The organism is Mesorhizobium sp. ISC11 (genome assembly GCF_037162595.1).
GTDB lineage: Bacteria > Pseudomonadota > Alphaproteobacteria > Rhizobiales > Rhizobiaceae > Mesorhizobium > Mesorhizobium ciceri.
Genome location: NZ_JAVSPW010000001.1, coordinates 1911886 through 2026023 on the forward strand (window position 1 = coordinate 1911886; position 114138 = coordinate 2026023).

101 protein-coding genes and 1 pseudogene (2 of these 102 cut by a window edge) are annotated in these 114138 nt (G+C 62.6%); 45 read left to right on the plus strand and 57 right to left on the minus strand.

What is annotated here, in order from left to right; all coding sequences use genetic code 11:
* The 6 genes from RPF88_RS09590 to RPF88_RS09615 form a co-directional block, all read left to right on the plus strand.
* Nucleotides 1–415 carry the 3' portion of an ATP-dependent Clp protease proteolytic subunit gene (locus RPF88_RS09590; protein WP_013531838.1) on the plus strand. The gene continues 191 nt to the left of window position 1, outside the view, so only the last 415 of its 606 coding nucleotides appear in the window; its start codon lies beyond the left edge, outside the window; the stop codon is at nucleotides 413–415.
* Between the two features lie 88 nt (nucleotides 416–503).
* The gene (locus RPF88_RS09595; protein WP_024503514.1) at nucleotides 504–800 is read left to right on the plus strand and encodes a hypothetical protein; all 297 of its coding nucleotides are present in this window, start codon (nucleotides 504–506) and stop codon (nucleotides 798–800) included.
* Between the two features lie 691 nt (nucleotides 801–1491).
* Complete coding sequence (gene uvrA, locus RPF88_RS09600; protein ID WP_064995833.1) at nucleotides 1492–4413, plus strand: excinuclease ABC subunit UvrA; 2922 nt, start codon at nucleotides 1492–1494, stop codon at nucleotides 4411–4413.
* Between the two features lie 40 nt (nucleotides 4414–4453).
* Nucleotides 4454–4924: a GNAT family N-acetyltransferase gene (locus tag RPF88_RS09605; protein ID WP_224672857.1), complete on the plus strand. Its 471-nt coding sequence runs from the start codon at nucleotides 4454–4456 to the stop codon at nucleotides 4922–4924.
* A gap of 26 nt (nucleotides 4925–4950) precedes the next feature.
* A complete protein-coding gene (locus tag RPF88_RS09610) occupies nucleotides 4951–5772 on the plus strand; it encodes a DUF72 domain-containing protein (protein WP_127385406.1) in 822 nt (273 codons plus the stop codon).
* A gap of 115 nt (nucleotides 5773–5887) precedes the next feature.
* Nucleotides 5888–7039 carry a GGDEF domain-containing protein gene (locus tag RPF88_RS09615; protein WP_275953102.1) on the plus strand — a complete coding sequence of 384 codons (1152 nt, stop codon included), beginning with the start codon at nucleotides 5888–5890 and terminating at the stop codon, nucleotides 7037–7039.
* 44 nt (nucleotides 7040–7083) lie between these two features.
* Here RPF88_RS09615 and RPF88_RS09620 read toward each other — a convergent pair whose 3' ends face one another.
* The 6 genes from RPF88_RS09620 to urtA all read right to left on the minus strand — a co-directional run bounded on the left by RPF88_RS09620 (nucleotide 7084) and on the right by urtA (nucleotide 13298).
* Complete coding sequence (locus RPF88_RS09620) at nucleotides 7084–7260, minus strand: hypothetical protein (protein WP_013531844.1); 177 nt, start codon at nucleotides 7258–7260, stop codon at nucleotides 7084–7086.
* 269 nt (nucleotides 7261–7529) lie between these two features.
* Complete coding sequence (urtE, locus tag RPF88_RS09625; protein ID WP_013531845.1) at nucleotides 7530–8225, minus strand: urea ABC transporter ATP-binding subunit UrtE; 696 nt, start codon at nucleotides 8223–8225, stop codon at nucleotides 7530–7532.
* 69 nt (nucleotides 8226–8294) lie between these two features.
* The gene (gene urtD / locus RPF88_RS09630; RefSeq protein WP_013531846.1) at nucleotides 8295–9041 is read right to left on the minus strand and encodes an urea ABC transporter ATP-binding protein UrtD; all 747 of its coding nucleotides are present in this window, start codon (nucleotides 9039–9041) and stop codon (nucleotides 8295–8297) included.
* A 6-nt stretch (nucleotides 9042–9047) separates the two neighbouring features.
* On the minus strand, nucleotides 9048–10280 hold the full coding sequence (urtC, locus tag RPF88_RS09635; protein WP_027161511.1) for an urea ABC transporter permease subunit UrtC: 1233 nt from the start codon (nucleotides 10278–10280) through the stop codon (nucleotides 9048–9050).
* Nucleotides 10277–11890, minus strand: coding sequence for an urea ABC transporter permease subunit UrtB (gene urtB / locus RPF88_RS09640; protein ID WP_337122260.1), 1614 nt, complete (start codon nucleotides 11888–11890; stop codon nucleotides 10277–10279). Before urtB ends, urtC begins: the two co-directional genes overlap by 4 nt.
* A 97-nt stretch (nucleotides 11891–11987) precedes the next feature.
* Entirely contained in the window at nucleotides 11988–13298 is a 1311-nt protein-coding gene (gene urtA, locus RPF88_RS09645) for an urea ABC transporter substrate-binding protein (protein ID WP_013531849.1), read from the minus strand.
* 311 nt (nucleotides 13299–13609) lie between these two features.
* Here urtA and RPF88_RS09650 point away from each other — a divergent pair, with 311 nt between their 5' ends.
* Entirely contained in the window at nucleotides 13610–14023 is a 414-nt protein-coding gene (locus tag RPF88_RS09650) for a hypothetical protein (RefSeq protein ID WP_337122261.1), read from the plus strand.
* 64 nt (nucleotides 14024–14087) lie between these two features.
* Here RPF88_RS09650 and RPF88_RS09655 read toward each other — a convergent pair whose 3' ends face one another.
* The 3 genes from RPF88_RS09655 to RPF88_RS09665 form a co-directional block, all read right to left on the minus strand.
* Nucleotides 14088–15659, minus strand: a complete 1572-nt coding sequence (locus RPF88_RS09655) for a GMC family oxidoreductase (protein ID WP_337122262.1) — start codon at nucleotides 15657–15659, stop codon at nucleotides 14088–14090.
* Nucleotides 15660–15705: 46 nt separating this feature from the next.
* Nucleotides 15706–16236 carry a gluconate 2-dehydrogenase subunit 3 family protein gene (locus tag RPF88_RS09660; protein ID WP_337122263.1) on the minus strand — a complete coding sequence of 177 codons (531 nt, stop codon included), beginning with the start codon at nucleotides 16234–16236 and terminating at the stop codon, nucleotides 15706–15708.
* 81 nt (nucleotides 16237–16317) lie between these two features.
* Nucleotides 16318–16713, minus strand: coding sequence for a VOC family protein (locus tag RPF88_RS09665; protein ID WP_337122264.1), 396 nt, complete (start codon nucleotides 16711–16713; stop codon nucleotides 16318–16320).
* 208 nt (nucleotides 16714–16921) lie between these two features.
* Here RPF88_RS09665 and RPF88_RS09670 point away from each other — a divergent pair, with 208 nt between their 5' ends.
* Complete coding sequence (locus tag RPF88_RS09670) at nucleotides 16922–17227, plus strand: ribbon-helix-helix domain-containing protein (RefSeq protein WP_063167926.1); 306 nt, start codon at nucleotides 16922–16924, stop codon at nucleotides 17225–17227.
* Between the two features lie 10 nt (nucleotides 17228–17237).
* Here the strand turns inward: RPF88_RS09670 and RPF88_RS09675 are convergent, their stop codons facing one another.
* Nucleotides 17238–17675, minus strand: a complete 438-nt coding sequence (locus RPF88_RS09675; RefSeq protein WP_337122265.1) for a VOC family protein — start codon at nucleotides 17673–17675, stop codon at nucleotides 17238–17240.
* A 588-nt stretch (nucleotides 17676–18263) separates the two neighbouring features.
* On the opposite strand from RPF88_RS09675, the gene RPF88_RS09680 reads away from it, so the two are divergent.
* From RPF88_RS09680 to RPF88_RS09690, 3 genes are read left to right on the plus strand one after another with little or no spacing between them, the layout of a single operon-like run.
* A complete protein-coding gene (locus RPF88_RS09680; protein ID WP_244514297.1) occupies nucleotides 18264–18890 on the plus strand; it encodes a gluconate 2-dehydrogenase subunit 3 family protein in 627 nt (208 codons plus the stop codon).
* Between the two features lie 2 nt (nucleotides 18891–18892).
* On the plus strand, nucleotides 18893–20659 hold the full coding sequence (locus RPF88_RS09685) for a GMC family oxidoreductase (protein WP_024503527.1): 1767 nt from the start codon (nucleotides 18893–18895) through the stop codon (nucleotides 20657–20659).
* A complete protein-coding gene (locus RPF88_RS09690; RefSeq protein ID WP_337122267.1) occupies nucleotides 20656–21873 on the plus strand; it encodes a c-type cytochrome in 1218 nt (405 codons plus the stop codon). Before RPF88_RS09685 ends, RPF88_RS09690 begins: the two co-directional genes overlap by 4 nt.
* Before the next feature lie 9 nt (nucleotides 21874–21882).
* On the opposite strand, the gene RPF88_RS09695 is transcribed toward RPF88_RS09690, so the two are convergent.
* A complete protein-coding gene (locus RPF88_RS09695) occupies nucleotides 21883–22590 on the minus strand; it encodes a DeoD-type purine-nucleoside phosphorylase (protein WP_013531859.1) in 708 nt (235 codons plus the stop codon).
* An 86-nt stretch (nucleotides 22591–22676) separates the two neighbouring features.
* A complete protein-coding gene (gene cckA / locus RPF88_RS09700; RefSeq protein ID WP_024503530.1) occupies nucleotides 22677–25250 on the minus strand; it encodes a cell cycle histidine kinase CckA in 2574 nt (857 codons plus the stop codon).
* Between the two features lie 225 nt (nucleotides 25251–25475).
* Here cckA and RPF88_RS09705 point away from each other — a divergent pair, with 225 nt between their 5' ends.
* Nucleotides 25476–26213 carry a flagellar biosynthetic protein FliO gene (locus tag RPF88_RS09705; protein ID WP_024503531.1) on the plus strand — a complete coding sequence of 246 codons (738 nt, stop codon included), beginning with the start codon at nucleotides 25476–25478 and terminating at the stop codon, nucleotides 26211–26213.
* Between the two features lie 184 nt (nucleotides 26214–26397).
* On the opposite strand, the gene dksA is transcribed toward RPF88_RS09705, so the two are convergent.
* On the minus strand, nucleotides 26398–26814 hold the full coding sequence (gene dksA, locus RPF88_RS09710) for an RNA polymerase-binding protein DksA (protein ID WP_013531862.1): 417 nt from the start codon (nucleotides 26812–26814) through the stop codon (nucleotides 26398–26400).
* Between the two features lie 332 nt (nucleotides 26815–27146).
* Here dksA and RPF88_RS09715 point away from each other — a divergent pair, with 332 nt between their 5' ends.
* The 4 genes from RPF88_RS09715 to RPF88_RS09730 all read left to right on the plus strand — a co-directional run bounded on the left by RPF88_RS09715 (nucleotide 27147) and on the right by RPF88_RS09730 (nucleotide 30970).
* A complete protein-coding gene (locus tag RPF88_RS09715; RefSeq protein ID WP_337122268.1) occupies nucleotides 27147–27650 on the plus strand; it encodes a SixA phosphatase family protein in 504 nt (167 codons plus the stop codon).
* Nucleotides 27651–27713: 63 nt separating this feature from the next.
* A complete protein-coding gene (locus tag RPF88_RS09720) occupies nucleotides 27714–29192 on the plus strand; it encodes a YcjX family protein (protein WP_063167922.1) in 1479 nt (492 codons plus the stop codon).
* A complete protein-coding gene (locus RPF88_RS09725; protein ID WP_337122269.1) occupies nucleotides 29189–30280 on the plus strand; it encodes a YcjF family protein in 1092 nt (363 codons plus the stop codon). Before RPF88_RS09720 ends, RPF88_RS09725 begins: the two co-directional genes overlap by 4 nt.
* Before the next feature lie 135 nt (nucleotides 30281–30415).
* On the plus strand, nucleotides 30416–30970 hold the full coding sequence (locus RPF88_RS09730) for a hypothetical protein (protein WP_063172067.1): 555 nt from the start codon (nucleotides 30416–30418) through the stop codon (nucleotides 30968–30970).
* Nucleotides 30971–31064: 94 nt separating this feature from the next.
* Here RPF88_RS09730 and RPF88_RS09735 read toward each other — a convergent pair whose 3' ends face one another.
* From RPF88_RS09735 to RPF88_RS09745, 3 genes are all read right to left on the minus strand, one after another.
* Nucleotides 31065–31331 (minus strand): hypothetical protein, encoded by a 267-nt coding sequence (locus RPF88_RS09735; RefSeq protein ID WP_024503536.1) that lies wholly within the window; start codon nucleotides 31329–31331, stop codon nucleotides 31065–31067.
* 182 nt (nucleotides 31332–31513) lie between these two features.
* The gene (locus tag RPF88_RS09740; RefSeq protein WP_063172065.1) at nucleotides 31514–32722 is read right to left on the minus strand and encodes an MFS transporter; all 1209 of its coding nucleotides are present in this window, start codon (nucleotides 32720–32722) and stop codon (nucleotides 31514–31516) included.
* A gap of 60 nt (nucleotides 32723–32782) precedes the next feature.
* On the minus strand, nucleotides 32783–33772 hold the full coding sequence (locus RPF88_RS09745; protein ID WP_063170228.1) for an AraC family transcriptional regulator: 990 nt from the start codon (nucleotides 33770–33772) through the stop codon (nucleotides 32783–32785).
* 160 nt (nucleotides 33773–33932) lie between these two features.
* Between RPF88_RS09745 and RPF88_RS09750 the strand changes: the two genes are divergently transcribed.
* Nucleotides 33933–35780, plus strand: coding sequence for a monovalent cation:proton antiporter-2 (CPA2) family protein (locus RPF88_RS09750; RefSeq protein ID WP_337122271.1), 1848 nt, complete (start codon nucleotides 33933–33935; stop codon nucleotides 35778–35780).
* 2 nt (nucleotides 35781–35782) lie between these two features.
* On the plus strand, nucleotides 35783–36328 hold the full coding sequence (locus RPF88_RS09755) for a DUF924 family protein (RefSeq protein ID WP_337122272.1): 546 nt from the start codon (nucleotides 35783–35785) through the stop codon (nucleotides 36326–36328).
* Nucleotides 36329–36362: 34 nt separating this feature from the next.
* Here RPF88_RS09755 and folK read toward each other — a convergent pair whose 3' ends face one another.
* Genes folK through folP form a run of 3 tightly spaced genes read right to left on the minus strand, consistent with a single transcriptional unit; the run spans nucleotide 36363 to nucleotide 38073 of the window.
* Nucleotides 36363–36875: a 2-amino-4-hydroxy-6-hydroxymethyldihydropteridine diphosphokinase gene (gene folK, locus RPF88_RS09760; protein WP_013531872.1), complete on the minus strand. Its 513-nt coding sequence runs from the start codon at nucleotides 36873–36875 to the stop codon at nucleotides 36363–36365.
* Nucleotides 36859–37218, minus strand: a complete 360-nt coding sequence (folB, locus tag RPF88_RS09765) for a dihydroneopterin aldolase (RefSeq protein ID WP_013531873.1) — start codon at nucleotides 37216–37218, stop codon at nucleotides 36859–36861. Before folB ends, folK begins: the two co-directional genes overlap by 17 nt.
* A gap of 3 nt (nucleotides 37219–37221) precedes the next feature.
* Nucleotides 37222–38073: a dihydropteroate synthase gene (gene folP, locus RPF88_RS09770; protein WP_063167918.1), complete on the minus strand. Its 852-nt coding sequence runs from the start codon at nucleotides 38071–38073 to the stop codon at nucleotides 37222–37224.
* Nucleotides 38074–38176: 103 nt separating this feature from the next.
* Here folP and RPF88_RS09775 point away from each other — a divergent pair, with 103 nt between their 5' ends.
* Together RPF88_RS09775 and RPF88_RS09780 are read left to right on the plus strand one after the other, a co-directional pair.
* Nucleotides 38177–38836, plus strand: a complete 660-nt coding sequence (locus RPF88_RS09775) for a DUF922 domain-containing Zn-dependent protease (protein ID WP_013531875.1) — start codon at nucleotides 38177–38179, stop codon at nucleotides 38834–38836.
* A gap of 201 nt (nucleotides 38837–39037) precedes the next feature.
* Nucleotides 39038–40519, plus strand: a complete 1482-nt coding sequence (locus RPF88_RS09780; protein WP_013531876.1) for an MDR family MFS transporter — start codon at nucleotides 39038–39040, stop codon at nucleotides 40517–40519.
* Between the two features lie 3 nt (nucleotides 40520–40522).
* On the opposite strand, the gene RPF88_RS09785 is transcribed toward RPF88_RS09780, so the two are convergent.
* The 3 genes from RPF88_RS09785 to RPF88_RS09795 form a co-directional block, all read right to left on the minus strand.
* Nucleotides 40523–41551 carry an NAD(P)/FAD-dependent oxidoreductase gene (locus RPF88_RS09785; protein WP_013531877.1) on the minus strand — a complete coding sequence of 343 codons (1029 nt, stop codon included), beginning with the start codon at nucleotides 41549–41551 and terminating at the stop codon, nucleotides 40523–40525.
* A 195-nt stretch (nucleotides 41552–41746) separates the two neighbouring features.
* Nucleotides 41747–42067: a 2Fe-2S iron-sulfur cluster-binding protein gene (locus RPF88_RS09790; RefSeq protein WP_127366477.1), complete on the minus strand. Its 321-nt coding sequence runs from the start codon at nucleotides 42065–42067 to the stop codon at nucleotides 41747–41749.
* Nucleotides 42068–42178: 111 nt separating this feature from the next.
* Complete coding sequence (locus tag RPF88_RS09795) at nucleotides 42179–42547, minus strand: Hpt domain-containing protein (protein WP_023813039.1); 369 nt, start codon at nucleotides 42545–42547, stop codon at nucleotides 42179–42181.
* 272 nt (nucleotides 42548–42819) lie between these two features.
* Here RPF88_RS09795 and RPF88_RS09800 point away from each other — a divergent pair, with 272 nt between their 5' ends.
* The 3 genes and pseudogenes from RPF88_RS09800 to RPF88_RS09805 all read left to right on the plus strand — a co-directional run bounded on the left by RPF88_RS09800 (nucleotide 42820) and on the right by RPF88_RS09805 (nucleotide 49923).
* Nucleotides 42820–48306 carry a kinesin gene (locus RPF88_RS09800; RefSeq protein WP_442921274.1) on the plus strand — a complete coding sequence of 1829 codons (5487 nt, stop codon included), beginning with the start codon at nucleotides 42820–42822 and terminating at the stop codon, nucleotides 48304–48306.
* Nucleotides 48264–49124 carry a hypothetical protein gene (locus tag RPF88_RS33390; RefSeq protein WP_442921275.1) on the plus strand — a complete coding sequence of 287 codons (861 nt, stop codon included), beginning with the start codon at nucleotides 48264–48266 and terminating at the stop codon, nucleotides 49122–49124. The genes RPF88_RS09800 and RPF88_RS33390 overlap by 43 nt, the downstream gene beginning before the upstream one ends.
* 185 nt (nucleotides 49125–49309) lie before the next feature.
* Nucleotides 49310–49923 (plus strand): annotated as a pseudogene (locus RPF88_RS09805) (3'-5' exonuclease).
* A 52-nt stretch (nucleotides 49924–49975) separates the two neighbouring features.
* Here RPF88_RS09805 and RPF88_RS09810 read toward each other — a convergent pair.
* The 4 genes from RPF88_RS09810 to RPF88_RS09825 form a co-directional block, all read right to left on the minus strand.
* Nucleotides 49976–50584: an ABC-type transport auxiliary lipoprotein family protein gene (locus RPF88_RS09810; RefSeq protein WP_407067818.1), complete on the minus strand. Its 609-nt coding sequence runs from the start codon at nucleotides 50582–50584 to the stop codon at nucleotides 49976–49978.
* Nucleotides 50585–50663: 79 nt separating this feature from the next.
* On the minus strand, nucleotides 50664–52037 hold the full coding sequence (locus RPF88_RS09815) for an MlaD family protein (protein ID WP_063172061.1): 1374 nt from the start codon (nucleotides 52035–52037) through the stop codon (nucleotides 50664–50666).
* Between the two features lie 14 nt (nucleotides 52038–52051).
* Entirely contained in the window at nucleotides 52052–52873 is an 822-nt protein-coding gene (locus RPF88_RS09820; RefSeq protein WP_337122274.1) for an ABC transporter ATP-binding protein, read from the minus strand.
* Nucleotide 52874: 1 nt separating this feature from the next.
* Nucleotides 52875–54062, minus strand: a complete 1188-nt coding sequence (locus RPF88_RS09825) for an MlaE family ABC transporter permease (RefSeq protein WP_063167913.1) — start codon at nucleotides 54060–54062, stop codon at nucleotides 52875–52877.
* Between the two features lie 76 nt (nucleotides 54063–54138).
* Here RPF88_RS09825 and dgcA point away from each other — a divergent pair, with 76 nt between their 5' ends.
* A complete protein-coding gene (gene dgcA / locus RPF88_RS09830) occupies nucleotides 54139–55122 on the plus strand; it encodes an N-acetyl-D-Glu racemase DgcA (RefSeq protein ID WP_337122275.1) in 984 nt (327 codons plus the stop codon).
* Here the strand turns inward: dgcA and RPF88_RS09835 are convergent.
* Both RPF88_RS09835 and RPF88_RS09840 read right to left on the minus strand, forming a co-directional pair.
* Complete coding sequence (locus RPF88_RS09835; protein ID WP_337122276.1) at nucleotides 55093–56307, minus strand: MFS transporter; 1215 nt, start codon at nucleotides 56305–56307, stop codon at nucleotides 55093–55095. The two genes, dgcA and RPF88_RS09835, sit on opposite strands and share 30 nt — an antisense overlap.
* Nucleotides 56308–56431: 124 nt before the next feature.
* The gene (locus tag RPF88_RS09840; RefSeq protein ID WP_013531888.1) at nucleotides 56432–57247 is read right to left on the minus strand and encodes a UDP-2,3-diacylglucosamine diphosphatase; all 816 of its coding nucleotides are present in this window, start codon (nucleotides 57245–57247) and stop codon (nucleotides 56432–56434) included.
* Between the two features lie 119 nt (nucleotides 57248–57366).
* On the opposite strand from RPF88_RS09840, the gene RPF88_RS09845 reads away from it, so the two are divergent.
* The 3 genes from RPF88_RS09845 to RPF88_RS09855 all read left to right on the plus strand — a co-directional run bounded on the left by RPF88_RS09845 (nucleotide 57367) and on the right by RPF88_RS09855 (nucleotide 61952).
* The gene (locus RPF88_RS09845) at nucleotides 57367–58146 is read left to right on the plus strand and encodes an SDR family oxidoreductase (protein ID WP_024503550.1); all 780 of its coding nucleotides are present in this window, start codon (nucleotides 57367–57369) and stop codon (nucleotides 58144–58146) included.
* 177 nt (nucleotides 58147–58323) lie between these two features.
* On the plus strand, nucleotides 58324–60648 hold the full coding sequence (locus tag RPF88_RS09850; protein WP_024503551.1) for an NADP-dependent malic enzyme: 2325 nt from the start codon (nucleotides 58324–58326) through the stop codon (nucleotides 60646–60648).
* 89 nt (nucleotides 60649–60737) lie between these two features.
* Entirely contained in the window at nucleotides 60738–61952 is a 1215-nt protein-coding gene (locus RPF88_RS09855) for a DUF2865 domain-containing protein (protein WP_337122277.1), read from the plus strand.
* On the opposite strand, the gene gltX is transcribed toward RPF88_RS09855, so the two are convergent.
* The 6 genes from gltX to RPF88_RS09885 all read right to left on the minus strand — a co-directional run bounded on the left by gltX (nucleotide 61870) and on the right by RPF88_RS09885 (nucleotide 70040).
* Entirely contained in the window at nucleotides 61870–63243 is a 1374-nt protein-coding gene (gene gltX / locus RPF88_RS09860) for a glutamate--tRNA ligase (protein WP_024503553.1), read from the minus strand. The two genes, RPF88_RS09855 and gltX, sit on opposite strands and share 83 nt — an antisense overlap.
* Nucleotides 63244–63428: 185 nt before the next feature.
* The gene (locus RPF88_RS09865) at nucleotides 63429–64604 is read right to left on the minus strand and encodes a hypothetical protein (RefSeq protein ID WP_337122278.1); all 1176 of its coding nucleotides are present in this window, start codon (nucleotides 64602–64604) and stop codon (nucleotides 63429–63431) included.
* A 260-nt stretch (nucleotides 64605–64864) separates the two neighbouring features.
* Nucleotides 64865–66670, minus strand: a complete 1806-nt coding sequence (locus RPF88_RS09870) for an ABC transporter ATP-binding protein (RefSeq protein ID WP_127369534.1) — start codon at nucleotides 66668–66670, stop codon at nucleotides 64865–64867.
* A gap of 379 nt (nucleotides 66671–67049) precedes the next feature.
* Entirely contained in the window at nucleotides 67050–67460 is a 411-nt protein-coding gene (locus tag RPF88_RS09875) for a GNAT family N-acetyltransferase (protein ID WP_027161485.1), read from the minus strand.
* Nucleotides 67461–67496: 36 nt separating this feature from the next.
* On the minus strand, nucleotides 67497–69173 hold the full coding sequence (locus RPF88_RS09880; protein WP_013531895.1) for an NAD+ synthase: 1677 nt from the start codon (nucleotides 69171–69173) through the stop codon (nucleotides 67497–67499).
* A 150-nt stretch (nucleotides 69174–69323) separates the two neighbouring features.
* Complete coding sequence (locus tag RPF88_RS09885) at nucleotides 69324–70040, minus strand: DNA-3-methyladenine glycosylase I (RefSeq protein WP_063172052.1); 717 nt, start codon at nucleotides 70038–70040, stop codon at nucleotides 69324–69326.
* Between the two features lie 92 nt (nucleotides 70041–70132).
* Here RPF88_RS09885 and RPF88_RS09890 point away from each other — a divergent pair, with 92 nt between their 5' ends.
* Nucleotides 70133–70696, plus strand: coding sequence for a DUF1003 domain-containing protein (locus tag RPF88_RS09890; protein ID WP_024503559.1), 564 nt, complete (start codon nucleotides 70133–70135; stop codon nucleotides 70694–70696).
* The gene (locus RPF88_RS09895) at nucleotides 70693–71280 is read left to right on the plus strand and encodes a DedA family protein (protein WP_275953130.1); all 588 of its coding nucleotides are present in this window, start codon (nucleotides 70693–70695) and stop codon (nucleotides 71278–71280) included. Before RPF88_RS09890 ends, RPF88_RS09895 begins: the two co-directional genes overlap by 4 nt.
* Nucleotides 71281–71283: 3 nt before the next feature.
* Here RPF88_RS09895 and RPF88_RS09900 read toward each other — a convergent pair whose 3' ends face one another.
* From RPF88_RS09900 to RPF88_RS09910, 3 genes are all read right to left on the minus strand, one after another.
* Nucleotides 71284–71871: a hemerythrin domain-containing protein gene (locus tag RPF88_RS09900; protein ID WP_024503561.1), complete on the minus strand. Its 588-nt coding sequence runs from the start codon at nucleotides 71869–71871 to the stop codon at nucleotides 71284–71286.
* Between the two features lie 40 nt (nucleotides 71872–71911).
* Nucleotides 71912–72271: a diacylglycerol kinase gene (locus tag RPF88_RS09905; protein WP_013531900.1), complete on the minus strand. Its 360-nt coding sequence runs from the start codon at nucleotides 72269–72271 to the stop codon at nucleotides 71912–71914.
* Nucleotides 72272–72352: 81 nt separating this feature from the next.
* Nucleotides 72353–72769: a GFA family protein gene (locus tag RPF88_RS09910; protein ID WP_127367076.1), complete on the minus strand. Its 417-nt coding sequence runs from the start codon at nucleotides 72767–72769 to the stop codon at nucleotides 72353–72355.
* A 410-nt stretch (nucleotides 72770–73179) separates the two neighbouring features.
* Here RPF88_RS09910 and RPF88_RS09915 point away from each other — a divergent pair, with 410 nt between their 5' ends.
* The 3 genes from RPF88_RS09915 (at nucleotide 73180) to RPF88_RS09925 (ending at nucleotide 75438) form a co-directional block, all read left to right on the plus strand.
* On the plus strand, nucleotides 73180–74247 hold the full coding sequence (locus tag RPF88_RS09915) for a GGDEF domain-containing protein (protein WP_027161481.1): 1068 nt from the start codon (nucleotides 73180–73182) through the stop codon (nucleotides 74245–74247).
* 89 nt (nucleotides 74248–74336) lie between these two features.
* Nucleotides 74337–74711, plus strand: coding sequence for an MbcA/ParS/Xre antitoxin family protein (locus tag RPF88_RS09920; protein WP_013531903.1), 375 nt, complete (start codon nucleotides 74337–74339; stop codon nucleotides 74709–74711).
* Nucleotides 74671–75438: an RES family NAD+ phosphorylase gene (locus RPF88_RS09925; protein WP_013531904.1), complete on the plus strand. Its 768-nt coding sequence runs from the start codon at nucleotides 74671–74673 to the stop codon at nucleotides 75436–75438. Before RPF88_RS09920 ends, RPF88_RS09925 begins: the two co-directional genes overlap by 41 nt.
* A gap of 69 nt (nucleotides 75439–75507) precedes the next feature.
* Here RPF88_RS09925 and RPF88_RS09930 read toward each other — a convergent pair whose 3' ends face one another.
* The 3 genes from RPF88_RS09930 to RPF88_RS09940 form a co-directional block, all read right to left on the minus strand.
* Nucleotides 75508–76881, minus strand: coding sequence for a class II 3-deoxy-7-phosphoheptulonate synthase (locus tag RPF88_RS09930; protein WP_013531905.1), 1374 nt, complete (start codon nucleotides 76879–76881; stop codon nucleotides 75508–75510).
* 134 nt (nucleotides 76882–77015) lie between these two features.
* Complete coding sequence (mfd, locus tag RPF88_RS09935) at nucleotides 77016–80513, minus strand: transcription-repair coupling factor (RefSeq protein ID WP_337122279.1); 3498 nt, start codon at nucleotides 80511–80513, stop codon at nucleotides 77016–77018.
* Nucleotides 80514–80586: 73 nt separating this feature from the next.
* Complete coding sequence (locus tag RPF88_RS09940; RefSeq protein WP_013531907.1) at nucleotides 80587–80874, minus strand: succinate dehydrogenase assembly factor 2; 288 nt, start codon at nucleotides 80872–80874, stop codon at nucleotides 80587–80589.
* Between the two features lie 92 nt (nucleotides 80875–80966).
* On the opposite strand from RPF88_RS09940, the gene recG reads away from it, so the two are divergent.
* Nucleotides 80967–83075 (plus strand): ATP-dependent DNA helicase RecG, encoded by a 2109-nt coding sequence (recG, locus tag RPF88_RS09945; RefSeq protein ID WP_337122280.1) that lies wholly within the window; start codon nucleotides 80967–80969, stop codon nucleotides 83073–83075.
* Here recG and RPF88_RS09950 read toward each other — a convergent pair.
* From RPF88_RS09950 to RPF88_RS09975, 6 genes are all read right to left on the minus strand, one after another.
* Entirely contained in the window at nucleotides 83027–83782 is a 756-nt protein-coding gene (locus RPF88_RS09950) for a DUF502 domain-containing protein (protein ID WP_013531909.1), read from the minus strand. The genes recG and RPF88_RS09950 overlap by 49 nt on opposite strands.
* Nucleotides 83783–83862: 80 nt before the next feature.
* Complete coding sequence (locus RPF88_RS09955) at nucleotides 83863–84165, minus strand: HigA family addiction module antitoxin (RefSeq protein WP_337122282.1); 303 nt, start codon at nucleotides 84163–84165, stop codon at nucleotides 83863–83865.
* Nucleotides 84166–84197: 32 nt separating this feature from the next.
* A complete protein-coding gene (gene glmS, locus RPF88_RS09960; RefSeq protein ID WP_027161477.1) occupies nucleotides 84198–86021 on the minus strand; it encodes a glutamine--fructose-6-phosphate transaminase (isomerizing) in 1824 nt (607 codons plus the stop codon).
* A 172-nt stretch (nucleotides 86022–86193) separates the two neighbouring features.
* The gene (glmU, locus tag RPF88_RS09965; RefSeq protein ID WP_337122283.1) at nucleotides 86194–87549 is read right to left on the minus strand and encodes a bifunctional UDP-N-acetylglucosamine diphosphorylase/glucosamine-1-phosphate N-acetyltransferase GlmU; all 1356 of its coding nucleotides are present in this window, start codon (nucleotides 87547–87549) and stop codon (nucleotides 86194–86196) included.
* A gap of 147 nt (nucleotides 87550–87696) precedes the next feature.
* Entirely contained in the window at nucleotides 87697–88134 is a 438-nt protein-coding gene (locus tag RPF88_RS09970) for a hypothetical protein (protein WP_013531913.1), read from the minus strand.
* 82 nt (nucleotides 88135–88216) lie between these two features.
* On the minus strand, nucleotides 88217–88963 hold the full coding sequence (locus RPF88_RS09975; protein WP_337122284.1) for a cytochrome c biogenesis CcdA family protein: 747 nt from the start codon (nucleotides 88961–88963) through the stop codon (nucleotides 88217–88219).
* Nucleotides 88964–89148: 185 nt separating this feature from the next.
* Here RPF88_RS09975 and RPF88_RS09980 point away from each other — a divergent pair, with 185 nt between their 5' ends.
* The 9 genes from RPF88_RS09980 (at nucleotide 89149) to RPF88_RS10020 (ending at nucleotide 99059) form a co-directional block, all read left to right on the plus strand.
* Nucleotides 89149–89526: a COG4315 family predicted lipoprotein gene (locus RPF88_RS09980; protein WP_024503571.1), complete on the plus strand. Its 378-nt coding sequence runs from the start codon at nucleotides 89149–89151 to the stop codon at nucleotides 89524–89526.
* A gap of 359 nt (nucleotides 89527–89885) precedes the next feature.
* A complete protein-coding gene (gene topA, locus RPF88_RS09985; RefSeq protein WP_013531916.1) occupies nucleotides 89886–92522 on the plus strand; it encodes a type I DNA topoisomerase in 2637 nt (878 codons plus the stop codon).
* Nucleotides 92523–92528: 6 nt separating this feature from the next.
* Entirely contained in the window at nucleotides 92529–94847 is a 2319-nt protein-coding gene (rnr, locus tag RPF88_RS09990) for a ribonuclease R (RefSeq protein WP_337122286.1), read from the plus strand.
* An 11-nt stretch (nucleotides 94848–94858) separates the two neighbouring features.
* The gene (locus tag RPF88_RS09995) at nucleotides 94859–95293 is read left to right on the plus strand and encodes a DUF983 domain-containing protein (RefSeq protein ID WP_442921296.1); all 435 of its coding nucleotides are present in this window, start codon (nucleotides 94859–94861) and stop codon (nucleotides 95291–95293) included.
* An 86-nt stretch (nucleotides 95294–95379) separates the two neighbouring features.
* Complete coding sequence (locus RPF88_RS10000; protein ID WP_027161472.1) at nucleotides 95380–96120, plus strand: NUDIX hydrolase; 741 nt, start codon at nucleotides 95380–95382, stop codon at nucleotides 96118–96120.
* 76 nt (nucleotides 96121–96196) lie between these two features.
* Nucleotides 96197–97375, plus strand: coding sequence for an MFS transporter (locus tag RPF88_RS10005; protein WP_024503576.1), 1179 nt, complete (start codon nucleotides 96197–96199; stop codon nucleotides 97373–97375).
* A gap of 111 nt (nucleotides 97376–97486) precedes the next feature.
* Nucleotides 97487–97945, plus strand: a complete 459-nt coding sequence (locus tag RPF88_RS10010; RefSeq protein WP_024503577.1) for a hypothetical protein — start codon at nucleotides 97487–97489, stop codon at nucleotides 97943–97945.
* 153 nt (nucleotides 97946–98098) lie between these two features.
* Complete coding sequence (rpmG, locus tag RPF88_RS10015) at nucleotides 98099–98266, plus strand: 50S ribosomal protein L33 (RefSeq protein ID WP_006201775.1); 168 nt, start codon at nucleotides 98099–98101, stop codon at nucleotides 98264–98266.
* 583 nt (nucleotides 98267–98849) lie between these two features.
* Entirely contained in the window at nucleotides 98850–99059 is a 210-nt protein-coding gene (locus RPF88_RS10020; RefSeq protein WP_013531922.1) for a hypothetical protein, read from the plus strand.
* Nucleotides 99060–99375: 316 nt separating this feature from the next.
* Here RPF88_RS10020 and RPF88_RS10025 read toward each other — a convergent pair whose 3' ends face one another.
* From RPF88_RS10025 to RPF88_RS10065, 9 genes are all read right to left on the minus strand, one after another.
* Nucleotides 99376–100443, minus strand: coding sequence for an ABC transporter ATP-binding protein (locus RPF88_RS10025; protein WP_337122290.1), 1068 nt, complete (start codon nucleotides 100441–100443; stop codon nucleotides 99376–99378).
* Nucleotides 100444–100447: 4 nt separating this feature from the next.
* Entirely contained in the window at nucleotides 100448–101296 is an 849-nt protein-coding gene (locus RPF88_RS10030) for a carbohydrate ABC transporter permease (RefSeq protein ID WP_337122292.1), read from the minus strand.
* Complete coding sequence (locus tag RPF88_RS10035; RefSeq protein ID WP_337122293.1) at nucleotides 101296–102219, minus strand: carbohydrate ABC transporter permease; 924 nt, start codon at nucleotides 102217–102219, stop codon at nucleotides 101296–101298. Before RPF88_RS10035 ends, RPF88_RS10030 begins: the two co-directional genes overlap by 1 nt.
* Nucleotides 102220–102433: 214 nt before the next feature.
* On the minus strand, nucleotides 102434–103711 hold the full coding sequence (locus tag RPF88_RS10040) for an ABC transporter substrate-binding protein (RefSeq protein WP_013531926.1): 1278 nt from the start codon (nucleotides 103709–103711) through the stop codon (nucleotides 102434–102436).
* A gap of 29 nt (nucleotides 103712–103740) precedes the next feature.
* Nucleotides 103741–104928 (minus strand): PLP-dependent transferase, encoded by a 1188-nt coding sequence (locus RPF88_RS10045; protein ID WP_063167895.1) that lies wholly within the window; start codon nucleotides 104926–104928, stop codon nucleotides 103741–103743.
* A complete protein-coding gene (locus tag RPF88_RS10050) occupies nucleotides 104925–105659 on the minus strand; it encodes a FadR/GntR family transcriptional regulator (protein ID WP_337122294.1) in 735 nt (244 codons plus the stop codon). Before RPF88_RS10050 ends, RPF88_RS10045 begins: the two co-directional genes overlap by 4 nt.
* Nucleotides 105660–105795: 136 nt before the next feature.
* Nucleotides 105796–107268: an FAD-dependent monooxygenase gene (locus tag RPF88_RS10055; protein ID WP_337122295.1), complete on the minus strand. Its 1473-nt coding sequence runs from the start codon at nucleotides 107266–107268 to the stop codon at nucleotides 105796–105798.
* Between the two features lie 521 nt (nucleotides 107269–107789).
* Nucleotides 107790–109163 carry a PleD family two-component system response regulator gene (locus RPF88_RS10060; RefSeq protein ID WP_024503582.1) on the minus strand — a complete coding sequence of 458 codons (1374 nt, stop codon included), beginning with the start codon at nucleotides 109161–109163 and terminating at the stop codon, nucleotides 107790–107792.
* Between the two features lie 33 nt (nucleotides 109164–109196).
* Nucleotides 109197–109568: a response regulator gene (locus RPF88_RS10065; RefSeq protein ID WP_013531932.1), complete on the minus strand. Its 372-nt coding sequence runs from the start codon at nucleotides 109566–109568 to the stop codon at nucleotides 109197–109199.
* Nucleotides 109569–109814: 246 nt separating this feature from the next.
* On the opposite strand from RPF88_RS10065, the gene RPF88_RS10070 reads away from it, so the two are divergent.
* Together RPF88_RS10070 and RPF88_RS10075 are read left to right on the plus strand one after the other, a co-directional pair.
* Nucleotides 109815–110114: a DUF3572 domain-containing protein gene (locus RPF88_RS10070; RefSeq protein WP_024503583.1), complete on the plus strand. Its 300-nt coding sequence runs from the start codon at nucleotides 109815–109817 to the stop codon at nucleotides 110112–110114.
* Nucleotides 110111–110764: a hypothetical protein gene (locus RPF88_RS10075; protein ID WP_337122297.1), complete on the plus strand. Its 654-nt coding sequence runs from the start codon at nucleotides 110111–110113 to the stop codon at nucleotides 110762–110764. Before RPF88_RS10070 ends, RPF88_RS10075 begins: the two co-directional genes overlap by 4 nt.
* Before the next feature lie 10 nt (nucleotides 110765–110774).
* Here RPF88_RS10075 and RPF88_RS10080 read toward each other — a convergent pair whose 3' ends face one another.
* On the minus strand, nucleotides 110775–112307 hold the full coding sequence (locus RPF88_RS10080; RefSeq protein WP_337122298.1) for a hypothetical protein: 1533 nt from the start codon (nucleotides 112305–112307) through the stop codon (nucleotides 110775–110777).
* A 107-nt stretch (nucleotides 112308–112414) separates the two neighbouring features.
* Nucleotides 112415–112990 carry a GNAT family N-acetyltransferase gene (locus tag RPF88_RS10085; RefSeq protein WP_024503584.1) on the minus strand — a complete coding sequence of 192 codons (576 nt, stop codon included), beginning with the start codon at nucleotides 112988–112990 and terminating at the stop codon, nucleotides 112415–112417.
* Nucleotides 112991–113055: 65 nt separating this feature from the next.
* Here RPF88_RS10085 and RPF88_RS10090 point away from each other — a divergent pair, with 65 nt between their 5' ends.
* Nucleotides 113056–114138, plus strand: the 5' portion of a protein-coding gene (locus RPF88_RS10090; protein WP_337122299.1) for a DNA polymerase IV. It continues 246 nt past the right edge of the window; 1083 of the gene's 1329 nt are visible here — the first part of the coding sequence; its start codon is at nucleotides 113056–113058; the stop codon falls past the right edge of the window.

Here is a 114138-nt window from a genome sequence, read left to right on the forward strand (position 1 = left end):
CTCGCTCTACATCAACTCGCCGGGCGGCGTGGTGACCAGTGGTTTCGCCATCTACGACACGATGCAATATATCAGCTGTCCGGTGTCGACCGTATGCATGGGCTTTGCCGCTTCGATGGGCTCGTTCCTGCTGATGGCAGGCACACCGGGGCGCCGGATTTCCCTGCCGAACGCCACCATCCTGCTGCATCAGCCGCTGGGCGGGTTCCAGGGCCAGGCCTCCGACATCCAGCGACATGCCGAGCGCATCGGCAGGACGAAACGGCACATGACCGAGCTCTACGCGCAGCATTGCGGCCGTACCTATGAAGAGGTCGAGCGCACGCTGGACCGCGACCACTTCATGACCGCCCGCGAGGCGCAGGCATGGGGCATCGTCGACCATGTTTTCGACACGCGCAAAAAGGCGGCGTAAGCCAGGGCCGGAGCGGAGTCCGGCCGGCTGCCGAAGATTTGACGATGCCGGTCTGGTTCCATCGGCGGCGCGCCACTATAGTCCTGGGATGACCGACACTCATCCTTCCAGACCACTGCGTCCCGTCATCGCCGTCATGGTGCTCGCTGTTGCCAGCCTCGTGAGCGGCGCGGCTCTTGCAGAGGACAGTTCGCCGTCGACGCAAAAAAGCGCCCTGCCCGGCGTGACCGGCGACTACCGCATCGCCAAGCCGGCTCCCGAGCCGGACGATGCGCTGCCGGCCGGCGAGAACGGCACATTCAAGATCGGCGATACGGATGTCAGGATTTCCGGCAGCATCACCGTCGATGTCGGCGCCGGCTCGATCGGGCCGCCGCGTCACTGAGTGCGCGCGGAAATGAGCGTTCCCCACATAAAACGGCCCCGCCGTGCCTTGGGCAAACGGACGGGGCCTTCTGGATCTCAAATCCAACTTTGCCGGGAGTGTACTGCCGGCGTTTGATTTCGGATGCACCGCGGCGTTCGGCCGACGATCCGACTAGCAGTCTCTGATTTTTAGGGGATATGGCAGGTCACGGTTTGCCGGGTGGCGCAGACGCTAAACCCTGGCACTTATGCCTGCCGCGGCTCCAGTGACAACTGGAACCCTAGGGGACGATCCGGTGGCGTCATAGCTCCGCTCCTCTGTCCGTTGCGATTGTTGTCAATTCGAAGCACAAATCGCAAATGCCTGCGGCGTCTCACAGGCCGCCTTTGGGCGGCGAGGCCATCGAAAGACGGCCGGCTTCGTTGACTTCCGGAGACTGCGCTCCTGGGTTGCCCGCGTCAACTATCAATAGCCGGTTACCGAAAAACGTGATCGTCGGGAGGTTACGTACAAGTCAGTTTTGCACAGCTTTGTCAGGAGCGTGTTCGGCCTTTGTTCTTTCCGCTTGCCCGTTCACGCGAAAGACGCTTAAACGCTTTTGTCGGGAATTGTGGCGTCTCTCGACGTGGCGGCAAAACTACCTACATAGGGGATGGCCGGGAAAACCCGCCATTCCAGGAAATTCCAGATTCTGAGGCGGCGACCGGCTATGGCCGACCATAAATATCTTTCCATTCGCGGGGCGCGCGAACACAATCTGAAGAATGTCGATCTCGACCTGCCGCGTGACAGCCTGATCGTCATGACCGGCCTGTCGGGGTCCGGCAAGTCATCGCTTGCCTTCGACACGATCTATGCCGAGGGCCAGCGCCGCTACGTCGAAAGCCTGTCGGCCTACGCGCGGCAATTCCTCGAAATGATGCAGAAGCCTGACGTCGACCAGATCGACGGCCTGTCGCCTGCCATTTCCATCGAGCAGAAGACCACATCGAAGAACCCGCGTTCGACGGTCGGCACCGTCACCGAGATCTACGACTATATGCGCCTGCTTTTTGCGCGCGTCGGCATCCCCTATTCGCCGGCCACCGGCCTGCCGATCGAGAGCCAGACGGTTTCGCAGATGGTCGACCGCGTGCTGGCGATCGAGGAAGGCACGCGCCTGTTCATCCTGGCGCCGATGGTGCGCGGCCGCAAAGGCGAGTACCGCAAGGAATTGCTGGAACTGCAGAAGAAGGGCTTTCAGCGCGTCAAGGTCGACGGCGTCTTCTATGAGATCGCCGACGTGCCGGCGCTGGACAAGAAGTACAAGCATGACCTCGATGTCGTCGTCGACCGCATCGTCGTGCGCGGCGATCTCGCGACTCGGCTTGCCGATTCCATCGAAACGGCGCTGAAGCTGGCCGATGGGCTGGCGGTCGCCGAATTCGCCGACAAGCCGCTCGATTCCAGCCAGACCGGCGAGGATTCGGTCAACAAGTCGAAGAACGAGACGCATGAGCGCATCCTGTTCTCGGAAAAGTTCGCTTGCCCGGTCTCCGGCTTCACCATTCCGGAAATCGAACCGCGGCTGTTTTCGTTCAACAATCCGTTCGGCGCCTGCCCGACCTGCGACGGTCTCGGCAGCCAGCGCGCCATCGACGGCAATCTGATCGTGCCGGATGAAAACATCTCGCTGCGCGACGGCGCCGTCAGCCCGTGGGCGAAGTCGACCTCGCCCTATTACGCGCAGACGCTGGAGGCATTGGGCAAGGCCTATGGCTTCAAGCTCGGCGACAAGTTCAAGGATCTAACCGAAGAGGCCAAGGAAGCCATCCTGCGCGGCACCGGCGAGCGCGAGATCACCTTCCAGTATGATGACGGCCTGCGCTCCTACAAGACGACGAAGACTTTCGAAGGCGTCATCCCCAATCTCGAGCGGCGCTGGAAAGAGACCGAATCCGCCTGGATGCGCGAGGAGATCGAGCGCTTCATGTCGGCCACACCCTGCCCGGTCTGCAAGGGCTATCGGCTGAAGCCCGAGTCGCTGGCGGTGAAGATCGCCGGCAGGCACATCGGCGAAGTCACCGAGCTTTCCATCCGCAAGGCCGACCAGTGGTTCACCGACCTGCCCGCGTCGCTCAACGACAAGCAGAACGAAATCGCGGTGCGTGTGCTCAAGGAAATCCGTGAACGGCTGCGCTTCCTCAACGATGTCGGGCTCGACTATCTGACGTTGTCGCGCAATTCCGGCACGCTGTCGGGCGGCGAGAGCCAGCGCATCCGGCTGGCATCGCAGATCGGCTCCGGCCTGACCGGCGTGCTCTATGTGCTGGACGAGCCGTCGATCGGCCTGCACCAGCGCGACAATGCGCGCCTGCTCGATACGCTGAAGCACCTGCGCGACATCGGCAACACGGTGATCGTCGTCGAGCATGACGAGGACGCCATCCTGCATGCCGACTATGTCGTCGACATGGGCCCGGCCGCCGGCATCCATGGCGGCGAGATCATCGCCCAGGGCACGCCGCAGCAGGTCATGGCCAATCCCAATTCGATCACCGGCAAATATCTGTCGGGCGCGCTCGAAGTGGCGACGCCCGGCGTGCGGCGTGAAGCGAAGAAGAACCGCCGCATAAAGATCGTCGGCGCGCGCGGCAACAATCTGAAGAACGTCACCGCCGAAATCCCGCTCGGCACCTTCACCGCCGTCACTGGCGTGTCCGGCGGCGGCAAGTCGACCTTCCTGATCGAGACGCTGTTCAAGGCCGCCTCGAGACGCATCATGGGCTCGCGCGAACATCCGGCCGACCACGACCGCATCGAGGGCCTCGAATTCCTCGACAAAGTCATCGACATCGACCAGTCGCCGATCGGCCGCACACCGCGTTCAAACCCGGCCACCTATACCGGCGCCTTCACGCCGATCCGCGACTGGTTCGCTGGCCTGCCGGAGGCCAAGGCGCGCGGCTATCAGCCGGGACGCTTCTCGTTCAACGTCAAGGGCGGCCGCTGCGAGGCCTGCCAGGGCGACGGCGTCATCAAGATCGAGATGCACTTCCTGCCCGACGTCTACGTCACCTGCGACGTCTGTCACGGCAAGCGTTATAACCGCGAGACGCTCGATGTCCTGTTCAAGGGCAAGTCGATCGCCGACGTGCTCGACATGACGGTCGAGGAAGGCGTCGATTTCTTCGCCGCCGTGCCCGGCGTGCGCGACAAGCTCGACACGCTGAAGCAGGTCGGCCTCGGCTACATCCATATCGGCCAGCAGGCGACAACGCTGTCCGGCGGCGAGGCGCAGCGCATCAAGCTCGCCAAGGAACTGTCGCGCAAGGCGACCGGCAAGACGCTCTACATCCTGGATGAGCCGACCACTGGCCTGCATTTCCACGACGTTGCCAAACTGCTGGAAGTGCTGCACGAACTGGTAGACCAGGGCAACACGGTGGTGGTCATCGAGCACAATCTCGAAGTGATAAAAACCGCGGACTGGGTGCTCGACCTCGGCCCCGAAGGCGGCGACGGCGGCGGCGAACTGGTCGCCTCCGGCACGCCGGAAGCCATCGTGCGCGAAAAACGCAGCTACACCGGCCAGTTCCTCAAGGAGCTTCTGGAGCGACGTCCCGGAGGCAAACGCGAAGCGGCGGAGTGATCGACCGGTTGGCGCCTGGAGAGCTCTGGAGAGCTTTTGAATGACAATCAGAAGAGCGCTTGCCGGTGATCTCCAAACCGTCGTCTCGCTGACGGAAGCGGCCTATGCACCTTACATCGCGCTGTTCGGCGCGCCGCCGATCCCGGTCACCGAGGACTATGCGCCGCGCATCGCGCGCGGCGAGGTCTGGTTGCTGGAAAGTGGCGGCGAGCTTGCCGGGCTGATCGCGCTGGAGCGACATGACGACCACGCGATGATCTTCTCCGTCGCGGTCTCCCCCGACTTTCAAGGCAAGGGCTTCGGCATTGCGCTGCTGAAACACGCGGATGAGCAGACCCATCTCTGGGGTCTGCCAGAAGTGCGGCTCTACACCAACGCCAGGATGGAGCGGAACATTGCGCTCTATCTTGCCTATGGTTTCCACGAAACGGGTCGCCGGCCCAATCCCTACCGGCCAGGATGGGTGCTCGTCGACATGATCAAAACCGTCGATGAGATTACCGCGGCCTGATCTTTTTCTGCATTGGGAGGATGACAATGAGCACATCGGGAACAATCCGCGCCGGCATGGGCGGCTGGACCTTCGAACCCTGGGATACGTCCTTCTATCCCGACAAGCTTTCCAAGGCCAAGCAGTTGAACTACGCCACTCGCCAGGTGCCGAGCATCGAGGTCAACGGCACCTACTATTCCAGCTTCAAGGAGCCGACCTTCGTCAAATGGGCCAGCGAAGCGCCGGACGGCTTTGTCTATTCGCTGAAGGGCAACCGCTTCGTTACCAACCGGCGCGTGCTGGGCGAGGCCGGCGAATCGATGATGCGCTTTCTTGGCTCCGGCGTGGCGGCGCTCGGCGAAAAGCTCGGGCCGATCCTGTGGCAGTTCGCGCCGACCAAGAAATTCGATCCGGACGATTTCGAAGCCTTCCTGAAGCTGCTACCGGAAAAGCAGGACGGCGTTGCGCTGCGCCATGCGCTCGAAGTCCGCAACGACAGTTTTGTCGTGCCGGAATTCGCAGCACTTGCCCGAAAATACAAGGCCGCGATCGTCTACGCCGACCATGCCAAATATCCTGATATCGCCGACATCACCGCCGATTTCGTCTACGCCCGACTGCAGACCGGCAGCGATGACAATCCCGACTGCTATACGCCGAAAGGCCTCGATGAATGGGCCGCGCGGGTAAAGACCTGGGCGCAAGGCAAGCAGCCGGCCGACCTGCGGCGCGCCGACCCAGCCACCGATGCGCCGGTCAAGCCGCGCGACGTGTTCGTTTACTTCATCACCGAGGGCAAGGTGCGCGCGCCGTTCGGCGCCATGGCACTGATGAAGCGAGTGGACCAGGGTCAACCGGTTCCCTGACGCAGCGGAATCATGGCATCTTCGCCACCGTCGTAACCTTATCGATACCTCCTTGCTGCATGAATTCAGCCAGACCAGTCGCAGATCTGGGCCGCCACGGGCAAGGACGAGGGGCATGTCGCTCGACTACACTTCACTTCTCCTGGCTGTCGGTTTTTCCGCGGCCTGCCTGAGCCTGACATTGTTCGGCATGTGGCTGACCGCTCGCTCGGAGAAATTCCTGCTGACATGGGCGATCAGCCTGGTGTTCGTGGTCGGCGATATTTTTGTCTATGACGCCTATATCGACATGCCCGGGCGCCTGCTGGGCATCGCCACGCTGGCTTTCCTCCTGCTCGGTTTCTCGACAATGCTAGGCGCGGCCTACCAGTTCAGAACCGGCGGCTCGCCAGTGCCCCGAACTGTACTTGGCAGCGCCATTTCGCTGGCCGTGACGTTGCCTCCCATGGCCCTAGGTTATGATGGGCTGGGCTTCATGTTCGAAAATGCCTTCGCCGCCTTGCTTCTGTTCGCAACGGCGGTCGAATACTGGAAGGGCCGCGACGAAGCCCCTGCCCTGACGATCGGTATCACCGCGCTCTATTCTGCCACGGCCGCATCCTTCGCTCTCTGCGCCATGGTTTTAGCCTTGGATGGAAAGCTGATCCTTGGACATGCGCCAAGCAACTGGGCCGAGGAACTGAGCCTCATCATCGTCATCGCCAGCATGACCGGGATTGGAGCGCTTTCCCTGGCCCTGAATCAGGGACGCTTGGCCCGGCATCACCGCCACAATGCCCTGACCGACCCGCTGACCGGCCTGCTCAACCGCCGCGCCCTGTTCGACCTGCACGGCGATGCGCCGGTCGGCGCCTTCACGGCGGTGGTCGTCTTCGATCTCGACAACTTCAAGGCCATCAACGACGAATTCGGCCACGCCGCCGGTGATGAAGTGCTGAGGGTGTTTGCACGGGAACTCGCCAGCAATCGCCGCCCGGCCGACGTCGCCGCGCGCATGGGCGGCGAGGAGTTCGCGCTGGTGCTGAAGCGGACCTTGCCCGAAACGGTGGAGGCCACCGCCGAGGCCATACGGGCAGCTTTCGCCGCGCACCGCATCGAAACCGAGACAGGCTCGCTGATATGCACCGTCAGTGCCGGATTTGCTTTCGGCACCAAGGAAGGCCTCGGCTTCGACAAGGTGCTCAACGCCGCCGACAAGGCGCTCTACGACGCCAAGCGCGGAGGCCGTAACCGCGTCACCGCGTCTCCGTTCAGGCGCGCAAGCTAATCGCGCAACACCGGCCTCTGATCGTGGGGAGACGAATGCGGCTCCTAGGCCGCCATGACAATCTCATTGAAGGTATCGAGATCGACATAGAAGACCTTGGTGATCTCCTCGATCAGATCGTCGTAGTCGCAGCCCTGTGATCTCAAGATATTGATGGCAGCGATGATGTCGACGCGTTCGGTAAGCCGCCGCTTCTGGTAATCCTCGACGTAACGTTCCATGGCTGTCCCTTAGCCTGTGTGCCCAAACGCGTTTGAACGACAGAGATCGCAGGAGGGAAGCTAGGCAGCCTTGCTTGCGTGAAACTTGCCCGGCATTGGCCGTGGTCCTCGATCTGCGATAACCAGACTGATACGGAAGCGGCCGACTCACAAAGCCATGGAAAAGACTAGCACGCGATATTGAGCGTGCCAGAGACGCAGGTGATCGGATGGAGAAATATTGGACTTGGCAAGAACTTCGGATCGCCAACTGAAGTTCACCGCCAATGCTAGACGGTAAGGAACTTCCGCACATCAGCCCGGTCTAAATCTTCAGCCGGGCCGGTATGGACGATCACGCCCCGGTCCATGATGTTGACCTCGTCGGCGAGCTCGCGGCAGAAATCGAGATATTGTTCGACCAAAAGCACGGCGATGCCCGCCTGGTCGCGTAGATAGCGGATGGCGCGGCCGATGTCCTTAATGATCGACGGCTGTATGCCCTCGGTCGGTTCATCGAGCACGAGCAGTTTCGGCCGCATCACCAGCGCCCGCCCGATGGCGAGCTGTTGCTGCTGGCCGCCGGAAAGATCGCCGCCGCGACGGCCGAGCATCTGCTTCAGCACAGGGAACAATTCGAAGACATGCGCCGGAATGTTGCGGTCGGCTCGCCTCAGCGGCGCAAAGCCTGATTCCAGGTTCTCCCGCACGGTGAGCAGCGGAAAGACCTCCCTGCCCTGCGGTACGAATGCGATGCCCGACCGGGCGCGGTCATACGCCGCGCTCCGGTCGAGCGCCTTCCCCTCGAAGGCAACGCTTCCGCTCGTCAGCCGGTGGTGGCCGACGATCGATCTCATCAAACTGGTCTTACCGACGCCGTTGCGGCCGAGCACGCAGGTGATCTTGCCGGCGCCCGCCTTCAGCGACACGCCGCGCAGCGCCTGGGCGGCGCCGTAGTGCAGCGTGGCATTGGAAACTTCGAGCATGTCAGCGCTTTCTCCAGAATTTGAGAAACGACAGATCGAAGTGATGGAATTGAACCCGCCAGACCACGCTCATCTCCCCAGATAGACTTCGACGACACGCTCGTCGGCCGACACGAAATCGAGTGTGCCTTCCGAGAGCACCGAGCCTTCATGCAGGCAGGTGACCTTGACGCCGAGCTCGCGCACGAAATGCATGTCGTGCTCGACGACGATGACCGAATGGTCGCGGGCGATATCCTTGAGCAGCCGCGCGGTTTCCTCGGTCTCGGCATCGGTCATGCCGGCGACCGGCTCGTCAACCAGAAGCAGTTTCGGGTCCTGCGCCAAGAGCATGCCGATCTCCAGCCACTGCTTTTGCCCATGGCTGAGATTGGCCGCCAGTTCGTCACGCTTGTCGCCAAGCCGGATGATGCCGAGGATGTCATCGATCTGCCGCGTCTCGGCGGCCGAGCGGCGGTGAAACAGCGCCGGGAAGATCGAGCGAGGACCCTTCAGCGCCAGCATCAGGTTTTCCTCGATCGTGTGGCTTTCGAAGACGGTCGGCTTCTGGAATTTACGGCCAATGCCCATCATGGCGATCTCGGCCTCGTCGTGCTTGGTGAGATCGACTTGGCCGTCGAAGAACACCTCGCCCTCGTCGGGCCGCGTCTTGCCGGTGACGATGTCCATCATCGTCGTCTTGCCGGCGCCGTTGGGGCCGATGATGGCGCGCATCTCGCCCTTGTCGAGCACCAGCGACAGATTGTTGATGGCGCGAAAGCCGTCGAAGGAGACCGAGACGCCGTCGAGATAAAGGATCGTGTTCGACTTTGACATGGTCGCTCACTCCGCCGGCTGTGGTTCGGGGTTGCTGGCGGACCAGTCACCTGGCTTTCTTGCTTCACTGCGAACGATTTTCGCCGGCGGCGAGACATCGGCATCGGTGCCGGCTTCCTCGGCAATCGAAGCAGCTCGCAACGCCTTGGCGTTGCCGCGCCAGGAATCCCACATGCCGATGATGCCCTTGGGCAGCAAAAGCGTGACGGCGACGAACAGCCCACCCAGTGCAAACAGCCAGAACTCCGGCAGTACGCCGGTGAACCAGGATTTTCCGGCATTGACCAGCAACGCACCGATGATCGGCCCGACAATGGTGCCGCGCCCGCCGACAGCCGCCCAGACGACGACTTCAATCGAATTGGCCGGCTCGAATTCACCCGGATTGATGATGCCGACCTGCGGCACGTAGAGCGCACCGGCTATGCCGGCCATGACGGCCGAGACGGTGAAGGCGAACAGTTTCACGTTCTCCGCCCGCCAGCCGAGAAAGCGCGTGCGGCTCTCGGCATCGCGTACCGCCATCAAGAGCTTGCCGTATTTTGAGCCGACGATCGCCCAGGTGACGAAGACGGCAAGTGCCAGCATCACCGCGCTGGCGGCAAACAGCGCCGAGCGCGTCGCGTCGGCCTGCACGTTGAAGCCCAGAATATCCTTGAAATCGGTCAGGCCGTTGTTGCCGCCGAACCCCATATCGTTGCGGAAAAAGGCAAGCAGCAGCGCATACGTCATCGCCTGGGTAATGATGGAGAGATAAACGCCGGTGACGCGGCTGCGGAAGGCGAACCAGCCGAAGACGAAAGCCAGCAGGCCAGGCACCGCGAGCACCATAAGGCCGGCGAACCAGAAATGGTCGAAGCCATACCAGAACCATGGCAGTTCCTTGTAGTTCAGGAACACCATGAAGTCGGGCAAGACGGGATTGCCATAGACGCCGCGCGAGCCGATCTGGCGCATCAGATACATGCCCATTGCATAGCCGCCGAGCGCGAAGAAGGCGCCGTGACCGAGCGAAAGAATGCCGCAATAGCCCCAGACCAGGTCGAGCGCCAAGGCAAGCAGCGCGTAGCAGAGATATTTGCCGGTCAGCGCGACGATGTAGGATGGGATGTAGAAGGCGCTGGTAGGAGACACCGCAAGGTTGAGCAACGGCACGATGACGGCCACCGCCAGCAGGATGGAGATCGTAATGGCGATGCGGCGGTCCGCGCCGGCGGCAAAGAAGCGTCCCGTGATCATGCTTCCACCGCCCTGCCCTTGAGCGCGAACAGGCCGCGCGGGCGATTCTGGATGAACAGGATGATCAGCACCAGCACGACGATCTTGCCGAGCACCGCGCCCGCATAAGGCTCGAGGAACTTGTTGACGATGCCGAGCGAGAAGGCGCCGACCAGCGTGCCCCACAGATTGCCGACGCCGCCGAAGACAACGACCATGAAGCTGTCGATGATGTACCCGCGGCCGAGATTGGGCGAGACGTTGTCGATCTGGCTCAGCGCGACGCCGGCAATGCCGGCAATGCCGGAGCCGAGCGCGAAGGTCAGCGCGTCGACCCACGGCGTCCTGATGCCCATCGAGGCAGCCATGCGCCGGTTGGCGGTGACGGCGCGCATCTGCAGGCCCCAGGGCGTGCGCTTCATCACGTAGAGCAGGATGCCGAAGACAGCGAGCGCGAAAACCAGGATCCACAGGCGGTTCCAGGTGATCGCCAACTGTCCGACATTGAACGAGCCCGACATCCAGGATGGGTTGCCGACCTCCTGGTTGGTCGGCCCGAAGATTGAGCGCACGGCCTGTTGCAGGATCAGCGAGACGCCCCATGTCGCCAGCAGCGTTTCAAGCGGCCGGCCATAGAGGAAGCGGATGACACCGCGCTCGATGATCAGGCCAACCAGGGCCGCGACGAGAAACGCGAGCGGCAGTGCGATGACCAGCGACCAGTCGAACAGGTCCGGGAAGGATGTACGGATCACCTGCTGGACGACGAAGGTCGTGTAGGCGCCGAGCATGACCATCTCGCCATGCGCCATGTTGATGACGCCCATGACGCCGAACGTGATGGCGAGGCCGATTGCCGCCAGCAGCAGCACCGAGCCCAGCGAGATGCCGTACCAGACGTTCTGCCCGGCGTCCCAGAAGGCCAGCGTCGAATTGATGTTGGCGATCGCGGCTGTCGCCGCTTGCCTAACCGCGTCGGTGGAATTCGCCACGACCGAAGTGAGCAGCGAAACAGCATCGCGATCGCCCCGTGCCCCGATAAGCGCGATGGCGGCGAGCTTGTCGGCTTCGGGCCGATCCGAGACAAGAACTGACGCGGCACGGGCCTGTTCGAGCAGAGCCTTGACGCTGGCCACGGCCTCACCGGCGATCGCCGTATCGAGGGGGGCGATATTTGCGGCGTCAGGTGTCTTGAACATGGTGTCGGCGGCGGCGATGCGGACAGCCGGATCCTTGGCGCCGAGCGTCAGCGTGCCCAACGCATCGCGGATGACGCGACGCAGCGTGTTGTTGACCTTGATCTTGGTGATGCCGTCCTTGGCCGCCTCACCCGATGCCTCCCCGCTCAACGGGTCGGAAAGCTGGACGCTCTCGCCCGCTTCCTTGCCGACAAACACCAGGGAATCGGCCTTGCGGACATAGAGGTTGCCGTCGGCAAGTGCCGCAAGCGGCCGCTCCACCGCCGGGTCGCCGGCGGCTGCCAGTTCGTGGACGACGGCTCCGATCTCGGAAAAGCCCTTGGCCGTGGCGAATTTGGCGATCATGCCGCGCAGATCGGTTTCGCCAGCGCCCGATGACGACAGTGTCGCCAGCAGGAACAACAGCATCAAACCCGTGCGGATTAAGGTCATCGGTTTCTGGTAACCCCTGAAGGTTGAAGTGGGCGTCCGGACGGCGGAGGAAGCCGTCCGGACGCGCGCGGTCTGACTGGGTCAGCCCTGGGAGGGATCAGTTCGTGCCCTTGCCGCCGCACTTGCCGGTGGCAACATTAAAGTTGCCGCAGGACAGAGGCGCGCGCCAATCCGAGATCAGGTCCTTGGAATCAGGCAGATAGTCGGACCATTCGTCGCCCATCACCAGGCCCGGCGTGCGCGACACGGTCTCGAACTGGCCGTCGGCCTGGATTTCGCCGATCAGCACCGGCTTGGTGATGTGGTGGTTCGGCATCATCGTCGAATAGCCGCCGGTCAGGTTCGGCACCGACACGCCGATCATGGCGTCGATGACCTTGTCCGGATCGGTGGTGCCGGCCTTCTCGACCGCCTTCACCCACATGTTGAAGCCGATATAATGGGCCTCCATCGGGTCGTTGGTGGTGCGCTTGTCGTTCTTGATGAACTTGTGCCAGTCGGCGATGAACTTCTTGTTCTCGGGCGTATCGATGCTCTCGAAATAGTTCCAGGCGGCGAGATGGCCGACCAGCGGCGCGGTGTCGAGACCTGCAAGCTCTTCCTCGCCGACCGAGAAGGCCATGACCGGAATGTCCTCGGCCTTGATGCCCTGGTTGCCGAGTTCCTTGTAGAACGGCACGTTGGCGTCGCCGTTGACGGTGGAGACGACGGCGGTCTTCTTGCCGGCCGAACCGAACTTCTTGATCGCCGAAACCTCGGTCTGCCAGTCGGAGAAGCCGAACGGCGTGTAATTGACCATGATGTCTTCAGCCGCCACGCCCTTGGCCTTCAGATAGGCCTCGAGGATCTTGTTGGTGGTGCGCGGATAGACGTAGTCGGTGCCTTCCAGCACCCAGCGCTTAACCGAACCGCCGTCCTCGCTCATCAGATAGTCGACCGCCGGGATCGCCTGCTGGTTCGGCGCCGCACCCGTGTAGAACACGTTGCGCTCGCTCTCCTCGCCCTCATACTGGACCGGATAGAACAGGATGTTGTCGAGTTCGGAGAACACCGGCAGCACCGATTTGCGCGACACCGAGGTCCAGCAGCCGAACACCGCCGCAACCTTGTCCTTGGAGATCAGTTCGCGCGCCTTTTCGGCAAACAGCGGCCAGTTGGAAGCCGGATCGACGACCACCGCCTCGAGCTTCTTGCCGAGCAGGCCGCCCTTGGCGTTCTGCTCGTCGATGAGCATCAGCATGGCGTCCTTCAGTGTCGTCTCCGAAATCGCCATGGTCCCCGAGAGCGAATGGAGAATGCCGACCTTGATCGTGTCGTCGGCGGCCTTGGCCGGAGCCGACATCAACAGGCCGGCGGCGACCGCACCAGCCGAAAACATTTTTGTTATTGTCGAGAAATTACCCCTCATATTACGGACTCCCAAGCTAGTTGATTGCACCGCAACACTACAATGCAACCCCCATGCCAACCGCTCCAGCGATCCCGAAGGGTACAAATAGTTCATAGATATCAGCGCCTTGGAACATAGGGCTTCCAAAACAAAGAGAGCCGGCCAGAAATCGATTGAGGGAAATTTGCGCAGCTTACACAGTTTTTGCCTAATTTTCGCTCATTCTCTGAGGCTGCCTAGATTTTGATCTCAATAGCGGCGCCTTGGGCGACCGATGTTGCGGCGCGGTGCAAAAATAGGGCAAGCTCGCTCTTCAAACGAGCGACGTCATGATTTCAAGGATTTCACGCTTTTTCATCGGCATACTGCTTCTGGCCGCAGCAACCGGAGCCGCGCGAGCCGATTTCAGCGATGGCAAGATGCCCGACGGCACCTATCATTGCGAAGTGTACCTGCTTGGCATGTTCCTCAGCCTCGGCGACATCACCATCAAGGGGAACGTCTACAGCGGCCCTGTCTACACCAGCCTCGGCGTCTTCGGCCCCGCTCAGCAAGGGTACAACTACCAAATGGATGCGAACGGCGTGATTTCCTGGCTGGGACCACTGGGCGGCTACACCGCCGGCGGCAACTCGCTGTCGCTGACCCAGGCGACGCTGGACGGCGAAACCGTGCCCTCCTTCGACATCATCATGAAGCAACCCGACGGCGCCTTCACCGCATCGACCTGCACCAAGCAATAAGGCGGCAAGAAAAAGGCGCGGAACCTTGCGGGTTCCGCGCCAGCAGTCCGTCGGGAGGATGTGACTAGATCGTCTTTGCCGACATCTGCGCGGCGATGTAGTCGGCCTGGCGGATCGCCAGCGACACGATCGTCAGGGTCGGGTTTTCAGCGGCCCCGGTAGTGAACTGGCTGCCGTCCGACACGAACAGGTTCTTGATGTCGTGCGCCTGGCCGTGCTTGTTGACGACCCCGTCTTCCGCTTTCTCGCTCATCCGGTTGGTGCCGAGATTGTGAGTCGACGGATAGGGTGGCGTCGGGAAGGTGCGGGTGGCGCCGACCGCATCGTAAAGTGCCGTAGCCTGTTTGTGGGCGTGGTTACGCATCGCCGTGTCGTTCGGATGGTCGTCGAAATGCACGTCGGCGATCGGCATGCCGTGCGCGTCCTTCTCGTCTGCATGCAGCGTGATGCGGTTCTCCGCGCGCGGCATGTCCTCACCGACGATCCACAGGCCGGCCATGTGGTCGTAGTGATCGAGTGCGGTGGTGAACGAGCGCCCCCAGGCGCCCGGATCGAGGAATGCGGCCATGAACGGCAGGCCGAGCGACAGCGTCTCGAACTCGTAGCCGCCCACGAACCCACGCGACGGATCATGCCGCGCCTCGTCGCGGATGATGCCGGCCATGGTGGTGCCGCGATACATATGCACCGGCCTGTCGAAGATGGCATAGACCGAGCCGGTGGTGTGGCGCATGTAGTTCTTGCCGACCTGGCCCGACGAGTTGGCAAGCCCATCGGGGAATTTTCCCGACGCCGAATTGAGCAGCAGCCTTGGGCTCTCGATCGAGTTGCCGGCAACCGCGACGATGCGCGCCTTCTGCTCCTGCAGCTTGCCGTCCTTGTCGGCGTAGACGACGCCGGTCACCTTTCCGCTGGCGTCGTGGTTGATCTTGATCGCCATGGCATTCGGCCTGACTTCGAGATGGCCTGTCGCCTCGCCCTTGGGGATCTCGGTGTAGAGCGTCGACCATTTGGCGCCCCATTTACAGCCTTGGAAGCAGAAGCCGGTTTGCTGGCAGGAATTACGATCGTCGCGATCGACCGAGTTGATGGCCATGTTGCCGGTGTGGCATTCCTTGTAGCCGAGCTTGTCGGCGCCGGCCTTCAACACCTTGAAATTGTTGTTGCCCGGCAGCCGCGGCCAGTCATTGGTGCCGGTGACGCCCATCTTGGCCTCGGCCTTGGCGTAGTAGGGCTCCATCTCGGCCAGCGTGATCGGCCAATCGAGCAGGTTGGCGCCTTCCAGTTTGCCATAGGTCGAGAGCGTCTTGAACTCGTGCTCCTGGAAGCGCAGCGAGGCTCCCGCCCAATGCGTGGTCGAACCGCCGACCGACTTGACGATCCAGGCCGGCAGGTTCGGAAAATCCTTTGCCACGCGCCAGTCGCCGGACGTGGTGCGCTTGTCGGTCCAGGCGAGCTGGGCGAACGAACCCCACTCGTCATTGACGAAATCCTCGTATTCGTGGCGCGCGCCGGCTTCCAGGATGACGACGTCGACACCCTTCTGGGCAAGTTCGTTGCCGAGCGTGCCGCCGCCGGCGCCCGAACCGATGATGACGACCACGCCGTCGTTGTTCAGATCAAATGAAGCTGCCATGGTTTCCTCCCATGATTTCTGTTTGCGGGTTCAGGAACGACGGGGCTCAGAGCCACTCGATGTCGTCGAAACCGCGCGCGATGTAGCCGCCCTTGGAATAGGACTCGCCCTCGTAGCCGAAGATCGGCCACACCTCTTTCTGGTTGTAGAGGCCGACCACAAGGCCGCCTCTGATGGCCTGGAAAAACGGCGTCGCCTCGATCTGCTTCAGCACGCCGACGCGCTGGTCCTCCCAGCCGAGGCCGCGATAGCCGCCGCCACCGGATTTCTTGTCGAGGTCGGCGATGCCATCCTCGAGCATCGCCTTGTAGGCGGCGTCCTTGCCGGCCTGCTCGTCATGACCTTTCACGGCAATGGCGTAGTATTTGTCCGGCACCTGATCGTGCGGATAGATGTCACGCGCCATCTGGATCAGCGTCGCCATGGTTTCGGGCTTGAGTGCCGATGTCTCGAGCCCCCAGGCATGTTCAGGACTGATGACGGCGCTACCGGAGATGACGAGCAGCGCGCCGATGCCGCCGCGTTTGAGAAGCTCGCGACGTGAAAACCCGGGCTTCGCGTCATAGATCGTGACCATTTTATTCCTCCCTGCTTGCTATGTGCACTGTTGAGAGTGCGTTTGCTGGCGCCGCACCTGCCGGCGCGACTGCTATCTCTCCTATTGGAAGCGACCTCCGCGCTGCAGAACCTCGATCTTGTAGCCGTCGGGGTCCTCGATGAAGAAAAAGCGGGCGATCAGCGATCCGTCGCGGTTGAACTCGACGATCTTCTTCGGATTCAGGCCAAGCGCACCGAGACGGTCATGTTCGCTGTCGAGGTCGGCGACGGAGACAGCGAAGTGACCGTAGCCGTCGCCGAGCCCGTAAGCTTCCTGCCGATCCTTGTTCACGGTCAGTTCGAGCTCGAACCCTGCCTCGGCATTGCTGAGGTAAAGGAGCGTGAATGTCTCGAAATCCAGCCTGTCGGCGACATTGAGCCCGAAGGCGTTTCTGTAGAAATCGACCGATCGGGCCTCCTCGAGAACCCGGATCATACTGTGGATCGCCTTGGCCAAATTAGTCTCCGCGCTGGTGTGGAGGCGATTATGCGCGGCACGGATAAAAGGTGGTGGCAGCCGGTTACCACGCCCGCAGCCGCGAACGGGACGAAAGTCCGATTGCCGGACCGGCAATTTTGCCCGAGAATACGTGTGGGGACAGGTCAAGCAGTATCAAACTGCACGCCCGTCCACCCAAGACCAACAATCATGGGAGGTTTGTCGGATGTGCAGGGTGTTTGCGGGCCAGGACCCCGAAGGCTATCGCCAGATCAACCGCTCGATTCGCATCGACGGTCACTCGACCAGCATCCAGCTCGAAGCGACGTTCTGGGCGTTGCTTGACGAGATCGCCGAAAACCAGAACCTGACGACGCCGAAATTCATCTCCAAGCTCTATGACGAAGCCATAGAGATCAACGGCGCCATCCCGAACTTTGCGTCGATGCTGCGCACCACCTGCGCGCTCTATCTGCGCGGCCATCGGCCGGGGATGGATGAGCAGATGGTGCCGAAGCGGCAGGCCGCTTAGCGCATTGCGCTCAGCTTAGTTCTTGCGCGAGCCCTATGAGAAGCCCTCCGGGCCCTCGAATGTAGCAGAGCCGATACACGTCTCTATACTGGACAACTTCGCCTTCGAGCCGCGCACCGCGATTGCGGAGCTTTTCAAGCGTCCCGTCAATGTCGTCCACGGCGAACATGACGCGGAGGTAGCCGAGGGCGTTAACCGGGGCGTTGCGGTGATCCGAGACGGCAGGCGGCGTGAGGAAGCGGGACAGTTCGAGCCGGCTGTGGCCGTCCGGCGTCCGCATCATGGCAATCTCGACGCGTTGATCGCCCAGTCCAGTGACACGTCCGGCCCATTCTCCTTCGATCGTGGCCCGCCCTTCGAGCTCAAGGCCGAGCTCGCCAAAGAAACCAATCGTCTCTTCGAGGTCATCGACGACGATTCCTATGTTGTCCATCCGTTTGAGCGCCATGTGTTCAGTCTACAAGGCGTCGTCCAGGTCGTAAACTCATTAGGCTGCTTGCCAGCTGAGCAGGTATGATCAAGGGGTCCGGAACGCCTCGTGATACGTCGCGGTGGCGCCCTGGTGTCGACCACTACCTCGAACGCCAGCCGGTCTGTGGCTGTCCCTGATTCATGCCTGATGGCACGATGCTGTTTCTATCGGTCCAGTATCCGGCCGCGTATGCCAGGACGCTCTGCAAGAGGCGACGCTGCAGCCCAAGTTCCGGGCGAAAACCGGCTTCCAACAGCACAAGCAGACCTGGTCGACAGTAGACAAAACCCTCGCTAACGATTTTGTGATGTGGTTGACGAGGTCATTTTCATCTCGCAGTCTATCGGCATTCGATCTGCGGATTAACCTAACTATCGTTGTCATGAATACTTGGGCATCACTTCCCAAGCGCGCTCTATTATTTTTGAGATTCCTAATATGAACCGTCGCAACCCTGTCCGAATGAATCGGCGTCTTTTCCTGTCCTCGGTCGCAATGTTTACGGCAACCGCGACGTCGGCCGGTTTTGCGCGATCGTTCTCGGGCACTTTGCCCTGGACGCCAATGACATCCGATCCACCGACGCAGGTCGTGGCAGGCGGCTGGCACTTTTTCTCGGCCCAGGAAGCAGCCCTAGTCGAGGCGATCGTCGACCGCATCATTCCGGCCGACGAGCTCAGCATGGGCGGCAAGGAAGCCGGTTGCGCCGTCTATATCGACAGGCAGTTGATGGGGGCGTTCGGTGCGTCGAGCCGGCTTTACACGCAAGGCCCGTTTCTGCCTGGACTGCCCACCCAGGGCTATCAGGGCGAGGCCAATCCGGCGCAGCGTTACCGCACCGGGCTTGCCGCCATCGACGCTTTCCTGAAACAGCGGGACGGCAAGACATTCGTCGAGCTCGCACCGGCCGAACAGGATGCCTTCCTGACGGCTATGGAGGCCGGGAAGGTCGACCTGCCCAATGGCGTCAAGGGGCCGGGTTTCTTCGGGCTTCTGCTGCAGAACACCATGGAGGGGTTCTTTGCCGACCCCGTCTATGGCGGCAACAAGGACATGGTCTCGTGGCGCATGCTTGGTTTTCCAGGCGCCCGCTACGACTACCGCGACCATGTCAGCAAACACAATCAGCCATATCCGCAGCCGCCTGTCTCGATCATCGGGCGCCCCGAATGGCTCGGCAAAGGCGCCTGATCATGACCAAGATACTGCCTCGCAAAGACGTCGTGATCGTCGGCCTCGGCTGGACGGGATCCATTCTGGCCCACGAATTGACCGATCAGGGCCTGGACGTGGTGGCTATAGAACGCGGCCCCTGGCGCGATACGGCAACCGATTTCAACATCGGCTACGCGCAGGATGAGTTGCGCTACAGCATCCGGCGCGACCTCTTCCTGCAGCCCGCCGTGGAAACCATGACGGTGCGCAACGACCCGTCGCAGAAGGCGCTGCCGATGCGCGATTTCGGCTCCTTCCTCCCCGGCAACGGCGTCGGCGGCGCCGGCGTCCACTGGAACGGCCACACCTGGCGGTTCTGGGATTCAGACTTTCAGATAAAGACCAATCTGACGAAGAAATATGGTGCATCGAGAATCGCCGATCTCCAGGTCGAGGACTGGGGCGTGACCGGCGCGGAGATGGAGCCCTATTACGACCAGTTCGAGTATCTGGCAGGCATCTCGGGCAAGGCCGGCAATATCAAGGGGCAATTGCAGGAAGGCGGCAATCCGTTCGAGGATCCAAGGTCGCGGGATTATCCGAACCCGCCGATGCAGATGACCTACGCGCCAACCCTGTTCGCCGAGGTCGGCCGGTCGATCGGCCTGCATCCCTTCCCGACCCCATCCGCCAACATGTCGCGGGCCTATGTCAACCCGCTCGGCATCGCCATGGGTCAATGCACCTATTGCGGATTCTGCGAACGCTTCGGCTGTGCCAACTATTCGAAGTCGAGCGCCCAGACCACCGTCCTTCCGGTGCTGATGAAGAAGTCCAATTTCGAAGTCCGCACCGACAGCGAGGTACTGCATGTCGATCTGGCTCCCGGAGGCAAGTCGGCGCGCGGCGTGACCTACGTCGATACCTCAGGCGAGGAGTACTTCCAGCCGGCCGATCTGGTGCTGCTGTGCGCCTACGGCCTGCACAATGCCCGGCTGATGATGCTGTCCGGCATCGGCAAGATCTACGACCCCGGCAGCGGCGAAGGAACGGTTGGGCGCAATTACTGCTACCAGACAAACGCCGGCGTGCAGGTGTTCTTCGACGACAAGAACTTCAACCCGTTCATCGCCGCAGGCGCGCTCGGCCAGACGATCGACGATTACAATGGTGACGCGTTCGACCACGGCGCGCTGGACTTCGTCGGCGGTGCGGGCATCAACTGCATTCCCACCAACGGGCGCCCGATCGGAACCAGGCCGACCTTGCCCGGCACGCCGAAATGGGGCAGCGCCTGGAAGAAGGCAACGGTCGAGGGCTACAAGAGCACGCTTGGCTACTCGTCCCAGGGAAGCAGCTACGCGACGCGCAACAACTACCTCGACCTCGACCCGACCTACAAGGACCGTTTCGGGCGGCCGCTGATGCGCATGACGTTCGATTTTCCCGACAACGACATCCGCATGTCGAACTATGTCTGCGACCGGATGGAGGAAATCGCCAAGGCGCTCGGCGGAAAGCAGTACGCCGTCAGCCGCCGCAAGAAAGGCTGGGACAGCGTCCCCTACCAGAGCACCCACAATACGGGCGGCGCCATCATGGGAACGGACCCGAAGAAGAGCGCGGTCAACACCTTCCTCCAGAGCTGGGACGTCCCCAATGTCTTTGTCATCGGTGCGTCGGCCTTCCCGCAGAATGCCGGCAAGAATCCGACAGGAACGGTCGGCGCGCTCGCTTTCCGCGCCGCCGATGCCATCCGCAATCAATATCTGCGCAATCCCGGTGCACCCCTGGTGCAGGCATGAACAAGCTCGTTCTCACGCTCGCCATCGGTGCTGCGGCCCTCACTGGCGGCCCGGCATGGAGTGCCGATCAGGCGGACCAGATCATACGTGGACAGTATCAGGCGGTGCTCGGCGACTGTGCAGGCTGTCATACGCGGGCCGAGGGCAAACCGCTGGCCGGCGGCCTGCCGCTCGAAACGCCGTTCGGCGCGCTTGTGCCGCCCAACATAACGCCTGACCGCGAGACGGGCATCGGCAGTTGGTCGGAAGCCGACTTCCGCAGCATGATGAAGTCAGGCATCGGCCACAATGGTGTGCGGCTCTACCCCGCAATGCCCTACCCCGCCTATACCAGGATGAACGATCGGGACATTTCCGACTTGTGGGCCTATCTGACGACGGTTCAACCGGTATCGAACAAGGTCGAAGCCAATCAGCTGCCGTTCCCGTTGAACATCCGGCTGGCGATGCTGGGCTGGAATGCCCTCAACTTCACCGAAGCAAGCTTTCAGCCGGATCCCTCCAAGTCGGCGGAGTGGAATCGCGGCGCTTATATCGTCCAGGGAGCGGGCCATTGCGGCACCTGCCACTCGCCCAAATCTTTCCTTGGCGCCGATAAGGACAGCGAGTTCCTGCAAGGTGCCTCCCTGCAGGGCTGGTTTGCCCCCGACATCACCAACAATGCGCAATCGGGCCTGGGCAAATGGTCGGAAGAGGATCTGGTGAAATACCTCAAGACCGGCGTCAATGCGCATTCGATTGCCTCCGGTCCGATGGCGGAGGCCATCGAGAACTCCACGTCGAAAATGACCGATCCCGATCTCAAGGCGGTTGCAGTCTACCTCAAGAGCCTGGGCTCGGATGTCGACAGCGCCCAACCGGCAAAGCCTGACGCAACACGGATGACCGCGGGCGAGGCAATCTATCGCGACAATTGCTCGGCCTGCCATGGTGGAGATGGTGCCGGGTCAGGCGCGCTTTTCCCTTCCCTTGCCGGCAATTCGATCGTCGCGCAGGGCAGTTCCGAAACACTGGCACGGCTCGTCCTTGCCGGCAGCCAGGCCGTGCACACGGCCGATGCACCGACGACGCCCGCCATGCCTTCCATGGCCTGGCGCCTGAAAGACCAGGAGGTCGCCGACGTCTTGACCTATGTGCGCGCCAGTTGGGGCAACGCGGCTCCTGCAGTCTCGTCCGGCGATGTCGCTGCCGTACGCAAGGGATTGACCCGGTAGACCCGTACTCTAGCTCTCTGCTGCGACGGCCAGCGCCAGACGGCTCATGTCGGTGAAAAGCGCCTGGCGCTCGGAATAGTCGGTCTGTTCGCCGGTCTCGATGTTGTCCACCACAACACACATCGACAGCGCACGTGCTCCGAAATGCTCCGATATGCCATAGAGCGCGCTGGTTTCCATATCCACGGCCAGGGCTCCTTGCGCCCGTGCATCGGCAAAACGGGCACGCCCATCCGGGTGATAGAAGATGTCGCTGCAGACCGTCAGGCCGACATGATGGTCGATGCCAAATTCTACCGCCTTGGCCCGTGACGATGCGAGGAGCGCCGGGTCCGGGCCAGCCGGTCCATAAAGGCCGAAAACCTGGCCGCTCTGGGCGCTTTCCGCCTGTGCCGATTGCGAGATGACAAGGCTGCGCAGCTTTGCCTTTGCGGTCAGGCTGCCGCAGGTGCCGGTACGGATCAGCGTCCGGGCGCCATAATGGTCCAGCAGTTCATGCGCATAGATCAGAAACGATGAAACGCCGATGCCCGTCGCCTGAATGCTGATGGACTTGCCACGAAACAAGCCGGTGAAGCCAAGCGTGCCGCGTCGGCGATTGATGCAGCGCGGCGCTTCCAGGAACGTTTGCGCCATCCATTCGGCGCGCTGCGGGTCGCCCGGCAACAACACCGTGTCGGCATAGTCGTCCTTGTCCGCTTCGTTGTGCGGCGTCACCGGTTGCTCCCCTAAGCCTTCCTGCCGTTCACCCCTCAATCATGGCGTTGTCACGGCGTTGCGCAAGGAGGAACATGGGGAAGGCTCTAGGACTCCAGCACGTCCTTGACGATCGTGGCCAGTTGCTTGAGCGAAAACGGCTTGGGCAGGAAGCCGAAATGCGCATCTGCCGGCAGGTTTCTGGCGAATGCGTCCTCGGCATAGCCGGACACGAAGACGAACTTGATGTCGGGCTGGCGCTTGCGCAATTCGCCGAGCAGCGTCGGCCCGTCCATTTCCGGCATCACCACGTCGGAAACGACGATATCGACCTTGCCGCCCAGCGCCTCGAACACTTCCAGCGCCTCGACGCCCGACGATGCCTCGTGCACGGTGTAGCCGCGCGAGGTCAGCGCCCGCATGCCGCCCATGCGCACGGCATCCTCGTCCTCGACGAGCAGCACCGTGGCCGAGCCCGACAGATCCTTGGCCGGATCGGCGACCTTTGCCGGCGCCGCCGGCGCATCGCCGGGCTCGCCTGCTTTTTTCGCTTCGGCGATGTGACGCGGCAGGAAAATGCGGAAAGTCGAGCCTTTGCCGACTTCGGAATCGCAGAAGATGAAGCCGCCGGTCTGCTTGATGATGCCGTAGACCATCGACAGGCCAAGGCCGGTGCCTTTGCCGACTTCCTTGGTGGTGAAAAAGGGCTCGAATATCTTCTTCAGCACGTCGGGCGCGATGCCGCTGCCGGTGTCCTCGACTTCGACCACGACATAGTCCGCCGGGGCGAGTTCGCGGTAGGAAAAGGCCTTGCACTCCTCGGCGGTTACATTGCGGGTGCGCACGGTCAGATCGCCGCCCGCCGGCATAGCATCGCGCGCGTTGACCGCAAGGTTCACCACCACCTGTTCGAACTGCCCGATATCGACCTTGACCGGCCACAGGTCGCGGCCATGGTCGACCTTCAGCTTGATGTCGTTGCCGACAAGGCGGGCCAGCAGCATCCTGAGATCGGCGAGCACGTCGGTCAGGTTGAGCACTTCCGGCCGCAATGTCTGCTTGCGCGAGAAGGCCAGAAGCTGCCGCACCAGCGAAGCCGCTCGGTTGGCATTCTGCTTGATGTTCATGATGTCTGGGAAGGACGGGTCCGACGGGCGGTGATTGGTCAACAAAAGGTCGGACGCCATGATGATGGCGGTCAGCACATTGTTGAAATCATGCGCGATGCCGCCGGCAAGCTGGCCGACTGCCTGCATCTTCTGGCTTTGCGCCATCTGCCCTTCGAGCGCTTTCTGCTCCGTTGTCTCGACGGCGTAGACGATGGCCGACTCCTCGGCGCCCTCGCCGCCGGTGCCGTCGGCGACGGCGTTGACGTAGAAGCGGATGTGCCGTTCGTCGTTGCCGGGCAGAAGCGTGTCGATCGGCTCGATGTCGGCCTGCCGCTGCTGCGCTTTCTCGAAGGCAGCCGCGAAGGCCGGCCGGTCGCGTTCGTGGATTACCGTGTCGAGCCGCACGCGACGGTCGACGGCGTCGCGATCGACGACAGACGAAAACAACGACAAAAACGGCGCATTGGTGCGCAGGATGCGTCCGTTGTGGTCGACGCCGGCGATTGCCATCGGTGTCGAGTTGAAGAAGCGGGTGAAGCGCACTTCCGAAGCCCGCAAATCGGCAGAGGCATCCTCGCCTTGCGTGCGGTTGAGCACGATCGTGCGTGTCGGCCCGTTGAGGCCTTCGCGGCTGGCCGAAACGCGGTGCATGAAGCGCACCGGCAGCGCTTCGCCCGTCATGGTCGTCAAATCGAGATCGATTACCGCGTTGCGTGTGGTGCCGGGGTCGGCCTTGACCGAGCGGACCAGCGCCATGCCGTCGCCGGCCACGATCTCCGACAGAGACACGGCGCCGGGCGTGAAGCTGGTGAGGTCGATGCCCAGCCATTCGGCGAGCGTGGCGTTTATGTAGGTGACGCGGCCCTCCTGGTCGGCCGAAAAGAAGCCGGCCGGCGCGTGGTCGAGGTGATCGATCGCCTTCTGCAGATCGAGGAAGAAGCGCTCCTGCTCGGCCCGCTCCTGCGAGATATCGGCAAGCTGCCAGGCCAGCATCGGCAGCCGCTGGCCCGGAACGCTGAAGGCGCGGGCGCGCGCGCGGTACCAGCGGGCGCCCGGCTCGGCACCGGGCCGAATGGACTGTGCGAGCCTAAACTCGCCGTCGCCCGGCTGGCCGTCGCGAAGGCCGGACGCCAGGCGATAGATCGTCACCGAGGCTTCGGGGACATCCGAGAGCAATCCCTCGACGGTCTTCAGATCGGCAGCGGACGATGCTCCGGTCATATCCGCATAGGCGCGGTTGGCGTAGACGACGCGGCCCTTGGTGTCGGTGACGAGAAGCCCCTGCGACATCGAATCGACGAAGGATTTCGACAGTTCGTCGCCTGTCGAGCGTGGCGTGACCTGCACGAAGCCGATTGCCGTCGCGAACAGGAAGCCGACGCCGATCATCGCCAGCACGCCGAGCATGCCGAGCAGGAAAGGATCGCCGAGGCGCTCGCGGAAAAGACCGAAGACGATCGCGGCCCCCGTCAGAACGACGATGAAAATGATAAGCCGGGTAACCGCGCCCGGTCGCGTATTCTGGTCGACGATCGGTACCGGATAGAAATCGCCGCGCGCTTCCTTGGCCATGTGCCCCCTGCTCGTGAATTCCGGTGTTCCGACACCCGCCCCGTACCGGGTTGAATCACATTCTCCTAGTCCGGAAAAGGCCTGGGCGGCAAATGTCGGATAAAAATGATGTCTTCCGGCCTTCGGAGTTTTTCAAGCTGTTCAACAGCGTGAAACGCAACTTGCGGTGGCCCGCTGCAACGGTCTAGTGTCTTATCACTTCCAAGGGGCGATCAGGGGAAACCAATGCAATGGCTCGATAGCGTGGCAGGTCCCGGTTATGCCGCAGCATTGTTGTGGACGTTTGCAGCGCTCGTCCTGCTGGTCATCGTTCTCGTCATCGTCAAGCTGGTGCGCAACCTGACATTCGGAACGTTCGTCGCCGGCGGCCGGAACCGCAAGACGCGACTGGCCGTCATGGATGCCACCGCCGTCGACAGCCATCGCAGGTTGGTGCTGATACGCCGCGACGACATCGAACATCTGCTTCTGATCGGCGGTCCGACCGACGTCGTCGTCGAGCGCGATATCCGGCTTTCGGCGCCGCGCCGGCCGGCATTGACTGGAGATGGCGGCTTGCAGCCGGTTCCGGCCGCCGCTCCGACAAGGCCGCGTCCGCCGCAACCCGCTCCGCCGCCGCTGAGACAGGCACCCGCTCCACAGCCGGTGAATACGACGCCGCCCGCCCGCCCCCGTCCGACAGCGCCGCCGGCACCTGCACCGAAGCCGGCAACGCAAAGCTACCAGCCGACCAATGTCACGCCGTTGCCCGCCTACGGCTCCGCCAACGCCAACACCGCCCGGCACGCCCCGCCACCACCGCAGCCGGTGCAGGACAGCATCGACGACACGCTGATGAGAGAACTTGAAGTATCGCTGGACCAGCCCCGTTCGGGCGGCCAGGTGGGCAAGCCGGCGGCGCCGCAGTCGCTCGACGACGAGATGACCAAGCTTCTCGGTGAACTCTCCAGCCAGAAGAAATGAGCGACCGCCGGGTCGCTATCCCCGCGAAACACCGTCGCCGGTCGGCTGCCGAACCACCTCGTCCGAAGCGCCGAGGGTTTTCGATCTTCGCGCGCCCTGAGCGGTGGATGCCGCACCAATGAAAATGGCCGGAAAACCGGCCATTTTCAGAATCGAGTTCGTTCGAGACAGCCGGCCGTGAGCCTCAGTCGTCGCGATAGACTTTTTCGCGGCGCTCATGCCGCTCCTGCGCTTCGATCGACAATGTCGCGATCGGACGTGCATCGAGCCGCTTCAGCGCGATCGGCTCGCCGGTTTCTTCGCAATAGCCGTAGGTGCCTTCGTCGATGCGTTGCAGGGCGGAATCGATCTTTGCAATGAGCTTGCGCTGACGGTCGCGGGCCCTGAGTTCGATGGCACGGTCGGTTTCCGAAGAGGCGCGATCGGCCAGATCGGGATGGTTGGCGTTTTCTTGCTGCAGGATTTCAAGTGTTTCGCGCGCTTCGCGCAATATGTCATTCTTCCAGGTGACGAGCTTTGAGCGGAAGTAGGATTTCTGCCGCTCGTTCATGAACGGCTCGTCTTCGGAGGGTACGTAATCGGCGGTAACGATGTCGTTCATTCGACTCACCCAAACTGCCCCAAATTTGGCGCCTATATATTCGTCGTCCGACGCCTGCACAAGCGCAATCGGCCGCTGTTTCACGCAATTGTTAAAGTACCCGGGCACGCGTCTTTGCAGCCGCGTACGGTCGCTTTGGTACAAACTCCGCCGCGACACTTTGGATCCGGTGACGCATATTTTCCCTGATCGCGGTGCCCCCAGGGCCGATATGCAAGCGCCTTTTGCAGTAGCCAGCGTTGCCTGATTCGCCGTGTTTGAAGAGCACGGGCCATTGTGCGCGACGCCGTTCTCGTGGCTAATTCCGGAAGGCTTCGGCATTCGGAGGTTGGGTGAGCAGGCTTTATCTATTGCGACATGCCAAGGCAGGCTGGGCATTGCCCGGCATGCGCGATTTCGACCGTCCGCTCGATGCGTCCGGCCGCGCCGATGCCGAAATGATGGGCGCCGCCATGCGCTCCCGCCTCTATGTTCCGGACCGGACGCTGTGCTCCAACGCCAAACGCGCCAAAGAGACGCTGGAAGGCCTGGCCGGCCAGACCGACACCGGCCGGGTCCTGTTCTTCGACGGGCTCTACAGCGCCGACGCGGCCGGTTACCTCAACCTTATCAGGGACAATGGCGGATCGGGCTCATTGCTGGTCATTGGCCACAACCCGATGATGGAAGACCTTGCCATGGCAGTTTCGGGCGACGGCGACGAGACTGCGCGGGCCACGCTGAACCATGGGTTCCCGACCGCGGGCCTGGCGGTCGTCCGCTTCGACGGCGATCTTGCCAGCGCCGCCCAAGGCACCGGCTATCTCGAAGCGTTCCTGACGCCGGCCGATCTCTGAAGCCATTTCAAAGCTTTGTTGCAGCGCCTATATCGGACGGACCGAAGTTCGAGAGAGCATATTTTGGCATCATCGCTGACCACCTTCACCGACGAGGCGAGGATTGCCCTCGACACGCTATCGGGCCGCGCCACCGGGCTTTTTTCCCCATCGCTGCGCCTCGGCGTGACCGGATTGTCCCGCGCCGGCAAAACGGTGTTCATATCGGCCCTTGTCCACAATTTGATCCATGGCGGGCGCCTGCCGCTGTTCGAGGCGCAGAAATCGGGGCGCATCGCGCGCGCCTTCCTCGAGCAGCAGCCGGACGACGCGGTGCCGCGTTTCCAGTACGAGGACCACATCGCAGCCTTGGTCAACGACCGCGTCTGGCCCGATTCGACGCGCGCCATTTCGGAGCTGCGGCTGACCATCGAATATGAATCGGCTTCCGGCTGGAGCCGCATGTTTTCCTCGGGCAGATTGTCCGTCGATATCGTCGACTATCCCGGCGAATGGCTGCTCGATCTGCCGCTGCTCGGCAAATCCTTCGCCGATTTTTCCCACGAAGCCTTTGAGATGGCCGTTCTGCCGGTGCGCGAGGACTTGTCGCAAGCCTGGCGGGCACTATCGGCCGGGATCGACCCGAACGCCGATGCCGACGAGATGACGGCGCGCCGCCTGGCCGAGAGTTTCGCCGCCTATCTGAAGGCCTGCAAGCTCGACGAGCGGGCGCTTTCGACCTTGCCGCCCGGCCGCTTCCTGATGCCGGGCGATCTCGAAGGCTCGCCGGCCCTGACCTTCGCGCCACTGGCCGCGATCGGCGACAACCGTCCGCGCGCAGGCTCGCTGCACGCCATGATGGACAGGCGCTATGAGGCCTACAAGACGCATGTCGTCAAACCCTTTTTCCGGGAACACATCACCCGCCTCGACCGCCAGATCGTGCTGATCGACGCTATGCAGGCGCTGAACGCCGGCCCGGGCGCCATGGCCGACCTGGAACGCGCGGTGACCGAGATCCTCAGCTGTTTTCGCCCCGGCCGGGGCAGCTTCCTCACCGATCTGTTCTCGCGGCGCATCGACCGCATCCTGGTTGCCGCGACCAAAGCCGACCATCTGCATCACGAAAGCCATGACCGGCTGCAGGCGATCGTGCGGCGGCTTGCCGACCGCGCCGTGGCACGGGCGAATTTCACCGGCGCCGATGTCGATGTGGTCGCCATGGCGGCGGTGCGCGCGACGCGCGAAGGCACCGTCAGGCAAGGCCGGGAGACGCTTCCCGTCATCATCGGCACGCCGATAGCCGGTGAGAAGATCAACGGCGAAACCTTCGATGGAAAAACTGAAACAGCCATATTTCCCGGTGACTTACCGGAGAATATTGACGCGGTGTTCGATGTTTCGGGAGCCGATCACAGGCAGGACTCCGCGGACCCGGCAATCCGCTTCGTCCGTTTCCGTCCCCCAAAGCTCGAACGCACGGCCGAAGGCGTCACGCTGTCGCTGCCGCATATCAGGCTCGACCGTGCCTTGCAGTTCCTGATCGGAGATCATCTGGCATGACCGCGCCCCGCAAGCCGGCAGCATTCCGCATCGAGCCGGAAGCCACATCGAGACAAGCGGCCCCTGAGCCGCGCAACATCCAGGCCGACACCCAGCGCAAACCCCGCGCGATGAAAACCCATGTCGCGATGGTCATTCCGGCGGAAGTCGATGTCTTCGACGAGCCCGACATCATTGCCGCGGAGCCGCCACCAGCCGTCGCCCCCAGGAAACGCTCGCTGCTCGGCAACATCTTCTTCGGCGCCTTCGGCGTGCTGGTTTCGCTGGCGGTCGGCCTGTGGACCGACCAGCTCATACGCGACCTCTTTGCGCGCGCTGAGTGGCTGGGCTGGCTGGCGGCCGGCATGGCCGCCATCGCCGTGCTGGCGCTTGTGGTGATCCTGATTCGCGAATTCCTGGCGATCGCCCGCCTCGCCGAGGTCGAAAAGCTGCAGAAGCGGGCGCTCGATGCGATCGCCCGCGACGATCCCAAGGCGGCACGATCGGTCGTCGACGAACTGTCGGCCTTTGTCTCGGCCAAACCCGAGACCGCGGCCGGCCGGCGCGCGCTGGCCGAATTGCGCGGCGAAATCATCGACGGCGGCAATCTCGTGCGTCTGGCGGAGGCTGAAATTCTCGGACCACTCGATGCCAGGGCGAAAGTGATGATTCTCGAAGCCGCCAAACGCGTTTCGCTGGTGACGGCGGTCAGTCCACGCGCACTGGTCGATGTTGCCTATGTCGTGTTCGAGGCCGGGCGGCTCATTCGCCGCCTGTCGGAACTCTATGGCGGACGGCCGGGAACGCTGGGTTTCTTCCGCCTGGCGCGCAGCGTTCTGGCGCATCTGGCGGTCACCGGTTCGATCGCGGTCGGCGACAGTTTCGTCCAGCAGATCGTTGGCCACGGCCTGGCCGCGCGCCTTTCGGCCAAGCTTGGCGAGGGCGTCGTCAACGGCATGATGACAGCGCGCATCGGCATCGCCGCGATGGAGACGGCTCGACCCCTGCCCTTCAGCGCCGCCAAACGTCCCGGATTGGGCGACTTCCTCTCGGCGCTGACATCGTTCGCAACCAGGAAAGACGATGCAACGACCCCCTCCGGCAAGTGAGCCGGGCTGGAGTGTCCGGGCATTCGGAATCGTTACCGGACTGCTCTGCGGCGGCCCCGCGGTGACGAAGCATTAACCAATCTTGTTCATGGTCAGGCCGGTTCCAAACAGCATCTTTGTTGCCGGGTGTCGTCGATGAAAAGCGTAATTCTATCCAGCGTCCTGCCCCTGGCAACGGTGATTACGACAGTCGTCGGCATTGCCGGAGTGGCCTCTGCGGCGGAGCCGGACAAGCAGTTCTTCCAGTCTGCTGAAGGCAAGTGGATCGGTCCCGGCGAAATCGTCGCCGGCAAGTACAAGGGCACCAAGTTCAACTGCAGCTTCACCGGCTCGACGCCCGACGGCAAGGTCGGCATGTCGCTCGACGGCGGCTGCCGGGTCGGTATGTTCACCCAGCCAATGTCGGCCAAGATCGAGCGCAAGGGCCGCGAGGGCTACAAGGGCAGCTTCATGGGTGGCGCGACCGGTTCCGGCCTCGACATCATCGGCGGCAACGTCGTCGATCCCCGCAAGGTGGTCTTCACCATCAACCGCAACCAGCTGCGCGGCGTCATGCAGGCTCGCATCCCTGACGATAATTCGATGACGGTGACTATTGCCGTGCGCGTCAACGACCAATTGGTGCCGGTGATCGGCATGAGCCTGAAGCGCGTCGACGCAGTCGAAGTCGGCTCCATCGCGCCGAACTGAAAAACCCAAGGAAAAAGGCGGCGGCCCAACGGTCACCGCCCTCTCACTTGAGCCCATCGAATCAGAGCTTAGGCCTTGATCTCAAATCAGGGTGTCAGCCCTTGATCGCGGCCGTCACTTCGTCATAGGCCTTGCAGGCGTCGGCCAATGTCGTGGTGCCCTGATACTTGGTTGTCACCGCCTGGACCTTGGCGGTCAGATCAGCCGCCTTGGCCGGGTCCTTGGTGATCGCCTCCTGAAGTGCTGCAGCCATGTCCTGCGCCTTCTTGGTTGCGATCTCCGCCGTGCACTCAGGCGCCTTCGAGCAAGCCGAACCGGCAAGCACCGCCAGGCCGACGGCAACAAACAAAAACTTCTTCATGTCAGTCATCTCCTCAAAAAGGGCGCGACTTGATCGTCGATCACCCTCCAATGGCCGAAGCCGAGCGTCCTTAGCCTTCGATTGCGGCAAGATGCAACGTGTTCCCGGCCTCAACTTGTGTATCGCGCCTGCAACATCGCTGGCGGCAGGATTTGAGGCTACTGTGTCGGCGGCTGCAAAGTTCAGCTGCGAGGCTGCAGCAGCGCCAAGACGGCGGTCGATGCGGCAAGGATAGCAGTCAGAGTCAAAGGCCCAGTCGCGCCATAGGTGTCCACGACATAGCCGCCGACAACCGCGCCGATGGTGATGGCAATTTGGAAAGAGGTGACCATCAGGCTGCCCGCTGCCTCCAGCGCATCAGGCGCCGCGCGCGACATATTGGTCGGCAGCACCACCGGCGCCATGCCAAAGGCGAAACCCCACAGCGTAACGAAGCCGAAGGCAACGCCGATATGCGAGCCCCAAAGCACCAAAGTAAGTGCCGCAACCGCCATCAACGCCGCGGTGACTGCGAGGGCCATGTGGATGTTGGTGTCGGCCATGCGGCCGCCGGCAACATTACCGATCACGGCAGCGACGCCAAACCCGAGCAGAGCCAAGGCAATCGGTCCGGTTGTAAGGAGTGTCACCTGTTCGAGGAAGGGACGCACATAGACCGAGCCGGCAAAATGCCCCGTCATCAGCAAAAGGATAGCCAGCATGCCGAGTTGGATGCCGCGCCGCCGGGTCAGCCGAAATACATCTGCAAGGCTGTTGCTTGCCGTTGCGGGCAAGGTCGGCAGGCTGAGAAACTGCAGCAGCATGGCAAGCGCGGCCAGCCCCGCCGTCATGGCCATGGCACTGCGCCACCCTATCCAGTCACTGATCAACGCGCCCATCGACGGTGCGGCAATGGTTGCGAGCGAGACGCCCAGGGTGACGATCGCCATGCCCCGACCTGTCGCGCTGGCGCCAACCAGCCTAGCCACAACGGCGACCGAAAGTGCCCAGAAAGCACTGAGAGCGATTCCCAGCCCGGCCCGGCCCAACAGCAACAGCCAGAAATCGGTCGCCAGCGCCGCCAGGACATTGGAACCGACCGCAAGAGCACTGAGACCAACCAGCACCGCCTTGCGGTTCAAGCGGCCGATGAGAACATTGCTCAACATGGCCGTCACGGCGCCGACGGAAGCGGTGGCGGTGACGACCTGTCCGGCCGTCCCCTCGCTGATGCCGAGATCGCGTGCCATTGGCGTCAGCAGACCTGCGGGCAGGAATTCGGCCGACACCAAGGCAAAGCTGGTGGCCGCCAATGAAATGACCGCGAACCAGGTGGCTGCGCTCCACGCGGCTGGTGCATCGGCATCAAGGCCAGTCGCGGCGTCTTCAAGCTGTAATGTTGTGTCAGTCACGGAAAGATCTCCAAAGTTTGGAGGTCTTAAATAGGCGAGTCCGCTCGGATGATATGTATCTTAGAATCCGAAATTCATATCCATTCGTCCGGGAATTGTGCGACGCACAACGCCCGGCGAGACATTGGTGATGCGCTTGAACGCGCGCGCGAAGGATGCCTCCGAATCATAGCCCAAACGGGTAGCGACTTCGGCAACCGACAAGCCGTTTTGGCCCAGCAATTCGCGGGCAAGCTGCATGCGCAGGCGGGCGAGATAGTGTGCGGCACCCTCCCCCAATACCGCACTGAAACGCTCGGCGAAAATCGAACGCGATTGGCCTGCCACGCCGGCCAGGCTTCCCAGCGTCCAGTTGTGGCCGGGGTCGCGGTGCATGGCCGCCAAAGCGCGGCCTATATGGGGGTCGCGGATGGCTGCGAGCCAACCGGTGGTCGAGGCTCCGTTGCAATTGACCCAGCAGCGTATGAGCCGGGCCGTCAGCAAGTCGGCCATACGCGACAGAATCGTGGCGCTGCCCATCTGCGGCTGCGAGGCCTCCACCGTCATGGCCGCCAGCAAAGGACCGACGACCGGGTCATTGCCGGCCACGTCGCAACCCTTGATGACAGGCGGCATCAACGTGATCAATGGGTTGAGCGCATAGGAGTCCAAGGCCATGGAGCCGCAGAAAAGGGTGCTCGTCGCGCCCGTTCCTTGCCGTACCACTTCGCAGACGTTGCCCCCCAACTTGATTACCTGGCAACCTTCGAGCGAGCCCCCTGCAACGTCCGGCGCGCTCGCCAGCCGATGGGCGATGCCTTGCGGCAGCAGCACCAGATCGCCATCGCGCAGCTCCTGCCAACCTTGCGATTCAGTATGAATCCAGCATGGGCCCTGGCCGACAAAGTGAAACCGAAGCAGCTGTTGTTGCGGAAAGTCTATGCTCCATGGGTGCCGGAGTTCGCAGCGGCCATAGTTGACACCACTCAAGCGAAAGTCTTGCAGAACTTCGCTGAGCGCATCCATCGGGATATGTGGCGGCGAGGACGGCCGGGACGAATGGTCAAACATATACGCAATATAGATGCCGAACGTCCGGCAGGCAAGCGGGGACCGTTGTTCCACCAGGTCAATCGCTGCAACGGCACCCTACCCTTTCCGGCAGATTTCTCGCCTTGCCTCCCGCTCCAACTGCATGCAAGGAGTGCTGCAAGACACAGGGACAAGAGGCATGGCGGCGGAAGCATCGGGCAGTGATCTGGTTCAGGTGGTGGCGCTGCTTGCTGCCGGTGTCGTCGCCGTTCCCATCTTCAAGCGCATGGGCCTCGGCTCGATCCTCGGCTATCTGGCTGCCGGCGTGGTGATCGGCCCGTTCGGCCTCGGCGTCTTTTCCGAATCGGAAGCCATTCTTCATGTCGCCGAACTCGGCGTGGTGATGTTCCTGTTCATCATCGGGCTGGAAATGCAGCCATCGCGGCTCTGGGGCCTGCGCCGCGAGATCTTTGGCCTCGGTGCGTTGCAGGTCGGCGTCTGCGCGCTCCTGCTGACCGGGGTCGGCATGGCTGGAGGTTTTCCAATCGCGCAATCCTTCGTCGCCGGCGCCGGCTTCGTGCTGACCTCGACAGCGATCGTCATGCAGCTTCTCGAGGAACGCGGCGAAATCGCCGCGCCGAAAGGCCAGCGCATCGTATCGGTCCTGCTGCTCGAGGATCTTGCCATCGTGCCGCTGCTGGCCCTGATCGCGTTTCTGGCGCCCGGCGGTGCCGACACCAGCCTATCGGAGCGGCTGACCGAGGTCGGCATCGGCCTCGCCGCGATCGTCGGCCTGGTTGTGGCCGGCCGTTATCTGCTCAATCCGTTCTTCCGCATCCTGGCGGATGCCCGTGCCCGCGAGGTGATGACGGCGGCGGCACTTCTGGTCGTTCTCGGATCCGCGCTCGCCATGCAGCTCAGCGGCCTGTCGATGGCGATGGGCGCCTTCCTGGCCGGTGTGCTTTTGTCCGAATCGACCTTCCGCCATCAGCTTGAAGCCGATATCGAACCGTTCCGCGGCATCCTGCTCGGTCTGTTCTTTCTCGCGGTGGGCATGTCGCTCGACCTGCATGTGGTCGCGGCGAACTGGCGGCTGATTGCCATCTATGTCGTCGCCTACATGGTGATGAAGGCATTCGGCATCTACATCGTCGCCCGCATCCTGAAAACCAGCCACCGCGAGGCGCTTGAGCGCGCGGTCTTCATGGCGCAAGGCGGTGAGTTCGCCTTTGTCCTTTATTCGGCGGCCGCGGCGGTCGGCATCATCGACGGCAACGCCAATGCGACGCTGACGGCGATCGTCATCATCTCCATGGTGCTGACGCCGCTGGCCATCATCGCCTTGCGCTATCTGACGCCGCGCGACGAGCAGTCGCTCGACGGCGTCGACGTCGCCGATGGCCTGACCGGCAGCGTGCTGATCATCGGCTTCGGCCGCTTCGGCCAGATCGCCAGCCAGCCGCTGTTGCTGCGCGGCATCGACGTCTCGATCATCGACAATGACGTCGAAATGATCCAGGCGGCGGCCGATTTCGGCTTCAAGGTCTACTATGGCGACGGCACGCGGCTGGACATCCTGCATGCCGCCGGTGCCGGCCGGGCGCGCGCCGTGCTGATCTGCGTCGACAAGGCCGATGTGGCTGTTCGCATCGCCCAGCTGATCAAGGCCGAATTCCCACTGCTCACCGTGCTGGCCCGCGCATTCGACCGTGGAACGGCGCTGCAGCTCATACGTGCCGGCGTCGACTACCAACTTCGCGAAACCTTCGAATCCGCACTTGTTTTCGGCGGCTCGGCCCTGGAATCTCTGGGCGTCGATCCCGAAGACGTGGCTGAAACGATCGAAGATGTCAGGCGCCGCGACACCGACCGCTTCGAAACCCAGCTCGCCGAAGGCATTCGCGCCGGACAGCGCTTCCTGAGAGGCAATATCGGCACGCCGATTCCGACACCGCTCTCGACCCCGCGCCGGCTTGGTCAGGCACTCAACGAAGAGACCGCGGGTGTGCTGCACAAGTCCGAACCCGCCGACGGAGCAAGGAATTAGGTATGAAATTGGACAGCAGAGCCCTGTCGGTCACCAAATTCTGGCGCGATGCCGGCGAGGATGCCTGGTTCGAGAAGAACGAAGCATTCGATGCCGAGTTCCGCGACCGCTTTCTCGACCTGCACTACGCCGCCGCGCGGCGTGAATGCGACGACTGGCTGGAACATACCGAAGGCGCGCTGGCGCTGATGATCCTGCTCGACCAGTTTCCGCGGAACTGCTTTCGCGGCACCGGCCATATGTACGCGACCGATCCGCTCGCCAGATATTTCGCAGAGAAGGCGATCGCGGCTGGTCATGACCTGGCACTCGAGGAAGAACTCCGCGTTTTCCTCTACCTGCCTTATGAGCATTCGGAGCTACTGGCCGACCAGGATATTTCGGTCGAGCTGACGCAGGCCAGGGCCGAGCCCTATCTGAAGTATGCTGTCGAACATCGTGATATCATTGAGCAATTCGGCCGTTTTCCGCATCGAAACAAGATGCTTGGCCGCGAAACCACCTCGCAGGAGCAGACGTTCCTGGATGGTGGCGGCTTCTCGGGTTAGAGGCCTCGCTGCGCCGTTTGCAGGCCGGTGTCACCTAGGCCAGCCACCAATCCCGGCCGGACGACAATCGCTCGATGCCTGAGGTATCGACGGCGACCAGGCGATCGGTGATGCTGCGACCGCTGACAACCAGGCCGGGCGCGATCTCGGCCAGCGGCGCCAGCACGAAGGCGCGCTCCAGCATGCGCGGATGCGGCACCTCCAGCCCGGTCTCGTGGATGACGCGGTCGCCGAACACCAGAATGTCGATGTCGATCAGCCGCGGCCCCCACCGCTCCTCGCGCACCCGCTTCAGCTTGCGCTCCGCATCGAGGCAGAGGTCGAGCAGGGCACGCGGTGCAAGCACGGTGGAAATTTCGGCGGCCGCATTGAGAAAATCCGGTTGATCGAGCTTGCCCCAGGGCGGTGTGCGATAAAGCGAGGAGACGCCGGTGACACGCGTATCCGCGTCGGCATCCAGCATGCGCAGCGCCGCGCTCATGGATTTCGCCGGATCGCCAAGATTGCCGCCAAGGCTGAGATAAACGGTACTATTCGGGCCAGACAACGGTCACCTCGACATAATCGAGCACGCCGGGCACTGGTGCGTTCGGCTTGCGCACCGTGATCTCGGCTTTCTTTATCTGCGGAAAACGCGCCGTCAGCGCACGGGCCACTTCGAGCGCCAGCGACTCGATCAGAAAACGGCGCTGCCCGGTGATGATCTTTTCAATGACGCTGAATGCAACGCCGTAGTGGACTGTATCCTCGATCGAATCTTCGGCAAGCGCCCGGCCTGGATCAACGGTCAGAACGGCATCGACATAGAAGCGCTGGCCGAGCCGTTCCTCCTCGTCCAGCACGCCGTGCCGGGCAAAGAAAGCGCAGTTCTTCATGCGGATGACATACATCGATCAGTTTCTCGCCCGGTCGGTTTGACGCGCCAGCATAGCATCGGCGAGCGCCAATGCGTCCACGTTGAATGCGACATCGTGGACGCGAAACAGATCGGCGCCCTGGAGCCTCAAAATGACGCTGGTCGCCGCTGTTCCGACCCCTCTGTCGGCGGCATCACGGCCGGTGACCGTGCCGATGAAGCGTTTTCGCGACGTGCCGGCCATCAGCGGCAGGCCGAGTGCATGCAATTCCGAAAAGCGTGCCATCAGGTCGAGATTCTCCTCCGCCGTCTCCTTGGCGAATCCGAAACCGGGATCGAGCACGATGTGATCATCGGCGATGCCGTTCTGGCGGGCGATTTCCAGCGACCTTCGCAGGAATGCCAACTGATCGGCAATCGCGTCCGGCAGCTTCTGGCGATCCCGCCCGGTATGCATGATGACAAGCCCGGCACCGGTATCGGCGGCGACACGAGCAATATCGGGCTCGCGCTGCAAACCCCAGACATCGTTGACGATATGCGCGCCGGCGGCGACCGCCAGCCGCGCCGTGTCGGCGCGATAGGTATCGACCGAAATCAGCACCTCGTTCACGCCCGCCAGCGCTTCGATCACCGGCAGGATGCGGGCCTGTTCCTGGCTGGCCGATACCGCGGCAGCACCTGGGCGCGTCGATTCTCCCCCGACATCGACAACCAGTGCCCCTTCCCCGATCATGCGGCGCGCCTGGGCCAGCGCCTTTTCAGGGGCGTCGAACTGGCCGCCGTCGGAAAAGCTGTCGGGCGTGACATTGAGGATGCCGACGACCACGGCCTTGCCGCCAAGGTCGAGATGGCGTCCATGCGCCAACTGCCATCGCCTGGCCGTCATTGCTCATCGACCATGGAGTTCATCAATCATGTGTGATCCCTGGCGGATCAATTTCATTGCGCCGGCAACGGCCGTAAAGCAAGGTGGTCGAAGAGGCAACATGATGAAACGATCCATGCTTGGCATGAAAAAACAGTCCTTGGGCGTGAAACAATCCTTGGCTTGCGCGCTGCTGCTCGCCATAACGCCGCACCCGGCGGCGGCGGCCAATCTCGTCAAGACGTACAGCTATTTCGCCATTGGCGGCAGCACGCTCGATGACATCGAGGCACAACTCTCCAAACGCGGGCCGGAGGTGAAAAGCACCGGCACGCGGCACCCGGGCGCCACGCAAATGGCGTTCACCACCCGCATCAGCTATGCGCAGACACCGAGTTCCTGCCGGATTGCCGACGCGGTGGTGACCGTCAAGGTGAAGGTGATCCTTCCCGAGTGGCGCCGGCCGCGCAAGGCCGATGCCGATGTCAGGCTGTTCTGGGATACGCTGTCGGCCGACATCAAGCGCCATGAGGAGCGCCATGTCGAAATCGCCAAGAACCATGGCGGCGAACTCGAAGAGGCCTTGAAAGCCACCTACCCGCAAAAGAACTGCGACGCCGCCAAGGCCAAGGCGGCCGCGATCACCGCGGCTGTTCTGGCCAGGCACGACCGCGCCCAGCTTCAGTTCGACCGCGTCGAAAGCGTCAATTTCGAAAGCCGCATCTTGCGGCTGCTGCGCTACCGCATGGAGCGCATCGGCAACGGACGACTGCCGCCGGCCTGAACACACCCGAACTGAAAGCCAAATTCACCGAAGCGTAGTGCCAGATTCCAAAAACTTTCGAGCCGCCGTCGAAACCGGCCTATATGGGACGACATATCAGGCTCGCCAGACGAGCTTAAAACACCAATCCGATCCAAACGGTCATGAAGCCGGAGCGGCTGAACAGCGCCGGTCAAATCGCAAGCTTATGGATGAACGATCATGGACCAGGCTGTCGATGAGAAAACGATGGCGGAAACCGGCACGCCGATAACAGAGCGCGAAAAGAACGCCATCATCGGCGGCGTGCTGTTGTCGATGCTGTTGGCGGCACTCGATCAGACCATTGTCGCGCCGGCCATGCCGACCATCGGGCATGCGCTCGGAAACGCACACTATCTGCCATGGATCGTCACCGGTTATCTCCTGACCGCTACAGCCGTGGCCCCGCTCTACGGCAAGATTTCCGATGTCTACGGCCGCCGGCCGACCGTCTATGCCGCGATCCTGATCTTTTTGGCGGGATCGGTGGTCAGTGCGATGGCTCCCAACATGTTTGTGCTGGTTGTCGGGCGGGCGATCCAGGGCGCCGGTGGCGGCGGCTTGTTCGCTTTGACGCAGACCGTCGTCGGCGATCTCGTGCCGCCGCGCGAGCGGGCACGCTATGCCGCCTGGTTCTCCGGCACATGGGCTGTCGCCAGCATTGCCGGTCCGTTGCTCGGCGGCACTTTCGCAGAGCACCTGCACTGGTCACTGATCTTCTGGATCAACATTCCGCTTGGTTTTCTTGCGATGGCGATCATCAACAAGCCGCTCAAGAAACTGCCCATTGCCGCAAAGCGCCATCGCATCGACGGCCTGGGCGCGCTGCTTCTGATAATTGCCACGGCGCTGCTGCTGCTCGCCTTGAACTGGGGCGGCAGCGCCTATCCCTGGACTTCGCTTGAAGTCATCGGCGTTCTCTGCGGTTCGGCGATTTTCTGGAGCGCTTTTGCCTTGCGGCTCATGCGCGCCGCCGAGCCGCTCATCTCACTCGAAGTGCTTGGCAATCCAATCGTTCTGGCGGGCACGCTTTCGATGTTCCTGCTTCAGGCCGCAAGCGTCGGCATGGCTGTGTACCTGCCCGTCTATCTTCAGGCGGTGCTCGGCTTGTCGGCAGCGGAGTCGGGCATCGCGATGCTTGGGCTTCTGCTGGGGACCGTCGGCGGCGCGGCATTCAGCGGGCGTATGATCCCGCATTTCACCCACTACAAGCGCATTGCGATGGTGGGCGTCGTCTTCAGCATGCTGTGCCTCTGCCTGCTGGCCGTCGTCGCAGGATATGCAACGCTGCTGGAGGTCGAGGTCTTGACGATTTGCATCGGGTTTGGAACCGGAACGACGTTTCCGGTCACCACCGTGTCGGTCCAGAACGCCGTCGATCGCGTGCATCTCGGCGTCGCGACGGGCGTGCTGACATTCCTGCGTTCGCTTGGCAGTGCGCTTGGGGTCGCCATGCTCGGCGCGGTCGCTCTGGGCTACGGCTTGCCGCTTGCCGGTGAAGGCGTGCGGATCGCTGGCCATAGCGCGACGGTCGAGCCGTTCGTGATGATCTTTGCCGTCGCCGCCGCTACATTGCTGCTGGGGCTGATCACGCTGACGCTGATGCCCGAAAAGGAGCTTCGCGGCTACGCCGACAATGCGGCGCCGATGCTGGCCGAGTAAAGTTCAGCCGGAGACGCCGAGCTTCTTCTGCAGGCTGGTCGATGAGGTCGTGTACTGGAAAACGATGCGCTCGCCGGGGCTGATGATGCGCTTGGCGGCCTGCGCCATCAGCGCCACTTCGTGGAAACCCGACAGGATCAGCTTCAGCTTGCCCGGATACCAGTTGATGTCGCCGACCGCGAAGATGCCGGGCACCGATGTCTGGAATTTTTCGGTATCGACCGGAATGAGGTTCTCGTGAAGGTTGAGACCCCACTCCGCGATCGGTCCGAGCTTCATGGTCAGGCCGAAGAACGGCAGCATGCGCGTGCAAGGCACCTCGACATCGCCGTCAGGTCCCTTGATGGTGGCCGATGACAGCTGGCCGTCGGCACCGGTCAATCCGGTCACCTGCCCGACCTGGAACTCCAGCTGCTTCATCTCCTGCATGGCATACATCTTGTTGACGCTGTCGGGAGCGGCGCGGAACTCAGGCCGCCGGTGCACCAGCGTCACGCTCTTTGCCACCGGCTGCAGGTTCAGCGTCCAGTCGAGCGCCGAGTCGCCGCCGCCGACAATGACGAGGTCGTGGCCGCGAAAATCCTCCATCCGGCGCACCGAATAGAAGACGCTCTTGCCTTCATAGGGCTCTATGCCGGGGATCGGCGGACGCTTGGGCTGGAAGGAGCCGCCGCCGGCGGCAATCACCACCACCTTGGCCTCGAACACCTCGTTTTCGTCGGTGGTGACGCGAAAACTGCCGTCCTCCAGTTTTTCCAGGCTGGAAACCATTCGGTTGTAGCTGAAATCGGGCTTGAACGGCGCGATCTGCTCGAGCAATTTGTCGACCAGCCCCTGCGCCGAGATCGAAGGCCAGCCTGGAATGTCGTAGATCGGCTTTTCCGGATAGAGTTCGGCGCATTGGCCGCCCGGCCGATCGAGAATGTCGATCAGGTGGCACTTCATGTCGAACAGGCCGAGCTCGAACACGGCAAACAGGCCGACCGGCCCTGCCCCGACAATAAGCACGTCTGTCCTGGTGATGTCGGTCATGCCTGTGCCTCGCTGCGCATGACCCCGAAAATCGGATCGATTTTCGGAAAGGATCACGCGCAAATAAAAGTGCTACAGCGTCCTTTGCGCGTCCAAGAGGACGCGCGGCGCTGTGGTGAAACAGCAGGACACTGCATGACCATCGCCCCGCTGCCAAGCCACAGCGGGAAAAATCAGTTGGCAAAAAGGTTGCGCTTATCCCTGGCGGGCAGGCACCCGCACGACCAAGCCGTCAAGCGCATCGCGGACCTTGATCTGGCATGACAGGCGCGAATTGGGCTGGACGTCGTAGGCGAAGTCCAGCATGTCCTCTTCCATCGCTTCCGGCTCGCCGACTTCAGACGTCCAGGCTTCGTCGACATAGACGTGACAGGTGGCACAGGCGCAGGCACCGCCGCATTCGGCTTCGATCCCGGGCACGGCGTTGCGGATCGCGTTCTCCATGACCGTAGAGCCGTTCTCGGCGTCCATGTCGAAATGCGTGCCGTCATGGGCAATGAAAGTCAGCTTGGTCATTTGTCACCTGAAGGGAGTTGCAGCCGAGATAATCACTCCGGCTGACAAGTCAACTGCCGCATGAAAGCGCCGCCCGATGACGTTTTTCCGCAAATCGGATTCGGCGCGGATTCAGCGGTTGATGGCGGCGATGAAATCGCGCACTTCGTCGATCAGCGTACCAAGCCGCTTGAGCGTCTGGCCGTCTTCCGGCCGGTGCTCGATCTCGGTGGCGCAATCGGCGATGGCAAAGGCGCCCACGCCCCGTGCCGAACCCTTTAATCCATGGGCGAGCAGAAGCCGGTCCTTGATATCGGCGTCGACTATTCTGTCGCGCACGGACAGCGCCTGCTGTACAAATAGCGCCAGAACCTCTTGCTCAAGGCTGCGGTCACCCATCGTCTGGCGGGCAAGGTGTGCCAAATCGACCGGCCGTGACCGTCTTGGTCCGGATACATCTCCCCCGGGCATTGAGAAGGCGATGCCGCTTTCGCCACGCATGAACTCGAACTCCGTTTCTTCGACTCGCCCAAAAACCTAGGCGAATCCAATGGACAACGGGTTAATGAATGGCCCGGAAAAATGTTGCCAAAGCGGCGTCCAAATCACAGTTCCGTTAACCTTATATTTAAAGTTTTACGTATCCCGCGGAATGCATGTTTTCTTTACCCCCCTGTGTCATTACGATACGAGGGGTCCATTTTCAGCCTCCTGCGCGGGGCAAGACAAACAGAATTATAAGCCCGCGGCAGCTAGTACAGGGTAGCGAAGGCATGGCAAAGAAACCGACGACGAGAACTCTCGACAGCGAAGTGGCCAGGGAACTGGAAAAGGCACTCGATCTCGACCTCAGCAATGAGATCGGCAGCGGCGACCTCGATATCGCGGCTTCGATGGAGGATCTTGAAGCGCAGATATCCCAGGCGGCCGACGAGCTGGCGCGCGAGGGACGCAATCATAAGCCGGAACAGAACCCGGAGCCGGTGGTCAACCAAAACCAGGCCGCGAAACCCGCGCCCAAGGCCAAACCTGCCGAATTGCGCCCCGTGGAACCGCGCAATGGCGCCCAGCCCGCAGGTTTCGCGCCGGCCAATGACGATCGCCAGAAGGATTACAAGACGCTCCTGCACAGCCTCAACAGGCGTGCCTCGAACACCATTTACTGGGTCGTCGCCTTCGTTTCGCTCGCCTGGTTCGCCGGTGCCGGTGGTTTGGCCAATCTGCTTTTCGGACCGAGCATTTGGAGAATCCGCACGCTCGACCAGTTCCTCGCCCGTCCGGAACTGATCGGCCTCGCCGTCGCGGCCATCGTGCCTGTCATCCTGTTCTGGGCCTTCGCCGCCATGATTCGCCGCGCCCAGGAAATGCGCATCGCCGCACAGTCGATGACCGAAGTGGCCTTCCGCCTGACCGAGCCGGAAAACCTTGCCCAGGATCGCGTCATGATGATCGGCCAGGCCGTTCGTCGCGAGGTCGCGGCGATGGGCGAAGGCATCGAACGCACGCTTGCCCGCGCCGTCGAACTGGAAACGCTTGTCCACAGCGAAGTCAACCAGATCGAACGCTCCTATTCCGAGAATGAATCCCGCATCCGTTCGCTGGTCGACGGCCTCGGCAGCGAGCGCGAAGCCGTCGTCACCCATGCCGAGCGCGTCCGCGCCTCGATTACCGGCGCGCATGAGACGCTGAAGGACGAGATCGGCGCGGCTTCCGACATCATTCGCGACTCGATCCTCAATGCATCGACCAAATTGTCGATGACGATCACCAATTCCGGCGACACGCTGATCGACCGCATCAACGAAAGCTCGATGTCGATCTTCGATTCCGTCGAAGGCCGGCTCGATTCGATCACCGACCGTCTGTCGACCTCGGGCGAGGCCTTCGCCAGCCTTCTCGACACCCGCATTGCCAAGCTGACGGACACCACGGACGGACTGACGCGGTCGTTGACCGATCTGCTCGACGATCGCACCACCGGCATGGTGTCGCTGCTTGGCGGCGCCGCGCGCACCCTCAATTCCGAATTCGAGGCCAGCCTCAACGGCATCGAGCGGACGCTCGCCGAACGCGGCCAGGCGCTGATCAGCGAGTTCCAGACCCGCGCCGAGGCGCTCGACACCGGAACGCAGAAGCTCAATGCGGCACTCGAGGCCCGCGCCCGCCAGATCAATGAAACGCTGGTCGAGCGCGCCCGCGAAATCGCGCACACCTTCGCCGAGAGCAAGGACACGCTGTCGGCGATGATCGATCAGGGCAAGACCCAGATCGGCGCCGACATGGCCGACATCGTCACTTCGACCTCCTCTATGCTCGAAGCCCGCGCCAGCGACTTCGCCGGACGCATGGAAGCCGCCCGTCACGTCGTGTCGCGTTCGTTCGACAGTGACATCCAGCGGCTCGCCGACGCCCGCGTCGGCATCGAGGAAGCTGTTGAGAACCACAGCAGGAAACTGTCCGAAAGCCGCGAGCGCATGGCCGCGGCCATGGAGGCCGACCTGGCGAAGTTCGCCGAGGGCCGCGCCGGCATCGATGCGGCAGTAACCAACCAGGTGCAGAAGCTGGCCGAAGGCCGCAGCCTGATCTCGCGCGCTCTCGAAGAGGATCTGCGCAAGGTCAATGAATCGCGGGCGGCCATCGATGCATCGCTCGGCAGCCATCTCGAAAGGCTGGAAGAAGGTCGCAACAGGCTCTCTATTGCCTTGAATGAAGACTCCGGGAAGCTGGTGCAAGCTCGTACGATCATTGATGAAATGGTCGCCGGACATGTCGGAAAACTCGCCGAGGGCCGCAACATTCTGTCGCGCGCTTTGGAAGCCGATCTCGGAAAACTGTCCGACAGCCGCGCCGACATCGACGGTCTGGTCGCCGGTCAGGTGGAAAAAATCGCCGAAGGCCGCGCCGTGCTCGCCAAGGCGTTGGAAAACGACATCGTCGGCATCAAGAGCCTCATCGAAACCCATTCCGCCAAACTGGCGGAAGACCGCACGCAGCTTTCCCATTCGCTCGACAATGATCTGTCCGGCATACGCGGCCTGATCGAAAGCCATTCGGGACGGTTGGCCGAGGACCGCAGCCTGCTGTCGCAGACCCTTGAAGCCGACCTTGCCAAGCTGGCCGAAAGCCGTTCGAGCATCGACGGTCTGGTCGCCGGTCAGGTCGAGAAGCTGGCGGAAGGCCGCGACATTCTCAAGCGCGCGCTGGAATCCGACCTGAACACGATCAAGGGCGTTATCTCAAGCCAGTCGGAAAAGCTGGCCGAGGATCGCGGTCAGCTTTCCCGGGTCCTGGAAGCCGACCTGCAGAATGTGAACAGCGTCATCGCCGATCACATGAACAAGCTTGTCCAAGACCGCTCCGCCCTGTCCAGGGCCCTTGAGGACGACCTCGCCAAGCTGGCCGACAGCCGCTCCAGCATCGACGGGCTGGTTGCGGGTCAGGTCGAGAAGTTGTCCGAGGGCCGAGATATTCTGCGGCGCGCTCTGGAATCCGACCTCAACGCGATCAAGGGGACCATTGCCGACCAGTCGCAGAAACTGGTCGATGACCGGGCACAGTTCGCCCGGGCACTCGAGGCTGACCTCGAAAGCGTCAATGGCTTGGTCAACAGCCATTCCGAAAGGCTCGTCCAGGATCGTTCGACGCTGTCGAAAGCGCTTGAAGCCGACCTCGAAAACGTCGGTGGCCTCGTTAACAGCCACGCGGAAAGGCTTGTCCAGGAGCGCTCGACCCTGTCCAAGGCGCTCGAGGACGATCTTGCCAAACTGGCCGAGAGCCGCTCAAGCATCGACGGTCTGGTCGCCGGCCAGGTCGAGAAACTCGCCGAAGGTCGCGATGTTCTCAAGCGCGCGCTGGAAGCCGATCTCGCCAAGCTGGCCGAAAGCCGCTCCAGCATCGACGGTCTGGTTGCCGGCCAGGTCGAGAAGCTGGCCGAGGGCCGCGACATTCTCAAACGCGCCCTCGAAGCCGACCTGCAGAAGCTGACCGAAAGCCGCAGCGACATCGACGACGTCATCGCCGGACATGTCGGCAAGCTGTCCGAAGGCCGCAATATGTTGACCCGCGCGCTGGAAGACGATCTCGGCAAGCTCGCCGAGACCCGCAAGGACGTTGACCGCTCGCTGTCGGGCCATATCGACCAGATCGCTGCCAGAAGCACCGGCATTTCCGACGCGATCGCTGCCGATGTCGAGAAGATCGAGCAGGCGTTCAGTCGCCAGACCGGCATCATCGAGGAGCGCGCCGGCACCATGGAACGTGCGCTCTCGACAGGCGTCGACAACGTCCGCGCCGTGCTCGAGAAGAGCGCCGTGTTTGTCGCCGGCGCCCTGCGCGAAAAGGTGCTGGAAGTCACCAGCACCCTGCACGAGCAGGCCGGTGCCGCGTTCAGCGACGCCGACCGGAAGATCGCCGAGCGCGCCGAGCAGACCTCCGCCGCCCTGCTGGCGCGGGCCGAAGACATCGCCCGCACCTTCGAGGAGGCCGACCGTCGCCTGCACGCCCGTGCAGAAGATACGTCGAACGCCTTGCTTGCCCGCGCGGACGACACGTCCAGCTCGCTGCTGGCCCGTGCCCATGAAACCGCCGATCAGCTGGCCGCTCGCGCAAATCAGATCGCCGGCACCTTCGAAGCGGCAGACCAGAAGCTTGCCGCCCGCGCCCAGGAAACCGCAGATCAGCTGACCGCCCGGGCTCAGGACACCGCCGACCATCTGGCAGCTCGTGCAAGCGAAATTGCAGGCACGTTCGATGCCGCCGACCAGAAGCTGGTCGCCCGCGCCATCGAAACGGCCCAGTCGCTGGCCGCGCGCGCCGGCGACATCCTGCGCAACTTCGAAGGCGCCGACCAGCGGCTCGGCATGCGGATCGGCGAATCGGCCGAAGCGCTTGCCGCACGCGCATCGGACCTTGGCCGCATCTTCGATGCCGCCGACCAGCAGCTCGTCTCGCGCATCGCCGAGGGTTCGGAAGCGCTGTCGAGCCGCGCCTCGGAAATCGGCCGTATCTTCGACGACGCGGATCAGCGTCTGGTGTCGCGCATCGCCAGCAGCACCACCACGATCGGCGAGCATGCCGAGACGATCGTCGGCGCCTTTGCCGATACCGAGCAACGGGTTGCCGAACGCGCAAGGCGGACCGGCCAGGAAATGGCCGTGCATGCCCGCGAAATCGAGCAGGCGCTTGCCGGCGCCGACGAGCGTCTCGCCTCGAGCGCGGCGGCCGCGGCAGCCCGTGTCGAAGAGCAGGTCTCGGGCGTCGAGAACCGCCTCGCCTTTACGGCCGAGACGATGGGCCAGAAGCTCAACGAGCAGGTGTCGAACGCCGAGGCGCAACTCGTCTCGCGCGCCAATGTGATCGCCGAGACCTTCACCGCGGTTGGCCAGCATATCGGCCAGAGCACCAACGATGCCGCCAAGACGATCGGCGCCAACACCCGCGAACTCAACACCATGCTCGCGGCGCGTTCGGCCGAAATGTCGAAGATCCTCGACGAAACCGCACGGCCTTTGGTCGAGCGCTTCGCCCAGGGCGGCTCGGACCTGCAAAAGAGCATGGAAGAGGTCACCGAACGCGCCACCGAGAAGCTGCGCAGCGAGAATGCCGCACTTGTCGACGCGCTCGCCAACCGCACCGCCGAAACCTTGTCGGCGGTCGAGGGCGCCCGCTCGTCGCTGTCCGACAGCGTCGCCGACCTCATCGGCCGGATGACCAAGTCCAGCTCGCAGCTCGGTCAGCTGATCGAGCAGGCCGCGGTCAATCTCGGCCAGGTCGATGAACGCCTGAGCGGCAGCACGCAAAGCTTCGCCGCCACCACCGAGAAGGCCGCGCAGACCTTTGCCAGCTCGGCACGTCTGGTTGATTCGAACACGACTAGGCTGACGGAACTGTCGTCGTCCACCTTGCGCGAGGTCGCGTCGATTGCCACCAAGTTCGACGAGCACAGCCGCCTGCTCTCCAGTGCTTCGGACCTGTTGAGCTCGGCCCAGAGCAACCTCGAGCACACGCTCGAACGGCAGTCGTCGCTCGAAGACCTCGCCGTCGGCCTGGTCAAGAAGTCGGAAGATCTCGAAAGGGTCATGCGCTCGTTCGAAAATCTCGTCGGCCAGACGCTGCAGAACGCCGAAGGCAAGACGATGGAGTCGGCCGACAAGATCCGCAACGCCATCACCGCGTCGTCGACTCGGCAACCAAGCGCTTTGCCGATGCGACCGAGGAGATGCGGCGCACAGCGGGTTCGATCAAGAGCGAGCTCGACCTGACCCGCGCCGAGCTCAAGAAGGGCGTCATCGAAATGCCGGAAGAGGCCAAGGAATCGACTTCGGCCATCCGCCGCGCCGTTTCCGAGCAGATCAACGCCCTGAAGGAGCTTTCGGACATCGTGGCCAAGTCCGGCCGCGGCGGTGAAGGGTCCGAACCACGCAACCTGCGTCCGGCGCCGCAAGCGCCGGCCGCACGCGCTGCCGAGCCGCCGCGCCGAGCACCGGCACCGCAGCCGGACCTGCGCACGCCTCAGGCGCCCTTGGGCGGCCCTGCATTGCGCGGCACGCTCGACCTTGACCGTCCGACCGAGGCGGCACCGCGTCCGCGCGGCGATGCCAACGCCCGCACGCCTCAGGGCGGCTGGGTGCGCGATCTGCTGACCGCGGCATCGAACGATGAGGACCTCAGGTCGGCAGCTCCCCCAGCGGCTGCGGAAGCGCCCCGCGCTACGCCTGCCCAGCGCTCGCCCCTGCATGTCGTCGAATCGCTGAACTCGCTCTCCGTCGATATCGCGCGGGCCATCGACCACGATGCTTCGATCGAGCTGTGGAACCGTTACCGGCGCGGCGAGCGTGACGTGTTCACAAGGCGGCTCTACACGCTGAAGGGTCAGCAGACGTTCGACGAGATCCGTCGCAAGTATCAGGCCGAGGCCGAGTTCCGCGCCGCCGTCGACCGCTACTGCGACGATTTCGAGAAGCTGCTCAAGGATGTCTCGCGCAACGACCGCGACAACATCATGGCGCAGACCTACCTGACGTCGGACACCGGCAAGGTCTACACCATGCTGGCGCATGCGAGCGGCCGCCTGCACTAAGACGGGAATTGAACAGGCGGGCCATGGTCCGCCTGTGCCAGCTCTAACGTCCGGCACGCGTTGAACCTGCCCGCAACAGGTCTTGCGAGACTATCGATGCCTTCGGAATCCGCCCTAAGTCGATCTCCCGACGGCGCTATAATTCATCCACAGTACCGCTACCCTAACGCTCGCAGGGTGTGATCGTGAAGACGGCAATCATTTTCGACTGCGAGTTTCTTTGCCTGGAGGGCTCGCAACGCAGATTCTGGTGCGCGGCCCACGATCCCGACCCGGTGATCGCACAGATCGGCGCCGTCAGGCTTGGACTTGAAGGCGACTTCCCCCTGCTCGGAACACACAAGGCCTATATCAGACCGGTCGACCGGTTTGGTCAGAGATACGCCCTGGACCCATTCTTCACCAAACTGACCGGCATCACCGAGGAAGATTTGGAGACAAAAGGGGTGGCACTAGGGGATGCCCTCGCCGACATCGATCGTTTTTCCGAAGGGGCGCGATTCTGGTCCTGGGGCAAGGACGAATTGAACATGATCGCCATCAGCTGCTATGTCGCGGGCATTCAGCCTTCGATCCCGGCCACCCGGTTTGACAACGCCGTCAAGCTGCTGATCGCAGCCGGAATGCCGATCGAGGATCTGGCGAGAACGCGAGCAACAAGCTTGCGGATTACTACGGCGTCAAGCACCCGCCATTGCAGGGGCACGATGCGCTCGATGACGCGCTGTCCGTGACCTACACCCTGCAGCACCTGATGAAGACCGGAAAGCTCCGGCCGGAGATCTTCGACCACTTGTAGGTAGAGAAGCCTGGTGGGATGAAGCCTGGTGGGATTCCGGCGCGCGTCGCGCTCAGATCACCGAATCCGTCCAGCGCACGATCTGCCCGGCGGCGTCGCCGAACGCCTTGTCGAGTGCGCTGACATAAGCAGGATTGCCGCTGCCCGAGACGGGTGCGGCTGCGGTGAAGCTCTTGGAAGCACGGACCTCGCCGTTGCGATCGTTCAGGATCCGCACGAACAGATCGACCTCGGCATGTTCGCCGCCGTCGACCCGAACCTCGAATGAGCGGATCTCGACGATCACCTGATAGTCGATCGCCAGGCCCTCGCCCGGCTTGCCGACGCCGGCAAAGCTGCCCGAGCGCTGGAAGGTCTCGGCCAGCCGCGCCTGCACGATCAGCGGCAGCCGGTCGGCCCATTGCGCGCCCTTGAGATACTGGATCGAACGATCCGACGGTTTGATGACGATGTTCTGGCTGTCCAGCGCCTTGAGCGCCGACGGCTGCGCGATCAGGATCTGGCGGCGGCTGTGGCCATGCGCGTCGACCGACGGCGCCGACAGCTCGAACGTATCGAGCGGCGCGGGCTTGCCGCCCAACGCCGCACAGCCGGCCAGCGTCAAGGCAAGCAGTGCCGCAGCCGATGTCAACCCGCCCGTTTTCACCCACACAGACTTCACGCGCGATCCCCGTTGTCCCCGGATCGTAAGATCGACCCGCTTTCGCGGCTCATGTTTCTGGGGCGCGCCGACGCCGAAGTCAACGGCGCGCCCTGCCATCGAATTGCCGAACCTCGCCGTCGCCACCCGACAGGATGCGCTGCGGATTGCGGCTGAGATCGGTTACCGCCTCCTCGATGCGGCTGATCGAACGGCGGCTGTCCTGCACCAGCGCTTCGACGTTCGAAAGCCCCTGGCCCGAGAATCGCGCCAGATTGTCGGTGATGACGCCAAGGCGCGAATTCAGCGTGTCGGCAACCTGCTTGAACGACTTCAGCGTCGCCCTCGCATCCGCCATCACGCCGTCGGCCTGCCCCGACCCGAGCAAGGTATCGACCTTGGCTAGAATGCCATCGACCCGCACCGAGGCATCGTTGAGCCGTTGCGCGAGCTGCTTTGCGTCCTTGATCGTCTGGTCGATGTCGTCGGCCCGGTTGGCGAACTTGTGGGTCACCTCCGCGATGTCGGCGGCGGCCTTGTCGGCGCTCTCGCTGGCCTTTTGGATGTTGGCGAGCGCCGAGCGCACTTGTGCGGGATCGATACCGTCGAGCACGTTGTCGACCTTGGCCAGCGTGCCTTGCGTCCGTTTGGCGAAGTCGTTGACCGACCCCACGGCTGTATCGACGTTCTTGATCACGCCGTCGAGCTGCTTCGACGTCTGCTTGAGGTTACCGGTTACTGCGTCGACATTGGCGACGATGCTCTTGATCTTGTCCTTGTCGACCGCGTTGAGAAGGCCTTCGGCCGCCTTCAGCGTGCCGTCGAGTTTGCCGGAAACGCCTTTCAGCTCATCGGCCAGCGTGCTGGCCGCGGACAGGAACTTGTCGATGCCGTCCGAATTCTTGGCCAGCGCATCGGAGAAGGTCTGGACGTTCTGGACGGTCTGCGTCAGCGGCCCGCGAACGTCCTTAGTGAAGCCTTCGAGCTCGGTCAGCACCTTGTCGGCGCGGGTGAAGATATTCTGCGCCGTCTGCAAGAGGTTGGTCACCGCCGACGGGTTGGCGACGATCTCGGCGACCTTGCCTTCCTTTTCCGCTTGGTCGAGGAGCTTTACCTCCTTGGGATCGGCGCCCTTGAGCTCGATGTTGGCCTGCCCGGTCAGGCCGGCAAGCCCGATATCGGCTTGCGTCGATTTGGTGATCGGCGTCATGCGGTCGATCTCGGTATCGGCGATGGCAACCGTCGGATTGTCGACATCAATATAGACGCGCTTGACGTCGCCGACCTTGACGCCGTTGAACAGCACGAAACTTCCGCGGCCGAGCCCGGAGGCCGAGCCCGGAATGCGCACGCGCAGCAACGTCGTCTCGCCCTTGTCGCCGATCGCCGCCGTCCAGTAGACGAAGGCAAACGCCGCCAGGATCGCGGCCAGCGTGAAGATGCCGACAATGACGTAGTTGGCTCTGGTTTCCATTGTCCCACTTATGGCTATGCGCGCGCCGCAAGATCAAGTTGCCGGGCGCGTTTTCCGCGGAAATAGGATTTTACCCACGGTTCCTCGCTCTTCAGCATGTCGTCGATGGTGCCCTCGACCAGCACTTTCTTCTTGCCGAGCACGGCCACCCGGTCGCAAGCGGTGAACAGCGTGTCGAGATCATGCGTGACCATGTAGACGGTCAGATCCATCGTATCGCGCAGCTTGACCACCAGCTCGTCGAACTCCGCCGCGCTGATCGGATCGAGACCCGATGTCGGCTCGTCGAGGAAAACGATGTCGGGATCGAGCGCCAGCGCCCGCGCCAGCGCGGCGCGCTTGATCATGCCGCCGGACAGTTCGGATGGGAATTTTTGCGCCGCGTCGGGCGGCAGCCCGACCAGCTCGATCTTGAGCATCGCCAGTTCGTCCATCAGCTTTCGCGGCAGGTCGAGATATTCGCGCATCGGCACCTGGACGTTTTCCAGCACCGTCAGCGCCGAGAACAGGGCGCCGTGCTGGAACAGCACGCCAAGCCGCATGTCGATGCGCAGACGCTCGGCATCATCAGCTTTCTCGATATCGACGTCGAACAGCTTGATGGTGCCCGACTGCTTGCGTGTCAGGCCGAGAATGGTGCGCAGCAGAACGGATTTGCCAGCACCCGAGGCGCCGACAAATCCAAGGATTTCGCCGCGCCTTATGTCGAGCGACAGTCTGTCGAGGATAAGCTTGTCGGCAAAGGAAACGCTGATGTCGTGCGCGGAAAGCACGATATCGCCCTCGCCCGCGTCATCCGCCAATGCACCCGCCCTTTTCCTGTTTCGCAGCTTCATCTCAGAACTCGATCGCTGCGTAGAACATGGCAAAAAGCCCGTCGAGGATGATGACGACGAAGATCGACTTCACCACAGAGGCGGTGACGTGCTGGCCGAGCGATTCGGCGCTGCCGCCGACCTTCATGCCTTCGACCGAGGCAATCGTGCCGATGATCATGGCCATGAACGGCGCCTTGATCAGGCCGGCAAAGATGGTGCTGAGATCGATGGCGACACGCAGCCGGTCGATGAAGGCGGCGGGTGGAATGTCGGAATAGAGCCAGGCAGCCAGGATGCCGCCGCCGAGTGCGGCGAAATTGGCGATGATGGTCAGGCACGGCAAGGCGATGACCAGCGCCACGAGGCGCGGAAAGACCAGGACGCCGATCGGGTTAAGTCCGATGACCTTCAGCGCGTCGACCTCCTCGCGCATCTTCATCGAGCCGATCTCGGCGGTGATCGCGCTGCCGGAGCGGCCGGCGATCATGATCGCCGTCATCAGCACGCCGAGTTCGCGCAGGATCAGCACGCCGACGAGGTCGACGACGAAGATATCGGCGCCGAAATAGCTGAGCTGATAGGCGCCCTGCTGGGCAACGATGGCGCCGACGATCGCCGACATCAGCACCACCACCGGAATGGCGCCGACGCCCATACGGTCGATCTGGTTGAAAATCGCCGCCGGGTTGACGGCATGGCCACGGCCGAGCTTCATCTGCGCGCCACGGATGGTGGCGCCGAGGATGTTCATCGAGGCCAGAAAATCGTCGCGCATCTCGTAGACCCGGCGGCCAACCGCCTCCAGCGCGCGAATGACGATGTTGGGCGGTCGCACCGGGCCGGATTCGGGTTCGCGCCGCACGGCCTCGCCGACAGCTTCGAGCAGGATCGAAGCGATCTCGCTCTGGCCTTGCATCTGGATTTCGACACCCTTCTTCTCGAAGGCGCTGACCAGCCGGTCGATCAGCCAGGCGCCGGCAGTGTCCATCTTCTCGATCTTGGAAACATCGAGCGCCAAGATTTTGAAGCCGCTTCGCTTTTCGATCTTGCGCATGTCGGCGTCGACGAGTGCAACGGTCCGTGTCGTCCAGATTCCGGAGAAAGCGCAGCCAAGAACGCCGTCCTCCTCGCCGATCGCCACGCGCGGTTCGTGGTCAGCCTCCCCTGCGGTCGTGCCGCTTGCGTCGCGCTTGCCGATGGTCAACATGGCGTCCTGTTTAGCCTGACGGGTCTGACCTGTCGATTTGCCGACAACGCTTGTCGCACAGCAGGAGCAGAAAAATATGGCGCGTGTCATTTCGGTCGAGGCCGAGCGTTTTCCCATCGCCGGAACCTTCACCATTTCGCGCGGTTCCAAGACCGAAGCCGAAGTGATCTCCTGCACGATCAGCGACGGCGGCCATTTCGGCCGCGGCGAATGCGTCCCCTACAAGCGCTATGGCGAGACGATTGAGGGCGTGCGCGAGGCGATCGACGCCATGCGCGGCCGGATCGCCGATGGCATCAGCCGCAGCGCCTTGCTCGATGCCATGCCGGCCGGAGCCGCCCGCAACGCCATAGACTGCGCCCTATGGGATCTGGAGGCGAAGCTCAGCGGAACATCGGTGGCGGTTGCGATAGGCGCTGTTCCCTTGCAGGCGCTCGAAACCGCCTACACGCTGTCGCTGGGCGAGCCGGAGGCGATGGCGGCGCAGGCCCGCGCCAATGCGGCGCGGCCGCTGCTCAAGGTCAAGATCGGCGGCGACAACGACATTGCCCGCATCCGGGCGGTCAGGCAGGCAGCGCCAGACAGCCGCATCATCCTCGACGCCAATGAGGGCTGGAGCGACGACAACATCGTTGCGAACCTCGCCTTTGCCGCCGAACAAGGCATCGCGCTGATCGAACAGCCGCTGCCGGCCGGTCATGACGAGATCCTGCGCCATATCGCCCATGCGGTGCCGATCTGCGCCGATGAAAGCGTGCACGAGGCTAAGAATCTCGAAGCGCTTGTCGGTCTCTACGATGCCGTCAACATCAAGCTCGACAAGTCGGGCGGGCTGACTGCGGCACTGGTGCTGCGCGATCGCGCCCGCGAACTCGGTTTCGGCGTGATGGTCGGCTGCATGGTCGGCACCTCATTGGCGATGGCGCCAGCGGTGCTGCTTGCCCAGCATGCCGATTTCGTCGACCTCGACGGTCCGCTGCTGCTTGCCCGCGACCGGGTACCGGGCCTTGTCTACCAGGGATCGCTGGTGTCACCGCCCGATACGGCGCTCTGGGGCTGAGCGCGCAGCAAGGCCGATCAGCGCCAGTCCGATCAACGCAATCGGGATCATGGCAAAGAAGCCGTCGACACCGAGACGGTCGTAGAGCGGGCCGGACGCCAGCGTCACCACCGCCATGAAGAAGCCGTTGGAGAAATAGGCGATGCCTTGCGCGGCACCTGTCCGCTCCTCGGAGATCGTTTCGCCGATCATCTTCTGCAGCCCGATCAGCCCCAGCGCCACCGAGACCGAGTGCAGCGACTGGACAGCGAAGAAGCCGGGAATGCCGAGGCCGAGCGGCCAGACCAGCGGAAAGGCGATCCAGCGCACGATGGAGCCGATTCCGGCCATCACCATGACCGACACGACGGAGAACCGGTCGAAAAAGCGGGTGAACATCATGAACATGCAGACTTCCGACACCACGCCCCAAGCCCATAAGAGACCGACTACCGAATCACCGAGGCCGATCGACTTCCAGTAGATGGAGACGAAACCGTAGAGGAATGCGTGGCTGGCGGTGATGACGCCGACGCCCATGGAGAAATACAGGAAATACGGGTTGAGAAGCTTCGGCGCTGAATGCTGGATGTCGGTGGCCGACAGCGGCGAGGCGCGCCGCGGACGGCCAAGGCGCGGCGCCAGCAGGCCAGCGGCAAGGGCGGCGGCAAACGCCACCAGAATGATAACCGGAACGGCTTGTGAACCGGTTACCGACAGAATGAAGCCGCCGGCGATATTGGCGAACAAATAGGAAATCGAGCCCCATTTGCGCATGCTTGTGTAGTTCGAACCGAAGCGGCGGACACCCGAAAGAGCCAGCGAATCGGCGATCGGCGAATGCGGCGTCCAGACGATGGTCAGCGCCAGCGAGACCGCCAGCACCATCGCATAGGTGGGTGTCAGGAAATAACCTGCCGACAAAAGCAGCGACGCAGCCATCAGCGCGACATAGACGTCGGCGCGGTCCCTGGCACGGTCGGCCAGCGCGGTCAGCAGCGGCGTCGTCACCACGCGCAGGAACATCGGCGCCGCCAGAATGATCGCGATCTGCTCGGCATGAAAACCCTTGGCCTGCAACCACAGCGGAAAATACGGCAAGTGCGTTCCGAGCGGCACGAAAAGCGTCGCGAAGATCAGGCTCATGCGCAGTTCGAAATGGCGCGGCTTGACGAGTTGTTCGGGCGAGAGCTGCGGCAGGGACATGAATCGATCCAATCGCGCTGTATTCGGCCGGAGGGCAACGCGTATCGATCCCTTAACATGGACGAAAACCGGACGAAACCGGTTGGACTAATTGATTGATTCCGAAGTCCGAAAGGACTTCGGACTAGGCCGCCTGCCCTACCCGGTCCTCGATGAGCAGCGGGATAAAGGGCTCGTCCGGCGCCTCGGGCAGCACCTGCGCCCAGGTCAGGATTTCCATGCGGCCGTCAAAATGCTCGACCACAGCCGTACAACTTTCCACCCAGTCGCCGGTGTTGATGTACTGGACATCGCCAAAATTTTCGATGACGGCATGATGGATGTGGCCGCAGATGACGCCATCGACATGCGAACGGCGCGCCTCGTCGGCAAGCATGGTCTGGAACGAGCCGATGAAGTTCACCGCCTTCTTGACGTTGTGCTTGGCCCAGGACGAAAACGACCAATAAGGCAGGCCGAGCAGTTGGCGCAGCCGCGTCACCACGCGGTTGACCAGCATGGCCGCGTCATAGGCGTGGTCACCGAGATAGGCGAGCCAGCGCGCATTGTGGACCACGGTGTCGAACTGGTCGCCATGGATGACGAGCAGCCGCTTGCCGTCGGCGGTCTCGTGGATGGCGCGATCGGCAACGACGATGCCACCGAAATGCACGCCCTGGAACTGGCGGGCGAACTCGTCATGGTTGCCGGCGATGTAGGTGATGTTGGCGCCCTTGCGCGCCTTGCGCAGCAGTTTCTGCACGACGTCGTTGTGGCTTTGCGGCCAATGCCAGCTCCGCCGCAGCCGCCAGCCATCAACGATGTCACCCACCAGATAGATGATATCGGCATCGTGATATCGAAGGAAATCGATCAGGAACTCGGCCTTGGCCGCCTTCGAGCCCAGATGGACGTCGGAAATGAACATGCTGCGGAAAGTGCGGGGCTCTTGGCCGGACATCGCGATTTCACCCTTGCTTTCGCGCAGGCTATGCCCCGATTCATGCAACAACCGTATGACGGTTGCGATTGGTCCAGCCGAAGGACTAGCTTGCCGGCCAAATCACAGGAGAAATCGTCATGGATCTTGGTATCCGCGGAAAGAAGGCCATCGTCTGCGCTTCGAGCAAGGGACTTGGGCGCGGTTGCGCCATGGCGCTGGCGGAAGCCGGCTGCGACGTCGTCGTCAACGGACGCAATGCGGAGCTGGTGGCGAAAACCGCCGCTGAGTTGCGCGAGCGCTATGGCGTCACGGTGACGGAAGTCGTCGGCGACGTCTCGAAGCCGGAGGTGCAGAAGGCGCTGCTCGTGGCTTGCCCCGAGCCGGACATCCTGGTCAACAACAATGGCGGACCGCCGCTTCGCGACTTCCGCACGCTTGATCGCGAAAAGATCCTCGAAGGCGTTACCCAGAACATGGTGACTCCGATCGAGCTCGTGCAGGCCGTGCTGGACGGCATGGCGGCGCGCGGCTTCGGCCGCATCGTCAACATCACCTCGCTGTCGGTCTATGTGCCCATTCCCGGCCTCGACCTGTCGTCCGGCGCGCGTGCCGGCCTGACCTCGTTCCTTGCCGGCGTGGCCAGAACGGTTGTCGACCGCAACGTCACCATCAACAGCCTTCTGCCGGGCAAGCTCGACACCGACCGGCTGCGCGGCCCGCATGAGGCCGGCACAGTCGAAAGCCCTCAGGCCGCAGCCGCGCGCAAGACCCGCATCAGCGCCGATGTTCCGGCCAAGCGGCTCGGCACGCCGGAGGAATTCGGCCAGATCTGCGCCTTCCTGTGCTCGGTCCATGCCGGCTATCTGACCGGGCAGAACATACCGGTCGATGGTGGTCTTTACGTCAGCGCCTTTTGATCAACTTATCCGTGAAACGGTCGGAGCCGTCCGTCAGAAAATCGTCATAAGTATTTGATTATTCAAGGTTTTCTACGCACCGCCGGGTATTGCCGCCGGCGCGTCAATTAGCGTCGCGAAAAGCCACGGCTGCATGCTAAAAGGGAATCTCCAGCCAGATTTCGAGGGAGTGGCCGCATGGAAGGCGAGAGCAAAAAGACGGCACGTTCGGACCTCGACGAAGCCGCCCTCTACTTCCACAAGCACCCAAGGCCGGGAAAGCTCGAGATACAGGCGACCAAGCCGCTCGGCAATCAGCGCGACCTCGCGCTCGCCTATTCCCCCGGCGTCGCCGCCCCCTGCCTGGAAATCCGCGACGATCCGGCGACCGCCGCCGACTACACCGCACGCGCCAATCTGGTCGGTGTCGTCACAAACGGATCGGCCGTGCTCGGCCTCGGCAATATCGGCCCGCTGGCCTCCAAACCGGTCATGGAAGGCAAGGCCGTCCTGTTCAAGAAGTTCGCCGGCATCGATGTCTTCGACATAGAGATCGACGCGCCCGCTATCGAGCGCATGGTCGAGACGATCTCGGCGCTCGAGCCGACTTTCGGCGGCATCAATCTCGAGGACATCAAGGCGCCGGAATGCTTCGAGGTCGAGGAACAGCTGAAGGCCCGCATGGGCATACCGGTGTTCCACGACGACCAGCACGGCACAGCCATCATCGTCGCTGCCGCCGTGCTCAACGGGCTGGAGTTCGCCGGCAAGACCATATCGGACATCAAGATCGTCACCTCCGGCGCCGGGGCTGCCGCCCTTGCCTGCCTCAACTTGCTGGTCTCGCTCGGCGCCAAGGTCGAAAACATCTGGGTCACCGACCGTTTCGGCGTCGCCTACAAGGGCCGCACCGATGAGATGGATCGCTGGAAAGACCCCTATGTGAAGGACACCGAGGCGCGCACGCTGGCCGACGTCATTTCGGGCGCCGACGTCTTCCTCGGCCTGTCGGCGGCAGGCGTACTGAAGCCGGAACTGCTCCAGCACATGGCGCCGAAGCCGCTGATCCTGGCGCTGGCCAACCCCAATCCGGAGATCATGCCGGAAATAGCGCGTGCAGCGCGTCCGGATGCGATGATCTGCACCGGCCGGTCCGATTTTCCCAATCAGGTCAATAACGTACTGTGTTTTCCTTACATTTTTCGCGGTGCGCTCGACTGCGGCGCCAGCGCCATCAATGAGGAGATGAAGATGGCGGCGGTGCGGGCAATCGCAGCGCTCGCACGCGAGGAACCTTCGGACGTCGCGGCCCGCGCCTATTCCGGCGAGACGCCGATCTTCGGCCCTGAATTCCTGATCCCTTCGCCCTTCGATCCGCGGCTGATCCTGCGCATAGCGCCCGCGGTCGCCAAGGCAGCCTGCGACACCGGCGTCGCGACGCGGCCGATCACCGACTTTGCCGCCTATATCGACAAGCTGAACCGCTTCGTCTTCCGCTCCGGCCTGGTGATGAAGCCGGTGTTCTCGTCCGCCAAGGCATCGAGCGCCAAGCGCGTCATCTATGCCGACGGCGAGGATGAGCGCGTGCTGCGGGCTGCCCAGGTGGTGCTCGAGGAAGGCATCGCCGAGCCGATCCTGATCGGCCGCCCGCACGTCATCGAAGTGCGCCTGAAGCGCTACGGCCTGCGCATCAAGCCCGGGGTCGATTTCGGCCTCATCAACCCGGAAGACGATCCGCGCTACCGCCACTATGTCGACCTTTTGATCGAACTCGCCGGCCGGCGTGGCGTGACGACGGAAGCCGCGCGCACCATGGTGCGCACCGACAACACGGTGATCGCAGCACTTGCGCTGAAACGCGGCGATGCCGACGCCATGGTCTGCGGCCTCGAAGGTCGATTCGAGCGGCATCTGCGCAACGTCACCTTGATCATCGGCCCCCGCGCCGGCATCAAGGACCACGACCTGTCGACGCTTTCCATGCTGATCTCGCAGCGCGGCATCATCTTTCTGACCGACACCCACGTCTCCGTCGACCCGACGGCGGAAGAAATCGCCGAGATGACGGTGCTGGCGGCGGAAGAAATCCAGCGCTTCGGCATCGAGCCGAAGGCAGCACTCTTGTCGCATTCCGATTTCGGCTCGCGCGATTCGCCCAGCGCCCTGAAGATGCGGCAAGCAGCGGCGATCCTGGCGCGCATCGCGCCTGACCTTGAATGCGATGGCGAGATGCATGCGGACACTGCTCTGTCGGAGCACCTGCGCCAGCGCGTCTATCCCCATTCGAGACTGAAGGGCGAAGCCAATTTGCTGGTGTTCCCCAACCTCGATTCGGCAAACATCACGCTGACGGCGCTCAGAACCATGACGGATGCGCTACATGTCGGGCCGATCCTGCTCGGCACCGACATGCCGGCGCATATATTGACGCCGTCTGTCACCTCGCGCGGCGTCGTCAACATGACGGCGCTTGCCGTGGTCGAAGCCGCCCACAAGGCACAAGCGGTCGTCAATCTGGGCTGAACACGGATTTCGCGGTAAACTGCAGTTAACCGCGAACACGGTAGCCTTGCGGGGCTAACAGTCGGATTTGGAAGGCGGAGTTTGGGCGGATGGCAACCGGAGGGTGGAAGCAGGCGCATGCTGCCGTGCTGCTTGGCCTGCTGTTGTCCGCAACCTGGGGAGTAGCCAAGCCACAGGCTGCTTCGCGGGTCTGCCGCCAGTTGGAAGCCGATCTTGCCGCGTCCTCGCGCGGCGGCGGTGGCGGTCCGGCGCTAGTCCGGAAATACGATTCCGCGATTGCCAGGCAGCATGAGCAGATTTCGAAGGCTCGCAGCCAGGCGAGCCAGGCCGGGTGCGGTTTTTCGCTGTTTGGCCGCAACCTCAATCAATGCGCCGGGCTCAACGCCACCATCGACCGCATGAATGCCAATCTCGACGCCTTGCAAAACAAGCGCGAGCGGCTGGCTGGCGGTGGCTCTCGCCGCGATCGCGGACGCATCCTGGCGGCGCTCGACGCCAATGGCTGCCGTGACGACACCGTTGCGCCTCGGCGTGCGCCTTTGCAGGAAGCGAACCGCGACGGCGGCAGCGCAAACCTGTTCGATCAGCTCTTCGGCGGCAACAGCAAGCAGCTCGATATGCTTGATGAACCCAACCAGCCCGACGATCCCAGCGAGGAGCGCAATGTCCGCCGTGTGCTCAACCAGCCCGGCGTGCCGGATTTTCCGAGCGTCGGTGGCGAATTCCACACGTCCTGTGTGCGCACCTGCGACGGCTACTTTTTCCCTATGTCGAACTCGGCCTCGGCAGGCGATTTCGAACGCGACCAGAAGAATTGCGAATCGAGCTGCCCCGGAACCGAGATGCAGGTTTTCTATTCGCGCGGCATGGACGACGATTCGGCGTCGATGACGTCATCTGTCACCGGCCGGCCTTACAGCGAATTGCCGACCGCCTATCTCTACAAGCGGCCCGGCATGTCGCGGCCGCCGGCTTGCGGCTGCAACGCCGCTGCGCAGGGTTTCCAGATCATTGCCGGCAATCCGCCGAATCCGGTGCAATCGCAGCCAGAGACAGACGCGTCATCATTCATTCCAGTCCCGGTTGCAAAACCTGATCCGGGCGCCGATCCCGAAACGCTGGCCAATCTGGAAGGTGGGCTCGACCGCGAGGCGATCAAGCGGCTTTCCGCCAGGCCGGTGACGTCGCCCGTGTCCGCGCTGCCGCCGGAACAGCGCAAGGTCAGGGTCGTCGGGCCAACGTTCCTTCCCGACCCATCAGCGGCAATAGATCTGCAAGCTCCGGCCCCGAAGGCAGTCCGGTAAGGGCTGTCCTGAGCGGCATGAACAACGCCTTGCCCTTGCGGCCGGTCGCTTCCCTGATCTTGCCCGTCCAGTCCTTCCAGATCGTCGCGGTCCAGGGTTCCTCCGGCAGCAGGTCGAATGCCTGTCGAAGAAAGTCGCGGTCGTCATCGGAAAATTCCGGCTTCTCCTGCGGTCCTTCGCGCAGGATGCGCCACCAGTTGACCGCATCGGCCAGCCTGTCGAGATTGCCGCGCACCGCCAGCCAGAACGGTTCGGCCTGCTCGCCGGAGACGCCGAGCACGATCAGACGGTCTTGTGCCTCGCTGAACGGCATGTGGTGCAGCAGCGACCGGTTGAGCACGAACAGCTCGTCCGGATCGAACTTGGCCGCGGATTTCGATGTCGCCGCCGGATCGAAGCGTTCGGCGAGTTCGCCCATCGTCGGCATCGCTGCGACATTCTCCGAAGTGCCTACCAGGACGGCCAATGATGCGACGGCCATCGGCTCGATGCCGTCCTCGCGCAGGCTTTCGATGGAGAGCGCGCCGGTGCGCTTCGACAAGCCCTCGCCCGATGCGGTGGTCAGGAGATTGTGGTGGCCGAACACTGGCGGCGTGGCAGCCAGTGCCTGGAACAGGGCGATCTGCACGCCGGTGTTGGTGACATGGTCGTCGCCGCGGATGACATGGCTGACGCCCATCTCGATGTCGTCGACCACGGAAGGCAGCGTATAGAGATAGGTGCCGTCCTCGCGCACCAGGACCGGGTCGGAAAGCGAGGCCAGATCGACGGTTTCCTCACCGCGCACCAAGTCGTTCCAGTGGATTTCAGTGCGTTCCGGCTGTTGTGGATCGTCTGAGAAATTGGGCAGGAGAAAACGCCAGTGCGGCCGGCGGCCATCGGTCTGGTATTCGGCGATCTGTTCGTGCGTAAGGGTCAACGCCTCGCGGCCATAGACGGGCGGCAGACCGCGCGTGCGGCGCACCTTGCGCCTGAGATCCAGCTCCTCCGGCGTTTCGTAGCAGGCATAGAGAACGCCTGCCGCCTTCAGCCTCTCGACCGCCGCGTCATAGACTTCGAAGCGCCGCGACTGGTACTCGGTGGCGTCGGGAAAAATGCCCAACCAATGCAGGTCGTATAGGATGGCGTCGGAAAACTCCTGCTTCGAGCGCGCAATGTCGGTGTCGTCGAAGCGCTGGATGAAGCGACCCTTGTTGTTCACGGCGAACAGCCAGTTGAACAGAGCCGTGCGCGCATTGCCGATATGGATGCGGCCGGTCGGCGAAGGGGCGAAACGAACGGTAACTGTCATGAGCGGGGCGTACCGGATGCTTTTACGATTGACAAGACGCGCCCCCGCGCTGCCCGGCAGACATAGAACATGGCGGCTGGAATGAAAAGACCGGGCGTTGGACGCCTCAGGAGGCACCCAGTCCGCAGGCGGCCTTTGTAACCGAGCGCTGCCAGCCGCTGGGGCCGACCACCGGTTGAAGGCGATCAGCGGCCGAAATCATCGGAACTGAGGCGGGTCCAGCGGTCGCCCACCAATCCACCGATAAAGATGTCGCCGGAGCGGACCGCTTCCGTGACCTCGGCGATCCGCGAGCGGACCATCGTTCCCCCGGCATAGCGGAAGAAGACATTCTTGTAGCCAAAGAGTTGAGATATGAATCTGGTCTGCGTCTGCCCGGTGATGCCCACGCAGTCCATCTCCCATGCGGCGGCGACAAGCGCATCCAGCGTCGCGCCCCAATGCGATCCGAATGCCTGGATTTGCAACAGGTTCGCCATGTCGCCGGCTTGACCATAGAAGGCATAACAACCGAGCATTTTGCCCGTTTCGTCGTAGATCCCACCGAAATGAAGGGGGCCGTCGGCCCGCTTCTCGGCCGCCAGCGCAAGCAGCCGTGGCAACTCCCCATCCTTCCAACTCGGCCGAAGAGCGTAACCAGACAGGAGGGTCGGCAGTTCCTCGGCAAATTGCACGGCATTGATCGGCTCACGGTGGGTGCGATGCGACGATGAATGCTGGACGGGGGGCTCGAACCTTCTTTTCGCAAGAGCATCGAATGCTCGCGCAAAGGGGTCGAGTACAAGGTGAGGCAGGCCGGGCCATTTACGGTGCAGTGCGGCGGCGGCCATTCCCGCCGGCCGGAAAACATATGTCCATCCCAGACAATGCACCGGCAGGAGTTGATACTTCATCGGGCGCGCGAAAGCCAAGGATGTCCGGTTGGCCGAATCGGTCAGCTGCAGATCGAATTCGCCTTGATGCAATGCCCGCAGCAATTGCGGTCCGGCCGAGCCGTCATCGGTGCCGGGGTCGGCCATGAGCGGCCCGATGATCGCCGCATTCAATGGCGCTCCATTGAGCTCGTAGCGGGCTTTCAAAACGCCGAGGAACCCACCCAGGCGACCCTGCCGGTTGATCTGGACAAGAGCGTTGCTTTCACCGGACTGGCCGGCAGGGTCGAGATAAATCTCTCTCATATACGCGGCCGTTTCGGCGATAGCGCGATCGAGGAGGTGACGGCGCCGCCGGCGAAACTTCGTCAGGAAGAGTGCGGCGACGCGCTCGAGATCTTCGGCAGCAAGCGGCCGAACCGAGCCATGCTGAGATTCCAGCACTGACGGCGCAGCCAACTTTTCCTCGGCATTCGCAGAAAGATGCATCGTGAAGAACGTCCGTGGGTTGCCTCCATCGGATATATATCAACCAATGGTAGAAACAACGTATCTCGGTCAATATGATGAACAGAGGTCCCAAGACTTACTATCCGGACAGGACTTCACAGGCAAATCAAGTCGGCCAGCATCACGGCGCTGATCGACGGGTCGACTGCCTCCCTGCGATCGCATCTCCTGCTCCAGCCCGCTGGGCTGACCGTGCCTGACAGAGGCGGCCTCCGGCCGAAGCTGGAGGCCGCCTCAGGTCAGCTGACAAGTCCCTTGGTCAGTTCGAGCGCCTGGCGTTCGAACAGACGACGGTAGATGCCGCCTTTCAGCCGGATCAGTTCGTCATGCGAGCCTTCCTCGACGATGTTGCCGCGATCGAAGACCAGTAGCCTGTCGAGCGCCCGCACTGTCGAAAGCCGGTGCGCGATGACCAGCGTGGTGCGGCCGACCATCAGCCGCTCCATCGCCTGCTGGATCAGCACCTCCGATTCCGAATCGAGGCTCGATGTCGCCTCGTCGAGGATCAGGATGCGCGCATCGGCAAGGAAGGCGCGCGCGATCGCCACGCGCTGACGCTCGCCACCCGACAGTTTCACACCGCGTTCGCCGACCAGTGTACCGTAGCCCTTTGGCAGGTTGGTGATGAAGTCATGCGCACTCGCCAGCTTCGCGGCATGCTCGATCTCCTCCTGCGACGCACTCGGCCTGGCATAGGCGATGTTTTCGGCCAGGGACCGGTGGAACAGGATCGGCTCCTGCTGAACGATGGCGATCTGCCCGCGCAGCGAGGCTTGCGCCACCTGCGAGATGTCCTGACCGTCGACCAGGATTTTCCCCGCGTTCACGTCATAGAGCCGCTGGATAAGCTTGACGAAGGTCGTCTTGCCCGACCCCGAATGGCCGACCAGCCCGACGCGCTCACCCGGCGCGATATCGACCGAAAAGTCGCGGTAAAGCGCGGATCGGTGATGGCCATAGTGAAAGGTGACGTTGTCGAAGCTGATCCGTCCTTCGGTGATCCGGATCGGCTTGGCACCTGGCCGGTCCTCGATGCCGAGCGGTTCGGACTGGAAATCGACCAGCTCTTCCATATCGTTGATGGAGCGCTGCAGGTTGCGGATATGCGTGCCGATATCCCTGAGATAGCCCTGCAGCACGAAGAGCGAGGTCAGCACGAACGCAACGTCGCCGGCGCTCGCCTGCCCCCAGGACCACAGCATCAGCGCCAGGCCGATCACCGCAGCGCGCATGACCAGCAGCAGCACTCCTTGCGTGGTGCCGTTGATGGTGCCGCGCACCCAGGTGCGCCGTGTACGCGCACGCCATTTGGCGACGACCTTGGCCAGGCGGCGTTCTTCGCGCTCCTCGGCGCCAAAGCCCTTGACCACGGCGTTGCAGCTGACCGCGTCGGCCAGCGAGCCGCCGAGGCGGGTATCCCAGGTGTTGGCGAGCCTTGCCGCCGGCGCGACATAGCCAAGTGACAGCAGCGCCGTCACCGTGATGAACAGCACCGAACCGGCAGCAACGACCGCACCCATCAACGGCCAGAACCAGCCGAGCAGCAACGTCGACCCGACCAGCATGACGATCGACGGCAGCAGTGCGATGAGGATGGTGTCGTTGAGCAGGTCGAGCGCCCACATGCCGCGCGTCACCTTGCGCACGGTCGAGCCGGCAAAGCTGTTGGCATGCCAGTCGGTGGAAAAGCGCTGAACGCGATGGAAAGCATCGGCGGCGATGTCGGCCATCATCTTCAAGGTCAGCTCGACGATGCCCATGAACGCCAGGTTGCGCAACACGACGCCGGCCAGCGCCAGCGCCATCAACATCGAGAACGCCGTCAGCGCGGCATTCCAGGCAATCGCGTCGGCGCCGGCGCTGCTGGCGACGGCGTCGACCAGCCGGCCGGAATAGAGCGGCGTCAGCACATCGGCCAGCGTCGACAGCAGGAAGCTGGCCATGATGAGCGAGAGCCGCCACGGCTGGCGCCGCCAATGGGTAAGCGTGAAGCCGAGAACGCTGCGAAAGGCGCTCGCGCGCAAATCGATCTTAAAACGAGCCATGATGTCATTCGGGCACAAACGAGCCCGATCCCAGTAGGTCGAAAATTGAAGAAGCCGCGCAAGGGGCCAATGAGTGCCCGGAAAGCGGAGTGGCATATTTGGCGTCTCGCCCATAATCGGGCGGCGACCGGCATCGGCAAAGCCTGTGCTCGATTCGGCATCGGCACGAAGGGCAAACCTTCGCGGAGCGCCGGATGAGACCTAGGCTTCGCGGCCTCGCATTACCATGTGAAATACTGCCATTCGGACCTCCCGCAAGACAATTGCGGAGCGGTTCTTATAGAGACGCTCCGATGCACCGCCAAGACGGGCTGACGCCAAAAGCGTATCTGGTCCAACCACTGCGATTATTTTGCAACAATGGCGGGCAAGCCGCGCCTCATTCAGGAACGCGATCCAAGCGCATGTAGCGGCCATCGGTCGATGGCTTGAACCCGAGCTTTTCATACATGCCATGGGCATCGCTGGTCGACAGGCTCCAATGGAAAACGGTCCTGACCTCCGGATGATCGATCAGGGCCTGGACGAGCCGGCTTCCTATGCCCTGCCCGCGATTCTCCGGCCAGATGATGAGATCGGCGAGATAGGCGAATACGGTGCGGTCGGTGATCGCCCGGCCGAAGCCGACTTGCCTGCCATCGACATAGGCGCCGACGCAAAGCGAATTGGCAAAGGCGCGGCGATGGACTTCGTCAGTGCGTCCGGCGCCCCAATAGCTTGCCATCAACAGGTCCGATGTCGCACGGAAATCGATCCGTGACATGTCGAAGCTGATCTCACAATCGGGCATGGTTGTCTCCGGCCGCGCCGCGTGCGCTTTCGGTACCTAGCTGCGATCCCTGAAACGATTGGTGATGGGGTAGCGGCGGTCGCGGCCAAAATTCTTTTTCGTGATCTTCACGCCTGGCGCCGCCTGCCGTCGCTTGTATTCTGCGATGTAGAGCAGGTGCTCGATGCGCGTCACCGTCGCCCGGTCATGGCCGCGCGCGACGATGTCGTCGACACCCATCTCATTCTCGACCAGGCATTCGAGGATATCGTCCAGCACCGGATAGGGCGGCAGCGAATCCTGATCGGTCTGGTTCTCGCGCAATTCCGCCGACGGTGCCTTGTCGATGATGTTTTTCGGGATCACCTCGCCCGAGGGGCCCAGCGCACCCGGCGGCACGTGGCTGTTGCGCCAGCGCGACAGCGCGTAGACCTGCATCTTGTAGAGGTCCTTGATCGGATTGAAGCCGCCATTCATGTCGCCATAGAGCGTGGCATAACCGACCGACATCTCGCTCTTGTTGCCGGTGGTGACGACCATCGAGCCGAACTTGTTGGAGATCGCCATCAGGATGGTGCCGCGTGCGCGGCTCTGCAAATTCTCCTCGGTGATACCTTCCTTGGTGCCTTCGAACATCTGCGTCAGCGCGTGCAGGAAGCCCTCCACGGGTTCGAAGATCGGCACGATGTCATAGCGGCAGCCGAGAGCGCGGGCGCAATCCTCGGCATCTTTGAGCGAATCCTTCGAGGTATACCGGTAGGGCATCATCACCGCGCGCAGCCGTTCCTCGCCGAGCGCATCGACGGCCAGCGCCGCGCAGATCGCCGAATCGATGCCGCCGGACAGACCAAGCACGACGTTCTTGAAGCCGTTCTTGTTGACGTAGTCGCGCAGGCCCAGCATGCAGGCGCGATAGTCGGCCTCCTCCCGGTCCGGGATTTTCGACATCGGCCCTTCCGAGCAGACCCAGTGATCGCCTTGTCTCTTCCAGGTGGTGACGTCGACCGCTTCCTCGAACTGGCTCATCTGGAAGGCAAGTGTCTTGTCGGCGCCAATGGCAAACGAAGCGCCGTCGAAGATCAGCTCGTCCTGGCCGCCAAGCTGGTTGGCATAGATCATCGGCAGCCCACATTCGATGACCTGGCGGATGACGACCTGGTGGCGGACATCGATCTTGGCGCGATAATAGGGCGAGCCGTTCGGCACCAGCAGGATTTCCGCCCCGCTTTCGGCCAGCGTCTCGCAGATATCGACATCGCCCCAGATGTCCTCGCAGATCGGAATTCCGATGCGCACGCCGCGGAAATTGACCGGCCCCTGGATCTCGGGTCCGGCCTGGAAGACGCGCTTCTCGTCGAACTCGCCGTAGTTCGGCAGATCGAGCTTGTAGCGTTCGGCGATGATCTTGCCGCCGTCGGCGAAGATGATCGAATTGTGCGTGCCGCTCTTGCGCTTCAACGGCGTGCCGATGATGACGCCGGGACCGCCATCCGCGGTGTCGGCGGCAAAGTCCTGTGCCGCCTTTTCGCAGGCTTTCAAAAAGGCCGGCTTCAGCACCAGATCCTCCGGCGGGTAGCCGGCGAGGAAAAGCTCGGTATAGAGCACGAGATCGGCGCCCTGACGTGCGGCATCCGCCCTCGCCTCGCGGGCTTTGGCGAGATTGCCTGATATGTCGCCGACAGTCGGATTGAGCTGGGCGACGGCGATGCGCAGGATGTCGAGCTTCTTGGTCATGCCTGCTGACTTAGCGCGGCAAAATTGCTCGGGCAATGGCGTTCGTTTGGACCAATTCGGAGCAAATGACGAATGTCATTCGTGTCCGGACCGATCGATTCGATCGTGTTGACCGATCGACGAATGCCGATCGTGGCAAGCGACCACGTTTCAGTCGTCGCCCATATATTCGCGCAGCGCTTGCGGCGAATGGTTCTCGCCGATCGACATCGCCAGGATGCGTGAAATATGGCGGCGCGGCAGATGCGTCTCCGCTGCCCATTGATTGATTTGCCTCTGGATCTTGTCCAAATCCTTCTTCGAAGTCGGGCTTTCGGCGATGTCGAGGCCGGCGTCGCGCAACGCCGCGGCCATATCGCCCGAGATGACGAACGCATCCCAACCCAGCCAGCGCAGGAAATACTGGCCCGTGTTGCCGCCCAGCCGGCTGCCATGCTTGCCGAGCCAGGCCATCAGCCCGACCTGGTCATCATCGGGCCATTCCGCAAGGAATTTGCCGAAACCGCCATATTCCTTCGACACACGCTCGACAAAGGCAGCATTGTCGCGAACGGATTTGATCTTCTGCGGGTTGCGTATGATGCGCTGGTCGGCCGTCAGATCGTGCCAGAAATCATCGGGCTGGAACAACAGCCGCTTCGGCTCGAAGCGCAGAAACGCCTCCTCGAAGCCAGGCCATTTCTGCTCGATGACGCGCCAGACGAAACCGGCGGCGAAGACGCGCTCAGCCATAATGGAGAGAATGCGGTCATCGGGGATGTCAGCCACGGCGGCATTGTCAGGCGCCGGACCAAGCAGCGACGTCAGTTCCTCTTCGCCGCCCTTACGTTTTGCGGCGCGAGCGCGAATTTTCTTGAAATCGGCCATTGGTCCCTCGGCAACTGGAATCAATCTAACACTTCCCGTGTGAGCCGGCAGCCTCTACCTCTTACGGCAAGCCTAAGACCCTGGAGATGGCCATGAACAAGACGATCGACGATCTGGCGAACCGCTGGCTCAAGCGGCGGCCGGACGGCCTCAGCCAGCTCGAAAGCCGGGTGCTGCAATCGACGCTCGAACGCACCACCATCTCGCGCGACACCAACAAGGCCGTTGCCTTCCACCAGACCTTCGGCGACCGGCTTGCCGATACGATCGCCCGCATCGGCGGGTCATGGTCCTTCATCCTGACCTTCATCGCCTTTCTGGTCCTATGGACGGCGGGCAATGTCTGGCTCCTGTCGCGTGACGCCTTCGATCCCTACCCGTTCATCTTCCTCAATCTCGTTTTGTCGATGGTAGCCGCCTTGCAGGCGCCGGTGATCATGATGGCGCAGAACCGCCAGACCGAACGCGACCGCATCGACGCCGCCCACGATTACGAGGTCAACCTGAAAGCCGAGATCGAGATCATGGCGCTGCATGAAAAGCTGGATGAACTGCGCCACGGCCAGATTCTCGGCATGCGCGACGAGATCGTGCAACTGACCGAGATGATCAAGCGGATCGACGAAAGGCTGTCTTCGCAGCAGTCGGCTTCATGACCGACGCGATCCACCATTTCATCGAACAATACGGGCTGCTCGCGGTCTTTGTCGGTTGCGTCGCGGAGGGCGAAAGTGCTGCCATTCTCGGCGGCTTCTTCGCCCACCAGCAGGTCTTCGTGCTGTGGCACGCCGTCCTTGCGGCCGGCCTCGGCGCCTTTGTCGGCGACACTTTCTTCTTCATCCTCGGACGAAGCTTTGCCGACCATCCCTATGTCGTCAGATTGCGCAAGCGGCCCGGCTTTCGCCGCGCCTTTCGCCTGCTCAACACCCATCCCGACATTTTCGTGCTGTCGAACCGCTATATCTACGGCATGCGTCTCGTCGGCGGCATTGCAGCCGGACTCTCCAATATCACAGCGCCGCGCTTCGTCATCCTCAACGCGCTTTCATCGGCGGTCTGGGCGGTGCTGTTCGGTACGATCGGTTATGTCTTTGGACTTGGCGCAGAGCACTTCATCGGCCAGGCGCTGATGCATCACGAACGGTTGCTGATCGGGCTTGGCATCGGCCTGACCGTGGCCGTTGTGGCATGGCTCGTCGCCCGTCACATCGCCAGGAGGGAACGCGCCAGGGAAGGCTGATCGTCAATCCACGCCGAGCGCCTGATCCCCCCGATCGAGGATAAGCGGGACGATCAGGTCTTCCTCGTCGGCAAGATGTCTTGTCAGCATGGCGATCAGCCGGCTGTTTTCGTCGGCATAGGCGTCGGCTGCAAAGCGCTGTCTGTCTTCGCTCTCCTGCAGCGTCTTGATGAAGGCATTGGCCGCCTCGGCATTGCGCTCCAGCCCTTCATGGATGGTGTGGTGGTCGGCATCGAGAATCTCGAAGCCGCGCTTCAAACGGGGCTCGGCCTTGGCGAAGACCGGGAAATATTGATAATCCTCGACATTGTGGTGACCGTCGAGATGCCCAAGAAAATGATTGAGGCGCGGCGCGAACCAGCGCGCGAAATCAGGCGCCGTCAGCCGTCCCTCACGGAAGTCGTCAATGCCGTTGGCCAGCATGCCGCCGAGTTCGCGGAACATGTCGTGCCGCTGCAGCCACATATTGGCGATGCCGTGGACGTTGGCATGGTCCTGCCAGTTTTCACGCGGGTATTTTTCGACGAGCCAGCGCAGATCGTCTGGCAGGCCCACGCGTTCGAGAAGCAGAAAATTGGCGGCCCCGGCCATGACAGTCTCCTTTGGTGACTGGCATATAGGCATCGAAAGGCTAGATCGGTAGCCCAGTGATCCGCTCGATGATGGCGATGCCCCAGACACCGGCGACGATGAGCACCGAAATCAGCACCGCCAGCGAACCGCAATCCTTGGCCAACTGGATGTCGACATTGAACTCGCGGCTGAAAGCGTCGCATGCCGCCTCGATGCCGGTGTTCAGCACCTCGACCATGATCAAGAGCAGCACCGCGCCGACCAGCAAGGCATAACCGCGCCACGAGATCGAAACGAACCAGCCGAGCGGCAGTGCCAGCGCCAGCAGCATCAGCTCCTGCTGGAAAGCCTTCTCGCTGGCGGCCAGCTTGCGAAACGCCCGCACCGAATTGAAATAAGCGTCGATCAGCCGCTGCATGCCAAACCCCTTTGCGAATCACCGGCACGGGATAATGCAATGGCTGGCCAGATCAATGGAATAAGGTGACTTGTCCAAGATTCATTCAGCAACCGGTATGGACGGTGTCGACTTTTCAAACTGCGGCAGCCCGTCGTCGATCGAATAATAGTCGCCCTTGTCACCAACGAAGATATGGCATTCCCCCTCAAGACCTGTCGGCTTGTCGAACGATCCCGCCATGACTGAAACGTAGTCCTGGTCTCGCGGCTTCCAGAACAGCACCGACCCGCATGCCTTGCAGAACCCACGCCTGGCGAAGGTAGAGGCTTCGTACCAGGTGATACTTTCCACGCCTTCGATCACGATGTCGACATTGGCAACATTGGTCGCGGCATAGAAATGTCCGCTCTGCTTGCGGCATTGCGAGCAATGACAATAGACGACGCCACGCAACGCTCCGTTCGTTCTGAAGCGGACGGCTCCACACAGACACGACCCCTGGTGACCACCACTCACGTCGATCCTCCTTGAAAGAAAAGTGCCTGGCATCGCCTTCAGGATTCCAGCTTTGCGGCGCACGCACGCAAGCAAATGCGACATGTACTGGCGTGGAGAATCCGAAATTCGGTTTCATTTTGAAACGTGCGATGCGCGAATCGCGAATTCAGGCCGCTGCACCGGCGTTGTTTCCAACTGTTGGACGCGCGAACCAGAGCTTTTACAGCCCGCAGACAGAGAAACCCGCGGAACCTTCGCCAGTTAAGAGAACTTTAGCGACAGCGCATTTATGGTCACCCTGCAAGTGAAGGCCGTGGGTGGGGACGCATCCCTTCGCAAGTTGTTCCGAAGCGTCGGTCGCATTCCCCAGGGTTCGGCGACAAAAGGGGATCCGCGAATTCCGCGGATCATCCGGGGGAAGAACCAGAATGCAGCCGGCAGCTGTCCCGACCGAACGCACCGACATCGCAGCCACTGTTGTCGCGACAATGCGCCAGTTGGGCGTGCTCGGCCTGCCGCGCAATTACGAGATCTTCTATGAGGCCCTGAGCGGCACCAATCGCGAACTCAGCCTGGCCGTCGTTTCGCTGAGCAGCCGGCCGACACAGGATGAACTGGATCAGATCGGGCGCACTTTCTTTGCCCACAACCATGGCCCTGGCATCGTCGAGCATGCCCGAGACGTCATTGCCAGGGAGCTCGAGGAGGTTGCTTCACTGCTGCGGAGCGAGCGCAGCCATATCGAGAAATACGGCAGGATCCTCGATGAGACATCGAGCGGCCTCAACGGCCGCAGCCTCCTCTCCCAGGATCTTTTGCACAAGATCGCCAACGCCATGGCGGTCGCCACCAATTCGACGATCGATCACGGCCGGCAGGTGGCCTCGACGCTCAGCGACAAGACGGCCGAACTCGAGACCGTCAAATCGAAGCTCGAGGAATACAAACGGTTGGCCGACACCGATCCCTTGACCCACATCTGGAATCGCCGCGCCTTCGACAAGGAAATCACCAGGATCTACAACAGCAACAGGGGTATCCTGTTCAACGCCCTGGTCCTTGCCGACATCGACCGCTTCAAGGACATCAACGACCGCTTCGGCCACCCGGTCGGCGACAAGATCATCCAGAGCATCGCCGATATCTTCCAGACCAGCATTCGCGGCGACATGTTCGTTGCTCGCACCGGCGGCGAGGAGTTCGCGCTGATCGTCGAGGGCGCCAGCGAGGACGCCACCTATGACGTTGCAGAGCGTATTCGTGCCCTGATCGAGCAGACGCCGTTCACCAGCAGCCAGACGGGCACGAATTACGGCACCGTCACCGTCTCGATGGGTATCTGCATGGCGTCCGAAGCCGAAGGACCCGAAGATCTCTACACCAAGGCCGACCGGGCGCTCTATCGCTCGAAGGTCAGCGGCCGCAACCGCGTCACCAGGCACTCGACGATGGCTGGCCGAGCCGGCAAGAGCTGGCTGCTCTACAAGAAGGACTGAGTCTCCCGTTTGCAGATTGTTTTGCGTCCGTCCCTTTCCATATGAATTTTTGTGGCCTATATTTTCCACAGAAACAGGAAGGCGTCGCAATGCAATCTCAAACCGCTGCCAAGACAGCCGAGAATGCAGTCCTGACCAAGGCAACGGTGCGCGCGGCCGATCTGCTGGACATCACCGCCAGAATGCTGGCCTCGGTGATCGGAGTTTCGGAGGCCACGGTTTCGCGCATGCGCAGGAACGAATTCGTGCTCGAGCGCGGCACCAAGCCATTCGAGCTTGCCGTGTTGTTCGTCAGGCTGTTCCGCTCGCTCGACGCCATTGTCGGCGGCGACGCGGTCGTCGCCCGGGCATGGCTGAAGAACGCCAACACGGCGTTCGACGCTGCTCCGCTTGAAAAGATCCTCACCATCACCGGGCTCGTCGATGTCATTGCCTATCTGGACTCCCGACGCGCTCTCGTCTGAGACCGTCGGCATCGACAGCAAGTACTGGCGCATGGTCGAAGCGCAGCACCATGTCTCGACGCTGAAAATCGTCGACACGCTCGACGAACAGGCGATGCTGGAAGACCTGATCGAGGAAACTAAGCCGCAGATCCCAATTGAATGCCGCCATCTCCACTATCTCCTGGCGACGCCCTTCCGCTACGGCTCGGTCTATCCGCACGGTTCGCGCTTCCGCCGTGCCGGCAGGACCAAGGGCGTCTACTATGCGGCCGAGACCATGATGACCGCGGTGGCCGAAATGGCCTTCTACCGGCTGCTGTTCTTTGCCGAGTCGCCCAAAACACCCTGGCCAAGCGACGCCGCCGAATACACGGCCTTTGCGGCCGCGATCAAATGCGCCAAGGTGATCGATCTCACCCGGCCGCCGCTCGATCGTGACGCAACGGCATGGACGCATCCGACCGACTATGCCGCTTGCCAGGCCATTGCCGATACTGCCCGCGAGGCCGGGCTGGAGGCGATCCGCTACCGCTCGGCGCGCGATCCCAAGGGCGCCAACATTGCGCTGCTGACCTGCCGCGGCTTTGCCAAGGCAAAGCCGCTGGAGCCGCGGACCTGGCGCATCCGGCTTGGGGCGTTCGGCGTGCAGGCGATCTGCGAGTTTCCGGAAAAGCGCATCGAGTTTTCAAGGACGGCGTTTGCTGACCCCAGACTCGCCGGCCTGCGCTGGGAACGCGGGCACTGAACCAACCAAAAGAAAAGCGCCGGATTTCTCCAGCGCTTTTTCCGTCAGCCGTTCAGGCCGAAATCGAGCTTAACCGTTCGCAACCTGCTTGTGCTGCACCGGGTGGCTCTTTTTGAGCAGGTCTGACACCAGGAACGCCAGTTCGATCGCCTGGTCGGCGTTGAGGCGCGGGTCGCAATGGGTGTGGTAGCGGTCCTGCAACTCCTCGGCGGTGATGGCGCGCGCGCCACCGGTGCATTCGGTGACGTTCTTGCCGGTCATCTCGACATGAATGCCGCCCGGATGTGTGCCTTCGGCGCGGTGCACTTCGAAGAAGGTCTGAACCTCCTTCAGGATGCGGTCGAACGGCCGCGTCTTGTAGCCGGCGGCCTCGATCGTGTTGCCGTGCATCGGGTCCGACGACCACACCACGGAGCGGCCTTCCTTCTGCACCGCCCGAACCAGCTTCGGCAGATGGTCGGCGACCTTGTCGGAGCCGAAACGTGCAATCAGCGTCAGCCGGCCGGGTTCATTTTCGGGGTTGAGCAAGTCGATCAGCTCCAGCAAGCCGTCCGGCGTCAGCGACGGACCGCATTTCAGCCCCAGCGGGTTCTTGATCCCGCGGCAATATTCGACATGCGCATGGTCGGGCTGGCGGGTGCGGTCGCCGATCCAGATCATATGGCCCGAGGTAGCGTACCAGTCGCCGGAGGTCGAATCGACACGCGTCAGCGCCTCCTCGTAGCCGAGCAGCAGCGCCTCATGGCTGGTATAGAAATCGGTCTCGCGCAGCGCATAGTTGGTTTCCGAAGTGATGCCGACGGCCTTCATGAAGTCCATCGTCTCGGTGATGCGGTTGGCGAGCGACTCGTATTTCTCGCCCTGCGGGCTGTCGGACACGAAGCCGAGCATCCAGCGATGCACGTTCTCCAGGCTGGCATAGCCGCCCTGTGCGAAAGCGCGCAGGAGGTTCAGCGTCGCCGCCGACTGGCGGTACGCCATTTCCTGGCGAGCGGGATCCGGAATGCGCGACTTCGGGTCGAATTCGATGCCGTTGATGATGTCGCCGCGATAGCTGGGCAGCGTCACCTCGCCCTTGGTCTCGTTGTCGGACGAGCGCGGCTTGGCGAACTGGCCGGCAACGCGGCCGACCTTCACCACCGGCTGCGCGCCGGCGAAGGTCAGCACCACCGACATCTGCAGGAAGACGCGGAAAAAGTCGCGGATGTTGTCTGCGCCATGCTCGGCGAAGCTCTCGGCGCAATCGCCACCCTGAAGGAGGAATGCGTCACCGGCAGCGACCGAAGCGAGCTGCTTCTTGAGCTTGCGCGCCTCACCGGCAAAAACCAGCGGCGGAAAGGTTGCGAGCTGGGCTTCCGTGTTCTTCAGCGCGGCGAGGTCCGGATAAGCAGGAACCTGCTTGATCGGCTTTGCTCTCCACGAATTCGGCGACCATTTCGTCATCGCTGCACCCAACGCTCTTTCCAGCGGCCTATACTCCGCCATTCCCGCCCCAATTGGGGATCGCGGCTCCATACACGAAGCCGATTTCCTATTCTAGACCGGAATTTCAGCGCTGGCGAATGGTCCGAGGCTAGCTACGCCGCCTTCTCCACCAGCCGTGCCAACTGCGTCATGACGACCGCCGAGCCCGCCAGCCTCTTCTCGGCTGTCGGCCAGTCGCGCACGAAGACGACACTGTGGTCCGGCCGGATCTTGGCCAACGATCCCTGTTCGCCAATGAACTTGACCAGCCCGACCGGGTTGGAGAATTCGCGCTTGCGGAAATGGATGACGACGCCCTTCGGCCCGGCGTCGAGTTTTTCGACATTGGCCTTGCGGCAGAGCGCCTTGATGAAGACGATCTTCAACAGATGCTTCACCTCCTCCGGCAGCGGGCCGAAGCGGTCGATCAGCTCGGCGCCGAAAGCGTCGATTTCCTCGGTGTTTTCGAGATCGCCGAGACGGCGATAAAGCGCCAGCCGGAGCTGCAGGTCCGGAACATAGCTTTCCGGGATCATCACCGCCGTGCCGACGGCAATCTGCGGCGACCAGCCGCCATCCTGCACCTCGCCCGAATCCTTCACCTCGGCGACGGCTTCTTCCAGCATCTGCTGGTAGAGTTCGAAGCCGACCTCCTTGATGTGTCCGGACTGCTCCTCGCCGAGAAGATTGCCGGCGCCTCTGATATCGAGGTCGTGGCTGGCCAGTTGGAAGCCGGCGCCCAGAGTGTCGAGCGATTGCAGCACCTTGAGCCTCCGCTCGGCGGTGTCGGTCAGCTTGCGGTTGGCCGGCAGCGTGAACAGCGCGTAGGCCCGCACCTTCGAACGGCCGACGCGGCCGCGCAATTGGTAGAGCTGCGACAGGCCGAACATGTCGGCGTGATGAATAATCAGCGTGTTGGCAGTCGGGATGTCGAGGCCGGATTCGACGATGGTGGTCGACAACAGCACGTCGTACTGGCCGTCATAAAAGGCATTCATGATGTCGTCGAGTTCGCCCGGCGGCATCTGGCCATGAGCCACCGCCACCTTCAACTCCGGCACGGATTCCTTCAGGAAATCATGTATTTCCGAGAGATCGCTGATGCGCGGCACCACATAGAAGGAATGGCCACCGCGATAGCGTTCGCGCAGCAGCGTCTCGCGGATCACCAGCGGATCGAAGGGCGATATGAAGGTGCGCACCGCCATGCGATCGACCGGCGGCGTGGCGATCAGCGACAGCTCGCGCACCCCGGTCAACGCCAGTTGCAGCGTTCGCGGGATCGGCGTCGCCGACAGCGTCAGCACGTGCACGTCGGTCTTCAGGTCCTTCAGCCGTTCCTTGTGCTTGACGCCAAAATGCTGCTCTTCGTCGATGATCAGCAGACCAAGGTTCTTGAACGAGATCGCGGAACCGAGCAGCGCGTGCGTGCCGATGACGATGTCGACCTGGCCTTCGGCGATGCCTTTCTTGGTCTCGGCCAGTTCCTTGGCGCCGACCAGCCGCGACGCCTGGGCGACGCGGATCGGCAGGCCGGAAAACCGCTGCGAAAACGTCTTGAAATGCTGGCGTGACAGCAATGTCGTCGGCACCACCACCGCCACCTGAAAACCTTCCATTGCCGCGATGAAGGCGGCACGCAGCGCCACTTCGGTCTTGCCGAAACCGACATCGCCGCAAATCAGCCGGTCCATCGGCTTGCCGGCAGCAAGATCGTCGCGCACCGAATCGATGGCCGTCTGTTGGTCGTCGGTCTCTTCATAGGGAAAGCGGGCGGCGAACTCGCCATAGAGGCCTTCTGCCGGCACCAGTGGCGGCGCCGAGCGCATCTGCCGCTCGGCGGCGATGCGGATCAACTGACCGGCCATGTCGAGCAGGCGCTTCCTCAGCCGCGCTTTGCGCGACTGCCAGGCGCCGCCGCCAAGCTTGTCCAGCGTCGCCTCGGCCGTGTCAGAACCGTAGCGCGACAGGAGTTCGATGTTTTCCACCGGCAGGAACAGCCGGTCGTCGCCGGCATAATGGATTTCCAGGCAGTCATGCGGTGCGCCGACCGCTTCGATGGTGCGCAGGCCGATGAAACGGCCAATGCCGTGGTCGGCATGGACGACAATGTCGCCGGCCGACAGCGCCGAGGCCTCGGCAATGAAATCCGAGGGACGCTTCTTGCGTTTCGAGCGCCGGATCAGCCGGTCGCCCAAAATGTCCTGTTCGGCGACGACGACCAGTTTTTCGGTCTCGAAGCCGGATTCGAGCGGCAGCACGGCCAGGGCCGCCTGCCCCGGCTCGAGCTTTTCGGCTTCCGCCAGCGTCACGACCTGCTTGAGGTTGCCGAGATGGTGTTCGGCGAGGATCTGGCCAAGCCGGTCGAGCGAGCCTTCGGTCCAGCCGGCGATGACGACGCGGCGGCGCGCCGCGCGCTCATCGGCGATGTGTTTGACGACGACATCGAACACGTTGGCGTTCGGATCGGCGCGCTCCTCGACGAAGCTGCGGCCGTGGCGCGAACCGGCGTGATAGACCTTCTTGGCGCCAATGTCGGGCGCGTCGAATGGCGTAAAGTCGATCGCTTCGCGCGGCCCGAGCGAGGTGATCAGGTTTTCCGGGGAGAGATAGAGCAGGTCCGGCGCGACTGGCTTATAGGGCACCGCATCCTTCAGCGCGCCGTCGGCCTGCTTCCTGCGCGCCTCGTAGTGATCGAGGATCAGCGTGTGGCGCTCGGCCAGCGCCTCATGCGCCAGATGGTCGAAGATGACAGGCGTGTCAGGCAGATAGTCGAACACCGTCTCCAGCCGTTCGTAGAAGAACGGCAGCCAGTGCTCCATGCCAGCGAAGCGACGCCCTTCGCTGACCGCCGCATAGAGCCCGTCGTCGCGCTGCGGTGCGCCGAAGGCTTCGATATAGGAGCGGCGGAAGCGGCTGATGGTTTCCGGCGTCAGCGCCACCTCGCTCATCGCTTGCAGCGCCATCGACTTGCGTTGACCGGTGGTGCGCTGCGTGGCGGCGTCGAACACACGGATCGATTCCAGCGTGTCGCCGAAGAAATCGAGCCTGAGCGCCTCGGTCCAGCCGGGAGCGAACAGGTCGAGAATGCCGCCGCGCACCGCGAACTCGCCGATGCCGCGCACTGTCGGCACACGCTCGAAACCGGACGTTTCCAGCCGCGAGACCAGTGCGTTCATGTCGACCTGGTTGCCGGGCCTGGCATGAAAAGTCTGCGCCTCGACCAACTCGGACGGCGGAATGCGCTGCAGCAGCGCATTGGCGGTGGTGAGGATGACGGCGCGGTGCGGCTTCTTCGCCAGAGCGATCATGGCGGTCAGCGCATCGAGGCGCTTGGCGGCCGCATCGGAGCCGGGCGAGACGCGGTCGTAGGGCAAGCAATCCCAGGCCGGCAGTTCCAGCACCGGCAGGCCGGGGGCCGCGAAGGACAATGCCTCGATGATCGCCGGCAGGCGCTGACCGTCGCGCGCGACGAACAGAACCGGCTTGTCGGGCGCGATCTCGAGCGCCGCCTGCACCAGCGCAAAGGCTTCGTAGCCGTCGGCGACGCCATCGACGATGAACTGACCGGCGCGGCCTTTCGGCAGACCGATGGTGGGAATGAGGCTCATGAAATCACGGTCTTGTTTTATCGCAATTCCGAACGGAAAACCGCTTCGTTACTTTTCCTGGAATTGCTTGTGTTCAGAATGTCAGAGAGCGGCGGAAAGCCAGGATCTTTCGCAGGACGGCACAATCGATATCGGCCGGAACCGGGCGTTCGCCGGTGACCATAGGCAGGAATTCGGTATCGGGAATGTCGAGGAGCCTCTCATATTGGTCGATTTCCTCGTTGGTCAAGACGCCGATCTCAGCGTCGGCGAAAGTGCCGAGGATCAGGTCCATCTCGCGCATGCCGCGATGCCAGGAGCGAAACAGAAGCTTGCGGCGGCGCACGTCCAGCCCCTCGCTTGATCTCGTCGTTCCGGTCATCGTACCGCATCCTTGCTTGCTGCGGCGCATATAGCGTGGATAGAAGGGGCTGTCAGCCTTGCGCTGCCGCCGTCGCAACATAAGCTGACATCATGCGCCCGACCATCCTCGATCCCTTGTTTGTCCCGATCACGTCGCTTGCAGGCGTCGGACCGAAAGTCGGCGCGCTGATCGAGAAGGTTGTTCCGGCCGATCTCGGCGACCGCGCGGCGCGTGCCGGCGATCTTCTGTTCGTGCTGCCGCACACCGTCATCGACCGGCGCAGTCGGCCTGGTATCGCGGGATCCGCGGAAGGCCAGATCGTCACGCTCGATGTGCGCATCGACCGCCACCAGCCGCCACCGCGTGGCAACAGGTCGGTGCCCTACCGGGTCTTCGCCCATGACGATACCGGGGAGATCGCGCTGACCTTCTTCCATGCTCACGCCTCCTATCTCGAAAAGGCGATGCCCGAGGGCGAGCATGTCGTGGTCTCGGGCCGCATGGAATGGTTCAACGGCCGCCCGAGCATGGTCCACCCCGACCATATTGCGCTGGCCAGCGAGGCGGAAAACCTGCCGCTGGTCGAGCCGGTCTATCCCCTGACAGCCGGGCTCTCGGGCAAGGTGCTGCGCCGGGCGATCGGCCAGGCGCTGACGCGCGTGCCTGAATTTCCCGAATGGCAGGACGGCGCCTTCATGCGGCGGCACACCTTTGCGGCCTTTGGCGATGCGCTTGCCCGCATCCACAATCCGGCCGACCCGATTGACGTCTCCATCGATGGTGCCGCCTGGCGGCGGCTCGCCTATGACGAGTTGCTGGCGGGCCAGGTCTCGCTGGCGCTGGTGCGAGCGAAAGTCCGCAGGCTGTCCGGGCGACCCCTGGTCGGCGACGGCCGCATCGTCGAAAAACTGCGGGCCGCGCTGCCCTATTCGCTGACATCAAGCCAGGAGTTTGCGCTGGCCGAAATCAATGCCGACCTCGTCGACCCAGAGCGCATGCTGCGGCTTCTGCAGGGCGATGTCGGTTCCGGCAAGACCGTCGTCGCGCTGCTGGCCATGGCGCGTGCCGTCGAGGCCGGCGGCCAGGCAGCCTTGATGGCACCGACCGAAATCCTGGCGCGCCAGCATCTGGCGACCATCACGCCGCTTGCCGCCAAGGTAGGGCTTCGCATCGCCATCCTCACCGGTCGCGAGAAGGGCCGCGAACGCACGGATACGCTGGCCGGCCTGGCAAGCGGCGAGATCGACATCGTCGTCGGCACCCACGCGCTGTTCCAGGAGACCGTCACCTTCAAAGACCTCGTCTTCGCCGTCATCGACGAGCAGCATCGTTTCGGCGTCCATCAGCGGCTTGCCATCACCGCCAAGGGCGACGCGCCAGACATGCTGGTGATGACGGCCACTCCTATCCCGCGCACCCTGGTGCTGACCGCTTTCGGTGACATGGACGTGTCGAAACTGACGGAAAAACCGGCCGGCCGCCAGCCGATCCGTACCGTTACGCTGCCGCTCGAGCGGCTCGACGAACTGGTCGACCGCATGGTGGACGCCGTCGCCGGCGGCCAGAAGATCTACTGGATCTGTCCGCTGGTCGAGGAATCCGAAGAGATCAAACTGATGTCGGCCGAAGACCGCTTCGCCTCGCTGAAACCATTGTTCGGCGATCGCATCGGTCTCGTTCACGGCCGCATGAAGGGTGCCGAGAAGGACGAGGCGATGCGCGCCTTCAAGCAGGGCGAGACACGCATCCTGATCGCCACCACCGTCATCGAGGTCGGCGTCGACGTGCCGGACGCCACCGTCATGGTCATCGAGCATGCAGAGCGCTTCGGCCTTGCCCAACTGCACCAGCTTCGCGGCCGGGTCGGACGCGGTGACAAGCCTTCCTCATGCGTGCTGCTCTACAAGGACCCGCTCGGCGAGACCGCAAAACGCCGGCTGTCGGTGATGCGCGAGACCGAGGATGGGTTCCTGATCGCCGAGGAGGACCTGAAGCTGCGCGGCGAAGGCGAATTGCTGGGCACCCGCCAGTCGGGCACGCCGGGCTTCCAGGTGGCTCGCATCGAGGCGCATGCCGACCTTCTGGAGGCCGCCCGCGACGATGCCAGGCTGATCCTGTCACGCGATCCGGAGCTGCAATCGCAGCGTGGTGAGGCGTTGCGCCTGCTGCTTTACTTGTTCGGTCGCGACGAAGCCGTGCGGCTTCTGCGCGCCGGCTGAGCCAGGGCGGCAACCGAAGGGTTGGCGAGCATCCCTTCGATCGGCTCGCCATTCACGACAACCATTTGCTTTACTTCGGGCGCCACCAGACCGGCGGAGACGATCAGCTTGGCGCCATCCTCGATCGTCATGTCGAGCAGCACGATGTCCGACTTCGGCACATACATCAGGAAGCCCGTGGTCGGGTTTGGCGTGCACGGCATGAATACGGCAATCAGCGGATCGCCTTCCTGGTCGAGCTTCTGGTTGATCTCGGTTTCCTTTTCACTGGCGACGAACACCAGCGACCACACGCCCTTGCGCGGATATTCGACCAGCCCGACCTGGCGGAACATGTCACCCTTGTTCGACAGCACGGTCTCGAAAATCTGTTTCAGCGAGCCGTAGATGCCGCGCACCAGCGGCATGCGGCCAAGCAGGCGCTCGCCGAAATTGACGATGGCGCGGCCGACGATGTTTGCCGTCAGGAAACCGATCAGCGTGATCAGGATAAGCGCCACGATCAGTCCGAACCCCGGCACCGGAAACGACAGGTAGGTGTCAGGGCTGTAGCGGGCCGGAATATAAGGCTTCACCCAGGAATCGACCCAGCCGATGAACGACCAGGCAATGTAGGCGGTGATCGCCAAGGGCGCGCAGACGATGAAGCCCGTGAGGAAATAGTTCCTCAGCCGGGTCATGCCGGAGGTCTTGGGAGCATCGGACATGGTTCACCGGAGCGCGGGTTGCAGCGCAACATTAGTGAACCGGACGAAGCTTTGGAACTGCGAAGTTTTTAAAGAGCCGATTATGCCGCTACTTCCAACGGCTCAATCTTCTCGAGCTCCGGCGCCAGCTTTCTGGCTTCGGTTTCAAGCTCATAGGCCTGTTGAAAATTCATCCAGAATTCGGGCGTGGTGTTGAAAAATCTGGCGAGGCGAAGAGCGATATCGGGAGTCAGGCCGATCTCTTCCTTGGCAATGCGTTCGATACGGGTGCGCGGAAGGTTGAGCTTTTTCGCCAGCGCGCCTGCACTCATGCCGAGCGGGACGAGATATTCTTCACGCAGGAATTCTCCAGGATGAACTGGACGTGCGAACTTCGATGCCATTCGGCTCAACCTCCGGTCTGGAAGGGCAAAACCTATTCCACCGTCACCGATTTCGCCAGATTGCGTGGCTGGTCGACGTCGGTGCCCATGAACACGGCGGTGAAATAGGCCAGCATCTGTATCGGCAGCGCATAGATGATCGGCGAGATGATTTCCGGCACGTCCGGCAGCACGATCGTCTCCATCGTCTTCACGCTCACCTGCGCCGCGCCCTTGCTGTCGGTGATCAGGATGATCTTGCCGCCGCGCGCCGCCACCTCCTGCATGTTGGAAACGGTTTTCTCGAAGATCCGGTCATGCGGCGCGATGACGATGACCGGCATGTTCTCGTCGATCAGCGCGATCGGCCCATGCTTCAGTTCGCCGGCTGCATAGCCTTCGGCGTGGATGTAGGAGATTTCCTTGAGTTTCAGCGCGCCTTCCATGGCCAGCGGGAAGTTGGTGTCGCGGCCGAGATAGAGCACGTCCTTGTAGCGCGAGAGTTCGCGCGCGATCCGCTCGATCTGCTCTTCAAGCTTGAGCACCTGGTTGGCGTAGCGCGGCGCCTCCGAAAGCGCGCGCACCAGGGTTTTCTCCTGTTCCTTCGAAATCATACCGCGCGCCACGCCGGCGCGCACCGCAAGCGCGGCCAGCACGGAAAGCTGGCAGGTGAAGGCCTTGGTCGAGGCGACGCCGATCTCGGGTCCGGCAAGCGTCGGCAGCACGACGTCGGATTCGCGCGCCATGGTCGATTCGCGCACATTGACGATCGCGCCGATCTTCATGCCGGCTTTGCGGCAATAACGCAGCGAGGCCAGCGTGTCGGCGGTCTCGCCCGATTGCGAGATGAAAAACGCCGCATCGTTCTTCGACAGCGGCATTTCGCGGTAACGGAATTCGGAGGCGACATCGATGTCGACGGGCAGGCGCGCGTAGCGTTCGAACCAGTACTTGCCGATCAGGCCGGCCAGATACGCCGTGCCGCAGGCCGAGATCGCCAGCCGACCAATTTTGGCGAAGTCGAACGGCAGGTCGAGCGGCTTCGACACTCCGGAGACGAAATCCACGTAATGCGCCAGCGTGTGCGAGATCACCTCGGGCTGCTCATGGATTTCCTTTTCCATGAAATGGCGCCGGTTGCCCTTGTCGACCATGAAGCTGGTCGACAGCGACTGCTGGCGTTTGCGCTCTACCTTTGTGCCGCCGATATCGAAGATCTCCACGCCGTCGCGGCGTACCACCGCCCAGTCGCCATCTTCCAGATAGGTGATCGAATTGGTGAACGGGGCGAGCGCGATGGCGTCGGAGCCCAGGAACATCTCGCCATCGCCATGGCCGACGGCCAAAGGCGGACCGTTGCGGGCGCCGACGATCAAATCCTCGTCGCCTTTGAACATGATCGCCAGCGCAAAGGCGCCTTCCAGCCGCTTCAGCGCCTGGTGCGCGGCTTCGACCGGATTCAGCCCCTTGGCGAGTTCGCGGGCCACCAGATGCGCCACGACCTCGGTGTCGGTCTGCGACGAAAAAGAATAGCCGTCGCGGACCAGTTCGTCGCGCAGTTCGGCGAAATTCTCGATGATGCCGTTGTGGACGATGGCGACGCCGTCGGAAAAATGCGGATGCGCATTGGTCTCGTTGGGCACGCCATGCGTCGCCCAGCGCGTGTGGCCGATGCCGATCGTGCCATCGAGCGGCTCGTCCTTGAGCCGGCGCTCCAGGTTGATCAACTTGCCTTCGGCACGGCGGCGGGCGAGTTCACCACGCTCGATGGTCGCGACGCCGGCCGAATCATAGCCACGGTACTCCAACCGCTTCAGCGCATCGACGATGAGCGGCGCAACCTGCGAGTGGCCGACGATTCCAACGATACCGCACATGCAGAAAGCCCCCGATTCCCCGGAAAACCAGCGCTATTTAGGGATGGCCGGCCTGCCGTGGAAAGTCACATTGCATTTCGTCCCGTATAACGGAACGCTCATTCTGTCGATGCACCATGACAGGCCGCTCTTGCAATCCGGTTACTGCAATCGTTCGGTTTGCGGGCTGGTCTTACTTTTTCGCCGCCGCCGCCGAAGCAAAGCGCTCGCGCAACTCCTTGCCCTTGCCTGGAATGGTCTTCTGGCGGGCGCGGCCGAAGGCCAGCGCGTCGTCGGGCACGCTTTCGGTGATCACGCTGCCTGAGGCGATGTAGCCGCCCTTGCCGATGGTGACAGGCGCCACCAGCGACGAATTGGAGCCGACAAAAGCGCCCTCGCCGATGTCGGTGAAGAATTTCGAATAGCCGTCATAATTGCAGGTAATGGTGCCGGCGCCGATATTGGCCCCAGCACCGACACGGGCGTCACCGATATAGGTCAAATGGTTGACCTTGGCGCCCTCTTCGATAACCGCCTGCTTGACCTCGCAGAAATTGCCGACCTTGGCCTTGTTCCTGAGATCGGCGCCCGGCCGCAGCCGCGCGTACGGCCCGACATCGCAATTGGACGCAATGGTGGCGCCCTCGATATGGCTGAACGCATGGATCTTGGCGCCCGTGGCAATCTTCACGCCCGGACCGAACCAGACATGGGGCTCGACGATCGTGTCAGTGCCGATCTCGGTATCGTGCGAGAAATACACCGTCTCCGGCGCGATCAGCGTCACGCCCGACAGCATCGTCTCATGCCGCCGGCGCGCCTGCCAGATAGCTTCGGCTTGCGCCAGTTCGGCGCGGTTGTTGATGCCGAGCGCGCTTTCGAAACTGGCTTCGGTGGCCACGACATCGAGGCCTCGCGCACTGGCGATCTCGACAATGTCGGTGAGATAATACTCGCCCTTGGCATTTTTGTTGCCGACCCGATCGAGCAGCGCCAGCGCCTGGGCGCCGGCCACCGCCATCATGCCGGCATTGCAGAAGGTTATTTTCCTCTCCCCCTCGGAGCAGTCCTTCTCCTCGCGGATGGCAATCAGCTTGCCGTCCTTTTCGATCAACCGGCCATAACCAGTCGGACTGGGCGGACGGAATCCGATCACGACGACGGCAGCGCCTTCAGCCAGTTTCAGCCGCGCCACGGTCAGCGCATCTGCGTCGATCAGCGGCGTGTCCCCAAACATCACGAGAATATCGTCATAACCCTTTGATATCGCATCGCGTGCGGCAAGCACGGCATGCGCGGTGCCAAGGCGCTTTTCCTGCACGAAAGTCTCGGCCTTGGGCGCGAACTTTGCCGCGGCCTTGCGCATCTCGTCGGCGCCATGGCCGATCACCAGCGCCTGGCTGCCGGCACCCGCCTCTTCCGCTGCCTTCACCACATGGGCGACCATCGGCAGCCCGGCAATCTGGTGCAGCACCTTCGGCAGTACGCTCTTCATGCGCGTGCCTTCGCCGGCGGCGAGGATGACGGACAGGCAGGATCTCTGGCTCATGGATGGGCAACCATATGAAAGGGTTGGGAATCAAGACAGGATAGCAGTGGGCCCATGCTTCACCAATGCGGTTAAATTCCGGTGAGATGGCGGAGCAGCTGACTCTTAATCAGCGGGTCTTAGGACAGAATTCGGCAGTCAGCACCCCTACAACAGGCCGTGTTTCCTGAATTCCGCCTGCTCGTCACCCGATATCCAGCCAAACACCTTCAGCTTGCCATCGCGCTTTTCGACGAGATAGTTGATCGCAAAGTCGATGGTCACGAGACTCCCATCCTTGCGTTCATAGTCACCGGACCAGTTTACCTCAGCCACGCAATGGTCCTGATCGATTGGCATCACCGAGACATCGACGCAGGTCATTCTCTTGCTGCCGAGGGCACGATAGGCCTCAAAACCCTTTGTCATAATGGCCTTCAACTGCTCGCCATTCTCGCCAACCATGACCGCCGCCGGCGTCACCGAGACAAAACCCGCCGAATACATGTCCGCGACGTCGTTGAGATCGACGGTGTCGGCGATCGCGTCATTGTAGATTTTCTCATAGGCCTTGAAGAATTTTCGCACATCCGCCTTGGCTACCATTCTCGCCTCCCGGCTCGAAAAAGTGTTGGTCAACGGCACTGCAAATGCGGGCTGGTGTGCATCGTTCCCGTGCGGGGGGAGACTACCCCAGCCGCCCCAGCACTGGAAAATTCTCCAGCAGCCAATACGACACGGTCTGCACGCCACCAGTCAGAAAAAACACGCCGGCGATCACCAGCAGCGCGCCGATGGCCTTTTCGACGCGGCCGAGATGGACGCGGAATTTGCCGAGGAAGCGCATGAAGGCGCCGGAAAACAGCGCTGCGATCAGGAACGGGATGCCCAGCCCCAGCGAATAGGCGGCGAGCAGCAGCGCGCCCTCGCCCACCGTTTCACGGCCGCCGGCCAGCGTCAGGATCGGTCCCAGAACCGGGCCGATGCACGGCGTCCAGCCGAAGGCGAAAGCCAGCCCCATGACATAGGCCGCGATTGCACTTGCCGGCTTCCCTTGCGACTGGAAGCGTGCCTCGCGTGACAGCAGCGGAATGCGCAGGATGCCGAGGAAATTCAGGCCCATCAGGATGATCAGCACGCCTGCGCCCATGGCCAGCGGCTCCTGCCAGACGCGCAGCAGCCGGCCGATGGTCGAGGCGCCGGCGCCGAGCGCGACAAAGACGGTCGAGAAGCCGAGCACGAAGGCGATCGAAGAATAGATCAGCGCGCCGCGTGCGCCTTCACGCGCTGTCGCACCCGCATTGCCACGGAAATCGTCGACCGAGACGCCGGCCATATAACAGAGATAAGGCGGCACCAGCGGCAGCACGCAAGGCGACAGGAACGAAATCGCCCCAGCCCCGACCGCGCTGACATAGCCGATGTCCAATGCCATTTCCAATAACTCCAATGTCGTGACGCCGATATAGCGACGCGCAGCCTTGTCCACCAATCACCATTGTGTTGGCAAGATCATCCATTGCCCGACGCACTTGCCAGGAAGAAACGACAGCCCGCAGGCGTTGATGCTGTGAGGCCGCGATTTCCCGCGCGTCTCCAGATATCAGTCAGGAGATTTCCATGAAAACCATAACCGCAGGACTGGCAGCGCTTCTGCTCAGCACCGCCGCATCCTTCGCTGCCGACGCGTGGAAGGAAGCCGAGGTCAATGGCGCCAAGATCTACACCGACGCCAATGGCATGACGCTTTACACCTATGACAAGGACGAGAAGGGCAAGAGCAACTGCTACGACAAATGCGCCACCAACTGGCCGCCGCTGAAAGCCGAAGCCGGCGCCAAGGCGGATGACGAGTGGAGCGTCGTCGACCGCACCGACGGCACCAAGATGTGGGCCTATGACGGCAAGCCGGTCTACACCTTCATAAAGGACAAGAAGCCCGGCGATGTGACCGGCGACGGCGTCGGGGAAGTCTGGCATATCGTCAAGGCCGACTAAGCACGCCAGTCCCGCTGCTGGCGGGACAAGGGCTGGTCGCCGGGCATCTCCATGCCATCCGGCGGCCGGCATCGAACAGCCCGTTATAATGTCGCCCGTCCTGGTTTGGGCAGCATTTCAACGACTCGGCGGAAAAATGAATCGGGTCGTTTCCGCTGACTCAGACCCACCATCTGCCTTTCCCAAATTCTGTGATTTTCTCCATACACTCTAAGAGTGTATTGCTGCGGACCGGCCCGCAATTTGGGCGCTTCCCCTTGACCGGATGCAAAAGCGCGGCCATGTGAGCGACAAATAGAACGAGATTTCGTCGCGCGCAGCGGAATTCTTCTGCCGCACCACAGCTGATATGAGACCTCATGGACGTCGTCGTCGTCGAATCGCCGGCCAAGGCGAAGACAATCAACAAATACCTCGGCAAGAACTACAAGGTTCTGGCCTCGTTCGGCCATATCAGGGACTTGCCGGCCAAGGATGGCTCGGTGCGTCCGGATGAGGATTTCGCCATGTCCTGGGCGGTCGACACCGCCTCCGGCAAGCGCCTCGCCGACATCGCCAAGGCGGTCAAGGACGCCGACGGCCTGATCCTCGCCACCGATCCGGATCGCGAAGGCGAAGCGATTTCCTGGCATGTGCTGGAAGTTCTGAAGCAGAAGCGCGCGCTGAAGGACAAGCCGGTCAGCCGCGTCGTCTTCAACGCCATCACCAAATCGTCGGTGCTGGAAGCGATGGCCAATCCGCGCCAGATCGATGCGCCGCTGGTTGATGCCTATCTCGCCCGCCGGGCGCTGGATTATCTCGTCGGCTTCACGCTGTCGCCGGTGCTGTGGCGCAAACTGCCGGGCGCCCGTTCGGCCGGACGCGTCCAGTCGGTTGCGCTGCGTCTCGTCTGCGACCGCGAATCCGAGATCGAGCGCTTCATCCGCGAGGAATACTGGCAGATCGCTGCACTGCTGGGCACGCCGCGCAACGAGAATTTCGAAGCGCGGCTGACCGCCTTCGATCGCAAGAAGTTGCAAAAGCTCGACATTTCAAACAAGGCGCAGGCCGACGACATCAAGTCGATGCTCGAAGGCGCAACCTTCAAGGCGGTGTCGGTGGAAGCCAAGCCGACCAAGCGCAATCCCGGCCCGCCCTTCACCACCTCGACGCTGCAGCAGGCCGCCTCGTCGGGTCTCGGCTTCTCGGCCAGCCGCACCATGCAGGTGGCGCAACGCCTCTATGAAGGCATGGAGATCGGCGGCGAGACCACCGGTCTGATCACCTATATGCGAACCGACGGCGTGCAGATGGCACCCGAGGCGATCGACGCCGCACGCGATGCCATTGCCAAGGAATTCGGTCCGAAATACCTGCCGGAAAAGCCGCGCCAATATACGGCCAAAGCCAAGAACGCCCAGGAAGCGCACGAAGCGATCCGCCCGACGGATTTCATGCGCACCCCGGCATCGGTCAGGCAATATCTCGATTCCGACCAGATGCGGCTTTATGAGCTGATCTGGAAGCGCGCCATCGCCAGCCAGATGCAGCCGGCCGAAATCGAGCGCACCACCGCCGAGATCGAGGCGGTCAATGGATCGCGCACCGCGGAGCTGCGTGCCATCGGTTCGGTCGTTCGGTTCGACGGTTTCATCGCCGCATACACCGACCAGAAGGACGACGATGCGGAAGACGAGGAAAATCGTCGCCTGCCCGAGATCCGTGCCGGCGAGCAGCTTGCCCGCCAGGCGATCAACGCCACCCAGCACACCACCGAGCCGCCGCCGCGTTACTCCGAAGCGTCGCTGATCAAGAAGCTGGAAGAGCTCGGCATCGGTCGGCCTTCTACCTATACGGCGATCCTGAAGACGCTCGAGGACCGCGACTATGTCACCATCGACAAGCGCCGGCTGGTGCCGCAGGCCAAGGGCCGGCTGCTGTCGGCTTTCCTCGAAAGCTTCTTCAAGCGCTATGTCGAGTACGACTTCACCGCGTCCCTCGAGGAAAAGCTCGACGAGATTTCCGACGGCAAGCTCGCCTGGAAGGACGTGCTGCGCGATTTCTGGAAGGATTTTTCCGGCGCCGTCGCCGACATCAAGGAACTGCGCGTCACCGACGTGCTGGATGCGCTCAATGAAGAGCTGGCGCCGCTGGTGTTCCCCGCGCGCGAGGACGGTTCGAACCCACGCATCTGTCCGAAATGCGGCACCGGCAATCTGTCGCTGAAGCTCGGCAAGTTCGGCGCCTTCGTCGGCTGCTCCAACTATCCCGAATGCTCCTTCACCCGCCAGCTCGGCGATGCCGCCAACCCCAATGGTGAGAATGGCGGCGGCGAAGACGGCACCAAGGTTATCGGCAAGGATCCCTATACGTCAGAGGAAATCACGCTGCGCAGCGGCCGCTTCGGCCCCTATCTGCAACGCGGCGACGGCAAGGAAGCCAAGCGCTCCAGCCTGCCCAAGGGCTGGACGGCAGAGTCGATCGACCACGAAAAGGCGCTGGCGCTGCTGTCGCTGCCGCGCGATGTCGGCCAGCATCCGGAAACGGCCAAGATGATCTCGGCCGGGCTCGGCCGTTACGGCCCGTTCGTGCTGCATGACGGCACCTATGCCAATCTCGAAAGCATCGAGGACGTGTTCTCGATCGGCCTCAACCGCGCCGTGTCGGTGATCGCCGAGAAGCAGCTGAAGGGCAAGGGTGGCCGCAATGGCGGCACGGCCGCTGCGCTCAAGGAGCTCGGCGACCACCCCGATGGCGGCGGCAAGATCGTCGTGCGCGACGGCAAATACGGGCCTTACGTGAATTTCGGCAAGGTCAATGCTACGCTGCCCAAGGGCAAGGATCCCCAGTCGGTGACGATGGAGGATGCGCTGGCGCTGATTGCCGAGAAGGAAGCCAAGGGCGGCGGCGGCAAAAAGCCGTTCCGCAAGGCGGCCGCGGCCAAAGCTCCGGCAACCAAGAAAGTTGCCGCCAAGAAGCCGGCTGCGAAGAAGCCGGCCGCGAAGAAAAAAGGGTAGGACAGCGTGGCGCGCAAGATCACCGGCAGAACCCACGGCGATCCGCGCACCGCCGACACCAGGGCCAAGGTCAAGGACGACTATCGGCCGTCGCGTGACGAAATCCTGCGCTACATTGCCGAAAATCCCGATCGCGCCGGCAAGCGCGACATCGCGAAGGCGTTCGCGCTGCGCGGCGACGACCGCATCTGGCTGAAGGACATTTTGCGCGACCTGCAGGACGAAGGCGTCCTCACCAAGGAGCGCAAGGGGTTGGCCCGCGTCGGCGCCCTGCCCCATGTCACGGTCCTCGATATTTTCGACCGCGATGCCGATGGCGTGCTCTTGGCGCGCCCAACCGAACACACAGCCAATGGGCCGCCGCCCATCGTTTCCATCCGCCTGTCGCGCAGTGGCAGTGGACCGGCGCCCGGCATTGGCGACCGCGTGCTGGCCAAGACCTTTCCCGCCGACGACACGAACGTCGCCCTGGGCGGCCCCGCCTACACCGGGCGGGTGGTGAAGATTTTCGAAAAACGTACCGATGCCGTGCTCGGTATCTTTCGCATCCTGCAGGACGGCACCTTCCGCATCGAACCGGTGGAACGGCGCCAGCCCGAACTGATCGTCGACAAGGAATTCCAGAACGGCGCCAAGAATGGCGACCTGGTCGAGGTCGAGCCGGCGCGAGCCTCCCGTTTCGGCTTGCCGAGAGCCAAGGTGCTCAACGTGCTGGGCTCTCTGACCAGCGAAAAGGCGGTCTCTATGATCGCCATCCATGCGCACGACATTCCGCATATCTTCCCGGCCGACGTCATCGCAGAATCCGAAGCGGTCAAGCCGGCGACGCTGGATCACCGCGAGGATTGGCGCGACCTGCCGCTGATCACCATCGATCCGGCCGACGCCAAGGACCATGACGACGCCGTCTTCGCCACGCCGGATCTCGACGAGAAGAACCCCGGCGGCGTGGTTGCCACCGTGGCGATCGCCGACGTCGCCGCCTATGTGCGCTATGGCACTGCACTCGACCGCGAAGCGCTGAAGCGCGGCAACTCGGTCTATTTCCCGGATCGTGTCGTGCCGATGCTGCCCGAGCGCATCTCCAACGATCTCTGCTCGCTGCGCGAGGGCCAGGACCGGCCGGCATTGGCAGTGCGCATGATCTTTTCGGCCGAGGGCCGCAAGCTCAGGCACACCTTCCATCGCGTCATGATGAAGTCGGCGGCAAAGCTCGCCTACCAACAGGCTCAGGCGGCGATCGACGGTGCGCCGGACGACAAGACAGGCCCGATCCTCGAAACCGTGCTGAAGCCACTGTGGGACGCCTATGCGATCCTGAAGCGCGGCCGCGATGGCCGCCAGCCGCTCGAACTCGATCTGCCGGAGCGCAAGATCGTACTCAAGCCGGACGGCACCGTCGACCGCGTCATCGTGCCGGAGCGGCTCGATGCCCACAAGCTCATCGAAGAATTCATGATCCAGGCCAATGTCGCCGCGGCCGAGACGCTGGAGGCGAAGAAGCAGGAGTTGGTCTATCGCGTCCACGACGCGCCGTCGCTCGCCAAGCAGGAATCGCTGCGCGAGTTCCTGCAGACATTGGGCCTGTCACTGGCGCGCGGCGCGCAGATGCAGCCAAGCCAGTTCAACGGCATTTTGGAGCGCGTGCGCGGCGCCGACAATGAAGGCCTTGTCAACGAAGTGGTGCTGCGCTCGCAGAGCCAGGCCGAATACTCGCCAAAGAACATCGGCCATTTCGGTCTCAACCTCCGCCGCTACGCCCATTTCACCTCGCCGATCCGCCGCTATGCCGATTTGATCGTCCATCGCGGACTTATTGCCGCACTCGGACTGGGTCCGGGTGGGCTGACGCAGGACGAAGCGGCACGGCTCGAAGATGTCGCGGTGCTGATCTCCGGCACGGAACGCCGCGCAATGGCGGCCGAGCGGGACACGGTCGACCGTCTGATCGCCGCCTATCTCGCCGAACGCGTCGATGACCGGTTCGATGCCCGCATCTCCGGCGTCACCAAATCAGGACTATTTGTCCAATTGCCGCAGTATGGCGCGGATGGTTTCATCCCGGTGTCAACTCTGGGCGGCGATTACTATATATACGATGAAACGGCTCGCTCCCTGTTCGGAGAACGCTCTGGCAAAGGCTACCAACTCGCGGACCGCGTCGAGGTTCGGCTTATCGAGGTGGCGCCGATGGCCGGCGCGATGCGCTTCGAGATGTTGACCGACCCAAAGCCTCTGCCGGGCTCCAAGCGGTCGTTTCACAAGGCCAAGGGCCGCGCCCGCGCGTCGCAATCGCGACCGGGTTCGCGCGGCAGGAGACGATGATGACAACAGCCATGGAAGAACAGGTTTTCGGCGGAGAACATCACTCGGGCCGGGCCGCACGCCCGCTGTGGACGGCGATGAAGCGCGGCCTGCTCGGCCGCTGCCCGCATTGCGGCGAAGGCAAGCTGTTTCGCGCTTTCACCAAGACCGTCGACACATGCAGCGTCTGCGGTGAGGAATTGCATCACCACCGGGCCGACGACCTCCCGGCCTACCTCGTCATCGTCATCGTCGGCCACATCGTGCTGGGCGCCTTCATGGGCGTTGAGGCGACGTCGACTTTGTCCATATGGCAGCACATCGCCATCTGGGTGCCGCTGACCATCCTTTTGTCGGTTGCGCTGCTGCAGCCGGTCAAGGGTGCCGTCATCGGGCTGCAATGGGCCTTCTATATGCACGGCTTCGGCGGCGAGCACGACGTGATCGAGCCGCATCCCGGATCCTAGGCCGCAGCCAAGAATGCTGCCTGGCGCAACATACCGACCGTGAAAGGCCACTTTCGCTTGCCAGAAGTTTCCGCTAGGTCCTGCGCATGGACGGTATGACCAAGGCGGAAGTCGACAGGATCGAGCGGAGCATGATCGCTCATAGCGACCGGCCAATTCGCCCGCGCGACGCGGCAACCCTCATCCTGCTCGACCGCAAGGACGACGACGTACTGGTTCTGATGGGTCGCCGCCATGCCGGCCACGCCTTCATGCCGGGCAAGTTCGTCTTTCCCGGCGGCCGCACCGATCCGGCCGATAGCCGCATACCGGTCGTCGCCGCCCTGCACCCGGAGCAGGAAGCCAAGCTGATCGCCGGGCCGGGGCGCACAAGCGCCGCACGAGCCCGCGCCATCGCCCTGTCGGCCATCCGAGAGACCTATGAGGAAGCCGGGCTGCTGATCGGCCGCAAGGGTGCTTTCGCAACCCCCAGATCCGACTGGCAAGGCTTTGCCGAACACGGCGTGCAACCCTCTCTCGACATGCTGCGCTTTGTCGCGCGCGCCATCACGCCGCCCAACCGGGTGCGCCGCTTCGACACCCGTTTCTTCAGCGCGTGGCGTGACGACGTCGCGGTCGAGCTGCCCGGTGGCGGTCCGACCAACGAACTGGAAGAGCTGGTCTGGCTGCCGCTTGCCAAGGCCAGGGAAGCCGACATACCCGACATCACCCGAATGATCCTGGACGAGTTGGAAAAGCGCCTCGCCCATGATCCGCTGTTGCGTCCAGGCGGTCCCGTGCCCTTCTACCGGCTGGTCCGCAGCCGCTTCATCCGCGAACTTCTCTAGAGCAATTCCAAGAAAAGTGTGACGCGGTTTTCCGTCCGAATTGCGTAAGATCAAACAGACAGAGTATTCAGCATCCATGACGGTCGATACCCAACCAAAGGGCGACGAGCGCGTACACTGGCTGCCGATGGTGGCGGCGATCTCGTCGATCAGCGTCGTCGGCATCGCCATCGGCCTCGGCATGCCGCTGCTCAGCGTCATCCTCGAAACACGCGGCCACTCGGCTTCGATGATCGGCCTCAACACCGCCGTCGCCGGCCTCGCCTCGATCGCCGGTGCGCCGCTGGCGACCCCGCTCGCCATGCGCTTCGGCGTTGCCTGGACCATGATCGCCATGATCGCCGCCGGCGCGCTGGCCTTTGTCGGCTTCCATTTCGCACCCGATTTCTGGATGTGGTTTCCACTGCGCATCGTGCTGCACATTGCGCTGACGGTGCTGTTCATCCTGTCTGAATTCTGGATCAGCACCTCGGCGCCGCCGCACCGGCGCGGCCTTGTCCTTGGCATCTACGCCACTGTCCTGTCGCTCGGCTTTGCCGCCGGACCGTGGCTGTTCGCTCATCTCGGCAGTTCCGGCTTCAGGCCGTTCGGCGTCATCATCGCGTTGGTGACGCTGGCGGCCATACCCGTGCTGGCAGCACGCAACGAGAGCCCGTCGATCGCCTCGGATGGCGAAACCAGCAATTTCCTGCGCTACATCTGGCTGGTGCCGTCGGCGACCGCTGCCGTGCTGGTGTTCGGCGCGGTGGAAACCGGCGGCTTTGCGCTGTTCCCGATCTACGGCAGCCGAATCGGCTATTCCGAGGCCGATGCGGCCCTTCTGCTGACCATGATCGGCCTCGGCAATGTGTTGTTGCAGATCCCGATCGGCATGATCAGCGACCGCGTCAGCGATCGCCGCTACCTGCTGATTGCCTGCGCGACGGTCGGTCTTATCGGCACCGTGTTCATGCCCTTCTTCGCCCAGAATTGGCATTTGATGGCCGCGCTTCTGTTCGTCTGGGGCGGCGTCGTCGCCGCCATGTACACGATCGGCCTTGCCCATCTCGGCTCGCAGCTTTCCGGCCATGAACTGGCGTCGGCCAATGCCGCCTTCGTGCTGTGCTACGGCGTCGGCATGGTGCTCGGCCCGCAGGCGATCGGCATCGGCATGGATGCGTTCGGCCCGTCCGGCTTCGGCTGGTCGCTCGGCCTGTTCTTCGCCGCCTATATCGCTTTGGTCGCCGTCAGGTTGGTTCGCAAGATCCTGCTGTAGCGCGACTGCGGCCTGCCATGCATTTGGCACGGCACGGTGACAGGCTGCTGACAGAACCGTGTCAGGAGCACAGGGCTAAAAAGGTGTCCCAAAACACTTGAGGACACTTCCATGATCGACAGCGGCTTTGAAACCACATCGCTACGAATGACACTGCTTCTGCTCGTGACCTTCCAGGCTCCGGCCGCCGACGTCGACCGCATCATGGATGCCGTGGTGGCGATCGCGCCGCTGGCCATGGGCAAATATGACCGCAATGCCTATCAGTCGGCGCACGGCATCGAACGCTACAGGCCGCTTGACGGTGCGGCCGCCGGCGCCGAAACCGAATTGCGGCGGCGCCCCGGCACGGTCGAGGTTTCCTTCGAACTGCCGGACGACCAGGCGCTGGCCGCCCGCGTCGTCGAGGCGATTTTCCAGGCGCACTCCTACCAGGAACCGGTGATCCGCATTCAGCCGATTCTCGCCAGCCGTTCCAAGGGGCTGGACGACCGCGCCAATCCGAATCGCTGGTGGAACACGACCGGAGACTGGAAGAAGGTTGCGGCATCGGCGACGGAAACCGCATGATTTCCGCTCCCGAGCCGGCTCTGGCGGGTCGCACAAGGCCTACCGGGCTTGACTTTCCGGGCGCGTTCTTTATGTGTCGCGCCAAGTTTCCCGCGTCCGGGTGTTTCCCCGTGCTCCAGCGGCCAAAACCCCACGAACAAACGGACTGATATCATGGCCAAAGCCGCAAACATCAAGATCAAGCTTCTGTCGACCGCCGACACCGGTTTCTTCTACGTGACCAGCAAGAACAGCCGCACCAAGACCGACAAGCTGTCGTTCCGCAAGTACGACCCGGTCGCCAAGAAGCACGTCGAGTTCAAGGAAACCAAGATCAAGTAATCCGGGTTTCCCGCCGCAATGCCGAAACGCCGCCCAATGGGCGGCGTTTTTCGTTTGTAACAGTTGATTTCGTTGCATCCGAGCAGAGACTCCAGCCAAAGGATTGACCCTTAGCCATGGTTGCGGCACCCTTGGCCGTGGGTTGGGTGTCACGAATAAGGCGCCTATGGATGTCGAAGAAGTTGAAAGCTGCAATCATTGCAGCCCTTGTCGCTCTGGCTGCTGGCTTTGCCGTCAGCAACGGGCTGATAAGCCAGCAGACGGCCGATGAGATCAAGGCCAGGACTGACCAGGTTCTGACTGAGGAAGAGGCCGCACCGCCGGCACCTCAGCCTGACAGCCCCGCCACGCCTTCCACGGAACCCGCACCGCAGGCTCCGACACCTCCCGCCGCGGCACCCCCGCAAGGATCACAACAGGGTCAATGAAGAAGCCTCGCCAGGATGGGCTCCTCTCGTGCGATCGCGCCATCTGAGTGTATCGTTTTAATACAATCGCCAATTGGTAGACTTGCACCACGGATAGGTAGTTAGTTTCAGCGTCAGGCAAAAAGGGGGGAAATGCCTCGCACTGGGAGAAAACGATGTCCGTACAAAAAGGCGACTTTCGAACCAACAGAGCCGACTACGTGATTGCCGCGATGCATGGCGGAGTGACCGCCGAAGACAGCGTTCGAGACGAGAACCTGGCAAGGAGAAAGAAGTCCCTGTGGCTGAAGGAGCGGCGATCGGCCAAATCGGCTGAAAACCCGTTGGACAGCTCGCCGCTGTCCAAAAGAAGCCCTCGCGGTTAGCGGTCTACAATCGCCTTCCGCGATCACACCATATCCGCACACAACCCACTCGCCCATATTGCAGGTGCCACCGTCGGTGTTGACTAACTCCGACGGTGGCCTAGTTCGCGGCGAAATGACCTCCGTTCTTTTGAGAAGACGGCGGGACTAAGGTCTTGCGCCCTAGACGCAAAGGTCCGAGCGATCCTGTTAGGTTCCGGAAATGTCTCTTGGACGTTCCGCTATTTTATCCAATTGAAATGTAGCGTTACCGTGTATGTCCCGCCCGATAGCGGCGCCTGATCCGGCTGCCCGCATCCGACCCGGCTGCGTCCCCTCAGCCGATGCGCTCGCCGCTTTTCGCATCGAACAGATGCAGCTGGCCCGGTTCGGCCGCCAACCGCACCACGTCGCCGGACTTGACGCCGGCACGGCCCATGGCAAAGACGCACAGCTGCTGGCTGGCTAGCTTGACGTAGAACTGCGTCGAAAGGCCGAGCGGCTCGACCACACCCACCTCGCCCTTCAACGCACCGTCGTCCGCCAGCTTGATATGCTCGGGCCGCAAACCGACGGTGATGGCGTCACCGTGGGTCAGTGGCAAGTCTTCCGGCAGCCGCAGCGCCTGGCCGTCGGCCAGTACGGCCTCCAACGTAGCGCCCTTACGAACCGTCGCCGGCAGAAAATTCATGCCGGGTGAACCAATGAAACCCGCAACGAACATGTTGGCCGGCCGGTCGTAGAGATCGAGCGGCGCGCCGACCTGCTGGATCAGCCCGTCATGCATGACGACGATCCGGTCGGCCATGGTCATCGCCTCGATCTGGTCGTGCGTGACATAGACCGATGTCGTCTTCAGTTGCTGGTGCAGCGCCTTGATCTCGGCGCGCATATGGACGCGCAGCTTGGCGTCGAGGTTCGACAGCGGCTCGTCGAACAGGAAGACCTTGGGGTCGCGCACGATCGCCCGGCCCATGGCGACGCGCTGGCGCTGGCCGCCGGACAATTGCCGCGGCAGGCGCTGCAGGAAGGTGTCGAGCCCGAGCCGCTTGGCGGCGCCGTCCACCCTGGAGTCGATCGTCGCCTTCTCCGCCTTCTTCAGGAGCAGGCTGAAGCCCATGTTCTTCGACACGTCCATATGCGGATAAAGCGCGTAGGACTGGAACACCATGGCGATGTCGCGGTCCTTGGGTGCTACGTCATTGACCAGCCGCTCGCCAATGCGGATCTCGCCGCCGGAAGCCTCCTCCAGCCCGGCGATCATGCGCAAAAGCGTGGACTTGCCGCAGCCCGACGGCCCAACCAGGACGACGAACTCGCCATCGGCGATTTCAAGGTCGACCGCGTGCAGGACGCGGACGGCGCCATAGTCCTTGCGGACCTTCTCGAGCGTAACAGAGGCCATCGATCTATCCTTTGACGGCGCCGGCGGTCAGGCCGGTGACGAGATAGCGTTGCAGGAAGGCGAAGAAGATGCAGACCGGGATCAACGCCAGGATGGATGCCGCCATCATTTGTCCCCAGTCGACGGCGAACTTGCCGATGAAGGTGAGCAAGCCGACGGCGAAGGTCTTCTGGTCGTCGCTGGAAATCAGCATCAGCGCGAACAGAAGCTCGCTCCAGGCGGCGGTGAAGACGAAGCCGAGCGTCGCGCCCATGCCCGGCAGCGTCAGCGGCACGATCACCTTGCGCATCGCCTGCGCACGCGTGCAGCCGTCGATCATCGCCGCTTCCTCCAGATCCTTGGGGATGCCGTCGAAAAAGGACTGCATGAGGAAGGTGGCAAAAGCCGTGTTGAAGGCGGTGTAGATGATGATCAGCCCGGTCAGGCTGTTGATCAGTCCGAGCTGACCCATCACGCGGTAGATCGGCGGAATGACCATCACCAGCGGAAAGGTCTGGGTCAAAAGCAACATCAGCGCCAGTGCTGCCTTGCCGCGAAAGGTGAAGCGCGACATGGCATAGCCGGCAAGCGTGGCGATGATTGTCACCAGTGCCGCCGTCGATACCGAGACGATGACGCTGTTGAGGAAATAGCGCGGGAAATCGGTGGCCTCGAGCACGGTGACGAAGTTCTGCAGCGTCATGTGCGACGGCCAGAAGGTGATGCCTTCGGAATAAAGCAGCCGCTCCGGCGTGACCGAGATCTTCAGCGTCCAGTAGATCGGGAACAAGGCAAAGAGCACGTAAGCCGCGATTGCCGCGTAGAGGCCGATGCCGCCGAAGAAGCGCTGCGAGGCTGTGCGTCCTGCGATCATCAGACGTGCCTCACCAGAGTGCGGCGGATACCGATCAGCGCAATCGCATAGGCAATGAGCAGGACCAATAGCAGCACGGCCACCGCCGAGGCATAGCCTTTGTCCAGCGATTTGAAGGCGCTGACATAGATGTAGACCGGCACCGTGTTGGTCGAGCCGGCCGGTCCGCCTTCGGTCATGACGAAGATCAGGTCGGCGAAGGTGGCGATCCAGATGGTGCGCAACATCACGGTGATGGCGATGGTCGGCGCCAGGAACGGCAGCGTCACCTTGGTGAAGCGCTGCCAGGGCGAGGCTCCATCGATGGCCGCAGCCTCATGCAGTTCCGACGGGATCGACTTCAGCGCCGCCAAGAGCGTGATGGCGAAGAAAGGAATGCCGAACCAGATATTGGCGACGATCGGCCCCCACATGGCGGTTGACGGATCGGACAGCACATTGGTCGGCTCGGCCTTCAGACCCGATGCAAACAGCCAGTGCGGCAGCGGGCCGATGATCGGATTGAACAGCCAGGCCCAGGTCAGGCCCGACAGGAAGGACGGCACCGCCCAGGGCAGGAACACCAGGGCTTGTACAGCCTTGCGGCCGCGAAACGGCTTGTCGAGCAGAAGCGCCAGGCCAAGGCCGAGGAAGAACTGGAAGAAAAGGCTGGCGACCGTCCACCACAACGTGTTGACCAGCGCCTGGCCCAGCACCTGATCCGACAGCATCGCCTGATACTGGCCGAGCCCGACATATTCGGACTTGAAGGCGGAGAACTTGCGGAAGGAGTAGCTGATGCCGATGACCAGCGGCACCAGAAGCACCACGACCAGCAGGATGATCGCCGGGCTGAGATAGAGCCATGGCTCGATAGCGGCATGGGATAGCCGCTTGCGACGCGGCTTGCCGACGGATCGTATTTCGGACACGGCGTAGGTCATTGGCTCGGGGGCGCTCCTGGAACGGCGTCGGGGCTGATGACAAGCGTCCTTCTCCCCGTTTCACGCGGAGAAGATGCCGGTCCACCCTCCGCAGCTGCTGCGGAAGACGGGCAGGCAGATGAGGGGCAGCGCGAACCTATCGAGGCATAGCGCCGCCCCTCATCCGTCACTTCGTGACACCTTCTCCCCGCAAACGGGGAGAAGGGAAGAAAAACTACTTCTTGTTCTTCGCCAGCCAGTCCTGCTGTTCCTTGGTCAGGAAGGCAGCCCACTGGTCGGCGACGTCCTTGGCCGTCTTCTGGCCAAGCAGCACTTCCTGAAAATTCTTGATCGCCACCTGGTCGACGAAATTGCCGAGGTTCTCCAGATGCGTCGGCGGGGTGACCATTTCATATTTGGAGCTGTCGCTGAGCTCCGTGAACCAGCCCTTGAACTGCTCGGTCTTGAAATGGGGATCCTGGTCGGCACCGTTGTGGATCGGGACGACGCCGACTTCCTTGGCCCATTCCAGATTGTCCTTCGGCGACAAAAGGGTCGCCATCAGCTTCCAGGCGTCGTCCTTGTGCTGCGAGTTGGCGAACATGGCCCAACCGGCATAGCCGAGCGTCGGATAGGATTTGCCGCTCGGCCCGACCGGCAATGGCGCCACCGCGAAATCGTCGGCGCTCATCTTGTCGGCGATGCCGAGCAGCGCGTCCGGATCCTGGTTGAGCATGGCGCAGGTGCCGGAATAGAAGCCGGTGACCGTTTCGTTGAAACCCCAGCTCACCGCATCCTTCGGCGCCAGTCCGTCCTTGTACATGTCGGCCAGCATCTGCAGGCCCTTGACCGAGCCCTCCTCGTTGATCGTCGAAGTGCCGTCCTCGTTGAAGTAACCGCCCTTGCCGGCGGCGATGTTCATGAACATGTGCATGCCATTGAAGGCGCCCGGCCCGCCGCGCAGGCAGTAGCCGTACTTGCCCGGGAGCGCGGAAATCTTCTTGGAATCGGCGACGAAATCTTCAAGCGTCGCCGGCGGGCCATCGAGGCCGGCCTCCTTGAACAGTTTCTTGTTCCAGAACAGCGCGTTCACATAGTAGCCGTAGGGGATCATGAACTGGGTGTTGTTGACGGTCGAGCCGAACTGTTTCGCGCGGTCGCCAAGCGTCTTGGCGTCATCCCATTTGGCCATATACGGGCCGAGATCCTCGAGCTGGGCATTGTTGGCATAGAGGCCCATCCAGCGCTCCGGCATCTCGACCACGTCGGGCGTATCGCCGGCCTGCACCATGGTCAGGAATTTCTCGAACGCCTGCCCCCAGGGCAGCGAGATCAGCTCGACCTTGATGCCTGGATTGGCCGTTTCGAACTCGGCGATCTGCTTCTTCAGGAATTCGGTGCGTGGCGGGCTGGTGATGACTTCGACCATTTTCAGGGTCGAATCGGCCACAGCATTTCCGGCGGAAATCGCCAGTCCCGCAACGGTGGCAAGCATGACGGTCAGTTTTTTCATGTTCAAGACTCCCATTTTGAACCCGCTTGTTATTTTCTGGCTTTTTCGAAGGCTTGGGCGACATCCGCCCACAGGTCTTCGACACTCTCCAATCCGACATTGAAGCGGATGGTTCGGGGGCTGACGCCGAAGCGCGCCATCGAATTCAGGCCCGGCGTCTGCTCCAGCGACGCCTTGGCCGGCACGACCAGGCTTTCATGCCCGCCCCAACTGACGCCGATGCGGAAATATTTCAGCGCGTCGACGAAGACGGGGATGTCAATCTCGTCCGTAACCTCGAAGGAGAACAGCCCGGCATAGCCGGCCAGCGTCGCCTTGCCCGGGTGGTTCGAATAGACGGGATGGTTGACCCGCTCGACAGCGGCATGCGCCTTCAGCCGTTCGGCGATGGTCAGGCCGCTCTTCATGTGGTGCGGCAGGCGCAGCGGCAGCGTGCGGAGGCCGCGCAGCAAAAGCCACGCCTCGAACGGTGACAGCTTGCCGCCGAGATAGGAATAGGTCTGCTCGTTGATGTGCTTGATGTGGGCAGCCGAACCCGCCACTACGCCCGCGACCGTATCGCTGTGGCCGCCAAGGTATTTCGAGGCCGAATGCAGCACCAGGTCGACGCCATGCGTGATCGGCTTCTGGAACACCGGCGTCGCCCAGGAATTGTCGATCGTGGTGACGATGCCCTGTTCCTTGGCCAACCGTGTCAGATGCGCGATGTCCTGCAGCTCGAACATCATCGAGGTCGGGCTTTCCAGATAAAGCAGCTTGGCGCCGGGAAGTGCCGCCGCGACCGCATCCGGGTCGGAGCCGTCGACATAGTCGACCTTGATGTTGAGGCGCGGCAATAGCCGCTCGAACAAACGGTAGGCATCGCCATAGCAATTGCGCACCGCCACGATGCGCTCGCCCGCACCGACGAACGCAAGCACTGTGGCGCTGATCGCCGCCATGCCACTGGAAAAGCCGCGCGCGGCTTCTGCGCCCTCGAGCGCTGCCACGCGCGCCTCGAACTCCATCACCGTGGGATTGTCGCCGCGCGAGTAGATCGGCTGCCTTCGTTTGCCGGCAAAGGTATCGGCCATCTCGGCATAGTTGGCGAAGGTGAACAGCGAGGTCTGATAGATCGGCGGCACCACCGCACCGCCGGGGAACGGTTCGTCATGCGCCAAAAGCGTCGCCGCTTCGGTGAGATAGTCGTAATCGAAACCTGATGGATGCTCGTTCATGTCTGGCTCGAGAGTTTGAGTTTGGCCGCGCCGCGCTTGAGGTCGTCCTCGACGGTGGCGATCAGCTTGAGCGCCTCGGCGCGAGCGCCCTGCGGATCGCGGGCAGCAATGCGTTCGTAGATGGTCCGGTGGTAGGGAAAGCTGGCGTGGCCGAAGTCACGCACGCCGAGCGGATGCTCCCAGAAGCGGTGAAACAGCTCATGCATGGCGGCGATGATCTGCTCGAACAGCGGATTGCCCGAGACCCGGTAGATCGCCTGGTGGAACTCCCAATCCTCTTCCGACGACATGCCCTCGCGCGTGCGGAACGCCTGTTCCATGATGTCGAGCTTGCGTGCGATCTCGGCAATATCGGCTTGGCTGGCGCGTTCGGCGCAAAGGGCTGCTGCCTCCGCCTCCAGCGCGCGGCGGATCTCCAGCGTCTGCATCAGGCTGGTGAAATCATTGCCGCCGGCCAGTGTCAGCGGCATGTGCAGCATATCAGGCGAAACAGCCGCCTTGAGATAGGTGCCGCTGCCTTGCCGGCGTTCGACGAGGCCGAGCCCTTCCCAGCGTGTCAGAGCCTCGCGCACGGTGTTGCGGCTGACCTTCAGCCGCTCGGCGAGAATGCGTTCGGTTGGGAGTCTGTCGCCCAGCTGCAGGGCTTCGGCGCGAACAAATCCCACCAACGCCTTCAACACGGCGTCGTCGCGCGCCATGATTTGAATGGGTGGCAGGCTGTTCTGGTCCACATTTCCTCCGAGTGGTCCAATGGTCCAACCAATTCTGCACAGTTGAAAACTCCTGTCAACCAACTGTCAGGAGCACTGTCGGAGGAAGCGACGCAATATTCTCAAGGCGGTCGCGCGATCGCTTCGATCGCGTCTGCTAACCTGCGGCAGCAGGCGGCCCGAACCAGGTGGTCAGCGCGTCCACAAGGCCCCGTTGGGTTCCCGCCCCGGCCCAAGCCACATAACCATCGGGCCGGATCAAGACCGCGTCGGGCGCAACGACACTCCCGAGAGCCGGCAGGTCCCAGATACCGGCGTAACCGGCGTCGATTTGCCGAACCCGTTCTGCCCAGGGCGCGATGTCCAGGCTGCCGGGCTCACCGAGGTTGAGCAGCACGGGCCGCGCGTCGTGCAGCAATGTGAAGACCCGCAACGGTCCGCCGGCGGTGGTCAGATCGAGATCGGGCATTCGCCGCCCAAGCAGCGGGTGCCCCTCGCCGAGGTCGTAGTGGACACACAGGCCGGACATCTCGGCTGCGATCTTTTTGCGGGGTTCATCCATGCCGAGCAACTCGGCAACGGTGTCGGCCAAGGCCTTGCTGCGGTCATCCGTGCGGCGAAGCGCGACCTGCGCCATCGTGTTACGCAACACGCGGGCGGCAACCGGATGGCGCTCGGCATGATAGCTGTCGAGAAGGCTTTCCGGCGATATCCCCTTGATGACCTGGGCAAGCTTCCATCCAAGGTTCACCGCATCCTGCACGCCGATGTTGAGGCCCTGTCCACCCATCGGCGGATGGACGTGGGCGGCATCGCCGGCCAGGAGCACGCGTCTGTCGCGATATGCGGCAGCCTGGCGCGTCATGTCGGTGAAGCGGGAGAGCCAGGTCGGGCTGTGGACCCCGAAATCGGCGCCATAGATGGCAGCCAGCGCCTCGCTGAGCTCGCGTAGCGTCGGTTCGCCGCGCGCCTCCAGACGGGGCTCCGTCAGCACGACGCCAACCTTCTTGCCGTCCTCGATCTTACCCAGGGCATGAATTCCGGAGGCGTTGCTGCGGAAGCCCCATGGCGGTTCTTCCGACATTTCGACCTCGGCAATCATCCAGCTCATCGTCGGATCCCATCCGGCAAACTCGATACCGGCCGCCTTGCGAATGGTGCTGCGGCCTCCGTCGCAGCCGACCAGATATGCGGCCCTCAGGCGGTGACCGGTGGACAGTTCGACGTTGACGCCGCTGTCGTCCTGGATAAACCCCGCAACCTCGTGTTCACGATAGATCGGCACCTTCAACTCGCCGACCCAGTCGGCCAGGATGCGCTCGATGTGGTTCTGCCGCAACGCCAACAGGTAATTGTGCCGGGTTGGGAAATCGCTGATGTCCAGGCGGATCATGTGAAAACCTACGGCCGGGCTCACTTGGCCCTGCGAGAGGAACCGATCGGCAATTCCGCGCTGGTCGAGCACCTCGATGGTGCGTGCATGGAGGCCGCCTGCGCGCAGGCCGGCAAGTTTCTGATCCGGCCGCCTTTCGACAATGGCAACGTCGACGCCTGCTAACGCCAGTTCGCCCGCCAGCATCAATCCCGTCGGACCACCCCCGGCGATCACCACCGCATGATCTGAAACCATTATCATCACTCCCGTTTTCCGCACCTTGGTTCGGGTCGGTTTTACGGGAGGAGCCGGGTCTTGCCGCAAGCCCCTTGTGCGCCATATGTATGAAATGGAAGGGAACGGTATTGTTCCCCCTGTTGGTTGCCGCGGAACAAGCGCTCGGGGCAGTTTCCCGTAACGATATCCAGATTTTCAGGCGCAAAAACCCAGAGTCTTCCGTGCTTTGGCACGGAGCTCTGATGTTCATTGGAAAGAAGGGGGCCGGTCGGCGTTTGGCAGCGGTACGAGGAGGCCACTATGTGCCAGCGCCGGCCGGCCGACCCCACGGACCCAGGAGATGCGGCGGACCTGAGCATCATGGGGTATTCCCAGGGACCGGAGCCGGCGGTCTATCCTCGTGCCGGCTTCGTCTTGGCCTGCACAGTCGCGCAAGAGCTTATGAAAATCAACAGTTTCTTAACCAAGGCTCGCGAATCGCTTGGATTAAGGTAAACGGGTAACCCTGTCGGGTTGACTGGATAATCGGGGCTGGATCACTACGCCGCCTTGGCGACGACCCGATTGCGGCCGCCGCTTTTGGCTTCGTAGAGCGCGAGATCGGCACGCTTCATGAGCGCCGCCACCGTGTCCACGCCCTTCAGCACCGACGATACACCGACGCTGACCGTGACTTCGATCGCCTTGCCGTCCTGGCCGATGGCGAAAGCCGCCTGGGCGATTTCGGCGCGAATGCGCTCGGCCACCTTCTCGGCCACCGCGCCCTCGGTATCCGGCATCACCACGACGAATTCCTCGCCGCCAAAGCGGCAGGCAAGGTCGATACCCCTGACATTCTTGCGCAGCCGCCGTGCGAATTCCCGCAGCACCTCGTCGCCGCCATCATGACCGTGCGCGTCGTTGATCGCCTTGAAGCGATCGAGGTCGGTGATCATCACCGACAGCGGCCGGCGCCGTGCCACGGCGCGATCGAACAGCGTCTGCAGATGGCTGTCCAGATAGCGGCGATTGTGCAGCCCGGTCAGACCGTCGGTCACCGCCATTTCGATTGTCTGGGTGACGCTGGCCCGTAGCTGGTCGTTGTAGCGCTTACGGCGCACCTGCGTGCGCAGCCGTGCCGTCAGTTCCTGCTGGTCGATCGGCCGCATGAGATAGTCGTTGATGCCAAGTTCCAGGCCGCGAATGATACGTTCCTCCTCGCCCTCCTCCGCCAGCAGGATAATCGGCACGAAGCGGGTGCGATCGAGCGAGCGCAACTGCGAACAGAGCCTCAGCGGATCGAAATCGGCGAACGCGGTCGAGATCATCACGCATTCATAGGATGTCTCGGCGGCCTGGAAGAAACCGGCATGCGGATCATGTGTGACGTCGAGGTCGGCCCGGTCGCGCAGCATCTTCTGGATGCGCTCGACGGATGTTTTGCGCTCGTCGATCAAAAGCACTTTCGGCGTCGTGTCCTCGGATGCGAAATTGCGGCTGAGCAACTCCTCGATGCCGATATTGCGCGTCGTCGAGGCGCGCAGCCGCAACTCGTCGGTCAGCGACTTCAGCCGAACCAGGCTCTTGACGCGCGTCATCAGCTGCAGGTCGTTGACCGGCTTGGTCAGGAAGTCGTCGGCGCCAGCCTCAAGCCCGCGGACGCGGTCGGAAACCTGGTCCAGTGCGGTGATCATCACCACCGGAATGTGCGATGTCGCCGGATCGCTCTTCAGCCGCCGACAGACCTCGAAGCCGTCCATATCAGGCATCATCACATCGAGCAGCACGACATCGACCTTGCCGTTCTCGCAGGTCTCGATCGCATCCGGCCCGTTGGTGGCGGTCAACACTTCGAAATATTCGGCCAGCAGCCGCACTTCCAGCAGCCGCACATTGGCAGGGATATCGTCGACGACGAGGATCCGCGCAGTCATTTCATAACGCTCCGACTCGGCTGAAGGGGCACATCACGCATCGCCCAGATAGGATTTGATGGTTTCGATGAAACGCGGCACCGAAATCGGCTTCGAGATGTAAGCCTCGCAGCCACCCTGGCGGATACGTTCCTCGTCGCCTTTCATGGCGAAGGCGGTCACGGCAATGACGGGGATGACGTGCAGTTCGTCGTCCTCCTTCAGCCATTTGGTCACTTCAAGCCCCGACACCTCAGGCAACTGGATATCCATCAAGATGAGATCCGGCCGGTGCTGGCGTGCCAGATCGAGCGCTTCCAGACCGTTGCGGGTGCGCACGGTCTCGTAACCGCTTGCCTCGATGAGGTCCCGAAAGAGCTTCATGTTGAGCTCATTGTCCTCGACGATCATAACCTTCTTCGGCATCGATATCCCGTCCCGGCCGCCCTTCCGCTTCGAAGGCGACCGTCATGCGCCCATGTCTGAACGCACCAAACCCTGCTTCACTTTACGGCAATATGATTGACGAAACGGAAATCCGCGGCTGGAAAACAGCGCGAATTCTACCTCGTCGCCTGCGCGTCCAAAGGGCGCGCCACGCTCTAATGGCTTGCCGCAAGCAACTCTTGCCATTACTGCGGGAGAGACTCATTCCACACACCGAAGGTAGTGATGGCAAACGCAGCGTCAATGCGCGAAGAAGCGGAATCGATTGCCGTGAAGGCCCTGGGCTTTGTCGCCTCCGATCCGGAGCTTTTGCCGCGCTTTCTGGCTATCACCGGCATAGAGGTCCATTCGATCCGCAAAGCCGCCAGTGAGCCAGGTTTCCTGGCTGGTGTCCTGCAATTCATCCTCGCCCACGAGCCGACGCTGATGCGCTTTGCCGAGGAAACCGGCACCCCGCCGGCTGCTGTCGGCAAGGCCCTGCGGTCGCTGCCGCTGGGCGATGACAACCACGAGCATTCCATATGAGCGATGATCCAGAAACAGCGCGCCAGATCGAAGAACTGGCACCCGACAACCGGCCGTTGCTGGTGCTCGATGTCGACGATGTCGTGCTCGAATTCATCCGCCCGTTTCCGAATTTCCTCAAGACGCGTGGCTATGGCCTGACGCTGGCCTCGTTCCGGCTGACCGGCAACATCGCAGAGACGGCCAGCGGCCGCCTGATCGAACAGCCCGAAGTCACGGCACTGCTGGGCGATTTCTTTGACACGCAAGCCGATTGGCAAAACATTACGGACGGCGCGGCAGAGGCCCTGGCAGGGCTTGGCGACCGCGCGGAAATCATCTTGCTGACGGCCATGCCGCACAAACACCGTGCCGTGCGTCGTGTCCATCTCGACGCGCTTGGACTGAGCTACCCGCTTCTGACCACTGAAATGGCCAAAGGACCGGCAGTGGCCAAGCTTCGCGGCAAGGCCGGCCGACCGGTGGTCTTCGTCGACGATCAGCCGCACAATCTGGCGTCGGTGCGGGAATCGGTCGCCGACGCCGAACTGTTCCACCTGATGGCCGACAATTCGCTGCGCGCATTCCTGCCCCCGGTGACGGACGATGTGGTCGTCGTCCAGGACTGGCACGAAGCCGCGCCGAAGATCGCAAGCGCGCTGGGGCTCTAAACTCCAGCCTTCAGGGGTTCAGTTTCGCACCTGCGCCGCCGCTGTCGTCCCCGCTGTCATCGTCGCCGTCACCATCGTCCACGCTGTCGTCCACGGCCGGATCGGCAGGCTTCAGCATGACGCCATTGACGGTGACCGAACCGTCGGCCTTGGCGTTGACGATCCATTCCAGCCGGCCATCGGGCAGCGTCTTGCCAAAGCCCTTCGCCATGAGAGCGACTGGCACGTATTGGGCCACCTCCGGTTCCGACTTTGCCGCTTCCTGCAGGCCTTCGACAAGCTTGTCGAAGCCGGCGACATCGACGGTCACGCTACCTTCGGGCTTTTCGCCTGGGAATGTCGTCTCGCCTTCCAGGGCGATCTCCGTATCCTTGTTCTTCACGGTGCTGTGGCCAAGCACGACCTTCGGCGTCTTGGCCATGAAGTCGGCCTTAAGCTGCTCGCCGAATTCGGCAGACAGCGGCGGATTCTTATTGAGATCAAAGGCTTCGATCGCCTTCTTCGCCATGCTGTCGAGATCGATATTGGCGCCGCCAAAGTTCAAATCGACATCGGTGGGCAACAACCCCACGCTCCAGCTCGGGAGAAGCTGGGTCGGCACGGTCAGTCCCGATGCCTTGATGCCGTAGGTGATCGTGCCATTTTGGGCGACGCCGTCGGAGCCGAACACGGTGCTGAGCTGGGTGGCGCCGAAATTGCCGACCGGGCTTTCCACCGCGAAATCCTTGAAACCATAGGTCCCGTCGATACGCTGCCAAAGCGGTAAGGCGGCGAACAAAAGCGATTTGAGCTGCGCCTGGTTAGCCTTCAGCGTCGCCTCGTCCTCGTTGGCCACAGCAAATGCCAGGAGATCGAGCAATGGCTTGGTCCGCACGCCCTTGCCGCTGGCTTCGACCGATAGTTCCGGCGACCTGACGGTGACCGGGAATTTCAGCCCGCTCTCGGGGTCATCGAAATTGATCGCTTCGACAAAACTCGACACCTTCTGCGAGGTTGTGAAATCGACGCCCCCGGTCGCCGACTTGGTCGCGGCAACGGTCGCGATGCCAGCGCCGGCGCTGGCCTCCATGTGCTGCTTGGCATCCTTCGACGTCATCGTCATGCCGGCCATCGAACTGGTGCCGCTGGTGAAGGCCGCCAGATTTGGATCGTAGACGCCCGAGCCCTTTCCGTCCTTGATCGAAAACTGAGTGCTTTGCAGGCCTTCGGGTCCGTTGAACTCGAAGGAGGCGCTCTGGGAGAAATCCATCGAGACATCCCAGGATCCGTCGCTGCGCGGCTTGACCATCAGGGCGTAGGGCGCGAAGTCGAACTTCAGCAGTTTCTGGTCCGGAAATGATGCGGCAAGTGCCTTGAAATCGAACAGGATCTTGTAGGCACCACCTTCCAGCGAAACCTTCAAAATGCCTTTGTCGATGGCCTGCTTGCCGACATAGCGGGACAAGTCGTCGGACAATTGCTTCGCACCCTGACTGTCGACGGTCTGACTGAGAGCAGGGGCACTCAACGCAAGAAGGAACACGAATGGCAAGGCACGGTTCACGCGAATTCTCCGTTTGACCGAGAAGAAAGGCTTTGTCCGTCTGGTATGAAATTACCGCTGCAACCGCAAGGTGAGATCGACAACGGCACCCGGGCAGGCAATCTCGATCAAAGCACCAGCCGCATCAGCGGCCGACCGGCCTTGCGTTCCAACAGCCTCTCGAAACCAGCCTTCTCGAAGACCCGCGACGAGCCGACGAACAGGCCGATCGAACGCGAATCGCGAGACAGATCTATCGGACAAGCCTCGAGCAGCCGGGCTCCATTCTGGCGGGCGAAATCGATGCCGCCTTCGACGAGGCGATGCGTGATGCCCCTGCCGCGCGCCTTGCCGCGGATGAAGAAGCAGGAGATCGCCCAGACGGCCGGATCCGTGGCGTCGGCAGGATCGACCGGTGCCGACCCCCTGCCCTGGTTGTTCCACTCGGGCACGTCGGCGCGCGGTCCGATCTGCATCCAGCCAACCGCCTGACCGTCCTCGAATGCCAGCAGGCCCGGCGGCGGGCCGGCCTCGATGCGTGCCTTAATGTGGTCCTTGTTGCGTTCCCGGCTGCTCTCGCGGCGCATCGCCGGCGCCAGCCGGAAATGCGTGCACCAGCAACCGTAGCAGGCACCTTGCTTGCCGAAGAGGTCCTCGAATTCAGCCCAAAGCTCGGGCGCAAGCGGCGCTATGGTCGTGCTCATGCGTTCTCCCCAGGCCAGCCTTGTCGCTGGCCTTGCACTGTCGTACCATTGCTTCTGTTCTCTTTATGTTCGCAGCGATGGCGGCCTCTGTCAACAATCCCGATCACGGTTTTTGCCGCGACTGCCTGATGCTTCAGCGCAGCCAGACGCGCCGCTGCGAGCGCTGCGGCAGCCCCCGGCTTGCGCGTCATCCCGAGCTTTACCGGCTGCATCTGGCCCATATCGATTGCGACGCCTTCTATGCGGCAATCGAAAAGCGCGACAATCCGGCGCTCAAGGACAAGCCGCTGATCATCGGCGGCGGCAAGCGCGGCGTGGTCTCCACCGCATGCTACATCGCCCGCATCCAGGGCGTGCGCTCGGCCATGCCGATGTTCAAGGCGCTCGAAGCCTGCCCGGAGGCGGTGGTCATCAGCCCCAACATGGAAAAATACGTCCGCGTCGGCCGCGAGGTGCGCGCCATGATGCAGGCGCTGACGCCGCTGGTCGAGCCGCTGTCGATCGACGAGGCGTTTCTCGACCTCGCCGGCACCGAACGGCTGCACGGCCTGCCACCCGCTGTGGTGCTGGCGCGCTTTGCGCTGGCGGTCGAGAAGGAGATCGGCATCACCGTTTCGGCCGGCCTGTCCTACTGCAAGTTCCTCGCCAAGATAGCGTCGGACTTCCGTAAACCGCGCGGCTTCTCGGTCATCGGCGAAGCCGAGGCGGTCGGCTTTCTGGCGGCGCAGCCGGTGACCATGATCTGGGGTGTCGGCAAGGCGTTCAACGCAACGCTGGAGCGTGACGGCATCCGCACCATCGGCCAGCTGCAGCAGATGGATCGCGGCGACCTCATGCGCCGCTATGGCACGATGGGCGACCGGCTCTACCACCTTTCGCGCGGCGAGGACGTCCGCCGCGTCGATCCCGATCAGGACGCCAAGAGCGTATCGGCCGAAACCACCTTCGACACCGACATCGCGTCGCTGGAGGAACTGATCGCGGTTCTCAGGGGTCTTTCGGAAAAGGTTTCGGCACGGCTGAAAAAGTCAGGCATTGCCGGGCGCACCGTGGTGCTGAAACTGAAGAGCCAGGATTTCAAGCTGCGCACGCGCAATCGCCAGCTCGGCGACCCGACCCGGCTCGCCGACCGCATCTTTCAGACTGGG

What these genes read in the sequence shown, in the direction of transcription:
- RPF88_RS09890 (WP_024503559.1), top strand. Translation starts at nt 70,133, where the DNA reads ATGAACAAGACGATCGACGATCTGGCGAACCGCTGGCTCAAGCGGCGG.
- gltX (WP_024503553.1), bottom strand. Translation starts at nt 63,243, where the DNA reads ATGACAGTTACCGTTCGTTTCGCCCCTTCGCCGACCGGCCGCATCCAT.
- RPF88_RS09975 (WP_337122284.1), bottom strand. Translation starts at nt 88,963, where the DNA reads ATGGCATTGGACATCGGCTATGTCAGCGCGGTCGGGGCTGGGGCGATT.
- RPF88_RS09795 (WP_023813039.1), bottom strand. Translation starts at nt 42,547, where the DNA reads ATGCGTGGCGAAAGCGGCATCGCCTTCTCAATGCCCGGGGGAGATGTA.
- rpmG (WP_006201775.1), top strand. Translation starts at nt 98,099, where the DNA reads ATGGCCAAAGCCGCAAACATCAAGATCAAGCTTCTGTCGACCGCCGAC.
- RPF88_RS09660 (WP_337122263.1), bottom strand. Translation starts at nt 16,236, where the DNA reads ATGGTCACGATCTATGACGCGAAGCCCGGGTTTTCACGTCGCGAGCTT.
- RPF88_RS09820 (WP_337122274.1), bottom strand. Translation starts at nt 52,873, where the DNA reads ATGAAGCTGCGAAACAGGAAAAGGGCGGGTGCATTGGCGGATGACGCG.
- RPF88_RS09825 (WP_063167913.1), bottom strand. Translation starts at nt 54,062, where the DNA reads ATGTTGACCATCGGCAAGCGCGACGCAAGCGGCACGACCGCAGGGGAG.
- RPF88_RS09655 (WP_337122262.1), bottom strand. Translation starts at nt 15,659, where the DNA reads ATGGCAGCTTCATTTGATCTGAACAACGACGGCGTGGTCGTCATCATC.
- dgcA (WP_337122275.1), top strand. Translation starts at nt 54,139, where the DNA reads ATGGCGCGTGTCATTTCGGTCGAGGCCGAGCGTTTTCCCATCGCCGGA.
- RPF88_RS10070 (WP_024503583.1), top strand. Translation starts at nt 109,815, where the DNA reads ATGGCAAACGCAGCGTCAATGCGCGAAGAAGCGGAATCGATTGCCGTG.
- RPF88_RS10065 (WP_013531932.1), bottom strand. Translation starts at nt 109,568, where the DNA reads ATGCCGAAGAAGGTTATGATCGTCGAGGACAATGAGCTCAACATGAAG.
- urtB (WP_337122260.1), bottom strand. Translation starts at nt 11,890, where the DNA reads ATGACCTTAATCCGCACGGGTTTGATGCTGTTGTTCCTGCTGGCGACA.
- RPF88_RS09905 (WP_013531900.1), bottom strand. Translation starts at nt 72,271, where the DNA reads ATGCAGCGGCTGATCGACGCTTATTTCAATTCGGTGCGGGCGTTTCGC.
- RPF88_RS09950 (WP_013531909.1), bottom strand. Translation starts at nt 83,782, where the DNA reads ATGTCCGATGCTCCCAAGACCTCCGGCATGACCCGGCTGAGGAACTAT.
- RPF88_RS09845 (WP_024503550.1), top strand. Translation starts at nt 57,367, where the DNA reads ATGGATCTTGGTATCCGCGGAAAGAAGGCCATCGTCTGCGCTTCGAGC.
- RPF88_RS09750 (WP_337122271.1), top strand. Translation starts at nt 33,933, where the DNA reads ATGGCGGCGGAAGCATCGGGCAGTGATCTGGTTCAGGTGGTGGCGCTG.
- RPF88_RS09880 (WP_013531895.1), bottom strand. Translation starts at nt 69,173, where the DNA reads ATGACCAAGAAGCTCGACATCCTGCGCATCGCCGTCGCCCAGCTCAAT.
- RPF88_RS09980 (WP_024503571.1), top strand. Translation starts at nt 89,149, where the DNA reads ATGAAAACCATAACCGCAGGACTGGCAGCGCTTCTGCTCAGCACCGCC.
- RPF88_RS09895 (WP_275953130.1), top strand. Translation starts at nt 70,693, where the DNA reads ATGACCGACGCGATCCACCATTTCATCGAACAATACGGGCTGCTCGCG.
- urtD (WP_013531846.1), bottom strand. Translation starts at nt 9,041, where the DNA reads ATGTCAAAGTCGAACACGATCCTTTATCTCGACGGCGTCTCGGTCTCC.
- RPF88_RS10040 (WP_013531926.1), bottom strand. Translation starts at nt 103,711, where the DNA reads ATGAAAAAACTGACCGTCATGCTTGCCACCGTTGCGGGACTGGCGATT.
- RPF88_RS09615 (WP_275953102.1), top strand. Translation starts at nt 5,888, where the DNA reads ATGTCGCTCGACTACACTTCACTTCTCCTGGCTGTCGGTTTTTCCGCG.
- RPF88_RS09725 (WP_337122269.1), top strand. Translation starts at nt 29,189, where the DNA reads ATGACCGCGCCCCGCAAGCCGGCAGCATTCCGCATCGAGCCGGAAGCC.
- RPF88_RS09690 (WP_337122267.1), top strand. Translation starts at nt 20,656, where the DNA reads ATGAACAAGCTCGTTCTCACGCTCGCCATCGGTGCTGCGGCCCTCACT.
- RPF88_RS09940 (WP_013531907.1), bottom strand. Translation starts at nt 80,874, where the DNA reads ATGACCGGAACGACGAGATCAAGCGAGGGGCTGGACGTGCGCCGCCGC.
- RPF88_RS09800 (WP_442921274.1), top strand. Translation starts at nt 42,820, where the DNA reads ATGGCAAAGAAACCGACGACGAGAACTCTCGACAGCGAAGTGGCCAGG.
- RPF88_RS10010 (WP_024503577.1), top strand. Translation starts at nt 97,487, where the DNA reads ATGATCGACAGCGGCTTTGAAACCACATCGCTACGAATGACACTGCTT.
- RPF88_RS09870 (WP_127369534.1), bottom strand. Translation starts at nt 66,670, where the DNA reads ATGGCTCGTTTTAAGATCGATTTGCGCGCGAGCGCCTTTCGCAGCGTT.
- RPF88_RS09970 (WP_013531913.1), bottom strand. Translation starts at nt 88,134, where the DNA reads ATGGTAGCCAAGGCGGATGTGCGAAAATTCTTCAAGGCCTATGAGAAA.
- RPF88_RS09745 (WP_063170228.1), bottom strand. Translation starts at nt 33,772, where the DNA reads ATGTTTGACCATTCGTCCCGGCCGTCCTCGCCGCCACATATCCCGATG.
- RPF88_RS10075 (WP_337122297.1), top strand. Translation starts at nt 110,111, where the DNA reads ATGAGCGATGATCCAGAAACAGCGCGCCAGATCGAAGAACTGGCACCC.
- folB (WP_013531873.1), bottom strand. Translation starts at nt 37,218, where the DNA reads ATGTATGTCATCCGCATGAAGAACTGCGCTTTCTTTGCCCGGCACGGC.
- cckA (WP_024503530.1), bottom strand. Translation starts at nt 25,250, where the DNA reads ATGGCCAAGGAAGCGCGCGGCGATTTCTATCCGGTACCGATCGTCGAC.
- RPF88_RS09755 (WP_337122272.1), top strand. Translation starts at nt 35,783, where the DNA reads ATGAAATTGGACAGCAGAGCCCTGTCGGTCACCAAATTCTGGCGCGAT.
- RPF88_RS09785 (WP_013531877.1), bottom strand. Translation starts at nt 41,551, where the DNA reads ATGACCGACATCACCAGGACAGACGTGCTTATTGTCGGGGCAGGGCCG.
- RPF88_RS10045 (WP_063167895.1), bottom strand. Translation starts at nt 104,928, where the DNA reads ATGAACGAGCATCCATCAGGTTTCGATTACGACTATCTCACCGAAGCG.
- RPF88_RS09855 (WP_337122277.1), top strand. Translation starts at nt 60,738, where the DNA reads ATGGCAACCGGAGGGTGGAAGCAGGCGCATGCTGCCGTGCTGCTTGGC.
- RPF88_RS09920 (WP_013531903.1), top strand. Translation starts at nt 74,337, where the DNA reads ATGCAATCTCAAACCGCTGCCAAGACAGCCGAGAATGCAGTCCTGACC.
- uvrA (WP_064995833.1), top strand. Translation starts at nt 1,492, where the DNA reads ATGGCCGACCATAAATATCTTTCCATTCGCGGGGCGCGCGAACACAAT.
- RPF88_RS09885 (WP_063172052.1), bottom strand. Translation starts at nt 70,040, where the DNA reads ATGGCCGATTTCAAGAAAATTCGCGCTCGCGCCGCAAAACGTAAGGGC.
- RPF88_RS10020 (WP_013531922.1), top strand. Translation starts at nt 98,850, where the DNA reads ATGTCCGTACAAAAAGGCGACTTTCGAACCAACAGAGCCGACTACGTG.
- RPF88_RS09925 (WP_013531904.1), top strand. Translation starts at nt 74,671, where the DNA reads ATGTCATTGCCTATCTGGACTCCCGACGCGCTCTCGTCTGAGACCGTC.
- RPF88_RS09730 (WP_063172067.1), top strand. Translation starts at nt 30,416, where the DNA reads ATGAAAAGCGTAATTCTATCCAGCGTCCTGCCCCTGGCAACGGTGATT.
- RPF88_RS09705 (WP_024503531.1), top strand. Translation starts at nt 25,476, where the DNA reads ATGCAATGGCTCGATAGCGTGGCAGGTCCCGGTTATGCCGCAGCATTG.
- RPF88_RS10060 (WP_024503582.1), bottom strand. Translation starts at nt 109,163, where the DNA reads ATGACTGCGCGGATCCTCGTCGTCGACGATATCCCTGCCAATGTGCGG.
- RPF88_RS09840 (WP_013531888.1), bottom strand. Translation starts at nt 57,247, where the DNA reads ATGTCCGGCCAAGAGCCCCGCACTTTCCGCAGCATGTTCATTTCCGAC.
- RPF88_RS09930 (WP_013531905.1), bottom strand. Translation starts at nt 76,881, where the DNA reads ATGACGAAATGGTCGCCGAATTCGTGGAGAGCAAAGCCGATCAAGCAG.
- glmU (WP_337122283.1), bottom strand. Translation starts at nt 87,549, where the DNA reads ATGAGCCAGAGATCCTGCCTGTCCGTCATCCTCGCCGCCGGCGAAGGC.
- urtE (WP_013531845.1), bottom strand. Translation starts at nt 8,225, where the DNA reads ATGCTCGAAGTTTCCAATGCCACGCTGCACTACGGCGCCGCCCAGGCG.
- RPF88_RS10025 (WP_337122290.1), bottom strand. Translation starts at nt 100,443, where the DNA reads ATGGCCTCTGTTACGCTCGAGAAGGTCCGCAAGGACTATGGCGCCGTC.
- RPF88_RS09900 (WP_024503561.1), bottom strand. Translation starts at nt 71,871, where the DNA reads ATGGCCGGGGCCGCCAATTTTCTGCTTCTCGAACGCGTGGGCCTGCCA.
- RPF88_RS10030 (WP_337122292.1), bottom strand. Translation starts at nt 101,296, where the DNA reads ATGATCGCAGGACGCACAGCCTCGCAGCGCTTCTTCGGCGGCATCGGC.
- urtA (WP_013531849.1), bottom strand. Translation starts at nt 13,298, where the DNA reads ATGAGGGGTAATTTCTCGACAATAACAAAAATGTTTTCGGCTGGTGCG.
- RPF88_RS09875 (WP_027161485.1), bottom strand. Translation starts at nt 67,460, where the DNA reads ATGCCCGATTGTGAGATCAGCTTCGACATGTCACGGATCGATTTCCGT.
- RPF88_RS09955 (WP_337122282.1), bottom strand. Translation starts at nt 84,165, where the DNA reads ATGGCATCGAAGTTCGCACGTCCAGTTCATCCTGGAGAATTCCTGCGT.
- RPF88_RS10055 (WP_337122295.1), bottom strand. Translation starts at nt 107,268, where the DNA reads ATGGTTTCAGATCATGCGGTGGTGATCGCCGGGGGTGGTCCGACGGGA.
- glmS (WP_027161477.1), bottom strand. Translation starts at nt 86,021, where the DNA reads ATGTGCGGTATCGTTGGAATCGTCGGCCACTCGCAGGTTGCGCCGCTC.
- RPF88_RS09780 (WP_013531876.1), top strand. Translation starts at nt 39,038, where the DNA reads ATGGACCAGGCTGTCGATGAGAAAACGATGGCGGAAACCGGCACGCCG.
- RPF88_RS10000 (WP_027161472.1), top strand. Translation starts at nt 95,380, where the DNA reads ATGGACGGTATGACCAAGGCGGAAGTCGACAGGATCGAGCGGAGCATG.
- topA (WP_013531916.1), top strand. Translation starts at nt 89,886, where the DNA reads ATGGACGTCGTCGTCGTCGAATCGCCGGCCAAGGCGAAGACAATCAAC.
- RPF88_RS09650 (WP_337122261.1), top strand. Translation starts at nt 13,610, where the DNA reads ATGATTTCAAGGATTTCACGCTTTTTCATCGGCATACTGCTTCTGGCC.
- folP (WP_063167918.1), bottom strand. Translation starts at nt 38,073, where the DNA reads ATGACGGCCAGGCGATGGCAGTTGGCGCATGGACGCCATCTCGACCTT.
- recG (WP_337122280.1), top strand. Translation starts at nt 80,967, where the DNA reads ATGCGCCCGACCATCCTCGATCCCTTGTTTGTCCCGATCACGTCGCTT.
- mfd (WP_337122279.1), bottom strand. Translation starts at nt 80,513, where the DNA reads ATGAGCCTCATTCCCACCATCGGTCTGCCGAAAGGCCGCGCCGGTCAG.
- RPF88_RS10035 (WP_337122293.1), bottom strand. Translation starts at nt 102,219, where the DNA reads ATGACCTACGCCGTGTCCGAAATACGATCCGTCGGCAAGCCGCGTCGC.
- RPF88_RS09735 (WP_024503536.1), bottom strand. Translation starts at nt 31,331, where the DNA reads ATGAAGAAGTTTTTGTTTGTTGCCGTCGGCCTGGCGGTGCTTGCCGGT.
- RPF88_RS09995 (WP_442921296.1), top strand. Translation starts at nt 94,859, where the DNA reads ATGGAAGAACAGGTTTTCGGCGGAGAACATCACTCGGGCCGGGCCGCA.
- RPF88_RS09775 (WP_013531875.1), top strand. Translation starts at nt 38,177, where the DNA reads ATGAAACGATCCATGCTTGGCATGAAAAAACAGTCCTTGGGCGTGAAA.
- RPF88_RS09915 (WP_027161481.1), top strand. Translation starts at nt 73,180, where the DNA reads ATGCAGCCGGCAGCTGTCCCGACCGAACGCACCGACATCGCAGCCACT.
- RPF88_RS09670 (WP_063167926.1), top strand. Translation starts at nt 16,922, where the DNA reads ATGTGCAGGGTGTTTGCGGGCCAGGACCCCGAAGGCTATCGCCAGATC.
- RPF88_RS09620 (WP_013531844.1), bottom strand. Translation starts at nt 7,260, where the DNA reads ATGGAACGTTACGTCGAGGATTACCAGAAGCGGCGGCTTACCGAACGC.
- dksA (WP_013531862.1), bottom strand. Translation starts at nt 26,814, where the DNA reads ATGAACGACATCGTTACCGCCGATTACGTACCCTCCGAAGACGAGCCG.
- RPF88_RS09675 (WP_337122265.1), bottom strand. Translation starts at nt 17,675, where the DNA reads ATGGCGCTCAAACGGATGGACAACATAGGAATCGTCGTCGATGACCTC.
- RPF88_RS09815 (WP_063172061.1), bottom strand. Translation starts at nt 52,037, where the DNA reads ATGGAAACCAGAGCCAACTACGTCATTGTCGGCATCTTCACGCTGGCC.
- RPF88_RS09865 (WP_337122278.1), bottom strand. Translation starts at nt 64,604, where the DNA reads ATGCATCTTTCTGCGAATGCCGAGGAAAAGTTGGCTGCGCCGTCAGTG.
- RPF88_RS09680 (WP_244514297.1), top strand. Translation starts at nt 18,264, where the DNA reads ATGACATCCGATCCACCGACGCAGGTCGTGGCAGGCGGCTGGCACTTT.
- RPF88_RS09835 (WP_337122276.1), bottom strand. Translation starts at nt 56,307, where the DNA reads ATGTCCCTGCCGCAGCTCTCGCCCGAACAACTCGTCAAGCCGCGCCAT.
- RPF88_RS09610 (WP_127385406.1), top strand. Translation starts at nt 4,951, where the DNA reads ATGAGCACATCGGGAACAATCCGCGCCGGCATGGGCGGCTGGACCTTC.
- RPF88_RS09605 (WP_224672857.1), top strand. Translation starts at nt 4,454, where the DNA reads ATGACAATCAGAAGAGCGCTTGCCGGTGATCTCCAAACCGTCGTCTCG.
- RPF88_RS09595 (WP_024503514.1), top strand. Translation starts at nt 504, where the DNA reads ATGACCGACACTCATCCTTCCAGACCACTGCGTCCCGTCATCGCCGTC.
- RPF88_RS10005 (WP_024503576.1), top strand. Translation starts at nt 96,197, where the DNA reads ATGACGGTCGATACCCAACCAAAGGGCGACGAGCGCGTACACTGGCTG.
- RPF88_RS33390 (WP_442921275.1), top strand. Translation starts at nt 48,264, where the DNA reads ATGCGGCGCACAGCGGGTTCGATCAAGAGCGAGCTCGACCTGACCCGC.
- RPF88_RS10085 (WP_024503584.1), bottom strand. Translation starts at nt 112,990, where the DNA reads ATGAGCACGACCATAGCGCCGCTTGCGCCCGAGCTTTGGGCTGAATTC.
- RPF88_RS09790 (WP_127366477.1), bottom strand. Translation starts at nt 42,067, where the DNA reads ATGACCAAGCTGACTTTCATTGCCCATGACGGCACGCATTTCGACATG.
- urtC (WP_027161511.1), bottom strand. Translation starts at nt 10,280, where the DNA reads ATGATCACGGGACGCTTCTTTGCCGCCGGCGCGGACCGCCGCATCGCC.
- RPF88_RS09685 (WP_024503527.1), top strand. Translation starts at nt 18,893, where the DNA reads ATGACCAAGATACTGCCTCGCAAAGACGTCGTGATCGTCGGCCTCGGC.
- RPF88_RS09850 (WP_024503551.1), top strand. Translation starts at nt 58,324, where the DNA reads ATGGAAGGCGAGAGCAAAAAGACGGCACGTTCGGACCTCGACGAAGCC.